This is a genomic window from Aquitalea aquatilis, from assembly GCF_005155025.1.
GTDB classification, from domain to species: domain Bacteria; phylum Pseudomonadota; class Gammaproteobacteria; order Burkholderiales; family Chromobacteriaceae; genus Aquitalea; species Aquitalea aquatilis.
The window spans coordinates 3,486,327-3,599,437 of the sequence record NZ_CP039731.1; the positions used below are offsets into that span (position 1 = coordinate 3,486,327).

The window sequence follows — 113,111 nt, forward strand, 5'->3', positions numbered from 1 at the left end:
CCCCGGCCGCCGGCGGCCATGCCGAATCGCCGGAAACCAAGCGCCGGCTGAAAAACCTGCTGGATGTGGCCGGTATCAGCCGCCAGCTGCTGCAATGTTCCGCCGAACCGGCCAGCCGCGACGACCTGCTGCGGGTACATGGCGCGGCCTATCTGGATCACTTCAAGCTGGTCAGTGACGCCGGTGGCGGCGAACTCGGCCCGCAAGCCCCCATCGGCCCCGGCAGCTACGACATCGCCTGCCGCTCGGCCGGCCTGGCCATTGCTGCGGTCGATGCGGTATGGCGCGGCGAGGTGGCCAACGCCTATGTCATGACACGACCACCGGGACACCACTGCCTGCCGGACGCCGCCATGGGCTTTTGTTTCCTGTCCAATATCGCCGTCGCCATCGAAGCGGCCAAGGCGCGCTATGGCATTGAACGGGTGGCGGTGCTGGACTGGGACGTGCACCACGGCAACGGTACCCAGGCCATCTACTACCAGCGCCCAGACGTACTGACTCTGTCCATCCATCAGGATGGCTGTTTTCCACCTGGCTACAACGGCAGCGAAGATCGAGGCGCAGGAGCCGGACTGGGGGCCAATATCAATATCCCGCTACTGCCCGGCAGCGGCCATGACGCCTATCTGTACGCCATGCAGCGCGTGGTACTGCCGGCGCTGACGCGCTACCAGCCGCAACTGATCATCGTCGCCTGCGGCTATGACGCCAATGCGGTAGACCCGCTGGCGCGCATGCAGGCTCACAGCGACACCTTCCGCGAGATGACCACCCTGCTGCGCGCCTTCGCCGAGCAGCACTGCGACGGCAAGCTGGTACTGGCGCATGAAGGCGGCTACTCCGAAGCGTATGTGCCGTTCTGCGGCCTGGCCACCATCGAGGCGCTGTCCGGCCTGCGCAGCGAAGTGGTCGACCCGCTGCTGGACTTCATCAGCCTGCAACAGCCCTGCGCAGCCATGCTGCAATTGCAGCGCCAGTTGCTGGATGACATGGCACTGCTGCATGAGCTGTAAACCCTGACACCGCAGCTGTCATCTATTGCAACCGCGCTGAAAAGAACAAGGCCCGCCATTGGCGGGCCTTGTTACATGAGCGGCGCAGTGCCGGAAAGTAAGCGGCCTACTGCTGCTGTTCCGCCGGCTGCGGCATGCCGCTGCCCTGCTCCGGCGCGGCATCCGGCTGATTGCCCTGCGCTGCCGAAGCCTGCGGCTGTTCTGACTGTGTCTGCGGCGCGGGCGTGGCGGCAAAGACCAGATTGATCAAACCCAGGCTGGCCGGGGGCAGGGAGAGCATGGCAACAACAAGCAATTTCTTTTGCATCAGCTTCTTTCAATATGGTTGGAAGACAAGCCTGCAGTTGCAAGCACCATGCCAGTTGCACATTCCCTTTACGAAACAACAGCTTGTCTGCATACGTGACAGGCAAAGCCATGCCCTTTGTCGGCAATGGGCGACAAAAATTGCAGCCATCAGCACAAGTCATTGAAATGGCAGCACTATTTCCGTCGTCAATTGGCGACACGTTTCTTTTCTGCCATTCAAGCCATTGATTTTAAATTGATTTAATAGCGCAACCCGCATGAAAAAACCCGCCGTAGCGGGTTGGAATACTGAACAAACTTCGTGTCACGCCGGCTTGTTGCCCAGCTTGAGTTTGCCAGCCAGCCAGGTGTGGTCATAGCTGACGATCTCGAAGGGATTACCAAAGGGATCGACAAAGCTGATGGAACAGAAAAACTGGTGATCCACCACCGAATCGCGCGCCACGGTCTGGCCGGCACGGTCGCTGACGCGCTCGCCTGCCAGCTGATCAATCCATTCCAGAAAATCCTGGCCATTGACCAGAAAGGCCACCGAGCCGGGTTCACATACCGGCTTGTCTTCCTGCGAAATGGCCAGTCGCACCGAGCCATTGCTGTTCATCAGCATCACGACGCCATGCGGGCCGCTCTGCATGTGCTTGTAGCGGGTGTCGGGTGCCAGGTTCAATACGCGCTGGTACCAGTTCTGCGCCTTTGCCAGATCAGTGACACGGACATGGATATGGTCAATCTTGCCAAGCGATAGCATTGCATCCTCATCGGGTGTGGGTAACACGGCCACCATGTGGCGCGTGCTCATTCTACGGTGTTTGCCGCAGCCGGCAACAATGCTGCGGCTTGCCTCTGGCTGCGGAGTATCACTGCGCTGTGTTAATTGCGCGGTGTCAGCAGCGGCTTGAGATAGCGACCGGTATGGCTGGCCGGGTTGTCCGCCACCTGCTCCGGCGTACCGGTGGCAATGATCTGGCCACCACCGGCGCCACCTTCCGGGCCCAGGTCGATCAGCCAGTCGGCGGTCTTGATCACGTCCAGATTGTGCTCGATCACCACCACGGTATTGCCGTTTTCGCGCAGGCGGTGCAGCACCTGCAGCAAGAGGTCGATATCGTGGAAATGCAGGCCGGTAGTCGGCTCATCCAGAATATACAAAGTGCGGCCGGTGTCACGCTTGGACAGTTCCAGCCCCAGCTTGACCCGTTGCGCCTCGCCGCCAGACAGCGTGGTGGCACTCTGCCCCAGCCGGATATAACCCAGGCCCACGTCCATCAGCGTCTTCAGCTTGCGGGCCACCGCCGGCACCACGCTGAAAAATTCCAGCGCTTGCTCCACCGTCATGTCCAGCACTTCGTAGACATTCTTGCCCTTGTACTGCACTTCCAGCGTTTCGCGGTTGTAGCGCTTGCCGTGACACACATCGCAAGGCACGTAGATATCCGGCAGGAAATGCATTTCCACCTTGATCACGCCATCGCCCTGGCAGGCCTCGCAGCGGCCGCCCTTGACGTTGAAGCTGAAACGGCCCGGGCCATAGCCACGCTCGCGCGACAGCGGCACCCCGGCAAACAGTTCACGGATCGGCGTGAACAAGCCGGTATAAGTAGCCGGATTGGAACGCGGCGTGCGGCCGATGGGGCTCTGGTCGACATTGATCACTTTGTCGAGCAGGCCCAGGCCTTCGATATGCTCGTAGTGCGCCGGCTCTTCGCTGGCACCGTTCAGATCGCGGGCGGCAATCTTGTACAGGGTGTCGTTGATCAGCGTGGACTTACCCGAACCGGATACCCCGGTAATACACACCAGCATGCCCAGCGGCAATTCCAGGCTGACGTTTTTCAGGTTATTGCCGCTGGCCCCTTCCAGTTTCAGCACCCGTTCCGGGTTGACGGCACGGCGTTCGCCCGGCCAGTTGATACGGCGGCGGCCTGACAGGAAGGCACCAGTCACCGAGTGTTCACTGGCTTCGACATCCGCCGGCGTACCCGCCACCAGTACCTCGCCACCGTGTTCGCCGGCACCCGGCCCCATGTCCACCAGATAGTCGGCGGCGCGGATGGCGTCTTCGTCGTGTTCCACCACGATGACGCTGTTGCCGATATCGCGCAGGCGCATCAGCGTGGCCAGCAGGCGGTCGTTATCGCGCTGGTGCAGACCGATGGACGGCTCATCCAGCACATACATCACCCCGGTCAGGCCGGAGCCGATCTGGCTGGCTAGCCGGATACGCTGCGCCTCGCCACCGGACAGGGTATCGGCCGAACGTGACAGGTTGAGGTAATCCAGGCCCACATTATTGAGGAAGGACACCCGCTCGCTGATTTCCTTGACGATTTTTTCCGCCACCGCATGCTTGTGGCCGCTGATATTCAGCTGGGAGAAGAAAGCAGCCGCTTCCTTGAGTGGTAGCTGGTTCAGTTCGTGCAGGGTGCGGCCGCCGATGAATACGTGACGGGCTTCCAGGCGCAGCCGTGAACCCTGGCAGTGCGGGCAGGGCTGGTTGTTCTGGTATTTGGCCAGCTCCTCGCGCACCGCGCTGGAGTCGGTTTCGCGGTAGCGCCGCTCCAGATTGGGAATGATTCCTTCGAAGGGATGGGCACGGGTAAAGCGCGTGCCCTTCTCCGACATATAGACAAACTCGATGCTGTCGCGCCCCGAACCATGCAATACCACGTGCCGCACGTTTTCCGGCAGATCTTCGAAGGCCAGTTCGGTAGGCGAGAAACCATAATGCTCGCCCAGCGCCAGCAGCATCTGGAAGTAAAACTGGTTGCGCTTGTCCCAACCCTTGATGGCACCGGCGGCCAATGTCAGCTCCGGGTGGGCCACCACGCGGCGGGGGTCGAAAAAGGTGATTTCGCCCAGGCCGTCACACTTGGGGCAGGCCCCCATCGGGTTATTGAAGGAGAACAGCCGTGGTTCCAGTTCCGGCAGGCTGTAGCTGCATACCGGGCAGGCGAATTTGGCGGAGAACCAGTGTTCCTTGGCGCTATCCATTTCCACGGCGATGGCGCGGCCTTCGGCATGGCGCAAGGCCGTTTCGAAGCTTTCCGCCAGCCGCTGCTTCATGTCTTCGCGTACCTTGAGGCGGTCGATCACCACCTCGATGGTGTGCTTCTTGTTCTTGTCCAGCTTGGGCAGGCTGTCGATGTCATATACCTCGCCGTCCACCCGTACCCGGATGAAACCCTGGGCACGCAGATCATCGAACAGGTCGAGATTCTCGCCCTTGCGGCCGACAATGACCGGGGCCAGGATCATCACCCTGGTTTCCTCCGGCAGCGCCAGCACGTGGTCCACCATCTGGCTGACGGTTTGCGAGGACAGCGGCACGCCATGTTCCGGGCAGTGCGGCTCGCCCACCCGGGCATACAGCAGGCGCAGGTAATCGTGGATTTCCGTGACCGTACCCACGGTGGAGCGCGGGTTGTGGCTGGTGGCCTTCTGTTCGATGGAAATGGCCGGCGACAGCCCTTCGATCAGATCGACATCAGGCTTTTCCATCAACTGCAGAAACTGGCGGGCGTAGGCGGACAAGCTCTCCACATAGCGGCGCTGCCCTTCCGCATACAGGGTGTCAAAGGCGAGCGAAGACTTGCCGGAGCCGGACAAGCCGGTGATAACGATCAGCTGGTTGCGCGGCAGATCCAGGTTGACGTTTTTCAGATTGTGCGTCCGAGCGCCACGAATGCGGATGGTGTCCATGTGAGAGAGCGTTACTCAGTCGGTCGGGGAACCTGATAATATACCCGACTTAGCGACTGCCGCTCCATCTAAGTATGCGCTGCAGCAAAAAACCGGCCCTGCCGGAAGCCGGTGCGGCGGTAAACCGCCAGCCATGGGCAGCGTTAAAAGCCTTACTCCTGAATCGATAACGACAACACACATGAATTCGCTTGAATTGCGCGCCAGCCTAGGGCTGGCCGGTATTTACGCCCTGCGCATGCTGGGCATGTTCCTGATCCTGCCGGTATTTGCCATTTATGCGCAGACCCTGCACGGAGCCGACAATCACGCACTGATCGGCCTGGCACTAGGCAGCTACGGCCTCACCCAGGCCCTGCTGCAATTGCCGCTGGGCATGCTGTCCGACCGCATTGGTCGCAAAAAGGTGATTTACGGCGGGCTGGTGCTGTTTGCCATCGGCAGCTTTGTGGCTGCCGGCGCACACGATATCGTCACCCTCACCATCGGCCGCGTCATTCAGGGTTCCGGTGCCATCTCCGCCGCCATTACCGCCCTGCTGGCCGACCTCACCCGCGAAGAAAACCGCACCCGCGCCATGGCCATGATAGGCATGAGCATCGGCACCACCTTTGCCGTCAGCCTGGTTGCCGGCCCGCTGCTGGCGCAGTACATCGGTGTCAACGGCATCTTCGCTCTCACCGGCATTCTGTCGCTGGCCGCGCTGGTGGGCGTATGGCTGATCATTCCCGACCCGGCCATTTCGCGCTTCCACTCCGACACCGAAGCCAATACCAAGCGGCTGCCGGCTGTGCTGAAGAACCCGCAGCTGCTGCGCCTCAATTACGGCATATTCGCCCTGCATGCGGCGCAGATGGCCATGTTCGTCACCATCCCCTTCGCCCTGATCAAGACCGCAGGCCTCGACAAGGCCCACCACTGGGAGGTCTACCTGCCAGTCACCGTCATCGGCTTTCTGCTGATGGTGCCGGCCATTATCTACGGCGAGAAAAAGTCCAGACTGAAGCAGGTATTCATCGCCGCCATCGCCATCATGACCATCGCCCAGCTGGGCATGGCCCTGGCGCTGGACAGTTTCTGGCAGATCGTGGTGTGGCTGGGCCTGTATTTCATCGCCTTCAACATCCTGGAAGCCACCCTGCCCTCGCTGATTTCGAAAATCGCACCAGCCGATGCCAAGGGCACCGCCATCGGTGTGTATAATACGGCGCAGTCCTTTGGCCTGTTCATGGGTGCCGCAGCTGGCGGCTGGCTCTACGGCCACTACGGCGCAGCCGGCGTATTCGGCTTTACCAGCGTGCTGATGGCCAGCTGGCTGCTGGCCTCGTTCAGCATGCAGGCCCCGCAGGCCGTGCGTTCGGTGATGTTTCACATCGGCGAAGACTGGCGTGGCAGCTCGCAGCAGCTATCCCAGCAGCTGTCGGCCCTGGCCGGTGTCAGCGAAGCGGTGGTGGTGCTGGAAGACCGTGTCGCCTACCTGAAGGTATCGCAGCAAACCTGGGACGAAGCCGCAGTAAAACAGCTGATCCAAGCTACTTATTAATGCCAGCGCGGCTATTGCCACAGCGTGTCTGGCCCTACAATCACGCGTCGGCCGTGTCCGGCGCAGCATCATTGAATCGAATCGGAGACCCCACATGAACAGCATCACTTTTGACGGACGCCTGGCGGCAGACGCCGAACTGCGCTACACCCCCAGTGGCGAACCGGTGCTGAGCTTCCGCGTGGCCAGCGACATCGGCTTTGGCGAGCGCAAGACCACCAACTGGTTTAGCTGCCAGGTATGGGGCAAGCGCGGCGAATCGCTGAAGAACTTCCTCAGCAAGGGCCAGCAAGTCACCGTGTACGGTCAGCTCACCTTGCGCGAATGGCAGAACAAGGAAGGCCAGAAACAGCTGTCGCCCGACGTGCGCGTGAATGAACTGAGCCTGCAAGGCGGCAAGCGCGAAGGTGGCTCGTCCATGGACGACAACTACGCTTACGGCGAACCGGCAGCCCAGTCCCGCCCGGCCGCACCACCGGCAGCCCCGCGCCGCATGGAAGCCAAGGCTGCGCCCAAGCTGGATGACATGGACGACGACATCCCGTTCTGAGATACGCCCAAGAGTAATGGGTAAAGCACGCCCCCGAAACCCCCGCCCTGCGGGGGTTTATGCATTCTGGCGCCGCAAAAGGGAGTGCTCACGCCGACACCGATGGAAGCCGGCCTGCTAGCCGAGTTCCGACAGGAGCGGACGATTGCAGGCATTAATGAAGAAAAGCTAACAAAAACCCTGCTGCGGTGTCGTGCCTCCTAGCCATAGCCTTGCACCAGGGACGCGCTGCTATTTTGTCAGCCGCTCTCACTACATCAGCTTTTGCTCTCACAGAGTCCATGAAGCATCCTGCCAAGCAGGGGCTATACAGGCCGCTGCTCAAGAACTCCCCACAGCTATCCCATCAGGAGTGATCAGCAACGCCCATTGATTAACCGGGCTTGTCATGACCAGGCTTGTGCATCTCCCCTCGCCTGGCTCTGTGTTGGATCCACAAAACCTCGTCTGCCAAGGTTTCCTCCATGGGTCTGAAGCCCAAACCGAAGCTCTCCCGAATTTTTTCCGCTGAAAATTTTCTTCCGTAGTCGTTTGCCATATTGCTTACCATGGCCAAGCTGAGTAATACAGGCCTGCCCGTCAATCGGGCATAGAGCTCTTGCAGGGACGCGATGACATACAACATGAGACGGGGCAGTTTGCGGCGCGGGGCCGGCACACCACTTACGGCTTCCATCGTTTGCAAAAGCCTGGCCATGGTCACCGGGTGGCCTGCAGCCAAATAGCGCTCGCCCCGTTCCCCCGTTTTACTGGATGCCAAAGCGACCTGCGCGACATCTCGGGCATCAACCACCGAAAACGCAGCATCAATGACTCCCGGAATTTTTTGCTGCAGGTAATCCTGTACGAACTGCCCAGCCGAAGTCGGGCCAAGATCGCCCGGGCCATGCATCCAGCCAGGCAGAACAAGGGAGATGTGCATGTCCTGATGGCTGTCGAGAAAAGCGAATATCACCGCGTCGGTTTCGATTTTGCTGCGGTAATAGTCATCCGGTGCCGCTTCACGTGCCAGCACCATGGTTTCGTCGGTCAACCCTGTTGCGTGGCGGCCCAGTACCGCGATGGAGCTAATATGGACCATGCGCCGAATACCAGCTGCATATGCCTGGTTCAGCAGGTTTTGCGTACCCTCGACATTGGTTTTGTGCAGGGCGGCCAGATGGCGGCCACCTTTGTAGCTTTCACGAAAATAAGCTGCGGTATGAAAAATAACTTCGCACCCCTGCAACGCTGCGGCAAAACCCTCCACCTGGGTGAGATCGCCCACCACCACCTCTAAGCGCTTACCGATCAGCTCCCCGAACTGCTCGGTGGCTTTCTGTTCTGACCTAGCCAAAGCCTTGACCCGATAACCTTGCGCGAGCAGCAAACGAACAAGATTGTTACCCAGCAGTCCAGTCGCTCCGGTGACAAATGCGATTTTTTCTTGCGGCATGTTTTTCCCTGAGCGTTAGCTCATAAAAAGGCATTGTGGAAGGCAGCCATGGCTGCTCAACGGGGCACTGTAAACATTGGTGTATAGTCCAAGGTCAAGGCAAAATTTATCGGGAGCGCTTGATCGTGCGGATCGGGGAGTTGGCAGAGCAGACGGGGATGACGCGTGATGCCATCCGTTTCTATGAACGGATCGGCCTTATCAAGTCCGAGCGCGGTCCGGAAGGCCGCCACGGCTACCGCCGGTACGATGTTTCAGCGGTTCGACGGCTGGGCTTGATCAAGAAAGCCAAGGCTTTGGGGTTTTCACTTGGAGAAATTCAAGAACTACTGGAGGCATGGGCCAATCACAGCTTCCGTCCGGAACAGAAGCGCGCAGTCATTGCCGACAAGATTGCGGTAATCGAGCAAAAAATCTTCGAACTACAGGAGCTTTCCAGTGAGCTCAAACTGGCTTTGGCCGGCATCCGTGACGAGTGTCAATAAATAGGCGGACCGCCTGAAGTCGGCAAGCAGCAGTCCGCCCCAACTCATTGTTGAAAGAAGTGAAGGGAAGCCAGCGCCTCCCCTCACTTCGACTTGATGGCGATTTGCGACGATGGGTATCAGCCCAGGCTTTTAGACAATTCGGCAATGTGCTCCGGCGTGATACCGCAGCAGCCACCGACAATGCCAGCGCCCTTGCCTACCCAGCGTTCGGCCCAAGCCAGATAGTTCTGCGGCGTCAGGTCGGCACGGATTTCATCCAGCGTGGCATTGGCCTTGGCGTCTTTCGGGGTGGGAGGGAAGGCATTGGCGTACACGCCCAGTTGCAGCTGACCACCTTGCTGCTGCAGCACGGCATTGGCCGCATCCAGCGCGGCTTCCATCACTTCCGGCTGGCTGCAGTTGAACAGCACGGCCGCCGCGCCCAGGCGGATGGCTTCGACCACAGCTTCGCTAACCGTTTCACCAGAACGCAGGCGTGCCACGCCATCGCTGTCTTCATCCTGCAAGGTAAACGACAGCCACAAGGGCTTGTCCTGCTCGCCCAGCGCCTGGCGCACCGCACGCACCTCGGCCAGCGAGCTTTGCGTCTCGGCCAGCCACACATCCACATACGGCGTCAGGCCGGCTATCAGCACCCGGTGAATGGCCAGCGAATCCGCCTCGTTAAACAGGTCGGGCCGGTAAGAGCCCAGCGCCGGCGGCAGCGAGCCGGCCACGGTCACCGGCTGGGCTGCCTTGTCGGCACTGCGGCGGGCCAGTTCGCCGGCCAGCGCAGCCAGTCGCTCGCCATGCTGCTCGAAACGCGGCTGGCCAATGTGAAAGGGCACCACAGCGTAGCTGTTGGTGGTAATCACCCGGGCACCGGCACTGACAAAGGCATCGTGCGCCTGCTCGACAAAATGCGGGCCTTCCAGCAGCGCCAGCGCCGACCATTCCGGCTGCTGAAACGGTGCACCAATGCGTTTGAGTTCGCGGCCCATGCCGCCATCGAGAATAAGGGTTTGGCTCATGATGTTATCCATGCATTCGACATCCACGCCGGAAAATTCCGGCATGATGAAAAAATGTTATATTCTTATAAAGAAACAAGTTGGTATTTATTATAATAGTTTGATATATAGATTAACACCCAAACAGCATTCAAACCAAAAAAATGTTCAAACGACAAACCAAGATCACCAAAACCCTCGCCGCCCTGGCCCTGCTGGCAGCCAGCCAAAGCCATGCCGGTGCCACGCTGGACCACGTACAGAAAAGCGGCGTGCTGCGCGGCGTGCTGCTGGAAAGCTACCCTCCCTACTCCTTCCTCAACAGCAAGAACCAGCTGGATGGCTTTGATGTGGATGTGGCCAAGGCAGTGGCGAAAAAGCTGGGCGTCAAGCTGAAGCTGGATACGCCGTCCTGGGAAGTGATTGCCGCCGGCAAATGGGGTGCGCGCTGGGATATCTGCATCTGCTCGATGACGCCCAACAAGGAAAGAGCGCAGGTACTGGACTTCCCGGCGTTCTACTACAACTCGCCAGCGGTGCTGATTGCCAACATCGCCGACAAGAAAACCAGCAGCATCAAGGATCTGGAAGGCAAGAAAATTGCCGTGCAGCAAGGCTCATCCTACGAGAGCTATCTGCAAAAGAAACTGGTGATTGAAGCGCCCAATGCGGTGCAGCCCACCTACGGTTTCAACAAGGTCATCATCGCGCCCTACGACAACGAAGAGCTGGCCTACCAGGACCTGGCACTGGGTGCCGGCAAGCGCGTGGATGCGGTGATTTCCAATCTGGTGACCGCGCGTGAACGCATCAGCAAGACCGGCAAATTCCGCATCGTGGGCAGCCCGCTGTATCAGGAACCCAACTGGGTAGCCGTGGACAAGGGCGATGCGCAGTGGAATGCCCGTGTCAAACAGGTCATTACCGAGCTGAAGAAAGACGGTACGCTCAGCGCCATTTCCAAGAAGTGGATTGGCGCCGATATCACCAACTAAGAATCTGCCCCGAGGCGGCATGCACGCGCCCGGGGCTTTCTGTTTTTGTCTGTCCGTATCATGAAACTGGAAAACCGATTCAGGCTGCAGGTCGGCCTGGTCATGTTGTTTCTGTTGGGTGGCTTTGTCTGGTTTGTGCAGGCCTTTGGGCTGGACTACCAGTTTGCCCTGAGCAAGCTGCCCTTGCTGGCCGGGCTGGAGTTAAGCCCGGAAGGCTTTATCCAGGGCATTCCGCTCACCCTGCTGTTATGCCTGCTCTCCACCGTGCTGGCGGTGGCCATCGGCATGCTGTCTGCACTGGGGCGGCTGTCCAGCAACCCGCTGCTGTACGGCCTGGCCACCTTTTACAACTCCTTTTTCAAGGGCACGCCGCTCTTGGTGCAGATTCTGCTGATCTACCTGGGTCTGCCGCAGCTGGGCGTGGTGCCCACCGCCATTCCATCCGGCGTGGCCGCCCTGGCACTCTGCTATGGTGCCTATCTGAGCGAAGTATTCCGCTCAGCCATCCTGTCGATTCACCGTGGCCAGTGGGATGCCGGCAAGGCTCTGGGACTGAAGCCACACGCCATCATGCGCCACATCATTTTGCCGCAGGCGATGAAAGTGGCCGTGCCGCCGACCTTCTCCATGTTCATTTCCATGCTGAAGGACTCCTCGCTGGTATCGGTGATGGGGCTGTGGGAGCTGATGTTCCTGGCGCAAAGCTATGGCCGCTCGGCTTACCGCTACATGGAAATGCTGCTGACCGCCGCCATTCTGTACTGGCTGCTATCCATCGTGCTGGAGCTGTGCCAGCACCGGCTGGAGCAGAAGCTTTCAGTTTCCGCACGACGCTGAGCCATGACCACCGGGATAAGTCGGCATGGTGAGCTGGCGCAGCCTGCTCCTGAAGCAAGGAAGCCGGCGGTGCAACAACATTTTGCGGCAAAGCTGGCGGCCGCGAAGCGGCCGAAGTAGAACCCGCCCTGCACACATAGACCAGCAGCCGGGGCAGGCTTAGGTACGATGCAAATCAGTGCAGCTGTGCATCCCCGCCCAGCGCCTGATACAGCGTCACCTGATTGACCAGCCGGTTGTAACGGTTTTCCAGTAGCGACACTTCGGCCTGGCGGCGGGTTTCCTGCGCATCCAGCCAGTCTTTCAGCGGTGCAGCACCGGCCTGGTAACGCAGCCGGTATAGCTGCTCGGACTGGCCGGCCAGTTGCGCCGACACCGCCAGCCGCTGTCCTTGCTGCTGATACTGGCTGCGTGCAGACAGCGCGTTTTCCACGTCGGCAAGTGCCGCGTACAGGGTCTGGCGGAAATTCACCACGGCCAGCTGGTAATCAGCCGCGCTGATCTGCGCGTTCAGCCGCATTTGCCGCCACTGCAGAAACGGCAGGGTCAGCCCTGCTCCCAGCGTGGCCAGCGGATTGCTGATCACCTGTGCCAGCCGGCTACTGCTGCTCCCCAGACTGCCGGTCAGGGAAAAATCGGGGTAGTAGGCTGCGCGGGTGGCGTCGCCATTGGCCAGCGTTTCACGCAGGCGCAGTTCGGCGGCGCGCAGATCGGGCCGACGGGCCAGCAGCTGCACCGGCAAACCGGCCGGCACATCGGGCAGATCCTGCTGTGGCAGGCTGGCCAGCGAACTCAGCACACCAAGCGGAGGGCCGTCCAGCAAGATGGCCAGCGCATTGCGGGTTTCTGCCAGTTGCTGTTGGTAGTCGTGCAGAGCCGCCTGCTGGCTGGCCAGGCTTTGCCGTACGGTCAACACATCCAGCTGTGCCGCCGCGCCGGCCTGTTGCTTGGCCAGCACCAGCCGCAGGGCTTGCTGCTGGTAAGCGACACTGGCCTCGCCCAGCTGCAGGCGCTGCTGCAACCAGCCCTGCTTCCAGTACAGCTTGATGGTGCTGCCGATCAGGCTGAGCCGGCTGGCTGCGCGATCCTGCTCGGTCGCACGCGCTTCCCAGACCTTGGCATCGCTCAGGTGGGACAGCCGGCCCCACAAGTCGGCCTCGTAGCTGACCGACAGGCTGGCCGCATGCGTCTGGCTGTTGACCGTGGCACCACCCAGCCGCTGGCTGGCAGAGCTGGACAGGCTGAAGGCTGGCGTGGGGGCCAGGTCGGTGGCGGCCAGGTCGGCCTTCAGCATGGCCTGCTGCACCTTGATGGCCGCCGCCGCCAGATCATTGTTGCGCACCAGCACCTGTGCAATCAGCTGGTTCAGTTCGGCATCACCAAACTGCTGCCACCAGTTATCGCCACTGATCTGGCTATTGTCCGCAGCAGCAGCGCCCTGCCACTGGCCGGGCAGCGTGACGGCCGGCACCTGATAGGGCGTTGCGGTCAGACTGGCACAGCCGGCCAGCAGCAAGCCGGCCAGCACGATGGGGTAAAGCACTTTCATTGCATTCTCATTCTCGTGACAAGGCCACGACAGGGTCCAGCCGCGCCGCATTGCGTGCTGGCAGATAACCGAACAACACCCCCACCAGCGTGGAGCAGGCAAAGGCCGCCACAATCGAGCTGCTGGAGTACACCATGGTGAAGCTGGCCAGCTTGGCCACCACCACGCCCAGCACCAGCGACAGGCCCACACCCAGGGCGCCACCCAGCAGGCAGACCAGCACGGCCTCGATCAGAAACTGCTGCATGATGTCGCGCTGGCGTGCGCCCACCGCTATGCAGACGCCGATTTCGCGGGTCCGCTCGCTCACCGACACCAGCATGATGTTCATCACGCCGATACCGCCCACCACCAGCGAAATCACCGCAATCATCGACACCAGCAAGGTCATGGTGGCCGTGGTGGTGGCAATGGTCTGGCGAATGCTGTCGGTATTCATCACAAAAAAGTCCTGCGTACCGTGGCGGCGCTTCATCAGCGCCACCAGGCTTTGCTCGGCGGCGTCAGTGGCGACATTGTCGCTGACCCGTACCGTGACCGCCTTCAGATAGTCCTGGCCCAGCATGCGGTACATCACCGTGCTGTAGGGCAGCCACAGATTGAGGTTGTCATCGGTGCCGAAGGCGCTTTTCTGGGTTTGGGTAACGCCCACCACCCGGCACGGCAGCTTGCCCAGCAGGATGACCTTGCCGATGGGGTCGTCGCCGTCGGCAAACAGCGCCTTGCGGCTGTTTTCGTCTATCACTACCTGCTGCGCCTGCTGGCTGACGGCCGTGGCATCAAAGGCCCGCCCCTGCGCCATGGACACGCCGCGCACGCGGAAATACTGCTCGCCCACGCCCTTGACCTGGGCGCTGACCGCGATATTGCGGTAGCGCAGGGTGACGCTGTCACTAACTTCCGGCGTCACGCTATCGACAAAGCCCTGCTCGGCCAGCACCGTCGCATCGCGCGGGGTAAGGGTGTGGATGGCATCGGCCTTGCGGTCGCCAAAATGCTTGCCGGGATAGATATTGATGGTATTGGTGCCCAGCGAGCTGATGTCGCTGAGAATGCGCTGACTGGAACCGGTGCCCAGTGCCACCACCGACACCACCGAGGCAATGCCGATGATGATGCCCAGCATGGTCAGCGCCGAGCGCAGCCGGTGCGCCATCAGCGCCCGCCATGCCATGCCGAAGGCCTCGGCAAAATGCTCGCGCAGCAGCCGCCAGCCGCCCTGCTCCTCGGTAAGCGCTGCGCTGGCCAGCGTGGCATTGGCCGGGGCCTCGCCGCGACGCTGGTCGGCCACCAGCCGGCCATCGCCGATTTCAATGATGCGGTCAGCGTGTTCCGCCACCTTGCTGTCGTGGGTGACCAGAATGATGGTGTGGCCCTCGGCATGCAGTTCGCGCAGGATGGCCATCACCTGCTGGCCGCTGGCACTGTCCAGTGCGCCGGTGGGTTCATCGGCCAGAATCACCTTGCCGCCGTTCATCAGCGCCCGCGCAATACTCACCCGCTGCTGCTGGCCGCCGGACAGCTGGCCCGGTTTGTGGCCGGCACGGTCGCTCAGGCCCAGTCGCGCCAGCAGGCTTGCTGCGCGGCTGCGGCGTTCCGGCGCGGGGCTGCCGGCATAGACGGCGGGCAGCTCGACGTTTTGCAGGGCATTGAGTTCGCCCAGCAAATGGTAGCGCTGGAAGATGAAGCCGAAGTGCTCGCGCCGCAGCTGCGCCAGCTGGTCGGGGTTCATGTCGGCCACCGGCTGCCCGGCCACTCGATAGCGGCCACGCGAAGGGGCATCCAGACAGCCCAGAATATTCATCAGGGTGGATTTGCCGGAGCCGGACGCGCCGATGATGGCGACCATTTCCCCGGCCATGATTTGCAAATGGATGTCATCCAGCACCGTGACCGTGTCTTCACCCGAGGCAAAGTCACGACACACGCCAGACAGTTCCAGCAAGGGAATGCTCATGCTTTACATCCCCATCGGCGGCGGGCCGTTGCGGCTGCTGCTGGCCGTGGCCGTCGCACTGGCTTCGCCCACCACCACCTGCTCGCCCTCACGCAGGCCGCTCAGTACCTGGGCGTGGACATTGTTGTTCAGACCGATGCCGACCTGCCGAGTCTGCACGCTGCCATCAGCCTGCAGCACGCGCACCGCATAGCGACCATGCTTGTCGGCCGCACCCAGCGCATTGGCGGGGATGGCCAGTGCCGCCTTGACCTGGCTGAGCACCACGGTGACCTGCGCCGTCATGTTGATGCGCAGCTTGTGCTGCGGATTGGGCACATCAAACAGGCCGTAGTAATAGATGGCGGTAGACGATGAAGAACTGCTGGAACTGCTGCTGGTCGAGGTGGAAGTGGTGCTGCTGTCGCTGGCATCGCTATACGACTGCGGTGCCGGATCGACCGAACGCAAACTGGCCTGATAACGCTGGTCCGGCTCACCCAGGATGGTGAAGTACACCGGCATGCCCGGCTTGACCCGTACCACATCACCTTCGGAGATTTCCGACTTCACCGTCACCGTATCCAGCTGCGCCAGCTTGACGATGGTGGGGGTGGACTGGCTGGCATTCACCGTCTGCCCCTCTTCCACCGACAAGGCCACCACCACGCCATCGATGGGCGCAACAATACGGGTGTAGCCCAGATTGAGCTGGGCCGTTTTCAGGCTGATACGCGCCTGTTGCAGCTGTGCCTGCAGCTGCTGGGCATCGGCATCGGCACCATCCATGGCCGCCTTGGCACTGTCGTAACTTTCGCGCGAGGTAGCCTGCTGCCCCAGCATCTGCTGCTGGCGGGCAAAGTCCTGCCTTGCTTTCAGCAGTGCCGCCAGCTTGGATTTGAGCTGCGACTGATAGCTGCTGACCGAAGCCTGGGCGTCTTCCAGCGAATTTTCCTGGGTGCGCGGGTCGATTTCGGCCAGCAGATCGCCCTTGTGCACGCTCTGGCCCAGCTTGACCTTGAGCGATTTGATCTGGCCGGACACCTGGGCACCCACGCTGACTTCACGCAGCGCCTTGATGGTGCCGGTGGCCAGCACGCTGTCTTCAAGATCAAGATGGGTGACGGTGGCGCTCAGGTAGTGATTGACTGGCTGGCGCGGATAAAACAGGTAGACAGCCAGGATGAGCAGCAGCACGGCGGCAGCAATCAGGCTGCGGGTCTGCAATGAACTGAGGCGGGGCATGTAGATTGGCAATGAACAATGGTTGCTTCGATGCGGCAGTATCACGGCACGGCCTGCCGGCTGCGGTTAACCGCAGGTAAAAAAATGTCAGGAAATGTAAGCATGCGCTGAAGAAGTATGAGGTACAGCCCGGGGGCGACTTTGGCAAAACCGGCCCGACAGAGTAAAGTATGCCGCTTCCATGCCGCCCCTGCCCGCAGGCCGGCGGCCAGCCCCGTTCACCCTTTTCATTCACAGGCTTCACCATGCTGCAGGCCGTCCGCCCTCGTCCGCTGTTGTTCGCCCTGCTCGGGCTCTTGGCCAGCTTGTGCTGCAGCCTGTCCGGCGCGGTTGCCTCCAACAGTCACAACTGGCTGGCCGCCCATCGCGACTGGCGGGTGGGCGTGGTATTGCAAGCGCCTTATGCCCAGATCAATCCGCGCAACCATCTGCTGGAAGGTGCTGATGTCGAAGTAATGCTGCTGCTGGCCAACAAAATGGGCGTACAGCTGAGCTGGCGTACCTTTGCCAGCCAGCAGGCACTGGACCGTGCCGTAGAAGACGGTACGGTGGATGTTGCACCCGGCATGCTGCAAACACCGGCCAGCCTGCATCACTGGCTGTTTTCCCAGCCCTATTTGCGGGTACCGCACAAGATTGTCGGTTTCCCTGATGGCAGTGGTAATGCGGTGGATCTGGACCGGCTGTCGCTCAACGAACGACTGGCAGTGAACGGCAATAGCGATGCCCTGCGCTTTGTCCGGCGCAACTACCCGGAACTGCCGCGCGTGGAAGTGGCCAACGACCGCAGCGCACTGCAAACCGTGCAGCAGCAATACGCCGAATACGCCATCGTCGACGAAGCCCAGCTGACCACCCTGCTCAAGGAAGCGGAATTCTCCCGCCTGGCCGTGGTGGGCGATCTGGGCTACACCCATCTGCTGCGTATCGGAGTCCGGCGTGACTGGCCAGAGCTGCCCGCCGTACTGGACCGCCAGCTGCAGGACATCCCCGGCAGCCGCATGGAGCAGCTGTACGCGCGCTGGATGCTGCCCAGCTATCCACGGCTGATCGACTCGCTCACCTTCTGGCACCGGCTAAGCCTGGCGCTGCTGCTAAGCAGCCTGTTGCTGGCCGTGGTGTGGAACCACCAGCGCCGGCAACGGCGCTGGGCAGAAAAACGCCTGCTGGCCGCCCGCATGGAGCTGGAAGCGCGCGATCTGGCCGAGGAATCGCTACGGCTGACCCAGTTCTCCATCGACAACAGCACGGTGGGCATACTGTGGGTCAACTGGGACAGCCGCATCCAGTACGCCAACCGGGCGGCAGAAACCATGCTGGGCTACCCGGCAGCACAGCTGTTGCGCTTGTCGCTGCCGGAACTGCAGCCCTCGCTGGACCACGCCCGCTGGCTTGAAATGTGGAACCAGCTGCGCAGCCGCAAGGCCGTCAGCAGCTTTGAAACCCACTGCCTCAAGGCCGATGGCCAGGCGCTGCCGGTGGGCGTCACCCTCAGTTTTCTCAAATTCGGCCGCACCGAATACCTGGTGGTGTACCTCAACGACATTACCGAACGGCAAAAAGCCCGCGCCGCCCTGGAAGAAAGCGAAGCCCGCTTCAAGGGCATGGCCAGCAATGTGCCGGGCATGGTGTTCCGGCTGGAGCGCCCGGCGGCGCAAATGCCGGTGCGGCTGGCCTTTGTCAGCGATGCCAGCCAGAGCATGCTGGGCTACAGCCCGCTGGACATGATCAGCCTGCCTGCGGGCTGGCTGGATGTGGTGGCGGCAGACGACCGCAGCAGCTACCAGCAAGCCTGGCAACAAGCCGACCAGCACAACCACGATCTGGCCTGGCAGGGCCGCATGCTGCATCAGGACGGGCAATTGCGCTGGGTGGACATCAAGGCCACGGTGCGCTGCTTTGACGATGGCCATGTGGTATGGGACGGCATCGTCTGGGACATCTCCGAGAACAAGCACAATGAATTGCAGCTGGCCGAATCGCGTGGCCTGCTGCGCAGCCTGTCCGCCCATCTGGAATCGGTACGCGAAGAAGAAAAAGCCCGCATCGCCCGCGAAGTCCACGATGAACTGGGGCAAATCCTGACCGTGCTGCGGCTGGAAACCTCGATGTGCGAACTGAGCTTCGGCCACAGCGACAGCAAGCTGGCCGAACGGCTGCAGGCGATGAAAAAGCTGATTGAGCAAACCTTCCAGATCGTGCGCGACGTCGCCACGGCGCTGCGCCCGCCAGTGCTGGATGCCGGTATTGGTTCCGCCATCGAGTGGCAGGCCCGCCGCTTTGAAAAACGCAGCGGCATCCCCTGCCTGATTTCCGTACCGGACAGCCCCATCCCGCTGAGCGATGCCCGCGCCATCGGCGTGTTCCGCATCCTGCAGGAAGCCCTCACCAATGTGCTACGCCATGCCGAAGCCAGCACCGTCAGCGTCGGCCTCACCTGCAACCAGGGCATGATCACCCTGAGCATTGCCGACGACGGCAAGGGCTTCGACCCGCAAGCCCACCGTCAGCTGCGCTCTTTTGGCCTGGTGGGCATCCGCGAACGCGTGCTGCTGCTGGGCGGCGTACTCGACATCGACAGCCAGCCGGACCAGGGCTGCACTCTCACCATCCGGCTGCCGGCCGAAGCAGGAAAGGAAACCGCGTGATCCGCGTCATCATTGCCGAAGACCACAAAATCGTCCGCGAAGGCATCAAGCAGCTGGTCTCGCTGGCCGAAGACATCAGCGTGGTGGGCGAAGCCACCAATGGCACCCACCTGCTGGAACAACTGCGCCAGATCCCCTGCGATGTGCTGCTGCTGGACATTTCCATGCCCGGCACCAACGGGCTGGAATCCATCCCGCGCATCCGCGCGCTGGACAATCCGCCGGCCATCCTGATGCTGTCGATGCACGACGAAGTACAAATCGCCGCCCGCGCCCTCAAGGCCGGTGCCGCCGGTTACAGCACCAAGGACAGCGATCCGGCACTGCTGCTGACCGCCATCCGCAAGGTGGCGGGCGGCGGCCGCTACATCGACCCGCAACTGGCCGACCGCATGGTGTTCGAAGTGGGGCTGACCGACTCCCGCCCCGCCCATGCCCAGCTGTCCGAGCGCGAATACCAGGTATTCGAACGGCTGGTGCACGGCACCAATGTCAACGAAATCGCCCAGCAGCTGAACATCAGCTCCAAGACGGTGAGCACCCACAAGGTGCGGCTGATGCAGAAGCTACAGGCGCACTCGGTGGCCGACATGGTGCGCTACGCCATCGACCATAAGCTGATCTGAGCGCAAGCCGCCGGCAAAATCCACCCGCCGCCGCGCTGCTTGCGCTACCCTATGCGCCGTTTATCGTCGTTACCGCTTCAGACATCACTCATGCGCATTCAGGATTTTCACCAAGCCCTCACCGCCCTCGGCGCCCGCCCCTGCCACATCGGCCGTATCAACCGCGCCTGGCTGCAAGGCCTGGCGCTGGACCATGGCACCCGCCACCAGCAAAGTGCGGACTACTTTCCGCTCAGCGTGCGTCAGGGCCTGCCGGCGCTCAGCCAGCAGCTGGAAGCACTGGCGCGCATCCACACCCAACATGAGGCGGCGGATGCGTCGCAACGCCTGCTGGTGGAACTGGCCGACGGCCAGCTGGTGGAAAGCGTGCTGCTGCCGCGCGACGGGCTGTGCGTTTCCAGCCAGCTGGGCTGTGCCGTGGGCTGCACCTTCTGCATGACTGGCAAATCCGGCCTGCTGCGCCAGCTGGGCAGCGCAGAAATCGTGGCGCAGGTGGTGCTGGCGCGGCGTATCCGCCCGGTGAAAAAAGTGGTGTTCATGGGCATGGGCGAGCCGGCACACAATCTGGACAATGTGCTGGAGGCGATAGACTTTCTCGGCAGCGAAGGCAATATCGCCCACAAAAATCTGGTGTTTTCCACCGTGGGCGACCCGCGCGTGTTCGAGCGCCTGCCGCAGCAGCGGGTGAAGCCGGCACTGGCCCTGTCCTTGCACACCACGAATGCCGACCTGCGCGCACAGCTGCTGCCGCGGGCACCGCGCATCAGCCCGGCCGAGCTGGTGGCACAGGGCGAACGCTATGCCCGTCAGGTGGGTTATCCCATTCAGTACCAGTGGACGCTATTGGCCGGGGTCAACGACAGCCAGCAGGAGATGGATGCCGCCATCGCCCTGCTCAAGGGCAGGTACGGCGTGCTGAACCTGATTCCCTACAACAGCATGGAAGGCGACCACTACCAGCGTCCGGCCACCGCCCACATCGATGCGATGAAACGCTATCTGCACCAGCACGGCGTGCTGACCAAGATCCGCGACTCAGCCGGCCAGGATGTAGACGGTGGCTGCGGCCAGTTGCGCGCCCGCGCCGCCGACATCATCGACAGCAGCCGCCTGCAGCGCCGCCAGCGCCACGGCTGAAACCATGCCGGCACCAACCCGGCAGCAACATTCCGTTGACATGGCATTTGTCCGCTTTGCTATCATGGTTACTTTCGGCTATGCCGGCCAACCAAGACAGCAAGGAATCCCTGCGTGCGGCTTCGCTTTGAACAATGGCGTGACTTCCTCGACATGGATGCGGACAGTATCAGCACCCTGCGCGAGTTTGGCGGACTGATCCGCCCCCACATGGAGCAACTGATGGATGGGGTGTATGCCTACATCCATGCCAATGCGGCGGCCAGCGCCACCTTCAGTGACCCTGCTGCCCTGCAGCGCGCCCGGGCCCACCAGCAGCATCACTGGCAAGAACACGTCTTTACCGGCAATTTCAACCAGGACTACCTGGAAGCCACGCTGGCCATCGGCCGTACCCACCAGCAACTGGGCGTGGACCTGCGTTTTTACTCTGGCGCCTATGTGGTAATACTCAATCAGGTGGTGGTGCTACTAGGCCAACTGGTGCCGGATGAAGCCTGCCGCACCCGCTATCTCACCGCCATCAACCGGGCGATATTCCTCGACATGGGGCTGGCCACCTACGCCTACTACGACACCCTGCTCAACGCACTGGAAGACATGGCACAGGAAGTCACCCTCAGCCTGGCGCGCGCCGGGGAGTACCGTGACAACGAAACCGGCAAGCACATTACCCGCATGAGCAAGATGTGCGAACAGATGGCACTGGCAATGGGCAAGGATGCCACCTGGGCGCATGCGCTGCGCATGGCCAGTCCGCTGCACGACGTGGGCAAGATCGGCGTGCCGGACCGCATCCTGCTCAAGCCCGGCCGCCTGGACGACAGCGAAAGCCAGATCATGCGCGAGCACCCGCGCATCGGCGGCACCATCATTCCCGAGCATCCGGCCCTGGTCATCCGCATGGCGCGGCGCATTGCCCTGACCCACCATGAAAAATGGGATGGCAGCGGCTACCCAGCCGGGCTGTGCGGCGAGGAAATCCCGCTGGAAGGCCGCATTGCCGCCATTTGCGATGTCTACGACGCCCTGGTTTCCACCCGCCCCTACAAGCCGGCCTGGACCCAGCAGGCAGCGCTCGACTATCTGCAACAGCAAAGCGGCCTGCATTTCGATCCGCAACTGGTGACCACCTTCTTGCGCATCGTGCCGGAAGTCGAAGCCATCCAGTCCCGCTACGCCGAAGAAACTTGCTGAACCAGAACCCTGCCAAACCAGGCCCCCGCGCATCACCAGCCTGTCATCAAGTCATGGCACACTGGCCGATTGCAGGTAGACAATGGCAAGCGGAGGCAAGATGCGCAGCAAGGTGATTCTGGTGGTAGTGGATGGACTGGGCTGGCAGGCCGGCCATGACGGCATGGGCTATCTGCAAGGCCTGTGCGAGGCGGGCCTCGCCAGCCTGCATCAGCTGCGCTGCGAACTGCCCTCGCTATCGCGCCCCCTGTACGAATGCATTCTCACCGGCGTCACCCCCATCGCCAGCGGCGTGGTACATAACGATGTGGTGCGGCTATCCACCGAACAGAGCATTTTCAGCCTGGCCCACGCTGCCGGACTGCGCACCGCAGCAGCGGCCTATCACTGGATCAGCGAGCTCTACAACCGCGCACCTTATGATGCCGTGCGCGACCGCCTGACCGATGATGAAAGCCTGCCCATCCAGCATGGCCTGTTCTACCATCTGGACCATTACCCGGACGACCATCTGTATATCGATGGCGAACTGCTGCGCCGCCGCCACGACCCGGACTTCCTGCTGATTCACCCCATGGGCGTGGACGATGCCGGCCACCGCTTTGGTGGCGACAGCACGGAATACCGCAATGCCGCCCGTTACCACGACAAGCTGTTGTCGCAATATCTGCCGCAGTGGCTGGCCGAGGACTACCAGGTACTGGTTACCAGCGACCACGGCATGAATGCCGACCACAGCCACGGCGGCATATTGCCGGAAGAGCGACTGGTGCCGCTGTATCTGCTGGGCAGCCGTTTCAACCATGCCAGCACCGCACGGGTGCGCCAGGTGGAGCTATGCGGACTGATGGCCAGCCTGCTGGGTATCCCGCACAGCAAGCCGGACAACCAGGCCGTGCTGCGCCAGCCCGACTGAGAACAGCTTCTACGGCAGCACACTAGCTACTTGCCCAATTCCGGCAAAATGCTGATACTGCAATGGCAATTTGCCGAAAGTGGAGCTAGCCATGGAAACCAGCCTGTTTACCCCGCGTAGCAAGACACCCCCGCTCCCCCTGCGGCGCAAGGGTGGCTTGCAACTGGACGGCCTAGCCAGACTGCTGGGCCAGCCGCTGCACAGCGAGCTGGAACTGGCCAACTCGGTGGCCGACGGACTATCCACCACGCTGATCACCAATCTGAGCAAGGCCGGCCTCAGCCGCAGCGAGCTGAGCTTTGTCATCCCCGAGCGCACCCTCAGCCACCGCATCCGCAAGGGTGAGCAGCTCAGCCGCGACGAATCCGAGCGCGGCATCCGGCTGGCCAACCTGCTGCTGCTGGCCGAACAGGTGCTGGGCCAGCAGGACATCGCCACCGCCTGGCTGCGCCAGCCGCTGCAGCGCTTCGACGGCGCATCGCCGCTGGACACCGCCCGCACCGAACAGGGCGCACGACTGGTGGAAGCCCTGCTGCTGCAGATCGACGAAGGCTATGTCGCATGATCGCCTGGCGCATCAGCAATTACGCCGACCTGCACGGCCTTGGCGGCTTGCTGGTGGGCGGCCGCTGGCATAGCGCCGGCCAGCCGGTGGTCTACCTGGCCGACCACGCCGCCAGCGCCATGCTGGAAATGCTGGTACACAGCGAACTGCCCAGCCTGCCGCCCGGTTTTCAGCTGCTGAAAGTGGCCATTCCCGACCATTGCGTGATGCAGCTGGACGAAGCCGTGCTGGAAGCAGACTGGCGACAGCAAGCCGAACTGAGCCAGGCCATGGGCGACGACTGGCTGGCCAGCGCCCCTTCTGCGGTATTGAGCGTCCCCAGCGCGCTGGTGGTGGATGGCTACAACTACCTGCTCAACCCGCGCCATCCAGACGCCGCTTTCTGCAAGATCATCGACATCATCACCGCCCCGCTCGACCCCAGATTACGCAGCCGCCACTCGCCATCTCCCACGCCCGCCAGCCATACTTAGTACCGGTTGTTGCAAGCCTACCCGCCGTGCTAGCCAGCAACCGGGCGCGCCGCACGGCACGCTAAGCAGCTGAAATAACAAGCCATTTTCCTATCAAATAATCCCGGTTATTAAATAGATAACACTGATAGCTGCCATAAAAATTTCAAAATTCATCCGCAGCGACCTGCTCCCTAGACTGAAGGCCCTTTCACCTTCAGGACCAGCACCATGGCCAATCACCGCCCTCTTTACGCTCTGGGAGTCATCACACTCAGCCTGGCATTGCTCACGCCGGCCCACGCCGCCACCCTCACCCGCGACAACGGCGCTGCGGTCGGCGACAATCAGAATTCGCAAACCGCCGGCCCCAACGGCCCGGTGCTGCTGCAAGACGTACAACTGATCCAGAAGCTGCAGCGCTTCGACCGTGAACGTATCCCGGAGCGGGTTGTTCACGCGCGTGGTGCAGGCGCGCATGGTGTGTTCGAAGCCAGCGCCGACATTTCGGCATTGTCCCGCGCCAAGGTCTTCGCCAAGGGCAACAAGACCGCGGTATTCGTGCGTTTTTCCACGGTGATTCACGGCCAGCACTCGCCGGAAACCCTGCGCGACCCGCGTGGCTTTGCCACCAAGTTCTATACCAGCGAAGGCAACTGGGACCTGGTCGGCAACAATCTGCCGGTGTTCTTCATCCGCGATGCCATCAAGTTCCCCGATATGGTGCACTCGCTCAAACCGTCGCCGGATACCAATCTGCAAGACCCCAACCGCTTCTTCGACTTCTTTGCCCACCAGCCGGAAGCCACCCATATGCTCACCCGGCTGTACTCCGACTACGGCATCCCCAAGGGCTATCAGTATATGGACGGCAATAGCGTCCATGCCTGGAAGCTGGTCAACGCCCAGGGTCGTTACGTGTACGTGAAATTCCACTGGGCCAGCCGCCAGGGCCAGCACAACCTGACCATGCAGCAGGCCGCCGCCTTGCAGGCCAAGGATTTCAACCACGCCAGTCGCGAGCTGATGCAGGCCATCAAGCACAAGCACTACCCGCAATGGGACCTGTACATCCAGGTGATGCAGCCGGAAGACATGGCCAAGCTCGACTACAACCCGCTGGACGCCACCAAGATCTGGACCGACGTGCCGGAACGCAAGATCGGCACCATGACCCTCAACCGCAACCCGGCCAATATCTTCCAGGAAACCGAGCAAAGCGCCTTTGCCCCTTCCAACCTGGTACCGGGCATCGAGCCTTCGGAAGACCGCCTGCTGCAAGGCCGTATCTTCTCCTATGCCGACACCCAGCTGCACCGCGTGGGGACCAACGGCCTGCAACTGCCGGTCAACCGTCCGCAAGCCGTCGTGGACAACAACAATCAGGATGGTGCGATGAATGGTGGCCAGCGCCAGGGCGCGGTCAATTACGAGCCTAGCCGCCAGGGTGGCCTGCAACAGGACGCCAGCGCCCGTTACAGCCAGCTGCCGCTGTCCGGCAGCACCCAGCAGGCCGGCATCGCCAAAACGCTGAACTTCCGCCAGGCTGGCGAGTTCTACCGCAGCCTGAACAAGCAGGAGCAGGCCAACCTGATTGCCAACCTCGCCGCCGACCTGGGACAGGTCAGCAACGTGGCCACCCGCAACACCATGCTGTCCTACTTCTACAAGGCGGACAGCGGCTATGGCCAGGCCATTAGCAAGGTGCTGAATGCCAATGTGGCTGACATTGCCAAACTGGCCGCCCAGCTGCACGAGTAAGACGCAAGCAGCGCCGTGGCTGTCGCCCTATGGCTGGCGGCCACGGCCTGACATAGCTATAGTCGCAGCATGATTTTCCTGCGCACCCCCCTGCTGGAACTGGCCGGCATCCAGGCCTCGGCTGCCGGCTTTCCCAAGCACACCCACGACGAGTACGTCATCAGCGTCAATCTGGGTGGGCTGGAAGAAGTATGGCTGGATGGCAAGCGCTTCGAGGTGCGGCCAGACATGCTCACGGTCTACCCGCCGGCTGCGGTGCAGGCCAGCCGCAGCCTGAGCGGCGAAGACTGGCAATGCCTGTCGCTCTATGTGGCACCGGCAGCCTTCCCCGCCTATTTCGACTGCCTGCCGCCCGATCTGCCCAGCCAGTTGCAGCGCCCCGAGCTGGCGGCAGCGCTGCGCCAACTGGCCACACAAGACGCCAGCCTGCGTGAAGAAGCCATCATCGCCCTGCTCGCCCGCCTGCCACGGCAACAACCATCCACTCCCGACAACCCCAGCAGCCGTGGCAGCCTGCTGGTGCGGCACGTACAGCAACAACTGCTGGATGATCTGTCACGGCCGCTGACCCTGGAGGCGCTGGCACAGCAAGCCGGCATCACCCCTGCCCATCTGGTGCGCCGCTTCCATCAGGCTTGCGGCCTGCCACCACTGGCCTGGCAGATGCAGCAGCGCATGGCCGAAGCCCGCCGCCAGCTGCGCGCCGGCCAGTCCATCGTCGAGGTGGCGCTGGCCACCGGCTTTGCCGACCAGGCCCACTTCAGCAAGGCATTCAGCCGTTTTTGCGGCATGACACCCGGCCGCTACCGCCAGATCAATTTTTGACAAGACGCGCTCGCAGCCAGGCCGGTATCATCCGCCATCATTGTCATTGCGGATGTGCTGTCATGCTGGCCATTGCCACCAAGGGTTTTCTGTTGTCGGTATCACTGTGTCTGGATATCGGCATCGTCAATGCCGCCCTGATCAATACCGGGCTGCGCCGAGGACTGCGCCCGGCGCTGATGATGGGCCTGGGCTCCTGCTTTGGCGACCTGTTCTATGCCCTGCTGTCCTTGCTGGGCATGTCGCTGCTGTTCGGCTTCACCCCGGTGCGCTGGGTGATGTGGCTGGGCGGCGGCAGCGTGCTGCTGTGGCTGACCTGGAAAATGGCCCGTTCCGCCTGGCACGAGTTTTACCACCCCACCACCAAGGACAGCAGCAACGGTGCGGATGATGAGCAGCGCCGCAGCACGGCGGCGGAGTTCTGGCGCGGCCTGCTGATGGCACTGGCCTCGCCCTCCTCGTTGCTGTGGTTTGCGGCAGTCGGCGGCAGCATCATTGCCCAGTCCACCGATGGCAGCTCGCTGGCAGCCAGCGTGTTTCTGGGCGGCTTTTTCCTCGGCGGCCTCGCCTGGTCGTCCTTTCTGGCCTGGCTGGCCAGCCATGGCCAGAAGCTGGTAGGCCACCGCCTGCTGCTGTATTGCAATGCCGCCTCGGCCGCCCTGTTTGCCTATCTGGCGCTGGGCGTCATCGTGCATGGCTATCAGACCTTGCTATAACAGAGCCATCTGCCACCACCCCGAGCCCCTGCCATGTTGCGACGATTACGCCTGCTACTGTTGCCCCTGCTGGGGCTGATCGCCACCACGGCCCTGGCCAATCCTCTCGGCCCGACGGTGGGCGTGGTGCTGATGCACGGCAAGGGTGGCAGCCCGGAAAAACATGTCGACAAGTTGGCCAAGGCCCTGCAGCAACAAGGCGTGCTGCTGGCCAATCTGGACATGCCGTGGTCCGGCCGGCGTGAATACGATGCCGATGTCGCCAGCGCGGTGAAGCAGGTGCAAGAGGCGCTGGAATCACTGCGCAACCAGGGTGCGCGCAAGCTGGTGGTGGCTGGCCATAGCCAGGGCGGGCTGTTTGCGCTGTATCTGGCAGGCCGGCTACCCCTGGATGGCGTGATGGCCATTGCCCCCGGTGGCAATGTGGCGGCTGGCACACCGCGCGAGCGGCTGACAGATACCGTGGCCAGCGCCCGCAGCCTGCTGGCCGCAGGCCATGGCGGGGAAAAAACCCGGCTGGCGGATTTTGAAGGCAGCAAGGGGCTCTACCCGATCACCACCACACCGCGCATCTATCTGGACTGGTTCGACCCGGACGGGGCCATGAACCAGAGCAAAGCCGTGCAACAGCTGCCAGCCAGCCTGCCGGTACTGTATATCTCGCCGGAGGACGACTACCCGGCCCTGCAGCGCGTGCGCCAAAGCATGTTCGACGCCCTGCCGGCCAATCCGGCCAGCCAGTTGCTGATACCGCCGGGCAGCCATCTGCAAGCGCCCACCGCCGCCATACCCGGCATCCTCACCTGGCTGGGCCGTATGGCCGGCACGGACTGAGCCTCAGCCTCCCGTTACCGACAGCGCCGACAGCCCGATGCCGCCGGCGCGCGCCACCTTGATCTGCACCGCAATGCGCTCCTTCATGCCTTCCACATGGCTGATGACGCCTATCATCTTGCCGCTGGCATTCAGGCTGTCCAGCGCATCCAGCGCAATTTCCAGCGTTTCGGCATCCAGCGTGCCAAAGCCCTCGTCCAGGAACAGCGAGTCGATGGAAGTCTTGTGGCTGACCAGATCAGACAGCGCCAAAGCCAGCGCCAGACTGACCAGAAAACTCTCCCCGCCCGACAAGGTGCGGGTGTCGCGGCAGACATCCGCCTGCCAGCTATCGACGATTTCCAGTTCCAGCTCGCCTTCCGCCTTGCGCCGTAGCTGGTAGCGCCCATGCAGGCGCGCCAGCTGGCGATTGGCCAGATACACCAGATGATCCAGCGTCAGCCCCTGGGCAAAGCGGCGGAACTTGTCGCCCTTGGCCGAGCCGATCAGCCCATCCAGCCGTTGCCATAGCTCGCTGTCCGCCTGCTGGCGGGTAATCTGCGCCAACAATGCCTGTAAGCCATTGCGGCGCTGGGCATCGCTGTCCAGCAAGGCCTGCAGCGCACCGCTCTGGGCACTCAGTTGCTGACGCTCACCATCCAGCGTGGCCTGCTGTGCCTGCAGCTCATCCAGACTCAGTGGGCTGACTGCCGCAGCTTCCAGCTCGATTTGGCGGGCACTGGCAGCCTGCAGCAAGGCCTCGGCCTGCTGCAGCGACTTGTCCAATGCCTGCTGCATGGCTTGCAGGGCGGCGCGCTGGCTCTCCGGCAGGCAGGCGGCGGCAAAGGCGGCCTCATCGGCAAAGGGGCTGTGCTGCAAGGCCTGCTGCCATTGCTGCGCGGCCTCATCCAGCTGCAACTGCTGCTGGCGGATATCCTCCGCGACTTGCTGTTGCTGCCCTTGCAACTGCGCCAGCGCGGCGGCCAGCACTACCCGTTGCTGCTGGCAGGCTTCCAGCTGCGCCACCGTTTCGGCCAGCTCTGCGGCTGGCGCAGTCACTGCCGGCAGCGGCTCAGGCAAGGCCAGTTGCTGCCAGTATTGCTGCCATTCATGGCACTGGGCATCAGCCTGCGCGGCCTGCACCTCCAGCCGTGCCAGCTGTTGCTCCAGCCTCTGCATCGCTTGCTGTTGCTGTTGCCAGTCTTGCCATTGCTGCTCGCAATCGGCCAGCCAGCGCACGGGATCAGCCGGCATGGCATGGCCCGCCTGGGCCAGCGACTGCTGCAGCACCTGCCACTGCGCCTGGGCTTCTGCCGCAAGCCGTGTTACCTGCTCATCGGCCTGCGCCCATCGCTGTTGCATGCTGGTGGCAGCCTGTTGCAGCAAGGCCAGCTCGGCCTGGGCGGCCTGCCACTGCTGTTGCGCTTGCTGGCTGGCCTGCAAAGCCTGCTGCCAGCTACGGGCGGCGGCTTCGGCCAGCAGCAATTGCTGCTGGAGCTGCTCTTGCTGCTGCAAGGCAGCCTGGGCAGCCTGCGCCAGTACGTCCGGCTGCTGCCATGCCTCCGGTGCCACGGCCAGCGCATCGGCCAGCGGCTGCCACTGTTGCCACTGCTGTTGCTGATTAGCCTGCTGTGCTTGCCATTGCTGTTGCAGGCTGTCCAGCTGCTGTTGCAGGACGGCCAGTTCGGCACTGGCTTGCTGGCCTTGTGCCTGCACCGCGTCCAGCGCCTGCTGCTTGTCCAGCACAGCCTGCCGTGCCGCCGTGGCATCCAGCGCCTGATAGTGCTGCACCAGCGGATGCGTGGCAGAGCCGCACAGCGGACAGGGCTGGCCCGGCTGCAACAGCGCGCGCTGGGCTTCCAGATCCTGTATGCGTAGCTCCAGCTCCAGCAGGCGCTGCTTGTCGGCCAGCTGTTCCTGCAGTTCACGATACTGGCTGCGCAGCGTGGCCAGCGCCGCCGTGCGTTGCGGCAGCAGCGACTGTTGCCGTGTCAGCGTCTGCTGCAAGTGCTGTTCGGCCTGCCAGCCTTGCTGCAACTGCCCGGCCAGCAAGATGGCTTGCTGCCACTGCTGGCTGGTTTGCTGGGCGGCCTGCCATTGCTGGCGCAGGCTGGTGACATCCAGCTGCTGGCTGGCGGCAGCGGCCGTCTGCTCGGCCTGTTGCGCCTGCTGCAAAGCGGCTTCGGCTTGCTGGCAGACAAGGGCTTGCGCCTGCAAGCGCTGCTGCCCGTCTGCCAGTGCGGTGGCCAGTTGGCTGCGTTGTTGCTCAGCCTGCGCGCTGTCCTGCTGGCCACGGGCATGCTGGGCAAACTGGCTGCGCCAGAGCGGCAAATATTCTCCCAGCCGCGCCAGTTGTGGTTGGGCCTGCTGCTGAGCTTGCCACTGCTGCCATTGCTGCCCTGCCTGCGCCTGCTGCGTGGCCAGCGCCGTGGCCTGCTGACGGGCCAGACCCAGGCCTTGCCAGTTGAGCTGCTGCCATTGCTGCCAGTTGTGCTGGTAGCGCGCATTCACCGCCTGCAAGGCGGCTTCACCAGCAGCCAGCCGCTGCTGCTGGCTTAGCCAGTGCTGATACAGCGGCACGATGCGCTGCGCCGGCTCGCTGGCGGCCAGTTGCTGCAATTGCGGCGCGGCCTGCGTGATGGCGGCTTGCGCCTGTTCCAGTTGCAGGCTGGCAGCTTGCTGTTGCTGCTGTGCCTGCGCCAGTTGCTGCCGCCATTGCAGGGCCTGGCCAAGCTGTTGCTGTTGCCCGGCCAGCGTGTGCTGTTGCTGCTGCAGGGCAGTCAGTTGCTGCTGCATGGTGCTGCGTTGTAGCTCGTCCAGCAGCTCCACCCCGCCGGCCTGCGCCTGCAAGTGCTGCAAAGCCTGGCGGCTGTCACGCGCCCGTTCGAACACGCGCTGGGAAATCTGGCCGTACAGCTCGGTGCCGGTCAGCTCTTCCAGTAATTCGGCCCGTTCATTGGGGCTGGCATTGAGAAACGCCGCAAAGCCGCCCTGCGCCAGCAGCATGGACTTGGTAAAACGGGCGAAATCCAGCCCGGTGATGGCGGCAATGCGCTTGAGCTTGTCCGTGCTGTGGGTCGTAAGGATTTGGCCGTCGCCGTCCGCCAGCTCCACCCGCGCCGGCTGCAAGGCGCCATCGGCCTTGTCACGTGCCCGCCGCTGGCTCCAGAAGGCACGATAGGCCTTACCCTTGACCTCAAACTCCACCTCGGCCAGGCAGTCGGCGGTGTGGCGGGTCATGATGTCGTTGCTGCTGACCGAAATGGTCTTCAGCCGTGGCGTTTCGTGGTAGAGCGCCAGGCAGATGGCATCCAGCAGTGTGGATTTGCCGGCACCGGTGGGGCCGGTAATGGCAAACAGGCCGTTGTCGCGAAACGGCGGCTGGCTGAAGTCGATCTTCCACTCGCCCTTGAGCGAATTCAGGTTTTTCAGGCGCAGGGTGAGGATTCTCATGCCTGCTCCTCCTGCAAGGCAGTCAACACCTGCTGATAACGCTGGCGCAGCTCGCCGGCCAGCGCCTCATCCAGTGTTTCCTGCTGCAAGCGCCGCTCGAATACCTCGGCCGGCGTCAGTTCGTCCAGCGTACTGCGCTGCGCACTCAAGCCCGCCACGGCCTGGCTGCGGGCGCGGCGCAGGCGCAGCAGCTCGGCCGGCTGCCCTTCCAGCATGTTCTGGATGCGGGCTTGCAGATCGGACAGATAATCATCGCCTTCCACCACCACTTCCAGCCACAGCGTCTGCCCGGCTGGCGTGGCGGCCAGGACGGCTGCAATGGACTGCTGCAAATCGGCCAGTGTGCCGCGCAGGCTGCACAGGGGCTGGAAGCAGGGTACGGTCAGCGGACTAATGCTGGCGATGGCTGCATCCTGCAGCTCCAGCAGCAACATCTGCTTGCCTTGCCCCAGCTCATCAAAACTCAGCGCCAGCGGTGAGCCGCTGTAGCGGATATGTGACTGGCCACCCACCTGCTGTGGCCGGTGGATATGTCCCAGCGCGATGTAGTCGAAAGGTGGAAAGGCATTGGTGGGGAAAGCATCCAGCGCGCCAACATAGATGTCGCGCACCGATTCACTACTGCTGGCCCCCACGGTGGTGAGATGGCCGCTGGCCAGAATGGGTAGCGGCAAACCGAGGCGGCTGCGCTCTTGCAAGGCCAGCTGATACAGGGCCTGATAATGCGCGGCAATGGCCTGTTGCAGGCCCTGCTGTTTTTCCTCGGCACTCTGCCCGGCCTGGCTTTGCATCACGTCGCGGGCGCGGATAAAGGGCACCGCACACAGCAAGGCCGCTGGCTGGCCCTGTCTATTGCGCAACGTCAGCAACTGCAGTGACAGATCCTCCGCCACCGCTGGCACCACGGTGCAGCCCAGATAAGCCAGCAGCGGCCGGCTCTCTTCCAGCGTTGCCACCGAGTCGTGATTGCCCCCCAGCAAAACCAGCTGGCAGCGTGCCTCGTGCAGCCGCACCACCAGCTGGTTGTACAGTTCGCGCGCATAGCTGGGCGGCGCACCGGTGTCGAAAATATCTCCGGCCAGCAGCACCGCATCGATAGCCTGCTGCGTCACCTGCAATAGCAGCCAGTCGATCAGGGCCTGATGTTCCGCCTGGCGGCTGCGGCCCATGAAGTGCTGGCCCAGATGCCAGTCCGAAGTGTGAAGAATGCGCATGCCATCACTCATCAAGAGAAGTAGCGCGCATTCTAGCAAGCCCGGCGCCAGCCTGCCCGCCCGGACCATTCACCAGCAGCACCAGCGATGGCGCAGCACCGTTGCCAGCAAGACTATTGGCGGGCCGGGAAGCTGCACGATAGTGATTAGAATGGGCAAGATGAAACCACTGCGAAATTACTTGCTGGCGAGCTTGCTCGCCGCCCTGCTTGCATGCCCTGCGACACAGGCGGCAACCCGGCCTGTCATCAGCCAGAGCGAAGTTGCCTTTGCGCCGGACCCGGCTGCGCTGCAACTGGTATTGAAAGCGATACAGAGCGCCCGCCGCTCGATTCATGTGGCCGCTTACGTCTTTACCAGCAAACCGGTGGCGCAAGCCTTGCTGGCAGCACAGCACGCCGGCATCGAAGTCGCCGTGGTAGCCGACCGCAAGGAAAACAGCGGTCGCTACAGCGCCACCCGCTTTCTGGCCGACCAGCAGCTTCCAGTACGGCTGAACGCCCGCTACGCCATCTTCCATCATAAATTCATGATCATTGACGCCATGCATGTACAGACCGGCAGCTTCAACTACAGCGCGGCGGCAGCCGGCAAGAATGCGGAAAACGTACTGGTCGTGTGGAATGCGCCGGAACTGGCAGCGCGCTACGAGCAGCAGTGGCAAAGGCTATGGCAGGAAGCAGACACACTGGCGGATGCTACCCGGAGTGATTAGCGCCGCCAGAATCATGCAAAGTGGATTGTGCGCCGTGCACGCTCAGCCGCGGGTGCTTGCAGTGGCAGCAAGAATCGCTGCCGCCGGGCACACCTGGCAGTACTCGCCATGCAAATTGGCCAGGCTCATCGCATGCACCTCACCAGCAGTGCGCCACTCGCCCGACCAGTCGGTGCGGCCAAAAGTGAAGCAGGCATCCTCTACCAGATAAACGGCGTATGCCAGATTGCCAGCCATGCGCACAGTCGCTTCGACCGAATTGCTGGTGGCCACGCCCAGCACCACCAGGGTTGAGCAGCCCATGGCCGCAAGCTGTGCTTGCAGATCGGTACCGATAAAAGCCGAATTGGTCTGCTTGGCCAACACCCACTCACCCGGCAAGGGAGCGACTTCCGGCTTGAAGGCATGGCCGGGCTGGCCGGGACGGTAAGTCGATGCCGGTTCCAGTGAATCGTGCCGGACATGGCATACCGGGCGCTGCTGGCTGCGCCAGCGCGACAGCAACTGTGCAGCCACGGCTTCGGCCTGCGGATTATTGCGCTCGCCCCAACTGGGGTCGTCCACTGCTTGCTGCATGTCTATCAGCAGCAATACGGCGTTGGCGGGAAGTGTCGGCAAGGTGGTGGCAGGCATGGCTATTTGGCAAGCAAAGTGATGCAGCAGCATAGCAGAGCACACGCTACCTGTATTTTCGTCGCGATGAAATGCAAACAACCCACCGGACCTGAGTCGGGTGGGTTGTTGTCTGCCTGACTAGCTGTCAGCCGCTTTTACAAGCTGCTGCGACTAGACATGACAATCAGCAATTACAGCGGCTGAATGTTGGTAGCAGCCGGGCCTTTTTGACCCATTGCCTTGGTGTAGCTAACTTTCTGGCCATCATGCAGCGACTTGAAGCCGTCTACTTTGATTTCGGAGAAGTGAGCGAACAGGTCATCACCGCCGGCGTCCGGAGTGATGAAACCAAAGCCTTTAGCGTCATTGAAGAATTTAACGGTGCCGGTTTCCATAATACATCCCTAACAAAATAAAATTTAAACTGGGCAAAAGCCCGGAGACAAGAAATTCAAGCAATCGACATTTGAACAATTAGGCAACTCTTTTGGAGGGACGCACACTGTAACGAAATAGGCACAAAACTTGAAATCTTGCAGGACCGTTATACGCACCTTGTTCCATGCGGTCAAACATTATCTGCCAAATCGGCAAAATAATTTCCGTTCAAACCATGGCGCATTCATATATATGACGGAAATATTGATGCCACGGATAAAAACAGCATGGGCAAAATATGCCGCGCAGCCATCTGCCATGGCAGCACCGGGCAGCAAGATCAATAGTGAGCGGCCAGGGCTTGCTCCGACTGCAATGCCGCTCGCAGGAATTCCAGCCAGGCACGCAGCTTGGCCTGCTGCGGCTGCGCCGGCGGATACAGTGCATAGATGTCGGCCGGTTCCGACTGCCAGTCTGGCAACACGCGCAGCAACTGCCCACTCCGCAGCAGTTCACCCACATCCCACCACGAGCGCAGCACCAGCCCCAAGCCCTGCATGGCCCACTGCACCGCAGTTTCGCCATCATTACTGGATAGTGGGCCGCGCACCTTGACCGTTTCTTCCCGCTCGCCCTGCTGTAGCACCCAGCTGCCATGCGTGTCGTGGTTTTCGCGAATCACGATGCACTCATGCCGCAGCAAGTCACGCGGCTGCGTGATCGGCGAACGCCCGGCCAGATAGGCCGGTGCCGCACACAATACCCGCCGGTTACGCAGCAACAGGCTGGCATGCAGCCGCGAATCCGGCGGCTGGCCGAAGCGGATGGCCACATCAAACCCCTCTTGCCGGCGCGGCGGACGGTCGCTCAGTTGCAGCTCCACCTCCAGCCGTGGGTATTGGCAGGCAAAGTCCGCCAGCAAAGGCGCGATATGGCGGCGACCAAAACCAAAACTGGCGTTGACACGCAACAGGCCGTGCGGCTGATTCGGGTCACCGCGCACCCTCCCCTCCAGCTCGGCGATTTCACCCAGCAGGCGGCGCGCCTCGGCCAGATACAGCTGCCCGGCCTCGGTCAATTGCAGTGAACGGGTAGTCCGCCGCAACAGCACGATACCAAGCCGCGCCTCCAATTCCTGCAGACGACGGCTGATCACCGGCGGCGTGACACCCAGCTGCCTCGCGGTAGCCACCATGCTGCCGCACTGGTTCAGCTGCAGGAAAAATTCCAGATCGGACACCGCATTCATTATTGCACCCAGCTTAATAATGGTTTCGTTGAAACTGAATTATAGCCATCAATTCACCTAGTAAACTGTGACATAGACAATCAAACATGGAGCTTGCAATGCTTGGGCAGATACTGGAAGCACTCGCCCTGGGTGGCCTGCTGGGTGGCATTGGCGGCCTGCTGGGCATCGGCGGCGGCATCCTCGCCATACCGGTGCTGGTCATGCTGTACGGCATGAACCAGGCGCTGGCGCAGGGCACCGCACTGGTGATGATGACGCCCAATGTGCTGATCGGCTTCTGGCGCTACCGCCAGCGCAATCCCTTTCCCTTGCGCACCGCGATGCTGATCGGCCTCTGCTCGGTGATCAGCACCTACCCGGCCGCCCGGCTTGCCGTCGACATGGATGCCGGCCTGCTCAAGCAATGCTTTGCCGCATTCCTGCTATTGCTGGCGGCGTACTTCCTGCTGGACAGCCGGCTGCGCCAAGTGTCCGGGCGGCCAGCCTGGCCGGACGTGATGCTACCGCTGGTCGGCGTAGTGGGCGGCCTGTTTGCCGGCCTGTTCAGCGTGGGGGCCGGCATCGTTGCCGCGCCGATTCTGGTGAAGGGTTTTGGCAAAAAGCAGGCGGTAGCCCAGGGGCTGGCGCTGGCACTGGTCGTGCCTGGAGCAGTGGTGGCCCTGTGGACCTATGGCCGCGCCGGCCATATCGACTGGCAACTGGGCCTGCCCATGGCCTTGGGTGGAGTCTGCACTGTTTCGCAAGGCGTGGCGTGGGCACACCGGCTGCCGGAAAGCCGGCTGAAACAACTGTTTGCACTGATGCTGATTACCACCGCACTGCTGATGTCACGGCACGTTTGAGTGACTTGCCGTAAAACCGCTTTTGTTTTGCCAGACGGATCTCTATGATCCGTCCATCATTTCTGTTTGGTCGCCATCATGATTACCCTGCACCACCTGAACAATTCCCGCTCGCAACGCGTCATCTGGCTACTGGAAGAATTGCAGCTGCCCTACCAGATCAAGCACTACCAGCGCGATGCCCGCAGCATGCTGGCCCCGGCCGAACTGAAAGCCGTGCACCCGCTGGGCAAGTCGCCCGTCATCACTGACGACGACATCGTGGTGGCCGAGTCTGGCGCCATCATCGAATACCTGGTGGAAAAATATGGCGCAGGCCGACTGAAACCGGCTGCCGACAGCAAGGCGCTGCTGGACTATCGTTACTGGCTGCACTACGCCGAAGGCTCGGCCATGCCGCCACTGCTGATGAGCCTGGTATTTTTCCGCCTCGACCAGCCGCCCATGCCCGCCTTGCTGCGACCACTGGCACGCCTGATTGCCAAGGGCGTGCGCAGCAATTACCTGAATCCGCAGTTGCAACTGCACTTCGACCATATCGAACAGCAGCTGGCCCCAAGCGGCTGGTTTGCCGGCAAGGATTTCACTGCGGCCGACATCCAGATGAGCTTTCCGCTGGAAGCAGCCAGCCATACAGGCATCGTGAGCACCCGCCACCCGCACATCAAGGCTTTCCTGTCCGCCATCCATGCTCGCCCGGCCTACCAGGCCGCGCTGCGCCAGGGCGGTCAATACGATTACGCCTGAGCATGAGAGTGAGCGACCTGCAGCGCGGGGGCTTGACGAAAAAATCCAGCCTCGCTATGATGCCGCTCTCTTTTGGAGGGGTTACCCCAGCGGTCAACGGGTCCGGACTGTAAATCCGGCGGCTCAGCCTTCGAAGGTTCGAATCCTTCTCCCTCCACCAGCTTTCATGCAAAAGGCCCGACACCGTGTTCGGGCCTTTTGTCATGGGTCCGCAGGGGCCGCGCTCACAACACCGGGAAAGCAGCCATGGCCAGCAAAAACAGCAAGCACGACAAACCCCGCGCCAAGGCAGCGGCACGCACGCCTGAACAGAAAAGATGGTTGCGCGCCGAGGAAGCCTGCCGTCATGCCATGGACCAGCTGTTTGCCATGCAGCGCGGTGAGCGCTTTGCCGACAACGAGCTGGCCGGAAAGTATGCCGTGATGGCCGGGATTCACTACCGCAAGATACGCAACGGCAAGGTACTGGGCGCAGCCGACTTCAATGCCGCTGTGGAGGTCAGCACCGCCACCCGCCGCTGCCTGCAGCAACTGGATGCCACCCTGAGCTTCACCACCCTGCAAGATGACCCCGCCCTGCTGGTCGTGCTGCAACAGATCGACAGTGTGCTGGAAGACTACCGTCAGCTGAAAGGCAGCAAGGACTAGCAGCTGCCGGCATGGCCTCAGTGCAGATGCCGCGCCAGCATGGGCGCCAACTGCCCACTGGCTTCCAGCCTGAGCAGCGCCTGATCCAGCTGCCCGCGCAGCCTTTCTGCTCCGGCCATTTGCCGGGAAATCATGAAATACACCCGCACCGGGCCGCTGGCAGGCAGTGGCCGCATATCAAGCGGCGCGCGGCCCGCAGCCGCGGCCACCCCCAGCTTTTGCAAGCCCTGCCACACCTCGCGATACTCGACAAAGCCACGGCAATGCCCGGCCTGCAGCTTGCGCAACAGATCAGGATAATTGGCCGAGCCAGCATCCACCTGCGCCGGACTCAAGCCAAAAGCGTGATAATTGAAACCATTCAGTCCGCACCAGGGCAGCCCGGCCGCAGCAGCCCGTGGCGTATGCAAGGTCAGCTGTACGGGTTGCAATTGCAAATAAGAGCGGGTGAACAGAAAGTGCTGCGCCCGCTCTGCCGAATAGCTGGCAGCCATCACCAGCTGCACCTGCCGCCCCTGCTCGGCAGCGGCAAGACAACGCGCAAAGGGCATCAGCCTGACTTCGACGCCAATCCGGTCAGCCAAGGCCGCACGTAGCACATCCGGCGAATAGCCCTGCACCTCGCTACTGCCCGGCAGGCGATACGATGACGGCGGCCACTGATTGTCCCCACCACAAGCCACCACCGCCGCCCACAGCGGCAAGGGCAGCATCGCCATGATCATCAGCAGCCCACCACAACCCATGCTTGCTCGCCTCATCCGCCTCCCACTAGTCAGCCATCCCGGCCGACGCCATCAAACTGCCACCCAAAACACCAACAATACCATCATGGCAACTGACTTTTCGAGCGGGAGCCCTCATGCTAGGCTGGGACATGCCTCAAACACTGTATGCATTTCTGGCGGCACAGCACATCAGCTACCAGCGCTTCGACCATGCGCCGGTGTTTAACTGCGCCGAAGCCAGCGCCATCATCCCCGACCTGCCGGGCGCAGAAACCAAGAACCTCTTTCTAAAAGCAGGCAAGAGCGGGCGCTATCTGCTGATCTGCTTGCCTGCCGCGCAGCGGCTTGATCTCAAAGCCTGTGCCGAACTGCTGCAGATCAAGGGACTGGGCTTTGCCTCACCCGAGCGCTTGCAACAGGCATTGGGCCTGACGCCGGGCGCAGTCAGCCTGCTGGCCGTCATCAATGATCAAGCCGGCGTGGTGGATGTCATCATCGACCCGATCCTGCTACAACATCCCGCCGTACTGTGCCACCCCTTGCACAACAGCAGTACGCTGGCCGTTGCCACCGGCGATCTGCTGCGCTTCCTGCAATTGACGGCTCACCCGCCACGCCTGCTGGCCTTGCCGCTACTGCCATCCGGCTGAGGCACACGCAAAAAAAAGGCTGCAACCAGAAGCACACAAGCACGCTTCCCGTTACAGCCTTTTTGCGGCACAGGCCGCGCTCAGCATCTCAGACTCAGACGCCGGCCTCGTGCGCCTGCACATCGGCATGGTAGCTGGAACGCACCATGGCACCGACCGCAGCATGGGCAAAGCCCATTTCGTAGGCTTTTTCCTCGAACATCTTGAACACGTCCGGGTGCACATAGCGCAGCACCGGCAAATGGCCATCGGACGGTTGCAGATACTGGCCGATGGTCAGCATGTCCACGTTGTGGGCGCGCAGGTCGCGCATCACTTCGAGGATTTCCTCGTCGGTTTCGCCCAGGCCCACCATCAGGCCGGACTTGGTACGCACCGCCGGATTCTTGGCCTTGTAATCTTTCAGCAGCTGCAGCGAATGCGCATAATCGGCACCCGGACGGGCCTGCTTGTACAGGCGCGGCACGGTTTCCAGATTGTGGTTCATCACATCGGGCGGCGTGGTGGTGAGAATATCCACCGCCAGATCGAGCCGGCCACGGAAGTCCGGCACCAGGGTTTCGATCTGGGTATCCGGCGAGGCAGCCCGTACCGCACTGATGCAGTCGGCAAAGTGCTGGGCACCGCCGTCGCGCAGGTCGTCGCGGTCTACCGAGGTCACCACCACATACTTCAGCCGCATCGCAGCCACGCTCTCGGCCAGATGCTTGGGCTCGTTCTCGTCCAGCGGATTGGGGCGGCCATGGCCCACGTCACAGAAGGGGCAGCGGCGGGTACAGATATCCCCCATGATCATGAAGGTAGCCGTACCCTTGCTGAAGCACTCGCCGATATTCGGGCAGGTGGCTTCTTCGCACACGGTATGCAGCTTCTGATCACGCAGAATCTGTTTGATTTCGTGAAAGCGCTGGCCGGTGGGCAGCTTGGCGCGAATCCACTCCGGTTTTTTCAGCTTTTCATCCAGCGGCACGATCTTGATGGGAATACGTGCGGTTTTGGCGGCGCCTTTATGCTTGACCCCTGCCTCGTTGTCCAACTTCATGCTGTCTCCTTCACCACGGTAAGGTGTTTTTCCAGCTGAGGCAGCAGCAGCTCTGCCACTTGCGCCAGGGATTTATCCACCCCCAAATCCTTCATTTGCGTCACCCGCAGGCCTTCATAGCCACAGGGATTGATCCAGCTGAACGGGGTCAGGTCCATGTCCACATTCAGCGACAGGCCGTGATACACCGCTCCGTTCTTGATGCGCAAGCCCAGCGAGGCAATCTTGGCGCCATCCACATACACACCGGGGGCGTTGACATCGCCATTGGCGGTAATGCCCTGCCCGGCCAGCATGTCGATGACCGCCTGCTCGATACGCCGCACCAGTTCGCGCACGCCGATGTGCATGCGCTTGAAATCGATCAGCAGATACACCACCAGCTGGCCGGGGCCATGATAGGTGACCTGGCCGCCACGGTCGGTCTTCACTACCGGAATATCAGTCAGCCGCAGCAAATGCTCCGGCTTGCCGGCCAGGCCCTGGGTATACACCGGATGATGCTCCACCACCCATAGCTCGTCCGGCGTATCTGCCGTGCGGCTATCGGTAAAGGACTGCATGGTGCGCCAGGTCGGTTCGTAGTCCACCAGACCCAAATGCTTGATCAGACGCTGCACGCGCAAGGCTCCTGTTCGGTTTAAAGCACCATCTTGACCATGGGATGGCCGGTGAGCGACAGATAGATATTGTCCAGCTGTTCGCGCGAGGTGGCGTTCACGGTAATGGTGAGCGCATAAAAACGCCCACCCGAGCTTTCGCGCAGGGTGACATCATGCACAGCCAGATCGGGGGCATTCACCCGCACCACTTCGGTCATGGTGACCACGAATTCATCATGCCGCTCGCCCATTACCTTGAGCGGAAAACGACAGGGAAATTCGATGATTTCCTGCTTCTCAGGGATTTGTTCAGCCATATTCAACTCGATCCGCAATGGCAAACGGCCCGCATCTTCCGATGCAGGCCATTGCCTGGCCCCGTCAAACGGGGCGGTCAATCAAAAGCCGGATTACTTCCAGCCCAGCATCAGCTTGATGCTGTCCCACAGGCGACCAAAAAAGCCGCCCTCTTCCACTGCCTGCAAGGCAACCACCGGACGCTCCAGCAAGGGCTTGCCATCCAGGCTGACCACCAGCTTGCCCACCGTCTGGCCGGCCTTGATCGGCGCGATCAGCGGCTGGATGGTGGACAGGTCGGCTTTCAACTGAGCTGCCTGACCCTTGACCACGGTGGCGTAAACATCCTGGCCGAAACCAACCGGCACCGACTTGGCCGCACCCTTGTACACCGGAACATCGGAAACCGGCTTGGCTGCCGAGTAAAGTTTGGGCGTATCGAAAAACTGCAAGCCGTAGTTAAGCAACTTCGAGCTTTCCACCGCGCGCGCTTCCGGGCTGGCGGTACCCACCACCACCGAAATCACCCGGCGACCATCACGATGGCTGGAGGTGATCATATTGTAGCCTGCGGTATCGGTGTAGCCGGTTTTCATGCCGTCCACATTGGGGTCACGGTACAGCAGCAGGTTGCGGTTGGGCTGGGTGATGTTGTTATAGGTAAACGACTTGATGGAGTAAGTAGGATAAAACTCCGGGAAATCGCGAATCAGCGCGGCGGACAGGATGGCCAGATCATGCACCGTGGTGTAGTGATCGGCATGCGGCAGGCCGGTGGCATTGCGGAACTGGGTGTTCTTCATGCCCAGCTTCTGCGCCTGCTGGGTCATGACCTGAGCGAACACGTCTTCGCTGCCGGCAATGGCTTCGGCCAGCGTGACGCAGGCGTCGTTGCCGGACTGCACGATCATGCCCTTGATCAGGTCATCTACCTTAACCGGCACTTTCGGATCGAGGAACATGCGCGAGCCGTCGGTTTTCCAACCACGGCTGGACACGGTCAGCATCTGGTCCAGCGTCAGACGCTTTTCCTTGACTGCCTTGAAAGTGAGGTAGGCGGTCATCAGCTTGGTCAGCGAGGCCGGTTCGACACGCGCATCCGGGCCTTGAGCGGCCAGCACTTGTCCGCTATTGAAATCAACCAGATAGTAGGCTTTGCCAGCAATTTCCGGCACCGGCGGTACAAAGGCAGCAGTGGCAGAGGCAGCAACAGGCAGGGCAAGCGTGGCCGCAAGCAAAATTCGGGAGATGGTGGTTTTCATTGAGATCGACAACTGGGTGAGGGCTACAAACAATAGCCGTTGATTATACACGCCCACGCTGCTGCGTTGACCGTAAATGGCCGGTTTTTGCAGCAGAATATCGCCTGCTGGCAGGACGATTGCGGCAATGCAGCATGAAAATGGCGACACGGCTTCCCGCCGGCTTGGAGTTCCTGCTACTCTGACAGTTCAATAAGAATGAACGACAAGGACATCGGCATCACCATGCAAGACAAGCAAGACTATCTGGAGCGCATCCTTACCTCGCGCGTCTATGACGTCGCGGTGGAAACGCCGCTGGAAACAGCGAACAATCTCAGCCGCCGCACCGGCAACACCATTTTGCTGAAGCGCGAAGACCTGCAGCCGGTGTTCTCGTTCAAGCTGCGCGGCGCCTACAACAAAATGGCCAAGCTGACACCCGAGCAGCTGGCCAACGGCGTGATTACCGCCAGCGCTGGCAACCACGCCCAGGGCGTGGCGCTGTCGGCCAAGAAAATCGGTTGCGAAGCCATCATCGTGATGCCGGTCACCACCCCGCAGGTGAAGATTGACGGCGTCACCAGTCGTGGCGGCAAGGTGGTATTGCATGGTGAATCGTTCAGCGATGCCTACCAGCACGCCATGACCCTGGTGGCCGAAACCGGCAAAACCTACATCCCGCCGTTTGACGACCCGGACGTGATTGCCGGCCAGGGCACCATCGGCATGGAAATCCTGCGTCAGCACCCCGGCCATATCGATGCCGTGTTCGTGGCCATTGGCGGCGGCGGTCTGGCCGCTGGCGTGGCCAGCTTCATCAAGCGCCTGAAGCCGGAAATCAAGATCATCGGCGTGCAGCCGGTGGACTCGGACGCCATGAAGCAGTCCATTGAAAAAGGTGAGCGCGTCGAACTGAAAGACGTGGGCCTGTTTGCCGATGGCGTAGCGGTGAAGCTGGTGGGTGAAGAAACCTTCCGCATCTGCCGCGAGCTGCTGGATGAAATCATGCTGGTGGATTCGGATGCCATGTGCGCCGCCATCAAGGACATCTTCGAAGACACCCGCTCCATCGTGGAACCGGCCGGTGCGCTGGCTGTGGCCGCTGCCAAGGCCTATATCGAACGCGAAGGCTGTACCGGCCAGACCCTGGTAGCCATCAACTGTGGCGCCAACATGAACTTCGACCGTCTGCGCCATGTATCGGAACGCTCCGAACTGGGCGAACGCCGCGAAGCCATCATTGCCGTCACCATTCCGGAAAAGCCGGGCAGCTTCAAGCAATTCTGCGCAGTCATTGGCAACCGCAACATCACCGAATTCAACTACCGCTTTGCCGACCCCGGCACCGCCCATGTGTTTGTGGGTGTGCAGATCAGCGGCAAGCAGGATTCGGAGCGCATCATCAGCGAGCTCAAGGCCAATGATCTGGATGGGCTGGACCTGACCGACAACGAGTTGGCCAAGCTGCACATCCGCCATCTGGTGGGCGGGCATGCGCCGCAACTGAAGGATGAGCGCGTGCTGCGCTTTGAATTCCCCGAGCGTCCGGGCGCACTGATGCGCTTCCTGGAAGGCATGCGCACCCACTGGAACATCAGCCTGTTCCACTACCGCAATCACGGTGCTGACTATGGCCGCGTGCTGGTCGGCATTCAGGTTCCCGCCAGTGACAATGCCGAGTTCCAGCACTTCCTGGATGGCCTGGCCTACCCCTATGTGGAAGAGACGGACAATCCGGCCTACAAGCTGTTCCTGGGCAAGACCATCCGTTGATGCAGCCCCTACCACCTGAGCTGCTTGCCCTGCTGCAGGAGCAGGAAACCGAACTGCACAGGTGGTGGCAACTCCCACCGGACAGGCTGGCGTTATTGCTGCATGATGATTTTGTCGAAGTCGGCCTGTCGGGAACCATCCACGACAAGGCCGTCTTGCTCCGACCTGCACTGGCACACCCTGCGGTGCATACTTCCAGTTTCAGCGCCGAGATGCTGACAGCAGATAGCGCCTTGATACGCTACCGCAGCTGGCAACTGGCCGCAGACGGCAGCATGCAGCGTCAAGCCCTGCGTAGCTCCATCTGGCTTCAAGGCCCGACAGGCTGGCAACTACGCTTTCATCAGGGCACCGCCATCGTCAATTTGGCGTAAACTGGCAAGCCCTCCATATTGCCGACACTACCCCATGATTCAAGCCGTATTGTTCGACCTCGACGGCACATTGGCCGATACCGCGCGCGACCTGGGCGCCGCGCTCAACCGCCTGCTGGCCGAGGAAGGCCTGCCGCCACAGCCCTATTCCGCCATTCGTCCGCTGGCCAGTCATGGCGCACGCGGGCTGGTTAGCCTGGGCTTCGGCATCGACCGCGAGCACCCGCGTTTCGAAGAATATCGGCTACGCTTTCTTGATCAGTATGAACACAGTTTTGCCGATGAAACCGTGCTGTTCGACGGCGTCAACAGCATGCTCGAAGCACTGGGTGCCAAGGGGCTGGCCTGGGGCATCATCACCAACAAGCCGATGCGTTTCACCGACCGACTGGTACCTGCCCTGCCCTTTGCCAGCCGCCCGGCGGTAACGGTCAGCGGCGACACCGTAGGCGTCCCCAAGCCGGACCCGGCCCCCATGCTGCACGCCGCCGCTCTGATCGGCATTGCGCCGGAACATTGCCTGTATGTGGGCGATGCCGAGCGCGACATCCAGGCCGGCCGTGCCGTCGGCATGAAAACCGTACTGGCCAACTGGGGGTATATCTCGGAACAGGATCAGCCGCAGCGATGGGGTGCCGACATCAGCATCGAGCACCCGCTGGAGCTGCTGCAGCACCTGTAAGAAGCTGTCCATCGCCTGCTGCGTTGCGGAACTGGCACCAAGCCAGCCACCGAAAACCCGCACACAACCCGTATCCCGCCAGTGGCCGATACGGGTTTTCTTTAGCCTGATTAAACACCAAAAAGAAACAATATCTTGAGTGAAAGCATCTATTTCCACATTCGGGTAATCAATACACTGCATCCATACGCTTGCAGTGCCAGCGCAACCCAATCAGGAAACAGATCATGAAAAACCTCACCCTCGCCCTCATCGCCCTTGGCTTCAGCACCGCCGCCCTGGCTGGCCATCACGATACCCGCCCCAGCGCCGCGGACATCAGCGCCTGGCAGGCAGAGCAAGCAGCCATCAAGGCTGCCGATGCGCAGCTGCCAGCGGAACGGCAGGCAGCCATCGCCCGCGACAATGCCGCCTGGCAGGCAGCCCTGCTGCAGAAAAACCAGCACAACGCCGGTATCAATCACTGAAACAACGAACGAGGCAACATCCATGAGCCATCTTCATCTGCATATCGGTGCCGAACACACCAGCCTGGGTCAAGCGCAGGCGCAAGCTGCACAACAGCAAACCAGCATGCCGGTCGGCTGGCAGACGGCACTGGCCTGCGGCAAGCAGCCCACCCTGCCAACGGCTGCCGCTCTGGAGCTGGCCATCATGCAGGTGGAAGACGCCATCAGCGCCAGCTGGCCGCAACGCCTGGCACTGGATACGGTCAGCAGCAGCGACCCGGCCATCTACCAGATGGCAGCGCTGTGCGGCCTGCCACAACATCCCGGCAGCCAGTTGGGACGACACAGCGTGGAGGGCCTGTTTTCACGCCTGGCCAATGCCGTGGAGGGCGGTGCGGCAGCTGGCCTGCCGGATAGCGCCGAATTCATCGCCAGCCTGCTGATCCTGCGCGAACTACTGCACCATCTGGACATCGCCACCATCACGCTGACCCGCCCCGCCAGCTGAAACCGCATCTCACTGCAACAGCATCGGGCAAAGAAAAACCGCCGCCAGATCACCCTGGCGGCGGTTGCATGTCGATCAGGCTGCAGCGGCAGCCCGAACCCGGACTCAGAAGGGGTAGACCACTTCCGCCGGCTTGAACTCGCAAGGCTTGTCGGACGGTGCCGCATCATGCATTTCAGCCTTGCTGTCGGAAATCTTCTTCCAGGAACCACCCAGGCTACAGGCAAAATCCTGCCCCAGTTCCAGCTCACCAAACGTCGATGGCAGTACCGGCTCTTCGCAGTGCGGGCACAGATTGGCCGCAGGGCCTGTCAGCTTTGCCCGGCTGGATACCTTGTCGCACCAGCAACATTTGATTTGATCTTCAGTCATCTTCACTTCCCGTTACCTAAGCTTGCCATGTCGAAATGACGCGAATGCAGCCGGGCATTATACCCTGTCTCGGGCAAACCTCCGAATGAGGGTGAAGCGACGCACGCCGCGCGCCGCGCCGGCGCGGCATCCTGCCTTAAAACCGCAGCGGGTGGTGAGGGGCAAATTGGCACCGGCAGCTTCGGTCGGCTACAGCGGCTGCAAGACGCCATCGCCCTGCGCCGTGGGCAGAAAAGTGGCAAAACCATGACGGGCATAGTTTTCCCGCAGCACGGCCAGCCGCGCTGGCTGGGCCGCATAGGCTGCCGGTAACAGAAAGCCGATGCGTGGTGCCGGCATGGCCAGCCGATCGACAATCTGACGAAACACCCGGCCATGTTCCTGACTGACCGCCTCCAGCAGCAAGGCCGATACCGGCAAGATCAGCCCCTGCTCGCCATAGCCGGCTTGCAGATAATTGAGCAAATGCAGGCTGCGGATAAAGCGGTCCAGCACCACCGGCGTTTCGCTGACACGGGTCAGCCGCGTCAATGCCTCGTCCGCCAGCACCTCGCCTCCCGGCGCAATGGCTTGCAGCCGCGCCAGTACGCCCAGCGACTGGCCGGCAGCATCATGGGCCGGCTCGAACTGGCTGGACAAGCGCACCTTGATGAACTCACCCATTACCTGCCCGTCAGCCGTGCTCCATAGCGGAAACTCCATGAAGTACTCGGCATGGACGGTGCGTAAAAACTGGGTGAGAAATGCATTCATGACAAACCTGACCATCTGCAGGCAATACTTAATGGGAATAAAGGACAATGCCGGCCTGGCGCTTACCAGCGGCGGCAGACAAATGAACAGGCTGATCCACGCCTCACTGTAGCCCGACCAGCCTGGATTGCTAAATGCCCATTCCTCATATCGCTATTCGCCACACAGATAAGCCGCCGGCGACAAGCCGGTATTGATATGGCACAAATCAGTGAAAAGTTGCACTGGACCGCAAGAAATACCCGCTGGATACTGGGGACGTTAATCCTCCTCCATCCTTATGGAACTTGCGCCCACCCCTTGCCGGGTGGGCGATTTTTATTCCGCCGCCCGGCTACCTCCCCCCCCCACCGCTGATTGACAGTCACGCTAGCTGACTTGCCATCTTCAAGCGCCGCTGACAGGCCTGCCTGCCACGCGTCTGCCCTGCCTGAACACAAACCGCCCTAACAACTGCTTTAAACAAATTTAGAGTAATCTGCAGTGACAGAAGCAGCCTGCGCCAGCCTCACCGGCACAGTGGCACTGACAGACTGCTCGGCACAGCGCTAATCTTTGAACAGAAGCTTATTTATGCAATAAGAACAACTCGATATACTGCATGAAACAGCTCAATAGGCGTCATTTTTTATAGTTTTTATTTAAATTGACGTCATCTGCAGAAAGAAACAACGTGATTGACCTTACGCCCTCCTCCTGGTTGACGCAGCGATTCGGCACGGACAGCCCACGCTGGAGACTGCCGCCGGACTCCAACGCGCTCTATCTTTCCGATGCCGACGACCGGATGATCGTCGCCATTGCACTGAGCAATGCCCAAGCCGAAGATGTCCGCAGCCTGGAAGGCGCCACCGCCACCGTCGCCATCGAAACCCAGCTGGAAGGCATGCCACTGGGGCTGATCCTGATTGGCCGCCGCACCGACCATGACGAATGGCGCGGCGTGGCCACCTGGTGCAATGACACTGCCGCCGTGCGGCGCGAGATGGAACGCGGGCTGAATTTCTCCGAGCAGGTCATTTCCGAAGTCAGCTCGCTGATCGTGATCGTGGACGACCAGGGCAATATCAAGCGCTTCAATCGCGAATGCGAACGGCTTTCCGGCAAGACCGAGGCCGACGTCATGGGCAAGAACGCACTGGAGCTGTTCTTCTCGGCCGAAGAGTCGGAAAAGATTCGCGCCAACCTCACCACCTTCTTCCGCAGCATGCACAGCTGGGAAACCGAACGCCACATCCTGACCAAAGACGGCCCGCGCCTGATCTGGTGGCGCAACCGGCTGGTACGCAACGCCACGGTGGACCAGTGGTTTCTGGTGTGCTCCGGCACCGACATCACCGAGCAGCGCCGCGCACAAGCCAGGCTGGAGGAACAGGCCAGCACCGACAGCACCACCGGCCTGCCCAATCGCCACGCCATCCAGAACATCATCAATCTCGCCGTTGCCGCCAAGCCGGCCAAACCCTTTGATCTGCTGTTCCTGGATCTGGACAACTTCAAGAACATCAACGACCACTATGGCCATGCCATGGGTGACCTGCTGATTGCCCGTGTCGGCAAGGCGCTGCGCGAGCAAATCGGCCCCGGCGATGCGCTGGCACGCTTTGGCGGCGACGAATTCCTGCTGCTACTCTACGACGCCACCCCGGAGAAAACCGCCAGCGTGTGCCGCCAGATCCGCACGCTGATGGAAACACCATTTACCCTGCAGCACATCCAGGTTTACTCCGGCTGCTCCATCGGCGTGGCCAGTTTTCCGGCCGATGGCGAGAGCCTGAGCGAGCTGGTACGCAATGCCGACACCGCCATGTATGCCGCCAAGGCAGCAAACAAGGGTGGCGTCATGTATTTTTCGCGCGAGATGAACAACCACCTGCAGGAAAGCATGTGGCTGGATGGCGGCTTGCGCCAGGCCTTGCAGGAGAGCCAGTTCAGCCTGCACTACCAGCCGCAGGTTTGCCTGCGCAGCATGCAGGCGGTTTCGGTGGAGGCACTGATCCGCTGGCAATCGACCGAGCGCGGCATGGTGCCGCCGCTGAGCTTCATCCGTTATGCCGAGGATTCCGGCCTGATCAAGCAGATTGGCCGCTGGGTCATCCGCGAAGCCATGGCGCAGGCAAGACGCTGGAGCACCCTGCCGCAGCCGCTGCGCATTTCGGTCAATCTGTCGGCCCGCCAGTTGGGCGACCCCGAGCTATTGTCCGACTTCATGGCCGCCATGCAGCAGCATGGTTTCACCCAGTCGCCGCTGGATATCGAGCTGACCGAATCCTGCATCGCCTCGGATGAGGCACGCACCATCGAGATCATGAGCGCGCTGCGCGCACTGGGCGTCAACATCCACCTGGACGACTTCGGCACTGGCTATTCTTCGCTGTCACAGCTCACCCGCCTGCCGCTGCAAGTCATCAAGATGGATCAAAGCTTTATCCGCGCCATTCCGGCGGATGCCCGATCGATGGCGCTACTGCGCTCCATGGTGGCGGTGGCACAGCAGCTGGATTTCCAGATCGTGGCCGAGGGCGTGGAAACCGACAGCCAGCTGGACTTCATCCGTGAAATCGGGGTCGACCTGGCTCAGGGCTATCACTTTGCCCGCCCCATGCCCGCCGACCAGCTGGAACAATGGCTGCGCCAGCATGGCAAACCCTGAAGCGGATCTGCCATGCCATTCAATCAGCGGCCCGGGTTCAGGCGCGCGTGCGCTTGTTCTGCAGCTGAACCAGTCTTTCCATATAGGCAATATCCTTGTCTTCCACTGACAGCGCGGTATCCACCCAATCCTGGGTGATATCCATCAGCTCTTCGCGGTGAATGGGGAATACCCGGTGGCGGGCGCGCAGCATGGCACGGATGCCGTTCATTCTGGGCTGCAGGGTGTCGATGAAGGTTCTGGCGGCCATCACCCCCTCACCCGGTTCGAACAACTGGTCGGCCAGCCCCACCTCATGATGCCAGGGGGCACGCGGTGCCTCGCCCGAGGAAATCAGCTGCTCGGCCACCCTTTGCCCCGCCTTGCGCCCGACAAATGAATAAGCCCCCATGCCGGGGAAAAGATTAAACGAAATCTCGGGAAATCCCATTTTTGCATCGCGCTGCGCCAGCAGGTAATGATGGGCCAGCGCCGCCTCAAAGCCCCCGCCCAGGGCACTGCCCTCCACCAGTGCCAGCGTGATGACATTGCGGCCAAAGCCGCCATCCAGATGGCACAGAATATCAATGCATCGGGTGGCATAGCTGGACAGTACAGCGCGCTGGCGCTGGCGTATGGCCTGGGAAAACAGGCTCAGATCGCCACCGGTGTTATACATGTGCGGCACGGTTGAACCCGAGATAAAGAAATCAATCGGCAGCTTGCTGTCGCGCACCGCGCGGAACACCGCTTCCACATCATCCAGCAAGGCCGGGTTGAAGCTGGGGCGCGGATGGGTATGCATCATCAGCCACACGATGCGACGGGCGCTTTCGTAGTAAGCGGTCAGTTGCGATGTGTGACCTGCTTCGGTAAAAATCTGGCAATCCTTGTGGAATGCATCAGTCATGTCGGCTCCTCATGAGCGTGGTGGAAAATCGATGGAACGTTTGATTTTCCAGCTTTGCCGCCAGCATAAACAGTGACCTCGGTTCATTCCATCTGTTTTGAATAATTTTATCCTTTTCATTTTATTTAAAGAAAACAACAGGAAATGGTGACTTTTGCCTATTCCTCCATATTTCCATTCATCATGACATTTACGCTGTTTTTTGCAAAAAACGGCTTGCCCGCCTGCCCGGCCACCGTTTCACCGGGCGCCAACCACTCCCACCCGGCAAGGCCACGCGATGATCAGTGAAGAAATCACCCTGCGCAAACTGCAGATCCTGACCGCCTTCGTCGCCAGCGGCAGCCTGGCACGCACCGCCGAGCGCATGCAGATGAGCACCGTCAGCGTGCACCGCGCCCTGCATTCGCTGGAAGACGCCATGCGCTGCGCGCTGTTCCGCCATGAAGGCCGCCGGCTGATTGCCTTGCCTGCCGCCCTGGCGCTGGCCGAAGCTGCCGAGGACGCCGGACGCACACTGGAAAGCGGCATCCGCAAGGCCCGCGAAAAAGCCGGCTTTGGCGCGGCCCAGCTGAAAATCGGGGCCATGTACTCGCTGACGGTGGAGCTGATTCCGCGGCTGGTGATGGGGGTCAAGCTGCGCCGGCCCGAGCTGGCCATCGAATTGCAGCTGGGTTCCAACACCCAGCTGCTGGACAAGCTGCAAGCCCAGGATGTGGACGCCCTGCTGATGTCGCTACCCGTCGATGGCAGCCCGCCAGGCCTGCTGGCGCTACCCTTGTTCGAGGATGAGTTGTTTCTCGCCTCCTCGCTGGCCAGCCCGGCTCCTGCCGGTGCAGAGGCGGATCTGACCGACTACCGCCACCACAAGTTTGTCGCCCTCAACGACGGTTTTGCCACCAGCCGCGACTTCCAGCGCCTGTTCAGCCACGCCGGCTACCAGCCGGATGTGGTGATGCGGGTAGATGACATTTTCTCGCTGATGAACCTGGTGGCGGCCGGCGTGGGCCTGAGCCTGCTGCCCGGCCGGGTCAGTGCCTTGTTTGCCGGGCGCATCCGCTTCACCCCATTGGCCCCGCAGTGGCGTAGCACCCAGCATATCGGCCTGTTGCTGCAGGAGTGCCGTGAGCGCGATCCCAACCTGCTGGCCTTGCTGGCCGAAGCGCGCATGCTGGGGCGGCACATTTCCAGCAATGGCCTTGCCGCCAAACCATTAGCCTCAGGCTAACAATTCGCCAGCCAGCTTGATTGATGGCCAGCCTGCCAGCGCCTACCTTGCAGACATTCTCATCTGCGATATGGAGCACCCATGCTGGCAGCCTCATCCCCCTCCCCGGTCTGGAATCGCCGCCGAAATGAAAAACGCCGCCGGATTGAGCGGGTCAGCCATCTGGCCAGCGGCCGCATCCTGCCCACCCGCCAGCTGACCACCGCGCTGGAAATCCTGATCGCCCCCGGCGACCGGGTGGTGCTGGAAGGCAACAACCAGAAACAGGCCGACTTCCTGTCGCGCAGCCTGGCCCGGGCAGACCCGGCCCGGCTGCATGACCTGCACATGATCATTCCCAGCGTGGGCCGGCCCGAGCATCTGGACATCTTCGAAAGCGGCATTGCCCGCAAGCTGGATTTTTCCTTCTCCGGCCCACAAAGCCTGCGCATTGGCCAGCTATTGCAGGATGGCTGCCTGGAAATCGGCGCCATCCACACTTATGTCGAGCTGTATGCCCGGCTGTTTGTCGATCTCACCCCGAATGTCGCGCTGGTGGCCGCTTATCAGGCCGACCGCCATGGCAATCTCTACACCGGCCCCAGCACCGAGGACACGCCGGCACTGGTAGAGGCCACCGCTTTTCGCGACGGCATCGTCATTGCCCAGGTCAATGAAATCGTCGACGACCCGGCCGAACTCACCCGGGTGGACATTCCGGCCGACTGGGTGGATTTCGTGGTGCTGGCCGACCGCCCCTTCTTTATCGAGCCGCTGTTCACCCGTGATCCGCGCCTGATCAAGCCGGTACACATCCTGATGGCCATGCTGGCGATACGTGGCATCTACCAACGGCACCAGGTGCAATCGCTCAACCACGGCCTGGGCTTCAATACCGCCGCCATCGAATTGCTATTGCCCACCTATGGCGAACAACTGGGACTGAAAGGCAAAATCTGCCGCCACTGGACGTTGAACCCGCACCCCACCTTGATTCCGGCCATCGAAAGCGGCTGGGTGGACAGCGTGCACTGCTTCGGTGGCGAACTGGGCATGGAAGCCTATGTGGCGGCACGCCCCGATGTGTTCTTTACCGGGCGTGACGGTTCGTTGCGCTCCAACCGCGCCTTCTGCCAGATGGCCGGGCAATATGCGGTGGACATGTTCATCGGCTCCACCCTGCAAATGGATGGCGACGGCCACTCTTCCACGGTCACCCATGGCCGGCTGTCCGGCTTTGGCGGCGCACCCAATATGGGTCACGACCCGCATGGCCGGCGGCATGCCAGCCCGGCCTGGCTGGACCTGATCCAGACCGACAACCTGCTGGCCCGTGGCCGCAAGCTGGTGGTGCAAATGGTAGAAACCTTCCAGGGCGGCGGCCAGCCCACCATCGTGGAAAGCCTGGACGCGGTGGAAGTGGCCCGCAGCAACGGCATGCCACTGGCACCGGTCATGATTTACGGCGACGACGTCAGCCATGTGCTGACCGAAGAGGGCATCGCCTATCTGTACAAGGCGCAATCGCTGGAGCAGCGCCGGCAGATGATTGCCGCCGTGGCCGGCATCACCCCCATCGGCCTGCGCCACGACCCGGCCAGCACGGCCAGCCTGCGCCGGGCCGGACTGGTGGCCCTGCCGGAAGACCTGGGCATCCGCCGCAGCGAGGCCAGCCGCTCCTTGCTGGCGGCCAAGAGCATGGCGGAACTGGTGAGCTGGTCGGACGGGCTGTACCAGCCGCCGGCACGGTTCAGGAGCTGGTAATGCGGCGCGCCCTTCTACCCGATCAGGCCGGGCAACTGGCCAGCCAGTTGGCGGCATTGGCCTGCCAGTCGCTATTGGACGAAGCCCGGCTGTCCCCCAAGCCCGGGCTGGTCGACAGCCGTGGCAGCGGCGCACATCGCGATCTGACCCTCGCCCTGCTGTGCCGCTCGGCCCATGCCTTGCAACCGGCCTTCTTCGCCATGGCCCGCGCCGCCTGGCAGCAAGCACCCTCGCCAGCACTGCGCGCACAGCTGGGCAGCCTGGGCCGTGCCGGCGAGCAGGCCATGCTGCAAGCCAGCGGCGGCGTCAACACCCATCGCGGCGCGATCTGGGCCATCGGCCTGCTGGTGGCCGCCGCCGCCATGGACGCCAGCCAGCCGCAAGCCGTGGCGGTCTGCCAGCGTGCCGCTGCGCTGGCAAAACTACCCGACCACCAGCGGCCGGCACCACCGCGCAACGGTGAACTGGCCTGCCAGCGCTACGGCGTGGGCGGTGCGCGTGGCGAGGCCCAGCAGGGTTTCCCGCACATCACCCGGCTGGCCCTGCCCGCCCTGCATGCCAGCCGCGCGTGCGGCGACGGCGAGGTCAATGCCCGGCTCAATGCCCTGCTGGCCATCATGAGCCGGCTGGACGACACCTGCCTGCTGTCACGCGGCGGCATGCCGGGGCTGACGCTGGTGCAGAGCGGCGCACAGGCGGTACTGAGCGCAGGCGGGGTAGCCACGCTGCCCGGACGCCGCCGACTCTATCAACTGGAAAAAGACATGCTGGCGCAACGCCTGTCACCGGGCGGCGCAGCCGACCTGCTGGCCGCCACCCTGCTGCTGGACCGGCTGCCGGCCATGGCAGCCCACTGACAAGTAGAAGCAAGGAGCAATCATGGAAAAACTGCATCTGGACTACCCGGCCGGCGCACCGGCCACACAGCGTGTACTGGTCGGCGTAGTGGCCTCCGGCGACCTGGAAGTGCTGATCGCACCAGCCGCTGCCGGCAGCTGCCACATCGTGATCCACAGTGCCGCTGATGGCAGCGCCGCCCGCTGGCGCGCCCAGCTCGACCGCCTGTTTGCCGATGGCCAGGCCGCCGCCATGCAGATGGAGATCAATGATTTCGGTGCCACCCCCGGCGTGGTCAGCCTGCGGCTGGCCCAGGCACTGGAGGAGCTGTCCGCATGAGCCATCAACAAGACATCGCCCGCCTGTTGCAGGGCCGCAGCTTTATCGAGCTGAGCGCACGCGAACGCGCCCACTGCCTGCTGGATGCCGGCAGCTGCCGCGAGCTGGCCGGACCGTTCGAACGGCTGTACTCACCCTGGCTCAGTGCGCAGGGCATCGTGGCGCAGGCCGATGACGGCGTGGTCATCTGCAAGGGCTTGCTGGATGGCCAGCCGGCGGTGGTGGCCGCCATCGAAGGCAGTTTTCAGGGTGGCAGCCTGGGTGAAGTGGGCGGAGCCAAGCTGGCCTGCGCACTGGAACTGGCGGCGGCAGACAATCGCCGGGGCATTGCCACCCGTGCCGTCATCCTGTTTGAAACCGGCGGCGTGCGCCTGCAGGAGGCCAATCTGGGTCTGGCTGCCATTGCCGAAATCCATGCCGCCATTGCCGACCTGGTCCGCTATCAGCCGGTGATTGGCATCATCGCCGGCACCGTGGGCTGTTTTGGCGGCATGTCGATTTCCGCCGGCCTGTGCAGTTATCTCATCGTCACCCGCGAGGCACGGCTGGGCCTGAACGGCCCGCAAGTCATCGAGCAGGAAGCCGGCGTGGCCGAATACGACTCACGCAACCGCCCCTTCATCTGGAGCCTGAGCGGTGGCGAACAGCGCCATGCCTGCGGACTGGCCGATGCCTTGCTGGAAGACGACAGCGTGCTGATCCGCCAGCAACTGCTGCACTACTTTGCCAGCGGCCTGCCCGGCACGCCGCGCCACCGCCGCAGCCAGCACACTCTACAGCGGCTGCTGGCCATCGACAGCGCCGCCCAAGCCGATGCCGACTCTGCCCGTCAACTCTTCCAGCAAGGAGCCCGCCCATGAGCCAACCTTCCATCAGCCAGCGCGGCCGCGACTGGTTTCACGCACTGTGCGGCCAGCAACCCTTGCTTGCCGGCTATCCACCATCACTGCTGGTGGCTGACAGCGAACTGGCCGGCCAGCCGGCACGCTATATCGCGGTGGTGGCCGATCCGCACAATCCTTTTATCCGTGCGCGCCACGGCGAGGTAGGCCTGCTGGAAGGCTGGGCGCTGGCCGCCGCCATCGACGCCGCAGTGGAGGCCGACCGCCAGCAGCCTTGCCAACGCGCCATCGTCGCCATCATCGATGTCCCCAGCCAGGCTTATGGCCGGCGCGAAGAGGCCTACGGCATTCACCAGGCGCTGGCCGCCGCCGCTGCTGCCTATGCGGGCGCACGGCTGGCGGGCCATCCGGTAATCGGACTGATTGTCGGCAAGGCCATGTCCGGCGCGTTTCTGGCCCATGGCTACCAGGCCAACCGCCTGCTGGCGCTGGACGATGCCGGGGTGATGGTGCATGCCATGGGCAAGCAGGCTGCCGCCCGCATCACCCTGCGCACGGTGGAAGAACTGGAAACACTGGCCGCCAGCATCGCGCCCATGGCCTATGACATCGCCAGCTATGCCAGCCTGGGCCTGCTGTGGCAATTGCTCAAAGTGCAGCAGCCAGACCAGCCCACACCGGCCGATGTACAGCTGGTGCGTGCCGCGCTGACTGAGGCTTTGCACGATATCCAGGCCGACCCGCAACGCGACCTGCGCCAGCGGCTGCATGGCGAACACCGCCAGGCCACACGCCAGGTACGTGAGTTGCTGCAGCGGCAATGGGCGGAGAACGAAGGCTAAAACCAGCACAAATCCGGCGCAGTAAAGCCTTGTGGCCTGCCGTTTCTTTTCAGGAGTTTCCGATGCTCAAGCCTTACCTGCCGCACGATCTGCTGTGGCTTGCCAGCCCTTCGGCCCTGGCCACCGACAGCGAGCTGCCCGCCTGGCTGCCACAGCATTGGCACCCCGGCCTGCCGGTGGTGGTGCGCCGCGCCAGCGCCAGGCCCGGCTGGATTGCGGTCGGGGTACGCGGCCCGCAGCGCTGGCAACGCTGCGCCTTGTGGGCGCGCAGCAAACAGCTAAGCCGTGTGCTGCGCCCGGAGCAAGTGGCGGCACAGCAAGGCTGGCGCCAGCATCCGCGCCTTGCCGCCCTGCCGGCACTGCAAGCCCTGCAGCGGTCACACGCAGCCTTGCTGGCCTGCGGCCTCGTCTGGGGCATCACCGGTAGCGCCGGCTTTGAGCTGGCAAGCGGCCAGCCCGCCCTTGGCAGCGACAGCGATCTTGACTTGCTGCTGCGCTGCCCGCAGCCACCGGATCGTCCACGGTTACAGACACTGGTCGCTGCACTGGCACAGCTGCCTTGTCGCGTGGATATCCAGCTGCAAACCCCAGCCGGTGGCGTGGTGCTGGCCGAATGGCTGCGCGGTGGCCGGGTGCTGCTGAAAACCGCCACTGGCCCCTTGCTGCTGGATGAGCCGCTGGCCCCATGGCCCGGCAACCGGACCCAGCAGCTGGAGCAATGCCCATGAGCGTACTGTTTACCTTTCCCGGCCAGGGCAGCCAGCGCCCCGGCATGCTGCAGCAGCTGCCGCAACACGCGGCCTGTCAGGCGGCACTGGCCGAGGCCGCATCTGTGCTGGGCAGCTCGCCGCTATTGCTGGATTCTGCCGCAGCGCTGCGCTCCACGGTGGCGGTACAGCTATGCCTGCTGATCGCTGGCGTGGCCTCGGCCCGCCTGCTGCAGCAGGAAGGCATCCGGCCGCAGATGGTCGCCGGCTTGTCGATTGGTGCCTTTGCCGCTGCCGTGGTGGCCGAAGCCCTGCCGCTGGCCGATGCCCTGCGCCTGGTGCGGCGGCGCGGCCAACTGATGGAACAGGCTTATCCGCAGGGCTATGGCATGTGTGCGGTAAGCGGCCTGGCCCAGCCCCAGCTGGCAAACCTGCTGGCCCAGCTACAGGCCGCCAGTCATCCGCTTTATCTGGCCAATATCAATGCCGAACGGCAACTGGTGGTGGCTGGCAGCGATGCCGGCCTGCAGCAGCTGGCCAGCCTGATCCAGACCGGGGGAGCCGGCCGCTGCCAGCGGCTGGACATCAGCGTGCCATCGCACTGCAGCCTGCTGGATGAAGCTGCCAGCGCGCTGCGCCAGGATTTTTCCCGCATCAGCCTGGCCGTTCCACGACTGGACTACCTCAGCGCCAGCTCCGCCCGCGTGCTGCGGCGGCCCGAGCAAATTGCCGATGATCTGGCCGGCAATATGGCGCGACTGGTGCGCTGGCACGACTGCAGCCGGCTGGCATATGAGCGCGGCGCACGGCTGGCGGTGGAGATGCTGCCCGGCAGCACCCTGAGCAAGCTGGTCGGCACGGTATTTGAAGATGGCGCGGCATTGGCCCTGTCCAGCACGCGGCTGGACAGCCTGCAAGCCCAGGCCAGCCGGTGGCAGGCGCAAGGCTAGTGCGGCCAGCAGGCAAGGCCGCAGCAGGTTTTTAGCAAGCAGCGCTAAAGCGCAGCCAGCACCGCATCCAGCGCATCCAGCAACAGGTCGGCATGTTCACGGGCAAACGGCAGTTGCGGCCGCAGCTTGAGGATATTGCCGGCCGAACCGGTGGCGCTGAGCAGCACCCGCCGTTCGCGCAGCGCATTGACCACGCGGGTGGCCGCGGCCGTGGCCGGCTGTTTGCCCTGGCGGTCGTTCACCAGTTCCACCCCAAGGAAAAAGCCCGCGCCACGCACATCGCCGATCAGCTCATGCTTGCCGGCCAGTGCCTCTAGCCCCGCCTTGAGATAAGCCCCGGTGACGTGGGCATTGTGCTGCAAGCCCTCCTGTTCGATCACCTCCAGCACCGCCATGCCGGCGGCACAGGACACCGGATTGCCACCAAAGGTATTGAAGTAACGCACCCGGCTGCCAAAGGCGTCGATGATGTCGGCGCGTGCCGCCAGCCCGGCCAGCGGATGTCCGTTGCCCATGGGCTTGCCCATGGTGACGATGTCCGGCAGCACGCCATGCCGCTGGAAGCCCCAGAAATGGCTGCCGCTGCGGGCAAAACCGGCCTGCACCTCGTCGGCGATGAACAGGCCGCCAGCGGCGTGGATGGCATCGACAGCGCCGGCCAGAAAGCCGGGCGGATCGGCAAACACGCCATCGCTGGTAAACAGCGTGTCCACCAGCAGTGCCGCCGGGCGGATGCCGTGGCGCTGCAAGTCGGCCATCGCCGCCTGCACATCGCGGGTAAAGCGCGCGGCTACCTCATCGGGATTACCGCGATAGCCATCCGGCGCGGCCACGGTACGTACATTCGGCCCCAGCGCCACGCCCTCGCCAAAAGCCGGCGAACAGGCGGCCACGCTACTGGTGACGCCATGGTAGGCATGGCTGCTGACAATCAGCCCGCTGCCGCCAGTAAAGTTGCCGGCCAGCCGCAAGGCCAAGTCATTGGCCTCGCTGCCAGTGCAGGTAAACATGGCCTGATAGCCGGGCATGGCCAGGGTAGCCAGCAGGCGCTCGGCATAATCGACAATGCCTTCGTCCAGGTAACGGGTATGGGTGTTGAGCGTGGCCGCCTGGCGGGCGATGGCCTGCACCACCTGCGGATGGCTGTGCCCCACCGAGGCAACATTGTTGTAGACATCCAGATAGGGCTGACCGGCGGCGTCGTACAGCCACACCCCCTCGCCCCGCACCAGATGCAAGGGCTGCTGATAGAACAGGCGATAAGCCTGGCCCAGTGCCTGTTGCCGCCGCCGGATCAGCGCCTGCTCCTGCTCTGGCAGGCTGGCCAGCGTGGTCGGGTCGAAGGCATTGGCCATGCGTTGGTCTGGCGGATTCATGCTTGTCCTTTCGTCTGGCACAACTGCTGCAGATAAGCGGTGGCGCGTGCCGGGCCAAACGCGGCCAGCCTTTGCAGACCGTCCCAGCTCAGGCCGTTGTTGCGCAGGATATAACTGCGGTTTTCCGGATAACGTGCCGCGCGCCAGCCGGTGATGGTGACCGTCATGCACAGCCGGGTCATGATCAAGGAATACAGCAGATCGATTTCGCCGGGCTGCAAGGGACAGACCGCGTGGTAGCCGGCAATCAGCTCGCCGGCGCTATCCAGCGGGTTGTCATTGGTGGACAGCTGGTAGGAACAGGCCACCGCCAACTCGTTGATCAAGGGGGCTTCCACCATGTCGCCAAAATCGATCAGTCCGGCAGTAGTGACATGGTCTTGCGGATCCACCAGCACATTGTGCGGGTTCAGGTCGTTGTGAATCACCTGCCGGCGCAAACCCGCCAGCTGCGGCTGTACCTGCTGCATGAAATGCGCCAGCCAGTCAGCCAGCACTGCCTTTTGTGGCCCGTCCGGGGTTTCGGCCAGCAGCGGCTGCAGCCGCTGTGCATGCTGGATGTCCCATAGCAGCGGGTGATGGGCGGCCGGGTGCGCATAGTCGCGCAAGGCATTGTCCAGCCGGCCCAGCGTCTGCCCCAGATGACGGCGCTGGGCCGCACTGCGCGGAGTCTGATGCAGCGGCTGCCCGGCCAGATAGCTGAGCAGGCGCAGCACGCGCTGGCTGCCATCGGTCATTTCGACTGCGGCATAGGGCTGGCCGTCGCGGTGCGGCAGCAATTGCGGAATGGGCAGGCCGGAGTCTTGCGCCAGCGCGTGCAGCAAGGCACGACTCTGGAAATCGGTGACGGTACGGTCTTCGGCTGGATGCGTCAGCTTCAGTACATATTCGCGGCCATCGTAGCCACGGATGTGGAAGTTGGCATCGCGTTCGCTATTGAGCGGGCTGGCCACGCCACGCAGGCCGTAATGCTGCCACAGCAACGCGGTGGCCTCGCTGCACTCTACCGGCGCGGCGGCGGTGGAAAACAGCTGGTCGATCACACCATCAGACACGGTCTCAGACATGCTGGCCACCATTGATATGGATTTCCGAGCCGTTGATATAAGAAGAGTGGCCGGAGCAGAGGAAATAAATGGCCTCGGCCACTTCATGCGGTGTGCCCAGGCGGTGCATCGGCACATCACGCTCGATGATGCGGGCGGTATCCGGCGACAGGATGGCGGTGTCGATTTCGCCTGGAGCGATGGCATTGGCGCGGATGCCATGCGGGCCAAACTCGTGTGCCAGCTCGCGGGTGAGCGCCGCCAGCCCGGCCTTGGAGGCGGCATAGGCCACGCCGGCAAACGGGTGGACGCGCGAACCGGCAATCGAGGTGACATTGACGATGGAGCCCTGCCCCTGTTTCAGCTCGGCAAACAGGCCGCGCGCCAGCAAGGCGGTGGACACCAGATTCACATTCAGCACCCGGCTCCAGTCATCGGCGGCGCTGGCCAGAATGCCCAGCCGCTCGCCCTGCGGCCCCTTGGGTGAAATGCCGGCATTGTTGACCAGTGCATGCAGCTCGCCATGGGGCAGCCGGCTTTGGACTTCGGCAATCAATTGATCCAGGCAGGACAGGTCGGACAAATCGGCCTGAATATGGCTCTGCCGTGCCGATGGCCACAGGCAGTCGGCGGAAAACGGTTGGCGTGACACGGTGAAAATCTGCCAGTCATGCTCCTGAAACAGCTTGACCGTGGCATGGCCGATGCCGCGACTGGCACCGGTCAACAACATATAGCGGGTGGATGGAGGCATGGCATTACTCCTGTCAGCGTGATAATCGACGGCAGCACGCAGCCGAATCAAATTATGATGCATCATATTTGCTGCATTTCAAATTGGCAAGCGCAGTGTTACCATGCCGCCATCCCCCTTTCGGCCGCACCGCCATGCACTACCAACTCGACACACTGGAACACGACAATCTGGGCAGCACGGTTTATCAGCTGCTGTGTGATGCGCTGATCAGCGGCCGGCTGCAGCCCGGTGCCCGGCTGAAAATACGCGAGCTGGCCGAGCAGCTGGGCACCAGCGTCACCCCGGTGCGTGACGCCATCTTGCGGCTGGTGCAGGAGCAGGCACTGGCCATGCAGTCGCCGCGCGACATTCGCGTGCCCTACATGACGGTGGAGCGCTATCTGGAAATACGTGCCATCCGCATCCGGCTGGAGGGCCTGGCGGCCGAAACCGCCGCCACCAAGGCACAGCCTGCCGACATCGCCCGGCTGGAGGACATCGTCGCGCGCAATGCCGTGGCCATGACCGCGCAGGACATTGCGCTGGGCTGCGCCCTGAACCAGCACTTCCATTTCGCGCTGGTGGAAATAGCCGGCCTGCCCTTCCTGCACGGCATCCTTTACCGTATCTGGTTGCAGATGGGGCCGCTGATCGCCGCCGTCTACCAGCAAGGCGGCAGCGCCATGCTGGACTACCACTATCCGGTGCTGGAGGCGATGCGCCAGCGCGATGGCGCGGCGGCGGCGCTGGCCATTGGCGACGACATCCTCAGCGGCGGCCAAGCCATCCTGCTGCATCTGCAAACCCGCCAGAGCGCTGACTGACGGATTTCCGCACGACTGACACGACCACATCGGCGGCCAGCCGTACCACACCTTAAAAACACCTTTCATTTCAATGACTTGAACGGACAATTTCAGGCACGATGTTTGCAATACACAGCTGCGTTCGTTCTTGCAGAAAGCTGCTGCCATGACTTTCAAACTGCTGTGCACCCTGCTGCTTGCCTCCCTGCTGGCCGGCACCCTCAAAGCCAGTCCCCTGGCCGAGCCATCCAGCCTGTCACTACTGGCCATCCTGCTGCTGATGACGGCAATGAACGCCGTGGTCTATGTGCTGATCCGCCTGCTATTCCTCAAGCTGGCCCCACGCAGCAAATAAGCGGCGCAGCGCTAGACGTGACAAGGCCCGGCAAAGCCGGGCCTTGTCACGCGCAAGCTGATTCCAGATGCCTTACCCACCCTTGCCCCCCACTTGCAAAAGCCAGCCTCGGCTTGCTGCGGCAAGCACACAAAGGGGCGGGTCAATCTGCTGACCAGCCCCTTCGATTCCTGCCCCTTAAGCGCGGCTAACAAGAGCCGTGCGTCGCTGGGGCCAGCCGCAACGCCGCAGCAAGGTTTTGCTTAGCGGCTCGACTCAGGCCATCAGGTAAATCAGCGCCGCCTCGCCAAACACACCAATCACCGTCCCCACCAGCACCGAGTGCGAGGCATGCAGGGCGTAGGTCTGGTTGCGCACGGCAAACATCGAGGCGGCAATCGCCGTCGGCACCGCCCCCACGATCAACGCCTGGCGGGCAAACTCGGCATCCACGCCAAACAGCAGGATACCCAGCAGCATCAGTGCCGGCTGCAGGAAATTCTTCATCGCCACATTGCCCACCACATGGCTGTTAAACGCCGGTTTTTCACCACAGAACATCAGGCCCAGTGCCAGCAAGGACACCCCACCGGCCGCCTTGGCCAGCATGTCCACACTATCCTGCACCGCCGCCGGCAGGTGCAGATGATTGAAACTGAGCACCACCCCCAGAATGGGCAGCCAGACAATCTGGTTGGACAGGGTCTTGACCATGCTCTGCTTCAGCATGGTCACCACCCCATCATCACTGCCCGACGCGGACATCTCGCCACAGCGGCACAGCACGATGGTCAGCGGCAGGATGATGAAGCTGGTGATCAGGTTGCCGATCAGTACCGCAATAAAGCCCTGCGGCCCGCACACCTGCTGCAGGATGGGCGCGCCAAAGTAGGCCATATCGGGAAAGGTGCAGACCAGCGCCTGGATGGCGCTGCTTTTCAGATCACTACGGTAGTAATAACGCCCGGCCAGCAAGGCCAGGACGTAAGTGCCGACAAAGCCAAAGCTCAGGCACAGGATGAACGGCACATTCTGGATGCGCTCCGGCGGCGTTTTCAGCGCGCCGATAAACAGCGAACAAGGCAAGGCATAGCGCATCACCAGCGTGGCCAGCACACTCACATCGGCCTGACGGAAATAGCCGCGCTGCCCGCCAAACCAACCCAACATCATCAACAGCACCACCGGCAGCAGTGCCGTGCTCATGGTTCCCAGCATGTTATTGCTCCTTATCTCTGCAAAGTGTCTCTCACCGCTTGCATAGCAAGGCGCATGCCATCGCACAGCACTTCCAAACCATTGATTTAAATACACAAATAAACAACAAGCATCGCAACAGTACGGTTTCCCGCGAATCTGCCGCACCTGCCACGCGGAAATCCGCACACGCCAGCCAAGCCCACCGTCCACAAGCCAGACAGGGTTTTCCGTCGATCCGGCCATGACAAAAACACGGAAATCCGACGCCCGCCAGCCCCGCGCTCAGCAAAAAATTATCATTTCTCTTTTTTTTCAATAGCTTGCAAAACACCAATATGGTGGCACGCTCCTTGCAAAGCCCAAGCCAAGGGCCAGGCCATCCGCCCGCCATCAGCACGGGCAGAGGGCCAGCACCACAGCAAAGGAAATCCCCATGAGTGAAACCATCTGCATCAGCATTGACGGCAAGGTGATGGCCGCACAGCCAGGCGACTCCATCCTGCAAACCCGGCTGCACGGCCCCGACGCCGTCACCGCCAATATCGGCTGCATGGGCCAGGGGGTGTGCGGCTCCTGTCGCTGCCTGGTCCGCAAGGCCGGCGAGCGCGAAACCGTCAGCCGGCTGGCCTGCGAAACCGTGGTGGAAGACGGCATGCAGGTCAGCTTCATCGACTACTACCTGCCCGACCACGTCCACCGCTATCGGCCGCATGATCTGCGCGACGGCTGGCAGGCCCTGCCGCAACTGCAGCAGACCTTTCCCGAAACCGCCCACTGCCGGCATTGCGGCGGTTGCGACCGCGCCTGTCCGCGTGGCATTCCGGTACAGCAAGGCATTGCCCTGGCCAGCCGTGGCGAGCTGCAAGCCGCCGCCGCGCTGTTCGATCCCTGCATCATGTGCAATCTGTGCACCCTGGCCTGCCCGGAAAACATCCGCCCCAATCATGTCGGGCTCTACCTGCGCCGCGCCCAGGCCATCCAGAACCTGCGCCCGGGCGATCTGCTGCGCCGGCTGGAACAGCAGGCACGCGGCCAGCTGGCCATCGACACCACGGCCCATCTTGCAAGGAGCGAGTCATGAGCACGGCCATTTCCTACCAGCAGGCCTGCCTTAACCGGGCCAGCCATGCCACACCGCCACTGCGGGCGGACGACCTGTCACGCGCGGCCCTGCTGGCGCAATACCACCCCGACCACGCGGCCGATGCCAGCACGCTGCTGCAAATCGGCAGCAGCCGTGGCCAGCCCTGCCACCCGCTCCTGGCCGGACTGCTGCAAAGCAATGCGCTGATTGACGGCTTTGATCTGGCCGGTGCCGAACAACGCAGCACCGACGTGCTGGTGCTGGGCGGTGGCGGGGCCGGCGCAGCCGCCGCACTGACCGCTGCCCGTGGCGGGGCCGATGTCATGCTGGCCAGCAAGCTGCGGCTGGGCGACAGCAATACCGTGATGGCCGAAGGCGGCATTCAGGCCGCACTAGCCGCCAGCGACAGCCCTCAGCAACACTTTGACGACGCCATGCGCGGCGGCCACAACTGCGCCGATCCACAACTGCTGGCACAGCTGGCGAGCGACGCACCCGGCGTCATCCGCTGGCTGATCGAACTGGGCATGCATTTTGATCTGGTCGATGCCAGCAGCGACGGCGGCAAGCTGCGCTACAAGCAAGCCGGTGGCTGCAGCCAGCCACGCATTCTGTCCTACCGCGATTACACCGGCCTGGAAATGATGTGCGTGCTGCGCGAAACGGTGGAACTGGAGCCAGGCATCCAGCTGCTGAACCGCTGCCCGGTGGTGGAACTGCTGTCGCACGAAGACGGCAGCTGCGCCGGTGCCGTGCTGTACGACCTGGAATACCAGCGCTTCATCGTGGTGTCGGCCCGGCAAACCATCCTGGCCACTGGCGGCTGCGGCCGGCTGCATCTGCAGGGTTTCCCCACCTCCAATCACTACGGGGCCACGGCCGACGGGCTGGTGCTGGCCTACCGCCTGGGCGCACAACTGCGTGACATGGATGCCTTCCAGTACCACCCCACCGGGGTGGCCTGGCCGCAGCGCCTGCGCGGCGGGCTGATCTCCGAAGCAGCCCGCTCGGCCGGTGCCATGCTGCTGAACGGTCTGGGTGAGCGCTTTGTCGACGAACTGGCCCCGCGTGATGTCGTGACCGCCGCCATCCTGCGCGAATGCGCCGCCGGCCGTGGCATCGTGCGCGACGGCCAACAAGGCGTGTTTCTCGACCTGCGCCGCCTGTGCGGCCCAGACCTGCCCGCGCTGGCCAGCCAGCTGCCGGCACTGCAACACCTGGCCGACAAATGCGGTATCGACCCCACACGCGAACCCATGCTGGTCTACCCCACCCTGCACTACCAGAACGGCGGCGTGGTGATCGACAGCCAGGGCCAGAGCAGCGTGCCCGGCCTGCTGTGCGCCGGCGAAATCACCGGTGGCATTCATGGCCGCAACCGGCTGATGGGCAATGCCCTGCTCGACATCCTCGCCTTTGGCCGCCGTGCCGGACGGCAGGCGGCGCGCCAGGCCCAGGCCGCCCGCAACAAATCATCGCTGCCGCCCCTGCGCGGCGGTATCGAACACGTCTATCGCTGGCAGCGCCAGCTGGCACTGGCCGGGCTGGACGCCAGCCAGCAAGCCCCGCTGCTGTATCCGGGCCAGGCCAGGCTGACACTGCACCGCCCCGCCAGCGCGCGCGCATAAGAGAACACAATCATGGAAAAACTCAATCAGGTATTGCTCAACCCGTCCGTGCAGGTCGGCCCCGATCTGGCCGCCTGGCTGCAACAAGGCGGCGGGCTGGGGCTGCAGGCCGCCTTGCAGGCCCCCACCGCCATCATCCGCTGCATTGCCGATGCCGACCTGCGCGGCATGGGCGGGGCCGGCTTTCCGGCCTGGCGCAAATGGGAAGCCACCGCCAATGCCGTGGGCGATTGCAAATACGTGGTGTGCAATGGCAATGAAGACGAACCCGGTACCTTCAAGGACCGCACCCTGCTCAGCGCATCGCCGCACCAGGTGATAGAAGGTGCGCTGATCGCCGCGTTGGCCGTACGCGCCCGCTGCCTCATCTTCTACCTCAACCCGCACCAGGGCCGCAGCCTGCACACCATGCAGCAGGCCGTCAGCCAGTGGCAGGACAGCCCCTGGCCGGAAAAGCTGGCTGCCGCCATGGGTCATGCACTGGAAATCAAGGTCGTCGCCAGCTCTGGCCGCTATATCGGCGGAGAAGAAACCGCCGTGGTGGCCTCGCTGGAAGCCGGCTTTCCTTTCCCGCGCAAAAAGCCGCCCTTCCCGGCCGAGCAAGGCATCAACTGCCAGCCCACCCTGATCAACAATGTGGAAACCCTGGCCAATGTCAGCCACATCCTGCGCCATGGTGCCGGCTGGTACCGCGCACTGGGCGTGGGCAAGGCCTGCGGCACCAAGCTGTACTCGCTGTCCGGCGATGTGCTGCGCCCCGGCCTGTACGAACTGCCCATGGGTACCAGCCTGCAGCAGCTGGTTTTTGATTACGGCGGCGGCATGCTGCAGGGCAAAGCCTTCAAGGCAGTATTTACCGGCGGTCCGTCCAACACCCTGCTCACCGCGCGCGATCTGGACGTGGCACTGGATTTCGACTCGGTCTGGCTGCGCCATTCGCGGCTGGGCACCGGTGCCATGATCGTCATCTCCGAAGGCAGCAGCATCATCCGCAAGGTGGCCGAATACATCGACTTCTTCGCCAAGGGCTCCTGCGGCCAGTGCCCATCGTGCAAATGCGGCACCTTCCAGCTGGCCCGCCTGCTGGACCGGGTGGATGGCGGCCGCCACAGCCCGGCCGACCTGGATGCGCTGCAGCACCTGTGCCAGATCCTGCCTGGCAGCGGCCGCTGCGGCCTGATCGACGGCGCGGTCACCGTGGTGAAAAGCTCGCTGCACACCTTTCCACAGGAATACGGCCTGCCCGCGCAGCCACAGGCCTGATCCAGACCAGCGCCCGGCGGTGTGTTCACCCGCCGGCCTCGACCTCATGCTTTACGGAGTAAACCATGCAACACCAGACCATTGCCGGCAGCACCCCGGCACTACGCTTTTTGCTGGACCACAAGGTGGAATTCAGCTGCCACGCCTACCGCTACGAAGAACACGGCGGCACCGCCACCCCGGCCCGCGAACTGGAGGTCAACGAACACGCCGTCATCAAGACCCTGCTGTTTGAAGACCAGGACGGCCTGCCACTGGTGGTGCTGATGCACGGCGATTGCAAGGTATCGGCCAAGGAACTGGCCCGCCAGCTGCCCTGCAAAAAAGTGCAGCCGTGCAAGCCGGACGTAGCCAACCGCCACTCCGGCTATCTGGTGGGCGGCACCAGCCCCTTCGCCACCCGCACGCCGATGCCGGTGTATATGGAAGCCAGCATCCTGCAACTGCCCAAGGTCTATATCAACGGCGGCCGACGCGGCCTGCAGGTAGCGATGTCGCCGGTAGACATTGGCCATCTGCTACAGGCGCGATGTGTGGAGGTGGCGCTGGCGAAGTAAATCACCAGCAGGGCGAGGCCCGCCAAGCCAAACCCGGTATTCCGTCGTATTAGTCAATTGCCAACTTTGACTACCAATCAGGCTTGGCATCCGCGATTACGGATGATGATTTCCATGCCGCTTCCGCGTGGCAAACGGGAAGGAGGGCTGGCCTAGCCAAGCCCTCCTTCACCACCCAGACCACCCCGGGCAAGCATGACCTACGGCTGCCCGGCTGGAACTCGCGATTGACGATCGTCCAATCGCTCAAACAGCCAGCCACTTAAACCCGCAGCAGCGCACCTGTCGACATGCTTGACGGGGGATGGGGTGGTGTTGGTGTGGTGGATGCTTTCGACCCAAAGCGGAAGTGGCTGGTTTGAAGAAGCATACGTTTAGAGGAACGACCAAGTTCAGGAAATAACTTTGGACGCGCTAGCAAGAAAAACAAGGATCCCTTCAAATCACTGGGATTACCAGCCCGGCCTGATGGATCATTGCATCAAGTAATTTCAATATCTTAGAAACATCGTAACTACTGCTTCGCAACAGGTCGTCAGGTTGATCGTAGAAATGTTTTGAATAGGATTCTTTGAAATCCAACACACCATGCCACGCATCGATGTCTTTTTTGAAATTGCTCCACGTGACCTGAGGGGCTGGATATTGATCCAAACTTAGGTCGAGATAGCATTCAATCGCGGCGGCTCGACCATTGATATCAGAAACGCTAACGCCCTCCGGACCGCGGGTGACGAATTCCCTAAATTCCTCAAGATCGGGTAAGAGCATCGCTCGCATGTTTGCAGGTAGTTTCAGTTTTTCAAGCTTGCGAAAGGCATCAACGCCCTCCGCGTCGTTGTCGAAAACGAATAAGACCTGGTTGAGAAGGTCAATTCGTAAAAGCCCTTCTGCGAATTTAACGAGATTGCCGGTTCCCCAGAAATGATGGCGTTCATCGACATCGACGAAATTGAAAAAGTCTGCCACATCCGGATGGAGGATATCGAGCGACCGACGAATGATGCGTGCGTCAGATGCGCCCTCGGTCGCGATCAGAATTTTTTGCTTTTGCCGCACCCCCGGCTGGAATGCCTCACGTTTAACCCAACCGGCATGGACAATGGGGCCAAACTCCCACGTGACCTCAACTTCAGTATTTGCTGAATTCAGAGCAAAGATACGAAGCATCGACTCAGCACTCAGAATGCAAACTCTTGCGGAAAGGAAGCTAGCTTCGGACCAATAAAAATCAGAATCTTCAGTTCTGGGAATCCGCTCAAATATTTCGATCTCAGCGGCAAACCGCCCCTGTGAAAGCGTGTCTCGATCCGGTGTTTCGAACTCGACATAATTACTTTTCAGATCGCTTAGAGGATAGCGGCAAACTAAATTGCAAAATTCTTCAAACGTCAGATATTTGTCTTTCTTCTCTTCTGGCTCGCCATAGCTATCCATATAGACCGCTTCTGCGACCATCATTTCATATTCGGCGCGTGCGGCTTCAAGAGTGAAGCCGAGTATCTCAAGACGCGGCAAGATGCGAGAAAGCGTTCTTGCAAAAAGTTCCTCAGCTTCGGCCAACTCCCCCTTCTCTTCGGGATGTTCTGCGTAATATTCGTAATCTATTGAGTCCGTCTTGCGGCGGAAGAGATCACCTTCCTGGAACAAGAACCCGTAATCTATCCCCATGAAGTTCTTGGAATACGATAGAGACACATTACCAATGCAGAGTTCTATGGAAGTTCCCATTTAGCACGCCTTTTCGCCAAAATATAGATTTTTAAATTCATTAACTCTCTAATTACTGGATTCTTCTGGAGCACATCCAGTATTAGTTATTCCGCCAAATCCTTCAATCGTTTAAAAGTGCCAATGACATCATACGGCTGCTTTTGGGCGACTTGACCACTGGCCGGTTGTGGCCGAAAGCAGTCAATACATAGCACCAGCAGATGACCCCAAACTGAAATCAAGCAGGAGCTTCTATTTATCTGATGGTGACATATGGTAGCTCTGGGACTGGTAGTGGATTTCCGTTATAACTACTTTTTACAGCAGCGGCCATTCGGTATGCCCAGCTTCCTGCTTGGTCAGCAAAATTCTTATAGGGGCCTTGGATATTTTCTGAATTCCATTTACTGTCGATGGCAGTAAGGGCCGGGTCCCTGGCAACTCCGGCCATCTCGGGATTAAGCCATGTAGAGAAATGAACAAAACCACCATCTCGATAATAATGGCAATCTACGATCACCATTAAAGGGGGAGTTGAAACTCCTGCACTCCGTATACGCCGCATGGCCTCTCGCCAATAACTATCCGCAGCGTCACCAAAGCCGAATACCGGGCGGACATATACGCACTCAGGTAATCGATAATTACCCTCCAGCTTGTCCTGCATGTAAACTGACTTCAGATTGCTGCATGGATCATCCTTCCAGCCATTACGGCCAAATTTAGATAAATCTCCCAATGGGGAGATTACACGTACCATGGCAAATAATTCATTATGTTTGTACTGAGCCAACAGAACATTGCGAATTGGAAACGGATTACCTGCCACATCAGCTCCATTACTTTTACTTCTAGCTATTACATGCCACTGCCCCGGCGGCAAAGAAAATGTTCTATCGCCAGCTGTGATATCTCGACTAATGATATCGTCAGCCTTTACTTCCTCAATATTCGCAGAAATTGCTTGCGCACTCAGCAAGAGTGCTGGCAGAAATATTAATTTAAAACGCATTATAACTTCCACTTAAAGTCTGACAATAAAATTTATTAAAGATAAATGCCAATGCAAAATAAAATAATAATTTAACTATTATTCGTACTCTATCGAGGATGATGGAAGGCGATGCTCATAATCACAAGCTACCGAATAAATGACATCACTAAACACCAGATACAGCCTGATTATTGCGACCACCCCCGCTGTCTACGTCCACTCCTAGCCGTAAACTGCCTTCCACCCTGCAGAGTGCCCCCTGCCCTTGGCTGATTCTAATCACTTATTAATCATTCGTCATCAAATGACCATCAAGAATATCCACAGCACTATGGCGTACCCCCTCGCGGCAGCGCCAAACAAAAAGCCAGCAGCCGGGCGGTGATCTGCCCGGCTGCTGGCTTTGCCTGTGGCGTGCTGCCTGGCTTACTTTTCTTCCAGATCGTATTTGCGGATCTTGTCGAATAGCGTGGTCTTGGCGATTTTCAGCACTTCGGCGGTTTTGGAGACATTGCCGCCCTGCTTGCGCAGTTCTTCGGCAATCATGCCCTTTTCGAAGGATTCCACTGCCGTGTGCAGGGTGAGCTGGGTGTCGGCGGCAGCGGTGCCTGGCACCATTTTCAGGTCCAGCACGAAGCGGTCGGCCTGGTTGCGCAGTTCGCGTACATTGCCCGGCCAGTGGTAGGCCATCAGGTCGCGCACCACCTCTGCGGTGATGGCCGGTGCCGGGCGGTTCATGCGCAGGGCGGACTGGCTGACGAAGTAGTCGAACAGCAGCGGGATATCCTCGCGCCGGGCACGTAGCGGTGGCAGGTCCAGCGTGACCACGTTCAGGCGGAAGTACAGGTCGGCGCGGAATTTGTCCTCATCGGCCAGTTTGGACAGATCGGCCTTGGTGGCGGCAATCACGCGAAAATCCACCGGGATCAGCCGGTTGGAGCCCAGCCGTTCGATCACCCGCTCCTGCAGCACGCGCAACAGCTTGATCTGCATCGGCATGGTCATGCTTTCGATTTCGTCCAGAAACAGCGTGCCGTGCTGGGCGTATTCGATCTTGCCAATGCGCTGCTTGCTGGCCCCGGAAAACGCGCCGGCTTCGTGGCCGAACATTTCGCTGTCAAACAGGGTTTCCGGCAGGCCGCCGCAGTTTAGCGCCACAAAGGGGCCGGTGCGGCCGGAGAGGTCGTGCAGGCAGCGCGCCAGCAGCTCCTTGCCGGCACCGGTTTCGCCATTGATCAGGATGTCGGTGGGGGTAGCCGCCACGCCCTGCACCAGCCGGCGCAGTTCGGCCATGACGCCGGAGTTGCCGATCAGCCGGCTTTCCAGGCCGCCAAATGCCGCCAGTTGGCGGCGCAGCTGGCGGACTTCCAGTGCCAGCCGGCGTTTTTCCATGGCGCGCTGCACCACCGACACCAGCACCTGTGGCAGGAAGGGTTTCTGGATGAAGTCGTAAGCGCCGTCGCGCATGGCCTGTACCGCCATGGCGATGTCGCCGTGGCCGGTGATGAGGATGACCGGCAGGTCGGGGTCGTCGGCCAGCAGTTCCTGCATGAAGGCCAGTCCGTCCATGCCGGGCAGGCGGATGTCGCTGACAATGATGCCGGCAAAATCACGGCCGATGGCGCGGCGCGCCTTTTCCACCGAGTCGAAGCCCTGCGCCGGGATGCCATCCAGCCCCAGTGCCTGCACATAGCCCAGCTGGACATCCTGGTCGTCCTCGATCACCAGTACCTGAAGATTGCTCATGTTTTACTCCTGCCTGTTTTGTCTGAGCGTGATGGTGAATACCGCTCCGCCATCCGGGTGATTGTCGGCGGACAATACGCCGCCATAGGCCTTGATGATGTCCGAGGACAACGCCAGGCCCAGCCCCAGCCCGCTGGTTTTCTTGGTGGTAAAGAAGGGTTCGAAAATATGCTGTCTGACCTGTTCCGACAGGCCGCTGCCGTTGTCACGCACCTGAATGCGCACGATGTCGTCCTGCCGCTGCCAGCTGATGGCGATCAGCGGGTCGGCCACTTCGTGCAGCGCATCAATGGCATTGCTGACCAGATTCACCAGCACCTGCTCCAGCCGCACCGCCTCGCACAGCACCACGATGTCTTCCGGCTGGGCTGGCAGCTCCAGCCGGATCAGGGTTTTCTTCAGGCGGTGATTGAGCAGGAACAGCGCATTGTCCACGGCCTGTGCCACCGCGACGGATTCGCGCTCGCCACTGGGGCGGCGGGCAAAGGATTTGAGCTGTTCGGTGAGCGCGCCCAGCCGTGCCACGATGTCGGTAATACGTTCCAGATTAGCCCGCGCGGTGGCCAGGTCGTTGATTTCCAGAAAGCGCACGGTATTGGCCGATAGCGCCGACAAGGCAGCCAGCGGCTGGTTGATCTCGTGGGCGATGCCGGTGGATAGCTGGCCGATCACCGCTAGGTTTTCGGTGCGGATCAGCTCGTTCTGGAAGTTCTCCACCTGGCGCGCGGCCTGGATGCGTTCTTCGATTTCCATTTTCAGGCTGGCATTGGCCTGTTTCAGCTCGCTGCTGCGCTGCTCCACCTGCTCTTCCAGCTGGTCATGTGCGCGCTGCAGGGCACGGCGGGCCTCGGCCTGGGTCTTGATGCCCATGCGCCACAGCCGTACCGAGTGCAAGAGCAGGCAGGCAAAGCCCACCATCACCGCCACGGCCAGTGCCCGGGTCAGCGCCAGACTGTGCATTTCGTGGGTATCAATCACCATGGTCAGCGTCATGCCGCTGACCGGAATGGTCTGATTGATGGCCAGATATTCGTGCCGAGTGCGGCCCTGCCCCATCTGCACCAGCATGGCCTGGCTATTAAGCACGCTTTTGCGCTGCCAGATGGGCGGCTTGATGATCTGCTTGTTGTACTGCTGGGCTTTTTCCAGGGCCAGCCTGGCGTCAAAGCTGAGCGGCACCGTGGCATGGTATTTCCACTCCGGCACCGATGACAGCACCACCACGCCGTTGGAATCCGACACCAGCAAGGGCTCTACAATATTGCCCCACATGTGCTCCAGCTGTTCCAGCCCGATCTTGATGGCCACCACGCCCAGCCGCTCGCCCCCCTGGTAGATGCCGGTGGCCAGATAAAAGCCGGTGGCGTTGCCGGTGGTACCCACGGCGTAAAAGGTGGTGATGCGGTTGGCCGCTGCCTGCTGGAAATACGGGCGATAGGCGATGTTGCGCCCGACAAAACTGTCTTTTTGCTGCCAGTTGCTGGAGGCAATCACCTTGCCCTGCTTGTCCATCAGATAGGCCTGCAAGGAGCCGGCCCCCTGATTGAGCCGCAGCAGGTAGTCATTGGCACGGGCCAGCTGTTGCGCGTCGGCCGGCTGCAGCAGCGCTTCGCGCAGGGTGTCGTTGTAGGACGCCGCCAGCGGCAGCAGGCCGTATTTGTCGACCTCGTGCTCCAGAAAGCCGGCATTGCGCGCCAGCCGCCGTGCGGACTCCTGCTGCCGTTGCTGTAGCAGCTGCTGCCAGCTGATGCTGTACACCGCATACGCGGCCAGCAGCGACAGCAACATGGAAAACAGCAGGTAAAGATAAAAACGGGTTCGCTTCATACCAACTCCGGGTCACACACCCGTCTGACTGGAAAAACCGGCCTTGCTGCAGCCATGGCGGGCGCATTATCCCACAATCCCCAGCGAATTATTGCATCGCAGCATGACAAGCAAAAAAGCCACGCAGGGTCATCTGCGTGGCAAGGTCATGGCAGAACCACGACGACCGAAAGGATAAAGAACAAGACAGCTAGAACACGTTGACCAGCACGATGGTGAACACAGCCATCACCAGTCGCGACACGGCATACCCTACGGTATAGCCCAGTGCCGGTACCTTGCTCTGGGCGGCGTCCTGCAATGCGCCCAGCGCGGCGGTGGTGGAACGGGCGCCGGCGCAGGCTCCCAGCAGGATGCCAGGGTGGAACTTGAACACGAAGCGACCCAGCAGCAGGCCGACAATCAGCGGCACCATGGTGACCACGGCTCCGGCAAACAGCAGGGTCAGGCCGTATTGTTGCAGGCCGGAAATGAAGCCCGGTGCGGCATTCAGGCCGATGACCGCGATAAAGCCGTTCAGGCCGACATTATTGAACACCCACAGCGCCGGGCCGGGGATCTTGCCGAAAGTACGCATGGAGGCACGCAGGTAGCCGCAGACAATACCGGCCACGATGGAGCCAACCGAAGTGCCGAAACTGAGCGGAATCCCGGCCACATGCACGGTGATGGCACCCAGAATGCTGCCAGCCACGATGCCGAAGCCCATGAAGGCCATGTCGGAGTTTTCCAGCGGACGGTCGGCATAGCCCAGTTGCTTGGCCACGACGGCCACGTCCTGCTTGGCACCCAGAATGGTCAGCACGTCGCCGCGCTGTACCACTACATCCTGCCCCATCGGCATGTCCAGATCGCCACGACTGAAGCGGGTCAGGAACAGGCCACGGCCCGGTTTGCCGAACAGTTCGGTCGTGATGTCGCCCAGCGTCTTGCCGGCGTATTTGCGACTGGTCACTACCAGGTCGAGCAGCTCGGTGGAGAAGTCCAGCAGCGGCACGTCTTTCACTTCCTTGCCGAAATGGTGCTGGTATTTCAGCAGCGCGGTCAGCGTGCCGGAAATGGCCACCACATCATTGCGCTGGATGCGGGTACTGCCTTCGCAATCGACAATCTTGGCACCCACGGCCTGACGTACGCGGCGGACGAAGATTTCGTGATTGAACATGGCTTCCACTTCGGAAACCGTCTTGTCGAACAGATCAACATTATTCAGCTGGAAAGCACGGGCGGAAAATTCGCGGTAAGCCGTGCTGCCCACGGTATGGCCGCTGCCGTTTTCCTTTTCGTAGGTCTTGCACTCTTCCACCAGATTGAAGCCCAGCACTTTCGGTGCGAAAGAAGCCAGAAACCAGGCCGAACCAGCAGTACCGAAGGGATAGGTCACGGCATAGGCCACCGGCATCAGCGCCATGGCCACTTTCACGCCACCCGGCATCTGGCTGGCCTGATTGAGCAGGTCGGTTGCCACGCCCAGTACGGTGGAATTGGTATAGCCACCGGACAGCAGGCCGGCAGTCAGCGCGGCATCATAGTGCAGCATCTTGCCCAGCAAGATGGCGGTGAACAGGCCGGAGGCACACACCAGCACGGTAAAGAACACCTGCGAGATACCGTCGCTCTTGAGTGCGCGGATGAATTGCGGCCCCACGGCATAGCCGACGGCAAACAGGAACATGGCAAAGAAGGTGGATTGCAGCACAGCCGGAATCACCAGATGCACCTGGCCAATCAAGAGGCCGGCCAGCAAGGTACTGGTGACCACCCCCAGATTGAACTTGCCCATATTGAGGTTACCCACCCAGAAACCGACGGCGATGGTCAGATAGATCGCAATCTCCGGGTATTTCTGCAGGGTATGAATGATGTAGTCCATGATAGACACCTTTGTATTGTCGGCCACCACCAGCCGGTTAGCCGACCCGGCGGTGGCATCAGGCGCTTGTGGCACCTGTCATTTGTTCATGCACCGCCCGTCTGAGCGGTGCAATCTTCCATCAAGAACCGCTAACAAAGCCTCCCGGGCCAAGGCGCGCCGCCGCAGACAGTACAAGTAGTACGGCAAGGCGGCGCAACGCAGGAGCGGGGGTTTTGTTATCGGGTCTCAGTACTGCGGCTTGTACAGCTGAGCCTCAAGCCAGGCGCGGATATCACGCGGACGCTCTACCTGGGCCAGACCGGCATCGAACATGTACTCGGCAATACGGGCGGCCGTGGTCACTTCGGTTTCCAGAATCTGCTCCTGACTGGGGAACAGCATGGCCTTGGCGCGCTGGGTCAGCGTGACCTGGTCGGCAGTGGCGTGGGCGGCCACGATGAAGCATTCGTCGTTCAGGCGGGTCGGGCGGCAGGCATAGGTCGCCAGGCCGATGGCCGGGTAGATGTAGAAGTTGTTGGCCTGGCCCGGACGGTAGGTCTTGCCTTCGTATTCGAAGTCGGGGAACTGCACGCCAGCGGCAAACAGTGCCTTGCCCTTGGACCAGGTGTAGGCTTCCTCGGCGCTGCACTCGGCCTTGTGGGTCGGGTTGGACAGGGCAAAGATGATGGGCTGCTCGTTCAGCTTGCTCATCAGCTCGATCACTTCACGAGTGAAGGCACGCGCCTTGGTGCTCACGCCAATCAATACCGTCGGCTTGAACTCTTCGATGGCCTTGAGGAAATCCTTGCACGGCTTGGCCGGGCGGGCATACAGCTTCTGGGTTTCGGACAGGTCGGTACGCGAATGCTCGATCAGGCCGTTGATGTCGAACAGGGCAACCTGCTTGCGTGCTTCGGCTTCGCTCAGGCCCAGGGTTTGCAGCTCGGCGCAGAACAGCTTGGCAATGCCCAGGCCAGCAGAACCGGCACCCAGGAACATCACACGCTGGTCGGTCAGCTTGCCGCCAGTAATGTTCATGCCGGCAGCGATACCTGCCAGTGCCACACTGGCCGTGCCCTGGATGTCATCGTTGTAGCAGAGGATCTTGTCTTTGTAGCGATCCAGCATGCGGATGGCGTCGGTGCCCTTCCAGTCTTCAAAATGCACGCAGCAATTGGGGAAGACTTCCTGCACGGCCTGAATGAATTCTTCGGTCAGTTCGTCCAGCTCGGCTTCGGAAACCGGGGCTTCGCGGGTGCCCATATAGAAGGGGTCGGCGCGCAGGGTTTCATTGGTGGTGCCGATATCAAACAGCACCGGCAGCAGGCCGGCCGGCGGTACGGCGGCGCAAGCGGTGTACAGCTGCAGCTTGCCAATCGGGATGCCCATGCCATTGGCACCGATATCGCCCAGACCCAGAATGCGGCCACCGGTGGACACACAGATGAAGCGCACGTCTTTTTCCGGCCAGTTGCGCAGCACTTCGGCAATGCGGCCCTTCATGTAGCGGGTGATATACATGCCACGGGCGCGGCGGTAGTTGTTGCCGAAGGTTTCGCAGGCATCAGCCACGGTCGGATCGTACAGCACCGGGATGAAGCGTTTCGGGTCGGACATCACCGTCTTGTAGAACACGGTTTCGTTACGGTCTTCCAGGCCGATCAGGTAGGTGTAGCGTTCCAGATCGTCCGCTTTTTCGTCCAGGTGGGCCATGACGCGCTCTACCTGACGGTCCAGGTTTTCCACTGCATGCGGCAGCAGGCCTTCCAGACCCAGCTGACGGCGCTCTTCCACGCTATAGGCCGTGCCCTTGTTCAGCTTGGGTTCGTGCAACAGCGGCATGCCGCCGTGTTGGCCGTTGGCGCTCAGCTTGTCATTCTTGACGGAAGTGTTCTTTACAGTCATGGCATTCTCCAGTTTGTATCGAAAGGGTGAGTTGAAAGCTTCTCAGCTGCCCTTCTTATCGCAACTAGCGTGCCAGCCTTTTTGTCCTGTAAAAAATTCTTAAGTTATTGATTTTTATGGATTTTTATTTTCACAAAAAACCACGCCGACGTCAGGCCGTACTTTGCCCCGCACGGCGGGTGCGGAAGTCCGTACTTTGTGAGTGGGCTTTGTGCGGGTAGGAAAAATGCTGGTTGGCGGGGCGGAGGAAGGGAAAGAGAGCTTGGCTCGCCATACCCGGCATTGGGGTAAGACCCGCGAAGTTAAGCCCGACATCGCAACACCGCTGTCGCTTAGCAACTATCGAACTGTTTAAACATCAGCTGTCCGCCACGCGGATGATGATTTGCCTGCCACTGCCGCACGGCGGACGGGAAAGGGGTAGCGTCAGGGCGGTCAGGTATACGGATCGGGTGAATGGGGGTGAATGCGTAAAGTTGAACGGCACAAGTTTAAATAGATTACTGACAAGGGGGATTCTGCTAACGACCTTGAGCAGCCATTCTCCGATGTGTCCACAGAATTACCGGAGATCGGCCGAAGTGGACGAACGTGTGACCAATGAAAAATCTCCGCTTTCCTAGAGGAAGCTGACATGAATGCATCTCGTGAATGAGGGATGGTTCACATTGCAATGCGACATGGCAAATATGCTAAACCATAGCAGCACGGAGTTTGCCTTGGCATTGCGCAAGCAGACAGGCCATTCCAGCTGCTCCACGTGCGGCCAACAGGATTTCGGTAAAGGTATGATCTCCTTTGGTCTGCTTGAGAACCTGCTGACGCACTACTTCAATAGCAGGTAGAGGAGCGGTGCTGCGGTCCAAGCGTTATAGTGTGGTTTTCCTCAGCGCTCGTCTTTGCCATGTTTCCCATTCTGCTGCGTATTGCTCTGTTGTGTGGTGTGCTTCTACTTTCGGCCTGTGCTCAGCTGCCGGATGGCGCAAGCCGCCTGGCTCAGTCGCAGCGGTTGCTGCAAGCCAAGGGCTGGCAAGGGCAGTATCTGCAGGCAGGGGACTTCAGTCTGTTCAGTGCCGGCCCGGTCGCGCAGGCAGCAGGCAATCAGCCAATTACGGTTTATCTGGAAGGCGATGGCCTGGCCTGGCTCAATAGCGACACCCCGTCGGATGACCCTACCCCACTGCGCCCCGTAGGCTTACAACTGGCCTTGCAGCAGCCGGATGGCGTGGCCGTCTATCTGGCACGCCCCTGCCAGTATGCGCAGCCCATGCCGCCACAGTGCCAGCAGGCGTGGTGGACCGCTGCCCGCTTTTCCGAGCCGGTGGTGGCCGCGCTGGACCAGGCACTGGACCAACTCAAACTGCAATACGGTGCACGGCAAATCAATATGGTGGGATATTCCGGTGGTGCGGCACTCGCCCTGTTGCTGGCCGAACGGCGCAGCGATGTGCAGCTGCTGATAAGCGTGGCAGGCAATGTGGACCCGGCGGGCTGGATCAGACTGCACGCCCTGTCGCCCTTGCAGGGTTCGCTGGACCCGCTGGCACAGCTTTCTCAGTTACACGCCGGGCATGTATGGCTGTTGAGCGGTGCAGAAGATGAAAACATCCCGCCAGCTCTGGCTGCCGGGGTGGCCGCACACCTGACTGCACACCTGCCGGTAACCCTGCGCACAATGCCAGGGTTCACCCATCCATGCTGCTGGGTAGAGACCTGGCCTGCGCTGTGGCGGGAGGCGGCAACTTTTAAGTAAGTTGTCCATATTGTGCCTCCCATTCAAGCAGATCACCGCTGGGGTTTGATGGAGCATCCTGTGCATCCGATAAAGCTCAGTACAAATAGTTAAAAAGTGACAAGCAAAAACCAAATTTAATATCGAAAATCTTTCATGCTGATATTTTCATATTTCATATCCCGGTGTTACATTTCGTAAGCATGATTACAAAAATTAACCGAAATGAACATTTAAAATGCGGGTGAGATTATGAAGATAAATTTGAAAAAGATTTGCTCTAGTTTGGGTATGGCAGCGGTAGGTAGCATGCTGGCTGTTCCTGCATTTGCTACGCCAACCGGACCAATGCTGTGGACCATCAACGCTAATGATGGAAATTATGGTTCCTACTCTTCCAGTTTGTACGGCACCACTTCGGCAGGTACCAGTTCAACCTTGAGTTGGCAAACGGCAGGTTATTTCTGGTCCGGTACCATTGGTCTGACCAATGCCCAAGGCAAGCTGCTTGCGCTAATTACCACCAGTAGTGACAACTACAGCTTGGTAACCAAAGGTGCAAATGGCTTTAGGGTGGGTAGTAGCTGCACCGCAACGCAGTGCGTTGTGGTCAATCCGGGTACCACCCAATCCTTGCTTGCCGCCGTCAACTCGGCAAACGGAGGTAGTGGTATCAACAGTGCTGTGGGTGACGGTCTATATTTTGTTAGCGCCAGCAACATCTATTCCTTGATTGGCTCTACCAGCCAGTATGTCAGTGCTGTTAACGCCGAACAGAACCTGCCGGGTCAGGGCGCGGCACAAGTACTGGATAACCTGATTGCCAATAATCCCAACAATGCGCTGGCCATCAAAATGGCAGCTGCAGGATCGGGAAGCAATCAATCACAGAGCAGCATCGTTTCCCAAACGCTTCCACTGTTTGTCGGTGCCAGCCAGAACGCCAGTCGCTCTGCACTGAGCGGTATTGGCAACGTGGTAAGCAACCACCAGGCTGCCGTACTGGGCCAGTCCTCTGGTGATACTGTTTTCAGTAACAAAACAGTATGGGCCAAACCCTTTGGTTCCTGGGTTGATCAAAGTGAGCGTGATGGTACTGCAGGCTACAAGGCAGATACCGCAGGTATCGTCTTCGGTGTAGATGCCAAACTGTCGACCTCTAATTTGCTGGGTCTGTCGCTAGCCTATGCCAATGCCAATGTAAGCGGTAAAGACTCTGCATCTGGCAACTCCGCCAAAATTGATGTCTGGAACCTGACGGCTTATGGCAGCCACAAGCTGGACAATGGCGCACTGCTTTCCCTGCAAGTGGGCGCCGGCAAGAACACCACGCATGGTAGCCGCAACATCAGCTTCGATAGCTCTACCGCCAACTCCAGCTACGACAGCACCGTATTTTCCGTGGGTACCGGAATACAGCGCAGCTATCAGCTGACAAGCTCCCTGGCTTTCACACCGGAACTGCGTGCTGATTACAATACCATCCGCGATAGCAGCTACAACGAGAGCGGTGCAGGTGCGCTGAATCTGCAAGTCGATAGCCGTACATCGGAGCAGCTGACCTTCGGTCTGAAGGGCAAGTTTGACTACAACTCGGGGGGTAAAACCACCCTGTTTACGACTGTGGGTGCTGGCTATGACGCAATTCGTGCCAATGCCAATGTCACCTCAGCTTATGCTGGTGCCTCCAATCTCAGCTTTACTACCAGTGGGGCAAAAGCACCCCGTTGGTCAGAACAAGTTGGCGTGGGCGTCAGCCAAAAGCTGAACAGCGGCTGGGAGCTGACTGGCCAGTATGATGTTGAGCGCCGTAATGGTTACCTGAACCAATCTGCGGCCATCAAACTTAGCCTACCTATCTAAATGGATCGCACCCGGTAACTACTTGCCATTGCAGCTAGCTACCGGGCGTCTCTTTTCGTCAGTATTGTTAGTTTGTGCTGCAGCGTCCCTGCTCCTCCACTACGCTCATCCTTGGTCGCTAGTATGTCCGATATCTTGTGTAAATCGGTCGTTACTCCCAGCCATTCTCACGGACCGCTTTGGCCGAGATTGAAACCTTGGCTTCGTATCTAGGCAATGGCCGCACCTGGCCGATAACAGTCATGCTAGCGCATTGGCATGGCAAAATTTCCTGCCCTGTTTCAGATACCGATCTACACGACTATTCGCATCCAGCAACATCGCACCGACTAAACCGCTTCCCGTCAGCGTAAGCCGACACGGACGTGCCGTCCAGGGTGTTAAGCAGTGGCGTGGTCGGGCGGAATTTCGCAGTGCGGCCCGTCGCCTTTTCTTTGGGTTCTTGCTGTTGGCGAAGTATCGCAGCAAAAGAAAGTACCTCGCTGGCGGAGCAAGACCGGCGCAGTTAAATGCAGCGCTACTGGATGACCGCCCACTTGCCGACATGGAACGAGAGCAGATTTTGTATCCGCTCACGCAAAGGATGGTTTCGCTGTCGTCTGGCGCTGAACTACGCTGCTTGACCTGCGGTACGGCAGCGGGTGCTAGGCTGCCCGCCAGACAAAATGCGTAAAGGATTGCTGCCAGTAATCCAGCACCGCCCTCCCCGGCCACTGTGCAGCATCAAACAAGGGCTGGCCCTTGCCATCCCGGCCCTGCTGTAAGGCGGCATGCGTCACGCCTTTGGCCTGCAGGGTGTCCGCCAGCTGAAACAGGCTGTCTGCCGTCATCACGCGCGGGTCCAGCGTGGTGCGGCATTCCAGCGCGGCACCGCTGTCCGACACCATCGCCAGTGCGATATCCAGCGCCTGCCACATCCGCGCCTCGCTGCCGGAGACGCCGCTCACCACATCCACCCCGCCGGGTGCGGCCTTGATATCAAAGCCGATCCAGTCCACCAGTCCGGCCACGGCTGCCAGCCGCTGCGGGTAAATGCCGGCAGTGTGCAGGCCGATGGCCATGCCTAGTTGGCGGGCGTCCTGCATCCACTCGGCCAGCTGCGGGGCCAGCGTGGGTTCGCCGCCGGAAAACACCACGCCATCCAGAAAGCCCACCCGTTGCGCCAGCACAGCACGAACCGCCGGCCAGTCCAGCACACCGGCGCTGCGTGCCTGCAGCGCGGCATTGTGACAATAGCCGCAGCGCCAGGGGCAACCCGCCACAAACACCGTGGCCACCAGCCGCCCCGGCCAGTCGCAGCTGGAAAACGGCTCGATCCCGGCCAGCGGCAGCAGCACCGGGCTGGCCGGGCTGCGCGACTCAGCGATGCAGATGCTGTTCATCAAAATGCAGGCGCTCGGCAAACTCGCCCTGCTTACCCACATTAAAGGCAGAGACCGGGCGGAAATAACCCATGACGCGGGTCCAGACTTCGCAGCGGGTACGCAGGGCCGGGTCCAGCTGTTCTGCCTGTTTGATTTCGGTTTGATGGGACATGTTGTTCTCCTGTGAGGGTTGGGAATCAGGCGCGGCTAACAAAATGGCGTAGCGTCCCTGGGGCAAGGCGCGCCGCCGCAGACAGTACATGCCGTACGGCAAGGCGGCGCAACGCAGCAGCAGGCTTTTTGTTAGCCGCGCCAAGCTTTTCAGCAGCAAGGCACGGTGGCTGCCGTGGAGCGGGAGCGGGCCAGCAGCTCGGCATCGCACTTGGGGCAGAATTCGTGATGGCCATGCAGATAGCCGTGCTGCGGGCACACCGAGAAGGTGGGCGTGACCGTGATATAGGGCAGACGGAAGCGCTGCAGCGAACGGCGCACCAGCTGCTTGCAGGCGGCAGTGGAACTGATGGCTTCGGTCATGTACAGGTGCAGCACGGTGCCGCCGGTGTAGCGGCGTTGCAGCGGTTCCTGATGGCTGAGCGCGGCGAAGGGGTCGTCGGTATGCCCGGCCGGCAGTTGGCTGGAATTGGTGTAGTACGGCTTGTCGGCTGGCCCTGCCTGCAGGATGTCCGGGTAGCGCTTGCGGTCTTCACGGGCAAAGCGGTAGGTGGTGCCTTCGGCCGGGGTGGCTTCCAGGTTGTACAGATGGCCGGTGTCTTCCTGCATCTGCACCATACGGGCGCGGATGTGGTCGAGCAGATCCAGCGCCAGTTGCTGGCCGGCAGCACTGGCAATATCCTCGGCATCGCCGGTGTAATTGCGCACCAGTTCGTTGATGCCGTTTACGCCGATGGTGGAGAAGTGATTGCGCAAGGTGCCCAGATAACGCTTGGTGTAGGGATACAGCCCGTCATCCATCCAGCCCTGTACCCGCTGGCGCTTGATTTCCAGGCTGTCGCAAGCCAGGGCCAGCAGGCGGTCGGTTTCGGCCAGCAGGCCGGCCCAGTCGCCGCGGAAGCGATAGCCCAGCCGTGCACAATTAAGCGTGACCACGCCGAGCGAACCGGTTTGCTCGGCGCTGCCGAACAGTCCATTGCCGCGCTTGAGCAGTTCGCGCAAGTCCAGCTGCAGCCGGCAGCACATGGAGCGCACCATCTGCGGCTCCAGATCGGAATTGAGAAAATTCTGGAAATACGGCAGGCCGTAACGGGCGGTCAGCGCAAACAGTAGCTCGGCATTCGGGCTGTCCCAGTCGAAATCCGGGGTGATGTTGTAGGTGGGAATGGGAAAGGTAAAAGCCCGGCCATGGGCGTCGCCACTGGCCATCACCCGCAGGAAGGCGCGGTTGATCTGGTCCATTTCCGGCTGGCAGTCGCCATAGCAGAACGGCATTTCCTCGCCGGCAATCAGCGGAATCTGGCCAGCCAGGTCGGCCGGGCAGCTCCAGTCGAAGGTGAGATTGGTAAACGGCGTCTGCGTACCCCAGCGCGATGGCACGTTGAGGTTGTAGACAAACTCCTGCAGCGCCTGCTCCACCTGCTCATCGCTCAGGCCATCGCGCCGGATGAAGGGGGCCAGGTAGGTATCCACACTGGAAAACGCCTGCGCCCCGGCCCATTCGTTTTGCAGGGTGCCCAGAAAATTCACCATCTGCCCCAGTGCCGAACTCAGATGACGCGGCGGCGCCGCCTCTACCCGGCCTGGCACGCCATTAAAGCCCTCGTGCAGCAACTGGCGCAGCGACCAGCCGGCGCAGTAGCCGGCCAGCACATCCAGATCGTGCAGGTGAAAATCTGCCTCGCGGTGGGCGGTGGCGACGGCTGCCGGGTAGATGCCATCCAGCCAGTAGTTGGCAGTCAGCTTGCCGGCAGCATTCAGGATCATCCCACCCAGGCTGTAGCCCTGGTTGGCATTGGCAGATACGCGCCAGTCGGCGCGGCTGAGGTATTCGTCCAGCGTGGCAACCGGACTGACCAGAACAGGTTTTTTCATAACAATATGTAGTGCCTTAAATTTTTCAAACACTATATATTGATTTCAGGCTTGCAAAAGTCACAGCTGAAAAAGGCTTGATACGGATCAAGTGCCGCCTCAGCCGGCCAGACAGACCAGGCGGCCGCCCGCTTTGCATGCCGCTGTCGTGTAGGGATTGCCCTACAGGACTACAGCATTTTTCCTGACAGAAAAATCCGCAGCCTCCCGATACCCCTGCTGTCATCCACTTTTTACAATTCAGTCATCACCATTTAAACAGGAGTGGTCATGGCTGAAACGAACGCAAGCGACATCCTGGTCCGCTTCAAGAACGTACAAAAGAGCTACGACGGCGAGACCCTGATCGTGAAGGATCTCAATCTGGACATCCGCAAGGGCGAATTCCTTACCCTGCTGGGTCCGTCCGGCTCCGGCAAGACCACCAGCCTGATGATGCTGGCCGGCTTCGAAACCCCGACCGCCGGCGAGATCATGCTGGGCGAGCGTTCGCTCAACCGCGTACCGCCGCACAAGCGCGACATCGGCATGGTGTTCCAGAACTACGCGCTGTTTCCGCACATGACCGTGGCCGAGAACCTGGCCTTCCCGCTGAAAGTGCGCGGCATGGACAAGACCGATGTCACCGAACGGGTGAAACGCGCCCTGTCCATGGTGCAGCTGGACAAGTTTGCCAACCGCTACCCCGGCCAGATGTCCGGCGGACAGCAACAGCGTGTGGCCCTGGCCCGTGCGCTGGTGTTCGAACCGCAACTGGTACTGATGGACGAACCGCTGGGCGCACTGGACAAGCAGCTGCGCGAACACATGCAGATGGAAATCAAGCATCTGCACGAACGCCTGGGCGTGACCGTGGTGTACGTGACCCACGACCAGAGCGAAGCGCTGACCATGTCCGACCGCGTGGCGGTGTTCCATCAGGGTGAAATCCAGCAGATCGACAGCCCGCAAGGCCTGTACGAGCATCCGCGCAATACCTTTGTTGCCAACTTCATCGGTGAAAACAACCGCCTGCACGGCAAGCTGCTCAGCCGCGATGGCGAGCGCTGTACCGTGGGCCTGGAAAACGGCGAGCGCGTGGAGGCCATGGCCGTGCATGACGCGGCCCCCGGCCAGCCGGTATCGCTGTCCATCCGCCCGGAACGTATCAATCTGAATGTGGCACAGGAGCAGAACCGCTTCTCCGGCCGCGTGCGCGAATTCATCTACCTGGGCGACCACGTGCGCATCCGCATGGAAGCCTGTGGCAACTCCAGTTTCATCGTCAAACAGCCAATCGCCACACTCGACCCCAAGCTGGCAGTGGGCGACGTGATTTCGCTGGGCTGGAATGTAGAACACGTAAGAGCGCTCGATCCCGTCGAACTGGCCGAGTGAGTGCGTGCAAGTGAGTAGCGTGTAGTAGCTGTAGTCTCAAAACAATATGGAGATCTATCAAATGAAGAAATGCATGAAAGCTCTTTCGCTGGCCGTGGTTGCCGCTTGCTGTGCTCAGACTACCCTGGCCGGTGACTTGACCGTGATTTCCTTTGGCGGTGCCAACAAGGCGGCCCAGGAAAAGGCTTACTACGCTCCCTTCACCAAGGCTACCGGCGTCAAGGTAGTGGGCGGCGAATACAACGGCGAAATGGCCAAGGTCAAGGCCATGGTCGACACCAAGAGCGTGTCCTGGGACGTGCTGGAAGTGGAATCCCCGGAGCTGGCTCGCGGTTGCGATGAAGGCATGTTCGAAAAGCTGGACTACAGCAAGATCGGCAACAAGGCCGACTTCGTATCGGGCGCAGCCCAGTCCTGCGGCGTGGGCATCTTTGTATGGTCCACCGTGCTGGCCTACAACGCCGACAAGCTGAAAGTTGGCCCGAGCGGCTGGAAGGATTTCTGGGATGTGAAGAAATTCCCGGGCAAGCGCGGCATGCGCAAGGGTGCCAAGTACACCCTGGAAGTAGCACTGATGGCTGACGGCGTAGCGCCGAAAGACGTGTACAAGGTACTGGCCACCCCGGCTGGTGTGGACCGCGCCTTCAAGAAGCTGGACCAGTTGAAGCCGAACATCCAGTGGTGGGAAGCCGGTGCACAGCCGCCGCAGTATCTGGTATCCGGCGACGTGGTGATGAGCTCGGCCTACAACGGCCGTATCGCCAACACCCAGAAGGAAGGCAAGAACCTGAAGATCGTCTGGGCCGGTGGCATGTATGACTTCGACTCCTGGGCTATCCCGAAGGGCTCGCCGAACAAGGACGCTGCACTGAAGTTCATCGCCTTCGCCAGCAAGCCGGAAAACCAGAAGGTGTACTCGCAGAATATCGCCTACGGCCCGACCAACAAGAAAGCCGTACCGCTGCTGGACCCGAAACTGGTGGCTGATCTGCCGACCGCCCCGCAGAACATCAAGAGCGGCGTAGCCGTGGATGTGGCTTTCTGGGCTGACTTCGGCGAATCGCTGGAACAACGCTTCAACGCCTGGGCTGCCAAATAAGCAGCTGTAACACGCATGACTGCTGCCGGTACTGATGCCGGCAGCAGACCCACCCCCTTAAAAATCATTCATAGTCTGCTGCGCTTCGGCGATGCTGCGTTAAAAACGCCTGCGGAATGCTCATTTACTGCATGTAAACTGCGCTTCCTTAGCCGTTTTCGCCTTGCCTCGCTCTAGCTCGCGAGACTCTGAACCGGTTTTTGGGGTTCATCCCCAGGGGGTTTTACCCCTTACCTGATCCGGAGCCGGAAGAATGACCGCTTCCTCTGCACCCACCACCGCTATCGCAGCCACCCTGCCGGAGGCCGGCCGTTCTCTGAAACAGAAACTGGCCCGCGCCGAGCGCATGAACAAATTCAAGTCCCAGCTGCTGATCCTGCCGCTGGTACTGTTTATCCTGCTGGTGTTTGTGCTACCCATTACCAGCCTGCTATTCAAGAGCGTCAACAACCCGGAAGTGGTTGATGCCATGCCGCACACGGTCAAGGCCATCTCCGGCTGGAGCGGCCGCGCCCTGCCACCGGAAACCGTTTATGCCGCTGCCGCACAGGATATCCAGCAAGCACACGACAACCAGAAGCTGGGTGACCTGGGCAAGCGCCTGAACATGGAAGTGGCCGGCTACCGCAGCCTGCTCAACAAGACTGCCCGCGCCCTGCCGATGGACCCGGCCCCCAAATCCTACAAGGAAGCGCTGACCAATCTGGACGAGCGCTGGGGTGACCCCGCCTACTGGCAGGCCATCCGCCGCAACACCAGCAGCCAGACCCCGTTCTACCTGCTGGCATCGATGGACCACCGTATCGACGATCTAGGTGAAATCAGCCGCTCCTCGCCGGATCAGGCCATTTACCTGGACATCTTCACCCGTACTTTCTGGATGAGCCTGGTGGTCACCGCCATCGCGCTGGCCCTGGCTTACCCGCTGGCCTATCTGCTGGTCAACCTGCCCACCCGCACCAGCAACCTGCTGATGATTCTGGTATTGCTGCCGTTCTGGACCTCGGTCCTGGTACGCGTTGCCGCCTGGATCGTGCTGCTGCAATCGGGCGGTCTGATCAACTCCACCCTGGAATGGCTGGGCCTCATCGATCATCCGCTGCAACTGGTGTTCAACCGCACCGGCGTGTACATCTCCATGGTGCACATCCTGCTGCCCTTCATGATCCTGCCCATCTACAGCGTGATGAAAGGCATCTCCCCCAGCTATATGAAAGCCGCCATCTCGCTGGGCTGTCACCCGTTTGCCAGCTTCTGGCGCGTGTACTTCCCGCAGACCGTGGCCGGCATCAGCGCCGGGGCCTTGCTGGTGTTCATCCTGTCCATCGGCTACTACATCACCCCGGCCTTGCTGGGCAGCCCGAACGACCAGATGGTGAGCTACTTCGTGGCCTTCTACACCAACACCTCGATCAACTGGGGCATGGCAACCGCACTGGGCGGCCTGCTGCTGGCAGCCACCATGATCCTGTACATCGTTTACAACTGGCTGGTGGGCGCCAAGAGCCTGCGCCTGGGCTGATCCTCACCCTTTCCCGGAGACATAAAACATGCTGAACCCGACCATGTCGCCCATCGAAAAGGTGTGGCACTACGTACTGCGCATCACCAGCGGCCTGACCTTGCTCTTCCTGATCATGCCGGTGCTGGTCATCATCCCGCTGTCCTTCAACGAAGGCTCTTTCCTGGTGTACCCGCTGACCGGCTTCTCCTTCCGCTGGTATCAGGACCTGTTCAGCGCACCGGAATGGATCCGCTCGCTGCAGAACAGCATGATCGTGGCCCCGGCCGCCACCGTGCTGGCCATGGTACTGGGTACGCTGGCGTCCATCGGCCTCACCCGTGGTGAATTCCGTGGCAAGGGCATCATCATGTTCCTGCTGATCTCGCCCATGGTGGTGCCGGTGGTGATCGTCGGTGTGGCCAGCTACCTGTTCTTTGCCCCGCTGGGCATGGACAACAGCTATACCACGCTGATCCTGGAACATGCAGCGCTGGGTGTGCCCTTTGTCATCATTACCGTGACGGCCACCCTGCAAGGCTACAACCACAACCTGACCCGCGCTGCGGCCAATCTGGGTGCATCGCCCATCACCACCTTCTTCCGCATCACCTTGCCGCTGATCGCACCGGGGGTGATTTCCGGCGCGCTGTTTGCCTTTGCCACCTCGTTTGACGAAGTGGTGGTGACCCTGTTCCTGGCCGGTCCGGAACAAGCCACCCTGCCACGGCAGATGTTCAGCGGCATCCGCGAAAACCTCAGCCCCACCATTGCAGCGGCGGCTACCCTGCTGATCGGCTTCTCCATCCTGCTGCTGCTGACGCTGGAATGGCTGCGCGGCCGCAGCGAGCGCCTGCGTACCAGCTGAGTCTGACCATTTCCTCATCTGCTCCATCCATTGCAGAGCATTGCAGGCCGGCCCTAACAGGTCGGCCTGATTTTTATCAAGCAATCGCTATTTAATGCCCCGGCAAAACCGCTATGGCTTGTAATCCTCGGCCAGCAGCATACTATTCAGATAGTCTGCGTACATTGCGCCCATTCCTCTGCCCGTTTGTTTATGCGACTTATCTCGGCTTTAAGCCTGATTTTTCTAAGCAACACCCTGTTTGCCGGCCCAGGCATCGACTCTGCCACCTGGGAATACCAGGTCAAGCCGGGGGATTCGCTGTGGTCGTTTGCTGACCAGCACCTGTCTTCACCCGCCTATGTTCCGCGCCTGCAAAGCCTCAACCACATCGCCGATCCCTACCGCCTGACACCGGGCAGCCGTATCAAAGTGCCCTATCCCTGGGTACGGCAGCATCCGTCCAGTGCGCAGATCGAAGAGTTTTCCGGCGAGGTGACAGCGCACGATGCCAAGGGCAAACCGCTGCCCATCAACAAGGAAACGCGCTATCCCAAGGGTGTGCAGTTCCAGACCGGCAACGACGCCATGCTCAAGCTGCGCTTCGAAGACGGCTCCACCCTGCTGCTGAACGCCAACTCCAGCGCCCAGCTGCAAAACGAAATCTACTATCCCAGCACCGGTTCGGCCAAAACCGAAATCAAGCTGGACAAGGGTAATGCCGGCAGCTCGGTGATTCCCAACATCCTGATGCCCAACCGCTACCAGATTCGCACGCCATCGGCCGTCACCACCGTGCGCGGCACCGAATTCCGCGTCAATACCGAGTCCGGCAATTCCACGCTGACCGAAGTGCTGCGCGGCAAGGTCAGCGTCAGCAGCAAGAGCAAGGGCCAGGTTGATGTTCCGGCCGGCTTTGGCACGCTGGCCACCGGCTCGGGCAAGCCCAGCGCACCGGAAGCCCTGCCCGCCGCGCCCGACCTGGACCTGCTGCCCGCAGCCAGCAGCTTCAACCCGCCCCTGCTCAAATGGACCGGCGACCAACAGGCCGTGGCCTACCGCATCAAGCTGCGCGGGCCTGGTGAGCATGGCCGCCTGCTGACTGAGCGCACGGTTGCAGCACCGCAGCTGTTCCCGGCACTGCCGGCCAATGGCGAATACCTGCTATCGGCACGGGCGCGCAACCAGCGCGGACTGGAAGGCTACGACAGCAGCAAAACCTTTATCCTGAACGCCTTCCCGCCGCCGCCCCTGCTGTTTGGCACGGACGGCCCGCAGGAAATCCGCAGCCAGTCGCTGCCGCTGAAGCTACTGGCCAGCCCGCAGCAGCCATTGCAACTGCAACTGTCCCGCAGCAGCGACTTTGCCACCATCAGCCAGAATCTCACACTGCAGGACGGCGACATCACCTTGCAACTGCCGGACAAGGGCCAGTGGTTCTGGCGCGTGGCCCGGCTGGATGGCAAGGGTCAGCCCGGCCCGTACAGCGACGCCCAGCAGGTCGTGGTCAAAGGCCTGTTCTCCAGCATCGGCAACAACACGCCCGCCTTGCTGGGGCGGCATTACCCAGTAAGCGGTGCACGCTACACGCTGAAGCTGGCGGATAATCCGGCCATGCGCAATATCAGCTACCGCGATACCCAGCCGCAACCGGCCTGGTTGCTGGACAAACTGCCACGCGGCCAGTACTTTGCCCAACTCGAAGTCAATGGAGATGATGGATATCACGCGGTGGAAGCGATTGAAAAAATCAACATCCAATGAGCAATCGCATAAAATAAGCGCATGCCATCACCGATAAAACACCGGTCATACCAACTGCTTCCCCTGCTGGCGGGCCTGCTCGGCCTGCTGCTGGCCCTGACTGGTGCCGTGCAGCGGCTGGATTACTGGTTTTATGACGCGTCCCTCAGCCGGCACGTGCTGCACAAGAGTGCCGACGATCCCATCCTGATCGAAGTGGACAACCGCAGCCTGGCCGAGATGGGCAGCTGGCCCTGGCCTCGCGAATTGCACGCCCGCCTGATAGACCAGCTGCAATACGCCAAAGCCGTCGGCCTCGACATTGCCCTGGCGGAAAGCACCCTGGCCAGCAACAAACCCGATCAGTCACTGGCTGCCGCGATCCAACGCAATGGCAAGGTCGTCAGCCCGGTGTTTCCGGAAAGCGCCGGCGACAGCCTCACCGAAACCAGGCCGATACCGCTGCTGGCAGCGGCCTCCAACCGGCTGGGACACACCGACTTCGAGCGCGACAACGACGGCGTCATCCGCCGCACCTATTTGATGGCCGGTCTTGGCACGCCGGACTTTCCCGGCTTTGCCAAGGCAGTGCAGGAGGTCGCGCAAGGCCTGCCCGCCCCGGCGCTGAAACGGCCCTTCCATGCCAGCGACGAATCATGGGTGCGCGACGACGAAGTACTGGTGCCCTTTGGCAACGGTGCCGAACCCTTCGAGCGCATATCGTATATCGACGCCCTGTCCAATGCCGGACGCGAAACGTTCCGCGACCGCATCGTGCTGATCGGGGTCACTGCGGCCGGGCTGGGCGATATGCACACCACGCCGATTTCCGCCAATTCCGCCGGCATGCCCGGCGTGGTGATCAATGCCTATCTGCTGCGCGGCCTGCAGGATGGCAGCCTGGTCCGGCCACTCAGCCTGATACGTCAGGCCTTGCTGACCCTGCTGCTGATCGTGGTGCTGGACTACCTGCTGGCACCATGGGGCCGGCAGCGTACGGTGCTGATGGCCTATCCTGCCGCCGCGCTGCTGGTGGCTGCCGGATCCATGCTGCTGCTGAACCAGGGCCATATCTGGTTCGCCCCGGCCAGTACCATGCTGGTGCTGCTGCTATCCGGCCTGACCCGCTTCATCGCGCGCCAGGCCAGCCTGCAGACGCTGGCCACCACCGACGGGCTGACCCAGCTGGCCAACCGCCGTCATTTTGACGAAGTCTTCATCCCGGCCATCGAGCGCCAGCGTAATGCCCAGCAGCCGCTGGCCTTTGTCCTGCTGGATATTGACCACTTCAAGCTTTACAACGACCAGTACGGTCACTATGCCGGCGATGTGGTACTCAAGCGCGTGGCCCATGTGCTGCGGGAGTCATTCCAGCGCAAGGGCGAGTTGCCGGCCCGGCTGGGCGGCGAAGAGTTCGGCGTACTGATGCCGGGTGCCACCATGCAGGATGCAGTTGATGCAGCCGAAACCTTCCGCCAGCGACTGGAAGACCTCGACCTGCCACATGACGGCAGCCCGCTGCACAAGGTGACCTGCAGCATCGGTGTAGCCGCCCGCATTCCCCAGCCCAGCGACACCGCCCAGCAAATCTACGAAGAGGCCGATGGCGCGCTCTATATCGCCAAACGCTCCGGCCGCAATGTGGTGAGCCCGGCCTCCAGCTAAAAGGTGATGCAGACGGAATGACCATGAAAAAGGCAGCCATCCGGCTGCCTCAGATTATTGACAAACCCCTCTCGCTTTCTGAAAAGAAAGCGAGGCCCCCTTGCAGGGCAAGGGCGGGGGGGATGGGGAGTAAATTGGAAGGCTGCGGAATCAATCACTTAGTCGAGAGGCCCGGCTTTGCCGGGTCCAGTGAAATCGCACCAGTTTACTTTGTCAGCAGCCTAAGGCAGCCATCCGGCTGCCTTTTCTTATCAGTATCAGGGCCGGCAAAGGCTCTTTCTGCATCCACACAGGGTGTGAGCAGGCTCTAGTCTGACGGGCAAAGCACCAACCAATCCTCTTCCCCAACGGCCAGATGACAGGCCAGCCGCCAAGCGGCCGATACATCCGGCCAACTTTCAGCCGCCACCTCGGCCTGACTGATCAGACCCGCACGCAACAATACATTGCGCTCCTTGCGACTGGGCATCACCGGCTGCGCCGGACCCGCGTGACTGATGCGCACCTTGCAGGTGCCGCAAGTGCCCTGCCCGCAGCGCCAGTGCAGCGGCACATCAGCCAGTCTCGCCACATCCAGCAACAGATCGCCGGGCTGGGCCTCCAGTTCGGCCAGCAGGCGCTGCTGCTGATCGACAAATCGCAGCTGCGGCATGATTTAGTGCCCGATAGGCAGCAGGCCGAGCAGATCGCCCGGCTGCACCTGCTGGCCGGCCGCCAGCCGCACCAGCCCGTCGGCCCAGGCGCAGGAGGTCAGCACACCGGAGCCCTGATTGGGATAGCGCTGTAATTGCCATTGGCCATCCTGCTGCACCAGTTTCACCCGCAGGAATTCCTCGCGCCGGCTATCCGGCTTGTCCCAGACAAAACCGGCCGGATACAGCGCGGGCGCAACAGCATCATCAGTCAGCAAACCGGCACAGCGCTGCAGATAGGGTTTGACCAGCACCTGATAAGTGACAAAGCCGGACACCGGATTGCCCGGCAGACCGACAAAGCCCGCCTGGCCCACCCGGCCACTGGCCAGCGGCTTGCCCGGCTTGATGGCTATTTTCCACAAGTCCAGCGAACCCTCGGCCTCGACCGCTGCCTTGACGTGGTCTTCCTCGCCCACCGACACCCCACCGCAAGTCATGATGACATCGGCCAGCGCTGCGGCATCCTGTAGGATTTCCCGGGTGCGGCTGAGTGAATCCGGCACGATGCCCAGATCAGTCACCTCGCAGCCCAGCCGCATCAGCTCCGGCACCAGCCAGTAACGGTTGGAGTTATAGATCTGCCCGGCAGCCAGTGCCTGCCCGGGTTCTACCAGCTCGTCACCAGTAAAGAACACCGCCACCCGCAGCGGACGGAGCACCGTCAGCTCGGCCACGCCGATGGAAGCCGCCAAGCCAAGATGCGCGGCAGTCAGTTGCTGCCCGGCGGACAGCACTTCACTGCCACGGCGGATATCTTCGCCAGCGCGGCGGATATTTTGTCCGGGACGAGGGCTCTGACTGAAGACCACCCGGCCATCCGGCTGTAGCTCGGCCATTTCCTGCATCACCACGGCGTCGGCACCGGCGGGGATGGGTGCACCGGTGAAAATGCGGGCAGCGGTTTTGGCTTGCAGCGGCTGCGGCTGACAACCAGCCGGGATGCGTTGCGACAGCGGCAGCGGCTGGCCGGCATCTGCCGTATTCAGGGCATAGCCGTCCATGGCGCTGTTGTCATGCGGCGGCACATCCAGGCTGGCCACCAGTGGCACCGCCAGAATGCGTCCCAGCGCCTGCAGCAACGGAACAGTTTCAGTAGTGGTAAGCGGCCTGGCGCGCTGTAGCAGCCAGTCGCGGGCTTGATCAACGGTGAGCATCTTGATGTTGTTCCAGCAAGGCAAGAATGAAACGGACAAGGCCGGCGGCATCGTTCCGGGTAAAACAGGGTAGCGCGCAGTGGGGTGCTGCATCCGACACCATGGCCAGCACCTGGGCATCGTGCAGGCAAAGTGGCGCATGGCCCAGCGCCGGATCGTACACTTCCAGCTTGGGAATGGCTTCATGCTTGAAGCCTTCGGCCAGCACCAGATCACAGGGGCGCAAGGCCGCGACATGCGTCGCCAGCGGCGCATCGTTGCCCTGCGGCATGGTTTCCACCAGCAAGCGGCGCTGCGCGCCGGCCAGCAAGACCTGCCGCGCACCGGCCTGGCGGTGCCGCCAGCTGTCCTTGCCCGGCTGATCCCAGTCCACATCGTGGTGAGTGTGCTTGATCACGGCCACATCCACTCCGGCAGCCAGCAGCAGCGGGATGAGCTTTTCCAGCAAGGTGGTCTTGCCGCTGCCGGAATAGCCGGCGATTCCCAGAACATACATGGCGGCGCTACTCGATAAAATGGGGCAGGAGCGCATCATAACATGTGCTCCTGCCCCATTATTCAGCCGGATGACCTAGTTATTCGGTACTCAGGCCACCGCCCGGGCAAAATGTGCCGCCTGCTCCTCGGGCTGCTCGAAGCGCTTCCAGTCGACAATCATCACCTGGCTCAGCCCACAATCCAGCGCCAGTTGCGCCTCGATTTCTTCCAGCACCTGATGACAATGAATACTGCCGTTGATGGCCACTTCGGCACGCCGCATGACAGTATCGTCGGGCGTGACAAACCAGATGCAATAGCGACTCATGCTGCCCCTCCTTCCCGTGAATGCATTTACCTTACCAATATCGACGCAAGCGGCAGCAAACCGCAAGTTTTCGACCACGGCAAAGCCATGACAACCGTGACTAGGGATGGAAAACACCACAAACCACCCGAGCTGACCTTGCCCTTGGCTACCCGGCAGACTAAGGCCGGGTAGCCAAGGACCGGGTGCTAGGCCCCCAGCAGATTACCCTTGCCCAGAGGGCTGGTGCCGGCAATCTTGGCCACCGTGCCACCACGGGTGACATAGGGATGGCGGGCAAACACATAAAACACCCCGGCCGTGCCGGCCCTCAGCGTGGTGGTGGAGCCGCTGATGGGGTCGATCACATCGGCAATGGCATCACCCGCCTGCACCACGCTACCCAGCTCGGCCAGGCTGACAATCACCCCGGCATGCGGCGCAATCAGGGTTTCCGAGCCTTCCAGCGGCGTCGCCGGGTGCGGCAGTGCCGGAGCGGGCAGCGCTTCGCCACGGATCACGCCGCAGCCGGTCAGGTAATGCAGAATGGCCTGACTGTCCTGCCCAGCCAGGGCATGACTGACATCGCCCTCCCCGCGCAGCTCCACCGTCACGGCCACGCTATCGAAAGGTACGGGGAATTGCGGCAAGGCGGCGCGGATCTTGGCCCAGGGCAGAAAGATGGCTTCGTCGAAGGGCATCACACCATAGGCATCAGCCAGCAAGGACGCCCCGCATTGCAGGTGGGCGGCCAGCGCCTCCACCAGCGGCCAGTGTTCGCTATGCGCGTAGACATGCACCGGGCCGGCAAAGTCACAGTGCAAATCCAGCACCAGATCGGCATCGATAGCCAGCAGATGCAGGGTCTGGCGCAGGCTTTGCAGCTCGGTATTGACCGGCTCGGCGGCGATGGCTGCGCGCAGCGCCTGGCGGATGATGTCGCGGTTGGCATCCGCATCCTGGGTCAGCTGCTGGCTCAGTTGCGGAATGACCCGCGCTGACGGTTCGCTGTACAGGCGGTTGAAGTTCTCTCCGCTTTCCAGATCGAAACGGCCTTGCGGCTGGTAATGCAGCTGCTGGGCCAGGCCGATGGGATTGGCCACCGGCACCAGCACGATCTCGGCCTGCAACAAGCCCTGCTGTTCCAGCGCGGCAAACTGCTGACGCAGCTTGTGCGCCACCAGCATGCCGGGAATCTCACCCGCATGCAGGCTGGCCTGGATATACACCTTGCGCGGCCAGCTACCCGTTCCGGCCGTTCCGAAATGAAAGCTGGTAATGCTGCGCTGGGTGCCCAGGCTGGGCGACAGCAGCGGGTGGATTTCCGTACGCATGAATGACTCCTGGTAATGTGCGATGCTGGCAGTGTTACTTCAGGCTGCCGGACAAAAATTGCTGCAGCCGTTCGCTTTTGGGCTGGCTGAGCACCTGGGCCGGGTGGCCCTCTTCCTCGATCCGCCCCTGATGCAGGAAGATGACATGGTTGGACACATTGCGGGCAAAGCCCATCTCATGTGTCACCACCACCATGGTACGGCCTTCTTCAGCCAGTGCCTGCATCACCCGCAACACTTCGCCCACCAGCTCCGGGTCCAGCGCCGAGGTAGGTTCGTCAAACAGCATCACCTCCGGCTCCATCGCCAGCGCCCGGGCAATGGCCACCCGCTGCTGCTGGCCACCGGACAGATGCGCCGGGTATTTGTTTTCCTGCTGTTCGGTCAGCCCCACCTTGGCCAGGTATTTGCGTGCACGCTGCAAGGCTTCATCGCGGCTCAGGCCCAGCACGTGCATGGGCGCTTCCATGATGTTTTCCAGCACCGTCATGTGTGACCACAGATTGAAATGCTGGAACACCATGGATAGCTCGGTGCGCATTTTCTGCAATTGTTTCGGATCGCGCGCGCGCTGGCTACCCTTCTTGTCCAGCACCGTCTGCAGCAGTTCACCGTTCAGGCTGATCTCGCCGGCGCAGGGCTGCTCCAGAAAGTTGATGCAGCGCAGGAAGGTGCTCTTGCCCGAACCGGACGAACCGATGATGCTGATCACGTCGCCGGCCTTGGCCTTGAGCGAAACGCCCTTGAGCACTTCGTGCTGGCCATATTTCTTGTGCAGGCCGTTTACAGTCAATTTGTACATGGCAATCTTTCGGAATCCGTATCAATGGCCCATGGGGCGCAAAAAAGCCAGCCAGCGGTTTTCACACAGGCGGAACAGCCCTACCAGGGCAAAGGCGATGCAGGCATACAGCACGGCAGCGATGCCGAAGGCTTCGAAGGAAGCGTAAGTTGCCGCATTGACATCACGCGCCACCTTGAGAATATCCGGCACGGTGGCGGTAAAGGCCACGGTGGTGGCGTGCAGCATCAGGATGACTTCATTGCTGTAGTAAGGCAGCGCCCGGCGCAGCATGGCGGGAATGATGATGCGGGTGTACTTGACCCAGGGCGACATGCCCAGCGCCCGTGCCGCTTCGATTTCGCCATAGGGAATGGCACGGATGGCACCAGCAAAGATCTCGGTGGTATAGGCGCAGGTGTTGAGGGCAAAGGCCAGGATGGTGCAGTTGAGCCCCTCGCGGAAAAAGTGCTCCAGCAGGTCGACCGAGCGCACCACATGCAGGCTGTACACCCCCGAGTAAAAGATCAGCAGCTGGATGTACAAGGGCGTGCCGCGAAACACATAGGTGTAGAACCACACCGGCCCGCTAATCCAGCGCCGCGACGACACCCGTGCCACCGCCAGCGGGATGGACAGGCAGAAGCCACAGGCTACCGAGGCGATCAGCAGCCACAAGGTCATGGCCACGCCGGAGACATGGTAGCCGTCGTTCCACAGCCAGGCCTGCCAGTAATTCTGGATGATTTCGATCATAGAACCGCCTTGCGCACGCCGGCCGAGTAGTGGTTTTCCAGCCAGATCAGCACCAGATTGGAAACGGTGGTGATCAGCAGATACATCAGCGCCCCCACCACGGCAAACAGGAACATCTGCATGGTAGCCTTGCCGGCGTCCTGGGTGGCCTTGACGATGTCGGCCAGCCCGATGATGGAGACCAGCGCAGTAGCCTTGATCAGCACCTGCCAGTTATTGGCAATGCCCGGCAGGGCAAAGCGCATCATCTGCGGAAACAACACCCGGCGAAAGCTCTGCCACGGCGTCATGCCATAGGCGATGGCCGCTTCGATCTGCCCTGCCGGCACCGACAAAAAGGCACCGCGAAAGGTTTCGGTGAAATAAGCACCGTAGATAAAGGCCAGGGTCACCACGCCAGCCAGAAAAGGATCGATGTCGATCTGCTCCATGCCCAGCGCCTCGGTGCACTGGTTCAGCCCCAGTTGCAGGCTGTAGAACAACAGCAACATCAGCACCAGATCAGGCACGCTGCGAATCAAGGTGGTGTAGGCGGTAGCCCAGCCGCGCAGCAAGCTGGCCTTGGCCAGCCTGGAGCTGGCACCGGCCAGACCAATCAGCATGGACAGAATCAGCGATAACAGCGACAGCTTCAGCGTCACCCAGGTACCCGCCAGAATGAGCGGGCAAAATCCGGACAGGAACATGGCTATCTCCTGACGGGACGACAAGTTGAACGGTAGGGATGGCGCGCGGCAGCAGGTGCCGCTGCCGGCCAGAGCGGGCAGACGGAAGGCAGTTTCATGACATTTCTCCTGGTAGAGGGTAGAGCGACATGGCGGTCGTCCTTGGTGGACGATTCTCAGCCTGTCGCGCCCGGCGATGGCAGCCGCTGGCGGCAGCGCATCTGTCACGATCCTAATCAAGCCTTATTGTATATACAATCATTTTTTCATGTGCATGTGCAGCATGCAATTTTCCGCATCACGACAATAATCAAGACCAACAACTGTATGAAACAAGCCAATAAAACCAGGCAGATTATTGTTTTTAATGGGAAATAATCACCATCAATAGCAAGTTGGCGATTAGGCCGTGGCTCCACAATCACGTTCATCAGCCTTTTATTTGTATATGCAATTAGCGGAAAAGTGTTGCGGCAGACACCAAAACCGACTCAAGCCAGCGCGGCACGCAAGGCCAGCCACTGGGTCAGCTTGGCAGGATAAGACAGGGTATAGGCAGGACTGGAAGAAGGCAGATCAAACAAGGTAGGCAGCTTGCTCATGACAGCCAGCTGCTTGCGGCCAATGGCAGCCGCCGTGCTGCCGTTGAAGGCAATGGCACGCAAGGCCGGCAGGCTGGCACACAGCGCCGGCAAATCATTAGGGCTGATGCCACGGATGGCCGCGTCCAGACTACCCTGACGCTGCGCCTGCGCCACCACATCCCACAGCCCGATGCCGTGCTGTTGCAGGGCGGCCAGCCGGGCTGGGTAGTCCAGCGCCAGCAGATCGCACCCCAGCAGCTCGCCCAGCAAACGCCAGAACTGGTTGCGCGGGTGGGCATAGTATTGCACCGCCTGCAGTGAGGCATCGCCGGGCAAGGACCCCAGAATCAGCAAACGGGTTTGCGGGTTCACCACCGGCGGGAAACAGGATTTGGCGGTATCGTTCATGTGCAAGCAGCGCTAGAACAGCTGCCCCTGCTGACGGGCCAGCCAGGCCTTGACCGGACCGAATGATTTACGATGTGCCGCCAGCGCGCCGTGTGCCTCCAGCGCCGCCAGATGCTCGGCGGTGGGATAGCCCTTGTGGCGGGCAAAACCGTATTGCGGGTGCAGGACGTCCAGCGCCACCAGTTCGGCATCGCGCGCCGTCTTGGCCAAAATGGAGGCAGCAGAAATAGCCTGCACCTTGGCATCGCCCTTGACGATGGCCTCGGCCGGCAAAGTCAGCTGCTTGGGGACGCGATTGCCATCGATCAGCACCCTGCCCGGCTGCGTTGTCAGCCCCTCCACCGCCCGACTCATCGCCAGCATGGTGGCGTGCAGGATATTCAGCTGGTCGATTTCCTCAACGCTGGCACTGGCGATACACCAGGCCAGCGCATCGCGTTTGATGAGGATGGCCAAGGCATCACGCTTGGCCTCGCTCAACACCTTGGAATCAGCCAGCCCGGCAATCGGCCGCGCCGGATCGAGAATGACCGCAGCAGCAAACACCGCCCCGGCCAGCGGGCCACGCCCGGCCTCGTCCACACCGGCGATCAACTCGCCCGTAACCAGCAAGCTCAGACTGTCCGGCATCCCGCCTCCTGCAGCACGGCCGTGGCCGCCAGACTGGCCGTGTCGGCCAGCAGCGACTGATGCAGATCGGTAAAGGCTTGCACCATCTCCACCCGCGCATCCTGATCGACATACAGACGCTTGACCTCGGCCGCCAGCTTCTCGGCCGTGGCCTCTTTCTGCAGCAGCTCCGGCACCACGAAACGACCGCACAGGATATTGGGCAGACCAACATAGGGCAGCTTGATCTTGCGCTTGACCAGCTGATAGGTAAGCCAGGACAGCTTGTAGCTGATCACCATCGGCCGCTTGGTCAAGGCCACTTCCAGCGTGGCCGTGCCACTGGTCACCAGCACCACATCACTGGCGATCATCGCCATCTGCGCATGGCCAAACAGCTTGCGTAGTGGCAGATCCCAAGCCTTGTGGCGGGTCAGCAGACGGTCGAACAGATCCATGGTCGCGCGCGTCGCCAACGGCACCAGGAAGGTGGCATCCGGGTAGTCGCGCAGCAGGATGCGGGCGGCCTCGATGTACAGCGGCGCCATGAATTCCAGCTCGCTCTTGCGGCTACCCGGCATCAGGGTAAACACCGGAGCCTGCCGCGGCAGACCCAGCTGCTCGCGCATGGCCAGTTGATCCGGCACCAGGGGAATTTCGCTGGCCAGCGGATGGCCGACAAAATCCGCCTTTACCCCCGCCTTGTCATACAGCGCCGGCTCCATCGGGAACAGGCACAGCACGCGGTTGACGGCACGGCCTATCTTGTAGATGCGCTCCAGCCGCCAGGCCCATACCGAGGGGCTGACATAGTGCACGGTGGCAATACCGCTTTTTTTCAGCGCGGCTTCCAGCGCCAGATTGAAGTCCGGCGCATCCACACCGATGAACACATCCGGCTTCTCGGCCTTGAGCCGCTCGCGCAAGTCACGGCGAATGCGCAACAGCTCCGGCAGGCAGCGCAGCACCTCGGCATAGCCGCGTACCGCCAGCTTTTCCTGCGGCACCATGGAGTAAAAACCGCGCGCTTCCATGCGTGGGCCACCAATGCCGGCAAATTCGACATCGGCATGGCGAGCCTGCAAGGCGTCGATCAGGTGCGCGCCCAGCACATCACCGGAGGCCTCGCCCACCACCATGGCAACCTTGAGCGCGCCCTTGCGTTTGAACAGGCTGTCAGACATGGTCAGCGAATAATGCCTCGCTCAGACTGGGCAAAGAAGCGGGCAAACGGCTCCAGCTCGGCATGGCCTTGCTGCGCCTCGGCCAGAATGGCTTCCTTGGCCGCATCGTATTGCAGGCCCTGGCGATACAGTGCCTTGTAGGCATTGCGGATGCGGCGGATCTGCTCCGGCGTGAAGCCACGACGCTTCAGACCTTCGGCATTGATACCAGCCGGCACGGCGCGGTTGCCATGCGCCATCACATAGGGCGGCACATCCTGCGCCACCGCACTGGCAAAGGCCGTCATGGCGTGATCGCCGACAATGGCAAACTGGTGCACGCTGGTAAAGCCGCCCAGAATCACCCAGTCACCGATATGCACATGGCCGCCCAGCGTGGCGTTATTGGCAAAGATGGTGTGGTTACCGATCTGGCAGTCATGGCCCAGATGCACATAGGCCATGATCCAGTTGTCGTTGCCCAGACGGGTCACACCCACATCCTGCGCGGTACCGATATTGAAGGTACAGAATTCGCGGATGGTGTTGTTGTCGCCGATTTCCAGACGGGTGGGTTCGCCGGCGTATTTCTTGTCCTGCGGAATGGCCCCCAGCGAGCTGAACTGGAAAATGCGGTTGTTCCTGCCAATGCTGGTATGGCCTTCAATCACCACATGCGGCCCCACCCAGGTACCGCTGTCTATGCTGACATCCGGCCCGATGATGGAGTAGGCACCGATTTCCACATCGGCGGCAATGCTGGCTTTGGGATCAACAATGGCAGTCGGGTGAATGGCCATGATCAGACCTCGCGCTTGGCACACATGATTTCGGCTTCACAAGCCACCTGGCCATCCACCAGCGCGCGCGCGGTGTACTTGCCGATGCCGCGCTTGACGGTGATCTGCTCCACTTCGAAGATCATCTGGTCGCCCGGCACCACCTGGCGCTTGAAACGGGCCTTGTCGATGCCGACAAAGAAATACAGCTCGTTTTCAGCGCGCTCGCCCTGGCTCTTGATCGCCAGGATGCCGGCAGCCTGCGCCAGTGCTTCGATGATCAGCACACCCGGCATCACCGGGTATTGCTCGAAATGGCCGCAGAAGAAAGGCTCGTTGATGGTGACGTTCTTCAGTGCCTTGATACGGGTATTCGGCACCAATTCGGTGACACGGTCGACCAGCAGGAAGGGGTAGCGGTGCGGCAGGCACTGCATGATTTCCCGTACATCAATCGTCACGGCGTGTTCAGTCATTGGCGTTGTCCTCAGGTTCTTTCAGTTTGCCGATCTCGCGTTCGAGTTGTTTTATGCGCTTGGCGAGATCGTCCAGATGTCTTACATGAACGGCGTTACCCAGCCATTCCTTCATGGTTTGCAGCGGATAGGACGAGGCATAGGTATCCGGCTGGCGAATGGACTTGGACACCAGGGTACCGCCGCCGATATGCGTCTTGTCCGCCACGTCGATATGGCCAACAAACATGGCCGCGCCACCCACCGTGCAGTGCGCGCCGATCCTGGTGCTGCCGGCAATGCCGACACAACCGGCGATGGCGGTGTGCTCGCCGATCTGCACATTGTGGGCGATCTGCACCAGGTTATCGATCTTGGCACCACGGCGGATGATGGTGTCGGCCAGCGCACCGCGATCGATGGTGGTATTGGCACCTACCTCGACATCATCCTCGATGATGACGCGACCGGTTTGCGGAATCTTGAACCAGTGATCCTTGGCCCAGGCCAGGCCAAAGCCGTCGGCACCGATCACGCTGCCGGAATGCACCGCCACCCGGTGGCCCAGGATGCAGCCGTGATAAACACTGACATTGGGATAGAGCACCACGTCGTCGCCCAGCACGGTGCCGTCGCCGACCACCACACCGGGGTGCAGGATGCAGCGCTCGCCGATGACAGCGGCACGACCGATGCTGACGTGCTCGCGCACTTCGCTACTGGCCGCGATGACACTGCCCTCGCCCACCACGGCCGTGGGGTGTATGCCGGGCTGCGGCTGGGCCGGCGGATGAAACAGTGTGGCGACCTTGGCAAAGTACAGATAAGGGTCGTCCACCACGATCCACGAGCGTGCCGGGTCCAGCTCGGCCGCCAGCTTGGGTGATACGATCACCGCGCCGGCCGCGCAAGTTTCCAGCTGCTTGCGGTACTTGGGATTGGACAGAAAAGTGATATCGGCCGGCCCCGCCACATCCAGCGGTGCCAGACGCTCGACCAAGCGGTCAGCGCCCTCGAGCGCGCCGCCAAGTTGGGCCACGATATGTGAAAGCGTGTACGCCATCAAAAATGAAAGCCGACCACGGGTCGGCTTCTCCCGTAACTGTTAGGCAGGATTACTTCTCAAGTTCCTTCAGCACTTTGCTGGTCAGGTCGAACTTGGGATTGACGTAAACGACATCCTGCAGGATCAGGTCGTACTGCTCGCGGTCGGCAATTTGCCTGAGCACGCGATTGGCACGCTCCTGCACCGAGGCGAACTCTTCATTGCGGCGCTGATTGAAGTCCTCGGACATTTCACGCCCCTTGGCGCGATAGTCACGATCCAGCGCTGCATATTCGCGCTCGTAGCGTTTGCGGTCGTCGATGGAAAGCGTGCTCTTGGCCATCATGCCTTCCAGCTCTTTGGCACGGTTTTCCATTTTTTTCAGCTCGGTCCTGCGATCGGCAAACTCCTTGTCCAGTTTTTTCTGGATGGCGATTGCCGGCGCAGCTTCGCGGTATACCCGCTCAATATTGACAAAACCCAGCTTGAAATCAGCCGCAGTGGCCTGCAGGCTGAGCAGGGCCAGCCCCGCCAGCCACCATTTGAAAGAAGATTTCATGTTCAGGCCTCTTTCCGTTTAGAAGACAGTACCCAGTTGGAACTGGAAGCGCTGTTGCTTGTCGCCTTCCTTCTTGCGCAGCGGGTCGGCGTAGCTGAACTTCATCGGTCCCAGCGGTGACAACCAGGTCACGGCAAAACCGGCAGAGTAGCGCAGTTCGCTGCTCGGGGTACTGCCAGAGAAGGTGGTATCCCACACGCTGCCGGCATCGAAGAACACACTGGCACGTACCGATTTGTTGTCCTTCATGCCCGGAAAGGGGAACAACACTTCGGCATTGGCCACCGCCTTGCGGGTACCACCCATGTAGTCACCATTGGTGTCCTTGGGGCCCAGACTGTTGTTGTCGTAGCCGCGCACCGAACCGATACCGCCCAGGTAGAAGTTCTGGAAGAACGGCAGCGTGGAGGTCTTGCCATAACCGCTGGCATAGCCCACTTCGCCGTTCAGCATCAGGGTGTAAGTCTTGGACAGCGGGAAGAACCACTGCTGGCTATGCGTCAGGCGGTAGTATTCGAGATCGCCGCCCGGCAGGCCGGCATCAGCCTGTACCTTGATCGAGGCACCGCGCGTCGGCCACAGCGAGCTGTCGCGGGTATCGCGGCCCCAGCTGACCGAACCCAGCAGCGTCTTGTTCTTCGCACCATACTGGTTGACGAAGTCGATATAGCGCTGCGGACTGGTGTCGTAAGTGGTGATCTTGGTCTGTTCCACACCGATACTGAAGTTGATGCGGTCAAACTCGGTCACCGGCACGCCAAAGCGTACTGCAGCACCATCGGTGGAGGTCTTGTAGGCCGAGGTCGAGGTGGCATCCGGATTGTACACGCGGTGGTACAGGTCGTAGCCCAGGCTGACGCCATCCGGGGTGAAGTACGGATCGGTAAACGACAGCGAGATGTTCTTGTTCACCTTGCCGTTGGAAATACCGAAAGACATGTACTTGCCGGAACCAAAGATATTGCTTTGCGAAATGCTGGCCGACAGCTGGATGCCCTCACCCTGCACAAAGCCCACGCCGGCGGAGATGCTGCCGGTGGCGCGCTCTTTCAGGTTGATGTTCATGTCCACCTGATCGGGCGCATCCGCCACGGCCGGGGTGTCCACGGTGACATCTTCGAAATAGCCCAGCAGCTCGATACGTTCCTTGCTGCGCTTGACGCTGGCCGCATTGTAGGGTGCGCCTTCCAGCTGGCGCAGTTCGCGCCGCACCACTTCATCGCGGGTCTTGGTGTTGCCGGCGATGTTGACGCGGCGGACATAGGTCTTGCGGCCCGGATCGACGAAGAAGGTGAAACCAACCTGTTTCTTGTCACGGTTGATTTCCGGCAGCGCGTTCACATTGGCAAAGGCATAGCCTTCATTGCCCAGACGATCGCTCAGCGCCTTGACGCTTTCGGTCACCTTCTCGTTATTGAACACTTCGCCGTTCTTGAAGGTGATCAGCTTGCGCAGATCAGCCTCGGGCACCTTCAGATCGCCAGCCAGCTTGATGTCGGAGACGGTGAACTTGCCGCCTTCGCTGACATTGATAGTCAGGAACATGTGTTCCTTGTCGGCGCTCATGGAAACCTGGGTGGATTCAATATTGAATTCCAGATAGCCCTGGTTCTGGTAGAAAGCCTTGAGCTTTTCCAGGTCGCCGGTCAGCTTCTGTTTGGAGTACTGGTTATCCTTGGTCAGCCAGGACATCCAGCCGCCGGAAGTCAGCGTCATTTCGTCCAGCAGCTGGTCCTGGGTGAAGGCCTTGGTGCCGACAATATGGATGTCTTTGATCTGGGCGGTAATGCCTTCGGTGATGTCCAGCGTGACCGCTACGCGGTTGCGTTCCAGCTTGGTGACTTGCGGGGTGATTTCCACGGCGTATTTGCCGCGGCTGTAGTACTGGCGCTTGAGCTCCTGTACCGCGCCGTCCAGCAAAGCCTGGTCGAAAATGCGCGACTCGGCAAAGCCATTGTCCTTCAGGGCCTTTTTCAGCTGATCCTTGCTGAATTCCTTGGCGCCGTTGATGTTGAGCTGGGTAATCACCGGGCGCTCGACCACGGCCACAATCACCACGCCATTGCGCGACTCTACCCGCACATCATCGAAAAAGCCGGTGGCAAACAGGCTCTTGATGGACTCACGCGCTTTTTCATCGCTATAGGTGTCGCCCACCTTGACCGGGAGGTAGTTGAAGACGGTACCGGCTTCGGTACGCTGCAGGCCTTCAACCCGGATATCCTTGATTACAAACGGTTCCGCAGCCCAAACAGCTGTTGCCGTAGTGATGCCCAGCACAGCGGCCGCAAGTAGTTTCAATTTCATAGGTTTGTTTTAACCCCCAAAAAGGCGGCTGATATCGTTCAGCACGGCAAATAGCATCAGCGACGCCAGCAGGATGAATCCGATCTTCTGTCCAAACAGTTGCGCACGCTCGCTCAGCGGGCGGCCTTTGACCAGCTCCGCGACATAATACATTAAGTGCCCACCATCCAGCACAGGTATCGGCAATAGATTCAACACGCCGATACTGACACTGATCAGCGCCAGAAATTCAAGATACGGACTCCAGCCCTCGCGTGCAGTCTGACCGGCGATGCTGGCAATGGTCAGCGGGCCGGACAGATTGTCCAGCGAAGCCTGGCCGATCACCATGCGGCCGAGAAACTTCAGGCTCATCCAGGCAGTGCTGGTGGTCTTGTGCAAAGCCTCGACGGCAGCTTCGGCCGCGCCGGGCTTGTGCATGAAACTCAGCTGCTTCATCCAGGCGCTGTCCAGCAGCGGTGCGGCACCGATACGGCCTATCATCACGTCGCCATCCGCCACGGTGGCCGGGCGCAGCTTGACATCCTGCGGCTTGCCATCGCGCTCGATGCGAATCAGCAATTCCTTGCCAGGGCTTTCGTGAATCAGCTTGACCCAGGCATCCCAGCTGGCCAGCGGTTTGCCATCCGCCGACAGCAGTTTGTCGCCAGTCTTCAGCCCAGCCTTCGAGGCAACACTTCCCTCTTCCACACCACCGATGGCAGGCAGATAGCGCATCGGCATCAGACCGGGATTGCCCTGCTCCAGCGCCTTGAGTGCGTCTTCATCGGCCTGCGCCGGATCGATGCTGCGCAGCAGCGTTGCACCCTGAGACGTTTTTACCTGCACGCGGATCGGCACATCACCACTACCCGCGGCATCCACCAGCGCCAGCCTCAGCTGCTGCCAGTCAGCTACCGGCTGCTTATTGACCGACAACACCCGGTCACCCGCCTGGAAACCAGCCGTCGCCGCCAGACTGGGCGTAAGCACCGTCCCCACTTGCGGCAGCAATTGCGCCATGCCGCCGGCGATCACCACCCAGTAGAACAACACCGCCAGCAGCAGATTGGCCAGCGGCCCCGCTACCACAATCGCCATGCGCTTGAGCACGTGCTGGTTGTTGAAGGCCAGATGACGCTCCTCGGCCGGCACTTCCATTTCGCGCTCATCCAGCATGCGCACATAACCACCCAGCGGAATCGGACTGATGGCCCATTCGGTATCGCCACGCTGAATGGTGTAAAGCGGTTTGCCAAATCCTACGGAAAAGCGCAGCACCTTGACGCCACACCAGCGCGCCACCCAGAAGTGGCCCAACTCGTGAAAGGTAACCAGTACGCCAATGGCCACCAGAAATGCAATGAATGTCAGCATGAGCTCACCTTGTTCGCGGCAAAGCGTCGCGCCTCGCCATCTTTGTCCAGCAGCGCCGCCAGCGTGGTGCTGGCCGACAGGCTGACACCGGCCAACGTGGCTTCCACCACCTTGGCGATATCAACAAAACGCAGGCGACCTTCCAGAAACGCCGCCACCGCCACTTCATTGGCCGCATTCAGCACGGCCGGCGCATCGCCACCACTTTGCAGCGAAGCGAATGCCAGGCCCAGGCAGGGAAAGCGCTGCAAATCCGGCTGCTCGAAGGTGAGCGAGCCCATGCTGAAGAAATCCAGCGATGCCACGCCGGCCTCGATACGCTCCGGCCAGGCCAGTGCGCAGGCAATCGGCGTACGCATATCGGGCGACCCCAGCTGCGCCATCACCGAGCCATCGCGGTATTGCACCATGGAGTGGATGACACTTTGCGGATGAACAACCACATCAATGCGTTCCGGCGGCGCAGCAAACAGCCAGTGCGCCTCGATCACTTCCAGCCCCTTGTTCATCAGGCTGGCTGAGTCCACCGAAATCTTGCGCCCCATCACCCAATTGGGATGACGGCAGGCATCTTCCGGCGTGACCTGCAGCAAGGCCTCGGCGCTGTGCTGGCGAAACGGCCCGCCTGAGGCAGTAAGAATGATCTTGCGGATGCCGGCCGCATCCAGATTGCCGGCATAGTCATGCGGCAAGGACTGGAAAATGGCGTTGTGCTCGCTATCCACCGGCAGCAGCGTGGCACCATGCAAGCGCACGGCTTCCATGAATAGCCGGCCAGCTACCACCAGTGCTTCCTTGTTGGCCAGCAGGATTTTCTTGCCGGCACAGGCAGCCGCCATGGCTGACGGTAGCCCGGCAGCGCCGACAATGGCGGCCATCACCACATCGACTTCCGGCAAGGCAGCCACTCGCTCCAGCGCAGCCGCACCGTACAGCACTTCGGTGGTCAGCCCACGCTCACGCAGCCGGCCTTGCAAGGCATTGGCTGCGGCGGCATCAGCCACCACGACATAAAGGGGAAGAAAACGACAAGCCTGTTCGAACAGGCGATCCACCTGGCGGTGACCACTCAGAGCCACTACCCGGTAACGATCAGGATGACGGGCAACCACATCCAGCGTATTGACGCCGATGCTGCCGGTTGCCCCAAGAACTGCAATGCCTTGAGGTTTCATGAGATGAGCTTACAGCCCGCCCAGCACGCGCAGCGCATTGCTGACTGCCAGAACGGCAATGAGACTATCGATTCGGTCGTAAACGCCGCCATGACCAGGCAGCAACTTGCTGCTGTCTTTCATGCCCGAGACACGCTTGAACCAGGATTCCAGCAGATCACCACAGACACTGACTGCGGTCAGCGGCAAGGACAGCAGCACCAGCCCCCACAGTGGCAGCCCTACGGAGATCCAGCCCAGCTTGCTGACGATGACCACATACACCGCCACGCCAAGCAATGCACCATACACACCCTCCCAGCTCTTGCCGGGACTGATGGAAGGCGCCAGCTTGCGCTTGCCAAAGGCCTTGCCAGAGAAATAAGCCGCCACGTCGGCCACCCACACCAGCCCCATGACTGCCAGCAAAGTCAGTGCATGGGCGCTGTCAGCCTGCGGCCGCCATTCCAGAAAACCATACCAGGCCGGCAGCATCAGCAACCAGCCCAACACCATGGCCAGCGGCAGCGAAACCAGCTTCCAGCGCCGCACCAGCCACAAGGGCATGACCAGCAACCAGAAAGCCAGCGCCAGGCCATGCCCGGCCAGCGGCATATGCCAGCCCTGCTGCCAGGACACAGCAGCAAATGCGCTGCTCAGCGCCAGATACGCCCATTGCGGCGCACCGTACAAACCGGCCATGCGGGAGAATTCCCACAGAGCCAGCAAAATGATCAACCAGGAAAAACCGGCCCAGGCATTGGCCGGAAACAGGAACAGTGCCGCCAGCATCAGCGGCAGCAATACCAGAGCAGTCAGAATGCGAGTCTTGAGCATGAAGGATCAGTTTCTGCGCTGCTGGGCTGGCAGCTGTTCGCTGGTACGGCCAAAGCGGCGCTCGCGTTCGCGATAGGAATTGAGCGCGCCCTCCAGGGCCGTGCGATCAAAGTCCGGCCACAACAGATCGGTAAAATACAGCTCGGAATAAGCCAGTTGCCACAGCAGGAAGTTGCTGATGCGCTGCTCGCCACCAGTACGGATGAACAGGTCCGGCTCCGGTGCCCAGTGTGTGGACAGCCGCTCGGCCAGATTTTCTTCGGTAATCTGGCTGACGCCGTCGGCGATCAGGCCATTGACGGCATTGAGCACATCCCAGCGGCCACCGTAGTCGGCGGCGATACTCAGCACCAGGCCATCGTTGCCAGCCGTCTTGTCTTCTGCCGCCTGGATGCGCTCGGCCAGCGCCGGACTGAAGCGCTCGCGCGTACCCAGCACCCGCAGCCGGATGTTATTGGCATGCAGCTTGCTGACTTCGTTTTCCAGCGCCCGAATGAACAGATCCATCAGGAAGGACACTTCATCCTGCGGCCGCCGCCAGTTTTCAGTGGAAAAGGCGAACAGCGTCAGGTACTCCACCCCCAGCTCCTTGCAGGCGGTCACCACTTCGCGCACGGCATCCAGCCCTTTTTTATGACCGGCTACCCGTGGCAGGAAACGCTTCTTGGCCCAACGGCCATTGCCATCCATGATGATGGCGATATGCCGGGGTACACAGCGCACCTCCGGCACGTCCTTGGTGGAGCTTCCAAACAAGGCTATTTCCTTTATACCGCCATCAGGTCTGCTTCTTTGCCTGCCAGTGCCTTGTCGATCTCGGCAATGAACTTGTCGGTCATTTTCTGGATGTCGTCCTGGCCGCGACGCTCGTCATCCTCGGTAATCGACTTGTCCTTGAGCAGGTTCTTGAAGTCATTGTTGGCATCGCGGCGGATATTGCGCACGGCCACGCGGGCACCTTCGGCCTCGCCCTTCACCACTTTGATCAGGTCGCGACGACGCTCTTCAGTCAGCATCGGCATCGGCACGCGGATGATCTCGCCCATGGAAGCCGGATTCAGACCCAGATCAGAATCACGGATGGCCTTTTCGATCTTGGCCACCATATTCTTTTCCCAGGCTTGCACACCGATGGTGCGGGAATCGATCAGGCTGACATTGGCCACCTGATTCACCGGTACACCGCTGCCATAGTAGTCGACCATGACATGATCAAGAATGCCGGTGTGGGCGCGACCTGTTCGCACTTTGGTCAGGTCGGTCTTGAACGCCTCCAGAGTCTTGCTCATCTTCTGCTCGGCGGATTTCTTGACTTCATTAATCATGCTTGCTCCAAAAATCGGTACTTTGAAAAACAAGGCGGAAAGCGGCTTCCAGCCGTTTCCGCCCCTTGGTATTCGTCAAGCTCAGCAGTGTACCAGCGTGCCTTCATCTTCGCCAAGCACTACGCGCTTGAGCGCGCCCTGCTTGAAGATGCTGAACACCTTGATATTCAGGTGCTGGTCACGGCACAGCGCGAAGGCGGTCGCATCCATCACTTTCAGATTACGGCCAATGGCCTCATCGAAAGTCAGGGTCTGGTAGCGCACGGCATCGGGATTCTTTTTCGGATCATCGGTATACACGCCATCAACCTTGGTGGCCTTGAGCATGATGTCCACATTCATTTCCATGCCGCGCAGTGCGGCTGCGGTATCAGTGGTGAAGAAGGGGTTGCCGGTGCCCGCACCGAAAATCACCACTTTGCCCTCTTCCAGATACTGC

The 113,111-nt window shown here is 61.2% G+C and carries 107 protein-coding genes and 1 tRNA gene (2 of these 108 cut by a window edge); 52 read left to right on the forward strand and 56 right to left on the reverse strand.

The features are described from left to right. On the forward strand, positions 1–1,016 hold the 3' portion of the coding sequence (locus tag FAZ30_RS16290) for a class II histone deacetylase (RefSeq protein ID WP_124645017.1). 97 nt of this gene lie to the left of the window's left edge; only the last 1,016 of its 1,113 coding nucleotides appear in the window; its start codon lies beyond the left edge, outside the window; it ends in the stop codon at positions 1,014–1,016. A gap of 106 nt (positions 1,017–1,122) precedes the next feature. On the opposite strand, the gene FAZ30_RS16295 is transcribed toward FAZ30_RS16290, so the two are convergent. From FAZ30_RS16295 to uvrA, 3 genes are all read right to left on the reverse strand, one after another. Then, positions 1,123–1,323 carry a hypothetical protein gene (locus FAZ30_RS16295; protein WP_137009876.1) on the reverse strand — a complete coding sequence of 67 codons (201 nt, stop codon included), beginning with the start codon at positions 1,321–1,323 and terminating at the stop codon, positions 1,123–1,125. A 306-nt stretch (positions 1,324–1,629) separates the two neighbouring features. Further along, the gene (locus FAZ30_RS16300; protein ID WP_233578616.1) at positions 1,630–2,124 is read right to left on the reverse strand and encodes a VOC family protein; all 495 of its coding nucleotides are present in this window, start codon (positions 2,122–2,124) and stop codon (positions 1,630–1,632) included. Positions 2,125–2,195: 71 nt separating this feature from the next. Further along, positions 2,196–5,024 carry an excinuclease ABC subunit UvrA gene (gene uvrA, locus FAZ30_RS16305; protein WP_137009877.1) on the reverse strand — a complete coding sequence of 943 codons (2,829 nt, stop codon included), beginning with the start codon at positions 5,022–5,024 and terminating at the stop codon, positions 2,196–2,198. A 181-nt stretch (positions 5,025–5,205) separates the two neighbouring features. Between uvrA and FAZ30_RS16310 the strand changes: the two genes are divergently transcribed. Both FAZ30_RS16310 and FAZ30_RS16315 read left to right on the forward strand, forming a co-directional pair. Beyond that, a complete protein-coding gene (locus FAZ30_RS16310; RefSeq protein ID WP_124645013.1) occupies positions 5,206–6,567 on the forward strand; it encodes an MFS transporter in 1,362 nt (453 codons plus the stop codon). Positions 6,568–6,661: 94 nt separating this feature from the next. Further along, positions 6,662–7,117 (forward strand): single-stranded DNA-binding protein, encoded by a 456-nt coding sequence (locus tag FAZ30_RS16315; protein ID WP_103523818.1) that lies wholly within the window; start codon positions 6,662–6,664, stop codon positions 7,115–7,117. Between the two features lie 373 nt (positions 7,118–7,490). On the opposite strand, the gene FAZ30_RS16320 is transcribed toward FAZ30_RS16315, so the two are convergent. Then, on the reverse strand, positions 7,491–8,552 hold the full coding sequence (locus FAZ30_RS16320) for an SDR family oxidoreductase (RefSeq protein WP_124645012.1): 1,062 nt from the start codon (positions 8,550–8,552) through the stop codon (positions 7,491–7,493). Between the two features lie 125 nt (positions 8,553–8,677). Between FAZ30_RS16320 and FAZ30_RS16325 the strand changes: the two genes are divergently transcribed. Then, positions 8,678–9,037, forward strand: coding sequence for a MerR family transcriptional regulator (locus tag FAZ30_RS16325; protein ID WP_255424594.1), 360 nt, complete (start codon positions 8,678–8,680; stop codon positions 9,035–9,037). A 119-nt stretch (positions 9,038–9,156) separates the two neighbouring features. Here FAZ30_RS16325 and FAZ30_RS16330 read toward each other — a convergent pair whose 3' ends face one another. Further along, positions 9,157–10,050, reverse strand: coding sequence for a homocysteine S-methyltransferase family protein (locus FAZ30_RS16330; protein WP_124645010.1), 894 nt, complete (start codon positions 10,048–10,050; stop codon positions 9,157–9,159). Positions 10,051–10,193: 143 nt separating this feature from the next. Between FAZ30_RS16330 and FAZ30_RS16335 the strand changes: the two genes are divergently transcribed. Both FAZ30_RS16335 and FAZ30_RS16340 read left to right on the forward strand, forming a co-directional pair. After that, positions 10,194–11,024, forward strand: a complete 831-nt coding sequence (locus tag FAZ30_RS16335; protein WP_124645009.1) for a transporter substrate-binding domain-containing protein — start codon at positions 10,194–10,196, stop codon at positions 11,022–11,024. 102 nt (positions 11,025–11,126) lie between these two features. After that, on the forward strand, positions 11,127–11,861 hold the full coding sequence (locus tag FAZ30_RS16340; protein ID WP_199731077.1) for an amino acid ABC transporter permease: 735 nt from the start codon (positions 11,127–11,129) through the stop codon (positions 11,859–11,861). Between the two features lie 175 nt (positions 11,862–12,036). Here the strand turns inward: FAZ30_RS16340 and FAZ30_RS16345 are convergent, their stop codons facing one another. From FAZ30_RS16345 to FAZ30_RS16355, 3 genes are read right to left on the reverse strand one after another with little or no spacing between them, the layout of a single operon-like run. Beyond that, on the reverse strand, positions 12,037–13,410 hold the full coding sequence (locus FAZ30_RS16345; RefSeq protein WP_124645007.1) for an efflux transporter outer membrane subunit: 1,374 nt from the start codon (positions 13,408–13,410) through the stop codon (positions 12,037–12,039). A 7-nt stretch (positions 13,411–13,417) separates the two neighbouring features. Continuing rightward, positions 13,418–15,361, reverse strand: a complete 1,944-nt coding sequence (locus FAZ30_RS16350) for a MacB family efflux pump subunit (RefSeq protein ID WP_205676676.1) — start codon at positions 15,359–15,361, stop codon at positions 13,418–13,420. A gap of 9 nt (positions 15,362–15,370) precedes the next feature. Then, a complete protein-coding gene (locus FAZ30_RS16355) occupies positions 15,371–16,591 on the reverse strand; it encodes an efflux RND transporter periplasmic adaptor subunit (RefSeq protein WP_137009879.1) in 1,221 nt (406 codons plus the stop codon). Between the two features lie 245 nt (positions 16,592–16,836). Between FAZ30_RS16355 and FAZ30_RS16360 the strand changes: the two genes are divergently transcribed. The 11 genes from FAZ30_RS16360 (at position 16,837) to FAZ30_RS16410 (ending at position 28,268) form a co-directional block, all read left to right on the forward strand. Further along, entirely contained in the window at positions 16,837–19,239 is a 2,403-nt protein-coding gene (locus tag FAZ30_RS16360; protein ID WP_137009880.1) for a PAS domain-containing sensor histidine kinase, read from the forward strand. After that, a complete protein-coding gene (locus FAZ30_RS16365) occupies positions 19,236–19,865 on the forward strand; it encodes a response regulator (RefSeq protein ID WP_103523826.1) in 630 nt (209 codons plus the stop codon). Before FAZ30_RS16360 ends, FAZ30_RS16365 begins: the two co-directional genes overlap by 4 nt. 90 nt (positions 19,866–19,955) lie before the next feature. Continuing rightward, entirely contained in the window at positions 19,956–21,002 is a 1,047-nt protein-coding gene (locus FAZ30_RS16370) for an RNA methyltransferase (RefSeq protein ID WP_124645003.1), read from the forward strand. Between the two features lie 114 nt (positions 21,003–21,116). Further along, entirely contained in the window at positions 21,117–22,199 is a 1,083-nt protein-coding gene (locus FAZ30_RS16375) for an HD domain-containing phosphohydrolase (protein ID WP_199731076.1), read from the forward strand. Between the two features lie 82 nt (positions 22,200–22,281). Beyond that, entirely contained in the window at positions 22,282–23,115 is an 834-nt protein-coding gene (locus tag FAZ30_RS16380; protein ID WP_205676607.1) for an alkaline phosphatase family protein, read from the forward strand. A 91-nt stretch (positions 23,116–23,206) separates the two neighbouring features. Next, positions 23,207–23,680 carry an antitoxin Xre/MbcA/ParS toxin-binding domain-containing protein gene (locus FAZ30_RS16385; protein WP_137009882.1) on the forward strand — a complete coding sequence of 158 codons (474 nt, stop codon included), beginning with the start codon at positions 23,207–23,209 and terminating at the stop codon, positions 23,678–23,680. Further along, the gene (locus FAZ30_RS16390; RefSeq protein WP_137009883.1) at positions 23,677–24,153 is read left to right on the forward strand and encodes an RES family NAD+ phosphorylase; all 477 of its coding nucleotides are present in this window, start codon (positions 23,677–23,679) and stop codon (positions 24,151–24,153) included. Before FAZ30_RS16385 ends, FAZ30_RS16390 begins: the two co-directional genes overlap by 4 nt. 210 nt (positions 24,154–24,363) lie before the next feature. Beyond that, positions 24,364–25,893: a catalase gene (locus FAZ30_RS16395; protein WP_137009884.1), complete on the forward strand. Its 1,530-nt coding sequence runs from the start codon at positions 24,364–24,366 to the stop codon at positions 25,891–25,893. A gap of 69 nt (positions 25,894–25,962) precedes the next feature. Next, positions 25,963–26,718: an AraC family transcriptional regulator gene (locus tag FAZ30_RS16400; protein WP_137009885.1), complete on the forward strand. Its 756-nt coding sequence runs from the start codon at positions 25,963–25,965 to the stop codon at positions 26,716–26,718. A 62-nt stretch (positions 26,719–26,780) separates the two neighbouring features. Further along, on the forward strand, positions 26,781–27,434 hold the full coding sequence (locus tag FAZ30_RS16405) for a LysE family translocator (protein WP_124644997.1): 654 nt from the start codon (positions 26,781–26,783) through the stop codon (positions 27,432–27,434). Positions 27,435–27,467: 33 nt separating this feature from the next. Beyond that, positions 27,468–28,268 carry an alpha/beta hydrolase gene (locus FAZ30_RS16410; RefSeq protein WP_137009886.1) on the forward strand — a complete coding sequence of 267 codons (801 nt, stop codon included), beginning with the start codon at positions 27,468–27,470 and terminating at the stop codon, positions 28,266–28,268. A gap of 3 nt (positions 28,269–28,271) precedes the next feature. Here FAZ30_RS16410 and FAZ30_RS16415 read toward each other — a convergent pair whose 3' ends face one another. Both FAZ30_RS16415 and sbcD read right to left on the reverse strand, forming a co-directional pair. After that, complete coding sequence (locus FAZ30_RS16415) at positions 28,272–31,700, reverse strand: AAA family ATPase (RefSeq protein ID WP_137009887.1); 3,429 nt, start codon at positions 31,698–31,700, stop codon at positions 28,272–28,274. Then, positions 31,697–32,914, reverse strand: coding sequence for an exonuclease subunit SbcD (gene sbcD, locus FAZ30_RS16420; RefSeq protein ID WP_137009888.1), 1,218 nt, complete (start codon positions 32,912–32,914; stop codon positions 31,697–31,699). Before sbcD ends, FAZ30_RS16415 begins: the two co-directional genes overlap by 4 nt. A 160-nt stretch (positions 32,915–33,074) precedes the next feature. Between sbcD and FAZ30_RS16425 the strand changes: the two genes are divergently transcribed. After that, a complete protein-coding gene (locus tag FAZ30_RS16425; protein ID WP_124644993.1) occupies positions 33,075–33,629 on the forward strand; it encodes a phospholipase D family nuclease in 555 nt (184 codons plus the stop codon). A gap of 42 nt (positions 33,630–33,671) precedes the next feature. Here FAZ30_RS16425 and FAZ30_RS16430 read toward each other — a convergent pair whose 3' ends face one another. The 3 genes from FAZ30_RS16430 to FAZ30_RS16440 form a co-directional block, all read right to left on the reverse strand. Then, positions 33,672–34,262, reverse strand: coding sequence for a cysteine hydrolase family protein (locus FAZ30_RS16430; protein WP_124644992.1), 591 nt, complete (start codon positions 34,260–34,262; stop codon positions 33,672–33,674). A 173-nt stretch (positions 34,263–34,435) separates the two neighbouring features. After that, complete coding sequence (locus tag FAZ30_RS16435; RefSeq protein ID WP_059287215.1) at positions 34,436–34,639, reverse strand: cold-shock protein; 204 nt, start codon at positions 34,637–34,639, stop codon at positions 34,436–34,438. 323 nt (positions 34,640–34,962) lie between these two features. Further along, the gene (locus tag FAZ30_RS16440; protein WP_124644991.1) at positions 34,963–35,871 is read right to left on the reverse strand and encodes a LysR family transcriptional regulator; all 909 of its coding nucleotides are present in this window, start codon (positions 35,869–35,871) and stop codon (positions 34,963–34,965) included. A 98-nt stretch (positions 35,872–35,969) separates the two neighbouring features. On the opposite strand from FAZ30_RS16440, the gene FAZ30_RS16445 reads away from it, so the two are divergent. The 4 genes from FAZ30_RS16445 (at position 35,970) to FAZ30_RS16460 (ending at position 38,111) form a co-directional block, all read left to right on the forward strand. Continuing rightward, entirely contained in the window at positions 35,970–36,716 is a 747-nt protein-coding gene (locus FAZ30_RS16445) for a sulfite exporter TauE/SafE family protein (RefSeq protein WP_246043373.1), read from the forward strand. Positions 36,717–36,794: 78 nt separating this feature from the next. Further along, entirely contained in the window at positions 36,795–37,463 is a 669-nt protein-coding gene (locus FAZ30_RS16450) for a glutathione S-transferase family protein (protein WP_124644989.1), read from the forward strand. Positions 37,464–37,537: 74 nt separating this feature from the next. Next, positions 37,538–37,623: transfer RNA gene (locus FAZ30_RS16455), tRNA-Tyr, on the forward strand. An 86-nt stretch (positions 37,624–37,709) separates the two neighbouring features. Further along, entirely contained in the window at positions 37,710–38,111 is a 402-nt protein-coding gene (locus FAZ30_RS16460) for a hypothetical protein (protein WP_137009890.1), read from the forward strand. Positions 38,112–38,128: 17 nt separating this feature from the next. On the opposite strand, the gene FAZ30_RS16465 is transcribed toward FAZ30_RS16460, so the two are convergent. Further along, positions 38,129–38,857: a substrate-binding periplasmic protein gene (locus FAZ30_RS16465; protein ID WP_168190870.1), complete on the reverse strand. Its 729-nt coding sequence runs from the start codon at positions 38,855–38,857 to the stop codon at positions 38,129–38,131. Positions 38,858–38,988: 131 nt separating this feature from the next. On the opposite strand from FAZ30_RS16465, the gene FAZ30_RS16470 reads away from it, so the two are divergent. Then, positions 38,989–39,489, forward strand: a complete 501-nt coding sequence (locus tag FAZ30_RS16470; RefSeq protein WP_124644986.1) for a prolyl-tRNA synthetase associated domain-containing protein — start codon at positions 38,989–38,991, stop codon at positions 39,487–39,489. Positions 39,490–39,583: 94 nt separating this feature from the next. Here the strand turns inward: FAZ30_RS16470 and lipA are convergent, their stop codons facing one another. From lipA to FAZ30_RS16490, 4 genes are all read right to left on the reverse strand, one after another. After that, a complete protein-coding gene (gene lipA / locus FAZ30_RS16475; RefSeq protein WP_103526143.1) occupies positions 39,584–40,531 on the reverse strand; it encodes a lipoyl synthase in 948 nt (315 codons plus the stop codon). Further along, positions 40,528–41,151 carry a lipoyl(octanoyl) transferase LipB gene (lipB, locus tag FAZ30_RS16480; RefSeq protein ID WP_124644985.1) on the reverse strand — a complete coding sequence of 208 codons (624 nt, stop codon included), beginning with the start codon at positions 41,149–41,151 and terminating at the stop codon, positions 40,528–40,530. The genes lipA and lipB overlap by 4 nt, the downstream gene beginning before the upstream one ends. A gap of 20 nt (positions 41,152–41,171) precedes the next feature. Continuing rightward, complete coding sequence (locus tag FAZ30_RS16485) at positions 41,172–41,450, reverse strand: YbeD family protein (RefSeq protein ID WP_103526145.1); 279 nt, start codon at positions 41,448–41,450, stop codon at positions 41,172–41,174. Between the two features lie 93 nt (positions 41,451–41,543). Further along, positions 41,544–42,692, reverse strand: coding sequence for a D-alanyl-D-alanine carboxypeptidase family protein (locus FAZ30_RS16490; RefSeq protein WP_124645107.1), 1,149 nt, complete (start codon positions 42,690–42,692; stop codon positions 41,544–41,546). 225 nt (positions 42,693–42,917) lie between these two features. Between FAZ30_RS16490 and ilvA the strand changes: the two genes are divergently transcribed. From ilvA to FAZ30_RS16515, 5 genes are all read left to right on the forward strand, one after another. Then, entirely contained in the window at positions 42,918–44,447 is a 1,530-nt protein-coding gene (gene ilvA, locus FAZ30_RS16495) for a threonine ammonia-lyase, biosynthetic (protein WP_124645106.1), read from the forward strand. Then, on the forward strand, positions 44,447–44,821 hold the full coding sequence (locus FAZ30_RS16500) for a nuclear transport factor 2 family protein (protein ID WP_137009891.1): 375 nt from the start codon (positions 44,447–44,449) through the stop codon (positions 44,819–44,821). Before ilvA ends, FAZ30_RS16500 begins: the two co-directional genes overlap by 1 nt. A 34-nt stretch (positions 44,822–44,855) precedes the next feature. After that, positions 44,856–45,503 carry an HAD family hydrolase gene (locus FAZ30_RS16505; RefSeq protein ID WP_124644983.1) on the forward strand — a complete coding sequence of 216 codons (648 nt, stop codon included), beginning with the start codon at positions 44,856–44,858 and terminating at the stop codon, positions 45,501–45,503. Positions 45,504–45,730: 227 nt separating this feature from the next. Further along, the gene (locus tag FAZ30_RS16510) at positions 45,731–45,970 is read left to right on the forward strand and encodes a hypothetical protein (RefSeq protein ID WP_124644982.1); all 240 of its coding nucleotides are present in this window, start codon (positions 45,731–45,733) and stop codon (positions 45,968–45,970) included. Between the two features lie 22 nt (positions 45,971–45,992). Next, positions 45,993–46,460, forward strand: coding sequence for a hypothetical protein (locus tag FAZ30_RS16515; protein WP_124644981.1), 468 nt, complete (start codon positions 45,993–45,995; stop codon positions 46,458–46,460). Positions 46,461–46,565: 105 nt separating this feature from the next. Here FAZ30_RS16515 and FAZ30_RS16520 read toward each other — a convergent pair whose 3' ends face one another. Further along, complete coding sequence (locus tag FAZ30_RS16520) at positions 46,566–46,832, reverse strand: hypothetical protein (protein WP_124644980.1); 267 nt, start codon at positions 46,830–46,832, stop codon at positions 46,566–46,568. A gap of 189 nt (positions 46,833–47,021) precedes the next feature. Then, on the reverse strand, positions 47,022–47,585 hold the full coding sequence (locus FAZ30_RS16525) for a hypothetical protein (protein WP_124644979.1): 564 nt from the start codon (positions 47,583–47,585) through the stop codon (positions 47,022–47,024). Positions 47,586–48,258: 673 nt separating this feature from the next. Between FAZ30_RS16525 and pdeR the strand changes: the two genes are divergently transcribed. Beyond that, entirely contained in the window at positions 48,259–50,238 is a 1,980-nt protein-coding gene (gene pdeR, locus FAZ30_RS16530; RefSeq protein ID WP_205676608.1) for a cyclic di-GMP phosphodiesterase, read from the forward strand. Positions 50,239–50,275: 37 nt separating this feature from the next. Here the strand turns inward: pdeR and FAZ30_RS16535 are convergent, their stop codons facing one another. Continuing rightward, positions 50,276–51,127, reverse strand: a complete 852-nt coding sequence (locus tag FAZ30_RS16535; RefSeq protein WP_124644977.1) for a crotonase/enoyl-CoA hydratase family protein — start codon at positions 51,125–51,127, stop codon at positions 50,276–50,278. 280 nt (positions 51,128–51,407) lie between these two features. Between FAZ30_RS16535 and FAZ30_RS16540 the strand changes: the two genes are divergently transcribed. From FAZ30_RS16540 to mdcH, 8 genes are all read left to right on the forward strand, one after another. Further along, positions 51,408–52,355, forward strand: coding sequence for a LysR family transcriptional regulator (locus FAZ30_RS16540; RefSeq protein WP_124644976.1), 948 nt, complete (start codon positions 51,408–51,410; stop codon positions 52,353–52,355). 81 nt (positions 52,356–52,436) lie between these two features. Then, on the forward strand, positions 52,437–54,098 hold the full coding sequence (gene mdcA / locus FAZ30_RS16545) for a malonate decarboxylase subunit alpha (protein ID WP_124644975.1): 1,662 nt from the start codon (positions 52,437–52,439) through the stop codon (positions 54,096–54,098). Beyond that, positions 54,098–54,955: a triphosphoribosyl-dephospho-CoA synthase gene (locus tag FAZ30_RS16550; RefSeq protein WP_124644974.1), complete on the forward strand. Its 858-nt coding sequence runs from the start codon at positions 54,098–54,100 to the stop codon at positions 54,953–54,955. Before mdcA ends, FAZ30_RS16550 begins: the two co-directional genes overlap by 1 nt. 22 nt (positions 54,956–54,977) lie before the next feature. Continuing rightward, positions 54,978–55,274: a malonate decarboxylase subunit delta gene (locus FAZ30_RS16555; protein WP_124644973.1), complete on the forward strand. Its 297-nt coding sequence runs from the start codon at positions 54,978–54,980 to the stop codon at positions 55,272–55,274. After that, on the forward strand, positions 55,271–56,134 hold the full coding sequence (locus FAZ30_RS16560) for a biotin-independent malonate decarboxylase subunit beta (protein WP_124644972.1): 864 nt from the start codon (positions 55,271–55,273) through the stop codon (positions 56,132–56,134). Before FAZ30_RS16555 ends, FAZ30_RS16560 begins: the two co-directional genes overlap by 4 nt. Further along, a complete protein-coding gene (gene mdcE / locus FAZ30_RS16565; RefSeq protein ID WP_124644971.1) occupies positions 56,131–56,958 on the forward strand; it encodes a biotin-independent malonate decarboxylase subunit gamma in 828 nt (275 codons plus the stop codon). The genes FAZ30_RS16560 and mdcE overlap by 4 nt, the downstream gene beginning before the upstream one ends. 62 nt (positions 56,959–57,020) lie before the next feature. Beyond that, on the forward strand, positions 57,021–57,686 hold the full coding sequence (locus tag FAZ30_RS16570; protein ID WP_124644970.1) for a malonate decarboxylase holo-ACP synthase: 666 nt from the start codon (positions 57,021–57,023) through the stop codon (positions 57,684–57,686). Continuing rightward, positions 57,683–58,615 carry a malonate decarboxylase subunit epsilon gene (gene mdcH, locus FAZ30_RS16575; protein ID WP_124644969.1) on the forward strand — a complete coding sequence of 311 codons (933 nt, stop codon included), beginning with the start codon at positions 57,683–57,685 and terminating at the stop codon, positions 58,613–58,615. Before FAZ30_RS16570 ends, mdcH begins: the two co-directional genes overlap by 4 nt. Positions 58,616–58,659: 44 nt before the next feature. Here the strand turns inward: mdcH and FAZ30_RS16580 are convergent, their stop codons facing one another. From FAZ30_RS16580 to FAZ30_RS16590, 3 genes are read right to left on the reverse strand one after another with little or no spacing between them, the layout of a single operon-like run. Beyond that, a complete protein-coding gene (locus tag FAZ30_RS16580; protein WP_205676609.1) occupies positions 58,660–59,991 on the reverse strand; it encodes an aspartate aminotransferase family protein in 1,332 nt (443 codons plus the stop codon). Continuing rightward, positions 59,988–61,058: a phosphotransferase gene (locus FAZ30_RS16585; protein ID WP_124644968.1), complete on the reverse strand. Its 1,071-nt coding sequence runs from the start codon at positions 61,056–61,058 to the stop codon at positions 59,988–59,990. Before FAZ30_RS16585 ends, FAZ30_RS16580 begins: the two co-directional genes overlap by 4 nt. Then, complete coding sequence (locus tag FAZ30_RS16590; protein ID WP_199731074.1) at positions 61,051–61,791, reverse strand: SDR family NAD(P)-dependent oxidoreductase; 741 nt, start codon at positions 61,789–61,791, stop codon at positions 61,051–61,053. The genes FAZ30_RS16585 and FAZ30_RS16590 overlap by 8 nt, the downstream gene beginning before the upstream one ends. 134 nt (positions 61,792–61,925) lie before the next feature. On the opposite strand from FAZ30_RS16590, the gene FAZ30_RS16595 reads away from it, so the two are divergent. Continuing rightward, entirely contained in the window at positions 61,926–62,597 is a 672-nt protein-coding gene (locus tag FAZ30_RS16595) for a GntR family transcriptional regulator (RefSeq protein WP_124644967.1), read from the forward strand. A gap of 148 nt (positions 62,598–62,745) precedes the next feature. Next, positions 62,746–62,934, forward strand: a complete 189-nt coding sequence (locus FAZ30_RS16600) for a hypothetical protein (protein ID WP_124644966.1) — start codon at positions 62,746–62,748, stop codon at positions 62,932–62,934. Positions 62,935–63,189: 255 nt separating this feature from the next. On the opposite strand, the gene FAZ30_RS16605 is transcribed toward FAZ30_RS16600, so the two are convergent. Beyond that, the gene (locus FAZ30_RS16605) at positions 63,190–64,131 is read right to left on the reverse strand and encodes an AEC family transporter (protein ID WP_137009892.1); all 942 of its coding nucleotides are present in this window, start codon (positions 64,129–64,131) and stop codon (positions 63,190–63,192) included. Positions 64,132–64,546: 415 nt separating this feature from the next. Between FAZ30_RS16605 and FAZ30_RS16610 the strand changes: the two genes are divergently transcribed. The 4 genes from FAZ30_RS16610 (at position 64,547) to FAZ30_RS16625 (ending at position 68,645) form a co-directional block, all read left to right on the forward strand. Further along, positions 64,547–65,194: a 4Fe-4S dicluster domain-containing protein gene (locus FAZ30_RS16610; protein ID WP_124644964.1), complete on the forward strand. Its 648-nt coding sequence runs from the start codon at positions 64,547–64,549 to the stop codon at positions 65,192–65,194. Then, entirely contained in the window at positions 65,191–66,825 is a 1,635-nt protein-coding gene (locus FAZ30_RS16615; RefSeq protein ID WP_137009893.1) for an FAD-binding protein, read from the forward strand. Before FAZ30_RS16610 ends, FAZ30_RS16615 begins: the two co-directional genes overlap by 4 nt. Positions 66,826–66,837: 12 nt before the next feature. Beyond that, entirely contained in the window at positions 66,838–68,088 is a 1,251-nt protein-coding gene (locus FAZ30_RS16620) for a complex I 51 kDa subunit family protein (RefSeq protein WP_124644962.1), read from the forward strand. Positions 68,089–68,153: 65 nt separating this feature from the next. Next, entirely contained in the window at positions 68,154–68,645 is a 492-nt protein-coding gene (locus tag FAZ30_RS16625) for an aminoacyl-tRNA deacylase (RefSeq protein ID WP_124644961.1), read from the forward strand. A gap of 438 nt (positions 68,646–69,083) precedes the next feature. Here FAZ30_RS16625 and FAZ30_RS16630 read toward each other — a convergent pair whose 3' ends face one another. The 6 genes from FAZ30_RS16630 to FAZ30_RS16655 all read right to left on the reverse strand — a co-directional run bounded on the left by FAZ30_RS16630 (position 69,084) and on the right by FAZ30_RS16655 (position 78,685). Next, the gene (locus tag FAZ30_RS16630) at positions 69,084–70,376 is read right to left on the reverse strand and encodes a HEPN/Toprim-associated domain-containing protein (RefSeq protein ID WP_124644960.1); all 1,293 of its coding nucleotides are present in this window, start codon (positions 70,374–70,376) and stop codon (positions 69,084–69,086) included. Between the two features lie 238 nt (positions 70,377–70,614). After that, entirely contained in the window at positions 70,615–71,370 is a 756-nt protein-coding gene (locus tag FAZ30_RS16635) for a hypothetical protein (RefSeq protein WP_124644959.1), read from the reverse strand. A gap of 408 nt (positions 71,371–71,778) precedes the next feature. Beyond that, positions 71,779–73,098, reverse strand: a complete 1,320-nt coding sequence (locus FAZ30_RS16640) for a sigma-54-dependent transcriptional regulator (protein WP_137009894.1) — start codon at positions 73,096–73,098, stop codon at positions 71,779–71,781. A gap of 3 nt (positions 73,099–73,101) precedes the next feature. After that, positions 73,102–74,925: a sensor histidine kinase gene (locus tag FAZ30_RS16645; RefSeq protein WP_124644957.1), complete on the reverse strand. Its 1,824-nt coding sequence runs from the start codon at positions 74,923–74,925 to the stop codon at positions 73,102–73,104. A 190-nt stretch (positions 74,926–75,115) separates the two neighbouring features. Then, positions 75,116–76,798: an aspartate-alanine antiporter gene (gene aspT / locus FAZ30_RS16650; RefSeq protein WP_124644956.1), complete on the reverse strand. Its 1,683-nt coding sequence runs from the start codon at positions 76,796–76,798 to the stop codon at positions 75,116–75,118. 228 nt (positions 76,799–77,026) lie between these two features. Then, a complete protein-coding gene (locus FAZ30_RS16655) occupies positions 77,027–78,685 on the reverse strand; it encodes an NAD-dependent malic enzyme (protein WP_124644955.1) in 1,659 nt (552 codons plus the stop codon). A gap of 904 nt (positions 78,686–79,589) precedes the next feature. On the opposite strand from FAZ30_RS16655, the gene FAZ30_RS16660 reads away from it, so the two are divergent. Next, positions 79,590–80,438, forward strand: coding sequence for an alpha/beta hydrolase (locus FAZ30_RS16660; RefSeq protein ID WP_124644954.1), 849 nt, complete (start codon positions 79,590–79,592; stop codon positions 80,436–80,438). A gap of 243 nt (positions 80,439–80,681) precedes the next feature. Beyond that, the gene (locus tag FAZ30_RS16665) at positions 80,682–82,280 is read left to right on the forward strand and encodes an autotransporter family protein (RefSeq protein ID WP_168190871.1); all 1,599 of its coding nucleotides are present in this window, start codon (positions 80,682–80,684) and stop codon (positions 82,278–82,280) included. 644 nt (positions 82,281–82,924) lie between these two features. On the opposite strand, the gene FAZ30_RS16670 is transcribed toward FAZ30_RS16665, so the two are convergent. The 3 genes from FAZ30_RS16670 to FAZ30_RS16680 form a co-directional block, all read right to left on the reverse strand. After that, positions 82,925–83,662, reverse strand: coding sequence for an anaerobic ribonucleoside-triphosphate reductase activating protein (locus FAZ30_RS16670; RefSeq protein ID WP_158613633.1), 738 nt, complete (start codon positions 83,660–83,662; stop codon positions 82,925–82,927). Then, on the reverse strand, positions 83,640–83,816 hold the full coding sequence (gene nrdD / locus FAZ30_RS16675; protein ID WP_124644951.1) for an anaerobic ribonucleoside-triphosphate reductase: 177 nt from the start codon (positions 83,814–83,816) through the stop codon (positions 83,640–83,642). The genes FAZ30_RS16670 and nrdD overlap by 23 nt, the downstream gene beginning before the upstream one ends. Positions 83,817–83,965: 149 nt before the next feature. Continuing rightward, positions 83,966–85,723, reverse strand: a complete 1,758-nt coding sequence (locus FAZ30_RS16680; RefSeq protein ID WP_281279210.1) for a ribonucleoside triphosphate reductase — start codon at positions 85,721–85,723, stop codon at positions 83,966–83,968. Between the two features lie 237 nt (positions 85,724–85,960). Here FAZ30_RS16680 and FAZ30_RS16685 point away from each other — a divergent pair, with 237 nt between their 5' ends. The 6 genes from FAZ30_RS16685 to FAZ30_RS16710 all read left to right on the forward strand — a co-directional run bounded on the left by FAZ30_RS16685 (position 85,961) and on the right by FAZ30_RS16710 (position 93,922). Then, complete coding sequence (locus tag FAZ30_RS16685) at positions 85,961–87,067, forward strand: ABC transporter ATP-binding protein (RefSeq protein WP_124644949.1); 1,107 nt, start codon at positions 85,961–85,963, stop codon at positions 87,065–87,067. 73 nt (positions 87,068–87,140) lie between these two features. After that, a complete protein-coding gene (locus FAZ30_RS16690) occupies positions 87,141–88,166 on the forward strand; it encodes a polyamine ABC transporter substrate-binding protein (RefSeq protein WP_233578612.1) in 1,026 nt (341 codons plus the stop codon). A gap of 253 nt (positions 88,167–88,419) precedes the next feature. Continuing rightward, positions 88,420–89,688, forward strand: a complete 1,269-nt coding sequence (locus tag FAZ30_RS16695; protein WP_124644947.1) for an ABC transporter permease — start codon at positions 88,420–88,422, stop codon at positions 89,686–89,688. A 28-nt stretch (positions 89,689–89,716) separates the two neighbouring features. Next, on the forward strand, positions 89,717–90,535 hold the full coding sequence (locus FAZ30_RS16700; RefSeq protein WP_103524522.1) for an ABC transporter permease: 819 nt from the start codon (positions 89,717–89,719) through the stop codon (positions 90,533–90,535). A 192-nt stretch (positions 90,536–90,727) separates the two neighbouring features. Further along, positions 90,728–92,278 carry a FecR family protein gene (locus tag FAZ30_RS16705; protein WP_124644946.1) on the forward strand — a complete coding sequence of 517 codons (1,551 nt, stop codon included), beginning with the start codon at positions 90,728–90,730 and terminating at the stop codon, positions 92,276–92,278. Between the two features lie 21 nt (positions 92,279–92,299). Then, positions 92,300–93,922 carry a CHASE2 domain-containing protein gene (locus tag FAZ30_RS16710; RefSeq protein WP_124644945.1) on the forward strand — a complete coding sequence of 541 codons (1,623 nt, stop codon included), beginning with the start codon at positions 92,300–92,302 and terminating at the stop codon, positions 93,920–93,922. A gap of 307 nt (positions 93,923–94,229) precedes the next feature. On the opposite strand, the gene FAZ30_RS16715 is transcribed toward FAZ30_RS16710, so the two are convergent. From FAZ30_RS16715 to FAZ30_RS16750, 8 genes are all read right to left on the reverse strand, one after another. Beyond that, positions 94,230–94,574, reverse strand: coding sequence for a 2Fe-2S iron-sulfur cluster-binding protein (locus FAZ30_RS16715; protein ID WP_124644017.1), 345 nt, complete (start codon positions 94,572–94,574; stop codon positions 94,230–94,232). Positions 94,575–94,577: 3 nt separating this feature from the next. Next, complete coding sequence (locus FAZ30_RS16720; protein WP_124644016.1) at positions 94,578–95,771, reverse strand: molybdopterin molybdotransferase MoeA; 1,194 nt, start codon at positions 95,769–95,771, stop codon at positions 94,578–94,580. Then, positions 95,758–96,267 (reverse strand): molybdopterin-guanine dinucleotide biosynthesis protein B, encoded by a 510-nt coding sequence (gene mobB / locus FAZ30_RS16725; protein WP_124644015.1) that lies wholly within the window; start codon positions 96,265–96,267, stop codon positions 95,758–95,760. The genes FAZ30_RS16720 and mobB overlap by 14 nt, the downstream gene beginning before the upstream one ends. A gap of 90 nt (positions 96,268–96,357) precedes the next feature. Further along, a complete protein-coding gene (locus tag FAZ30_RS16730; RefSeq protein ID WP_124644014.1) occupies positions 96,358–96,576 on the reverse strand; it encodes a hypothetical protein in 219 nt (72 codons plus the stop codon). Positions 96,577–96,764: 188 nt separating this feature from the next. Next, positions 96,765–97,889: a succinylglutamate desuccinylase/aspartoacylase family protein gene (locus FAZ30_RS16735; protein ID WP_124644013.1), complete on the reverse strand. Its 1,125-nt coding sequence runs from the start codon at positions 97,887–97,889 to the stop codon at positions 96,765–96,767. A gap of 34 nt (positions 97,890–97,923) precedes the next feature. Continuing rightward, complete coding sequence (locus FAZ30_RS16740; protein ID WP_124644012.1) at positions 97,924–98,691, reverse strand: ABC transporter ATP-binding protein; 768 nt, start codon at positions 98,689–98,691, stop codon at positions 97,924–97,926. A gap of 21 nt (positions 98,692–98,712) precedes the next feature. Further along, the gene (locus tag FAZ30_RS16745; protein WP_124644011.1) at positions 98,713–99,426 is read right to left on the reverse strand and encodes an ABC transporter permease; all 714 of its coding nucleotides are present in this window, start codon (positions 99,424–99,426) and stop codon (positions 98,713–98,715) included. Further along, a complete protein-coding gene (locus FAZ30_RS16750; protein ID WP_137009896.1) occupies positions 99,423–100,112 on the reverse strand; it encodes an ABC transporter permease in 690 nt (229 codons plus the stop codon). The genes FAZ30_RS16745 and FAZ30_RS16750 overlap by 4 nt, the downstream gene beginning before the upstream one ends. A 96-nt stretch (positions 100,113–100,208) precedes the next feature. Here FAZ30_RS16750 and FAZ30_RS16755 point away from each other — a divergent pair, with 96 nt between their 5' ends. Further along, positions 100,209–100,469 (forward strand): hypothetical protein, encoded by a 261-nt coding sequence (locus tag FAZ30_RS16755; RefSeq protein WP_137009897.1) that lies wholly within the window; start codon positions 100,209–100,211, stop codon positions 100,467–100,469. Positions 100,470–100,582: 113 nt separating this feature from the next. Here FAZ30_RS16755 and FAZ30_RS16760 read toward each other — a convergent pair whose 3' ends face one another. The 14 genes from FAZ30_RS16760 to pyrH form a co-directional block, all read right to left on the reverse strand. Continuing rightward, positions 100,583–101,083 (reverse strand): DNA-deoxyinosine glycosylase, encoded by a 501-nt coding sequence (locus FAZ30_RS16760; RefSeq protein ID WP_137009898.1) that lies wholly within the window; start codon positions 101,081–101,083, stop codon positions 100,583–100,585. Positions 101,084–101,095: 12 nt separating this feature from the next. Continuing rightward, entirely contained in the window at positions 101,096–101,713 is a 618-nt protein-coding gene (gene rnhB, locus FAZ30_RS16765) for a ribonuclease HII (protein ID WP_205676610.1), read from the reverse strand. Next, complete coding sequence (gene lpxB, locus FAZ30_RS16770) at positions 101,698–102,876, reverse strand: lipid-A-disaccharide synthase (RefSeq protein WP_124644007.1); 1,179 nt, start codon at positions 102,874–102,876, stop codon at positions 101,698–101,700. The genes rnhB and lpxB overlap by 16 nt, the downstream gene beginning before the upstream one ends. 2 nt (positions 102,877–102,878) lie before the next feature. Next, positions 102,879–103,655, reverse strand: a complete 777-nt coding sequence (lpxA, locus tag FAZ30_RS16775; RefSeq protein WP_124644006.1) for an acyl-ACP--UDP-N-acetylglucosamine O-acyltransferase — start codon at positions 103,653–103,655, stop codon at positions 102,879–102,881. A 2-nt stretch (positions 103,656–103,657) separates the two neighbouring features. Continuing rightward, entirely contained in the window at positions 103,658–104,110 is a 453-nt protein-coding gene (gene fabZ / locus FAZ30_RS16780; RefSeq protein ID WP_124644005.1) for a 3-hydroxyacyl-ACP dehydratase FabZ, read from the reverse strand. Next, on the reverse strand, positions 104,103–105,152 hold the full coding sequence (lpxD, locus tag FAZ30_RS16785; protein WP_124644004.1) for a UDP-3-O-(3-hydroxymyristoyl)glucosamine N-acyltransferase: 1,050 nt from the start codon (positions 105,150–105,152) through the stop codon (positions 104,103–104,105). Before lpxD ends, fabZ begins: the two co-directional genes overlap by 8 nt. Positions 105,153–105,204: 52 nt before the next feature. After that, positions 105,205–105,693: an OmpH/Skp family outer membrane protein gene (locus tag FAZ30_RS16790; protein ID WP_124644003.1), complete on the reverse strand. Its 489-nt coding sequence runs from the start codon at positions 105,691–105,693 to the stop codon at positions 105,205–105,207. 18 nt (positions 105,694–105,711) lie between these two features. Continuing rightward, complete coding sequence (bamA, locus tag FAZ30_RS16795; protein ID WP_124644002.1) at positions 105,712–108,000, reverse strand: outer membrane protein assembly factor BamA; 2,289 nt, start codon at positions 107,998–108,000, stop codon at positions 105,712–105,714. A 9-nt stretch (positions 108,001–108,009) separates the two neighbouring features. Then, entirely contained in the window at positions 108,010–109,356 is a 1,347-nt protein-coding gene (gene rseP / locus FAZ30_RS16800) for an RIP metalloprotease RseP (protein ID WP_124644001.1), read from the reverse strand. Beyond that, the gene (ispC, locus tag FAZ30_RS16805; RefSeq protein ID WP_124644000.1) at positions 109,350–110,531 is read right to left on the reverse strand and encodes a 1-deoxy-D-xylulose-5-phosphate reductoisomerase; all 1,182 of its coding nucleotides are present in this window, start codon (positions 110,529–110,531) and stop codon (positions 109,350–109,352) included. Before ispC ends, rseP begins: the two co-directional genes overlap by 7 nt. Positions 110,532–110,540: 9 nt before the next feature. After that, on the reverse strand, positions 110,541–111,347 hold the full coding sequence (locus tag FAZ30_RS16810) for a phosphatidate cytidylyltransferase (RefSeq protein WP_124643999.1): 807 nt from the start codon (positions 111,345–111,347) through the stop codon (positions 110,541–110,543). Between the two features lie 6 nt (positions 111,348–111,353). Beyond that, on the reverse strand, positions 111,354–112,103 hold the full coding sequence (locus FAZ30_RS16815) for an undecaprenyl pyrophosphate synthase (protein WP_199731012.1): 750 nt from the start codon (positions 112,101–112,103) through the stop codon (positions 111,354–111,356). Positions 112,104–112,114: 11 nt separating this feature from the next. Next, the gene (gene frr / locus FAZ30_RS16820) at positions 112,115–112,672 is read right to left on the reverse strand and encodes a ribosome recycling factor (protein ID WP_124643998.1); all 558 of its coding nucleotides are present in this window, start codon (positions 112,670–112,672) and stop codon (positions 112,115–112,117) included. Between the two features lie 81 nt (positions 112,673–112,753). Further along, on the reverse strand, positions 112,754–113,111 hold the end of the coding sequence (pyrH, locus tag FAZ30_RS16825; RefSeq protein ID WP_103524543.1) for a UMP kinase. Its footprint extends 362 nt past the window's final position; only the last 358 of its 720 coding nucleotides appear in the window; its start codon lies off the right edge, out of view — the gene reads right to left on this strand; it ends in the stop codon at positions 112,754–112,756.

What these genes read in the sequence shown, in the direction of transcription:
- FAZ30_RS16295 (WP_137009876.1), bottom strand. Translation starts at nt 1,323, where the DNA reads ATGCAAAAGAAATTGCTTGTTGTTGCCATGCTCTCCCTGCCCCCGGCC.
- FAZ30_RS16300 (WP_233578616.1), bottom strand. Translation starts at nt 2,124, where the DNA reads ATGAGCACGCGCCACATGGTGGCCGTGTTACCCACACCCGATGAGGAT.
- uvrA (WP_137009877.1), bottom strand. Translation starts at nt 5,024, where the DNA reads ATGGACACCATCCGCATTCGTGGCGCTCGGACGCACAATCTGAAAAAC.
- FAZ30_RS16310 (WP_124645013.1), top strand. Translation starts at nt 5,206, where the DNA reads ATGAATTCGCTTGAATTGCGCGCCAGCCTAGGGCTGGCCGGTATTTAC.
- FAZ30_RS16315 (WP_103523818.1), top strand. Translation starts at nt 6,662, where the DNA reads ATGAACAGCATCACTTTTGACGGACGCCTGGCGGCAGACGCCGAACTG.
- FAZ30_RS16320 (WP_124645012.1), bottom strand. Translation starts at nt 8,552, where the DNA reads ATGCCGCAAGAAAAAATCGCATTTGTCACCGGAGCGACTGGACTGCTG.
- FAZ30_RS16330 (WP_124645010.1), bottom strand. Translation starts at nt 10,050, where the DNA reads ATGAGCCAAACCCTTATTCTCGATGGCGGCATGGGCCGCGAACTCAAA.
- FAZ30_RS16335 (WP_124645009.1), top strand. Translation starts at nt 10,194, where the DNA reads ATGTTCAAACGACAAACCAAGATCACCAAAACCCTCGCCGCCCTGGCC.
- FAZ30_RS16340 (WP_199731077.1), top strand. Translation starts at nt 11,127, where the DNA reads ATGTTGTTTCTGTTGGGTGGCTTTGTCTGGTTTGTGCAGGCCTTTGGG.
- FAZ30_RS16345 (WP_124645007.1), bottom strand. Translation starts at nt 13,410, where the DNA reads ATGAAAGTGCTTTACCCCATCGTGCTGGCCGGCTTGCTGCTGGCCGGC.
- FAZ30_RS16355 (WP_137009879.1), bottom strand. Translation starts at nt 16,591, where the DNA reads ATGCCCCGCCTCAGTTCATTGCAGACCCGCAGCCTGATTGCTGCCGCC.
- FAZ30_RS16360 (WP_137009880.1), top strand. Translation starts at nt 16,837, where the DNA reads ATGCTGCAGGCCGTCCGCCCTCGTCCGCTGTTGTTCGCCCTGCTCGGG.
- FAZ30_RS16370 (WP_124645003.1), top strand. Translation starts at nt 19,956, where the DNA reads ATGCGCATTCAGGATTTTCACCAAGCCCTCACCGCCCTCGGCGCCCGC.
- FAZ30_RS16380 (WP_205676607.1), top strand. Translation starts at nt 22,282, where the DNA reads ATGGCAAGCGGAGGCAAGATGCGCAGCAAGGTGATTCTGGTGGTAGTG.
- FAZ30_RS16385 (WP_137009882.1), top strand. Translation starts at nt 23,207, where the DNA reads ATGGAAACCAGCCTGTTTACCCCGCGTAGCAAGACACCCCCGCTCCCC.
- FAZ30_RS16390 (WP_137009883.1), top strand. Translation starts at nt 23,677, where the DNA reads ATGATCGCCTGGCGCATCAGCAATTACGCCGACCTGCACGGCCTTGGC.
- FAZ30_RS16395 (WP_137009884.1), top strand. Translation starts at nt 24,364, where the DNA reads ATGGCCAATCACCGCCCTCTTTACGCTCTGGGAGTCATCACACTCAGC.
- FAZ30_RS16400 (WP_137009885.1), top strand. Translation starts at nt 25,963, where the DNA reads ATGATTTTCCTGCGCACCCCCCTGCTGGAACTGGCCGGCATCCAGGCC.
- FAZ30_RS16405 (WP_124644997.1), top strand. Translation starts at nt 26,781, where the DNA reads ATGCTGGCCATTGCCACCAAGGGTTTTCTGTTGTCGGTATCACTGTGT.
- FAZ30_RS16410 (WP_137009886.1), top strand. Translation starts at nt 27,468, where the DNA reads ATGTTGCGACGATTACGCCTGCTACTGTTGCCCCTGCTGGGGCTGATC.
- FAZ30_RS16415 (WP_137009887.1), bottom strand. Translation starts at nt 31,700, where the DNA reads ATGAGAATCCTCACCCTGCGCCTGAAAAACCTGAATTCGCTCAAGGGC.
- sbcD (WP_137009888.1), bottom strand. Translation starts at nt 32,914, where the DNA reads ATGCGCATTCTTCACACTTCGGACTGGCATCTGGGCCAGCACTTCATG.
- FAZ30_RS16425 (WP_124644993.1), top strand. Translation starts at nt 33,075, where the DNA reads ATGAAACCACTGCGAAATTACTTGCTGGCGAGCTTGCTCGCCGCCCTG.
- FAZ30_RS16430 (WP_124644992.1), bottom strand. Translation starts at nt 34,262, where the DNA reads ATGCCTGCCACCACCTTGCCGACACTTCCCGCCAACGCCGTATTGCTG.
- FAZ30_RS16435 (WP_059287215.1), bottom strand. Translation starts at nt 34,639, where the DNA reads ATGGAAACCGGCACCGTTAAATTCTTCAATGACGCTAAAGGCTTTGGT.
- FAZ30_RS16440 (WP_124644991.1), bottom strand. Translation starts at nt 35,871, where the DNA reads ATGAATGCGGTGTCCGATCTGGAATTTTTCCTGCAGCTGAACCAGTGC.
- FAZ30_RS16445 (WP_246043373.1), top strand. Translation starts at nt 35,970, where the DNA reads ATGCTTGGGCAGATACTGGAAGCACTCGCCCTGGGTGGCCTGCTGGGT.
- FAZ30_RS16450 (WP_124644989.1), top strand. Translation starts at nt 36,795, where the DNA reads ATGATTACCCTGCACCACCTGAACAATTCCCGCTCGCAACGCGTCATC.
- FAZ30_RS16460 (WP_137009890.1), top strand. Translation starts at nt 37,710, where the DNA reads ATGGCCAGCAAAAACAGCAAGCACGACAAACCCCGCGCCAAGGCAGCG.
- FAZ30_RS16465 (WP_168190870.1), bottom strand. Translation starts at nt 38,857, where the DNA reads ATGGGTTGTGGTGGGCTGCTGATGATCATGGCGATGCTGCCCTTGCCG.
- FAZ30_RS16470 (WP_124644986.1), top strand. Translation starts at nt 38,989, where the DNA reads ATGCCTCAAACACTGTATGCATTTCTGGCGGCACAGCACATCAGCTAC.
- lipA (WP_103526143.1), bottom strand. Translation starts at nt 40,531, where the DNA reads ATGAAGTTGGACAACGAGGCAGGGGTCAAGCATAAAGGCGCCGCCAAA.
- FAZ30_RS16485 (WP_103526145.1), bottom strand. Translation starts at nt 41,450, where the DNA reads ATGGCTGAACAAATCCCTGAGAAGCAGGAAATCATCGAATTTCCCTGT.
- FAZ30_RS16490 (WP_124645107.1), bottom strand. Translation starts at nt 42,692, where the DNA reads ATGAAAACCACCATCTCCCGAATTTTGCTTGCGGCCACGCTTGCCCTG.
- ilvA (WP_124645106.1), top strand. Translation starts at nt 42,918, where the DNA reads ATGCAAGACAAGCAAGACTATCTGGAGCGCATCCTTACCTCGCGCGTC.
- FAZ30_RS16500 (WP_137009891.1), top strand. Translation starts at nt 44,447, where the DNA reads ATGCAGCCCCTACCACCTGAGCTGCTTGCCCTGCTGCAGGAGCAGGAA.
- FAZ30_RS16505 (WP_124644983.1), top strand. Translation starts at nt 44,856, where the DNA reads ATGATTCAAGCCGTATTGTTCGACCTCGACGGCACATTGGCCGATACC.
- FAZ30_RS16510 (WP_124644982.1), top strand. Translation starts at nt 45,731, where the DNA reads ATGAAAAACCTCACCCTCGCCCTCATCGCCCTTGGCTTCAGCACCGCC.
- FAZ30_RS16515 (WP_124644981.1), top strand. Translation starts at nt 45,993, where the DNA reads ATGAGCCATCTTCATCTGCATATCGGTGCCGAACACACCAGCCTGGGT.
- FAZ30_RS16520 (WP_124644980.1), bottom strand. Translation starts at nt 46,832, where the DNA reads ATGACTGAAGATCAAATCAAATGTTGCTGGTGCGACAAGGTATCCAGC.
- FAZ30_RS16525 (WP_124644979.1), bottom strand. Translation starts at nt 47,585, where the DNA reads ATGAATGCATTTCTCACCCAGTTTTTACGCACCGTCCATGCCGAGTAC.
- FAZ30_RS16535 (WP_124644977.1), bottom strand. Translation starts at nt 51,127, where the DNA reads ATGACTGATGCATTCCACAAGGATTGCCAGATTTTTACCGAAGCAGGT.
- FAZ30_RS16540 (WP_124644976.1), top strand. Translation starts at nt 51,408, where the DNA reads ATGATCAGTGAAGAAATCACCCTGCGCAAACTGCAGATCCTGACCGCC.
- mdcA (WP_124644975.1), top strand. Translation starts at nt 52,437, where the DNA reads ATGCTGGCAGCCTCATCCCCCTCCCCGGTCTGGAATCGCCGCCGAAAT.
- FAZ30_RS16550 (WP_124644974.1), top strand. Translation starts at nt 54,098, where the DNA reads ATGCGGCGCGCCCTTCTACCCGATCAGGCCGGGCAACTGGCCAGCCAG.
- FAZ30_RS16555 (WP_124644973.1), top strand. Translation starts at nt 54,978, where the DNA reads ATGGAAAAACTGCATCTGGACTACCCGGCCGGCGCACCGGCCACACAG.
- FAZ30_RS16560 (WP_124644972.1), top strand. Translation starts at nt 55,271, where the DNA reads ATGAGCCATCAACAAGACATCGCCCGCCTGTTGCAGGGCCGCAGCTTT.
- mdcE (WP_124644971.1), top strand. Translation starts at nt 56,131, where the DNA reads ATGAGCCAACCTTCCATCAGCCAGCGCGGCCGCGACTGGTTTCACGCA.
- FAZ30_RS16570 (WP_124644970.1), top strand. Translation starts at nt 57,021, where the DNA reads ATGCTCAAGCCTTACCTGCCGCACGATCTGCTGTGGCTTGCCAGCCCT.
- mdcH (WP_124644969.1), top strand. Translation starts at nt 57,683, where the DNA reads ATGAGCGTACTGTTTACCTTTCCCGGCCAGGGCAGCCAGCGCCCCGGC.
- FAZ30_RS16580 (WP_205676609.1), bottom strand. Translation starts at nt 59,991, where the DNA reads ATGAATCCGCCAGACCAACGCATGGCCAATGCCTTCGACCCGACCACG.
- FAZ30_RS16585 (WP_124644968.1), bottom strand. Translation starts at nt 61,058, where the DNA reads ATGTCTGAGACCGTGTCTGATGGTGTGATCGACCAGCTGTTTTCCACC.
- FAZ30_RS16590 (WP_199731074.1), bottom strand. Translation starts at nt 61,791, where the DNA reads ATGCCTCCATCCACCCGCTATATGTTGTTGACCGGTGCCAGTCGCGGC.
- FAZ30_RS16595 (WP_124644967.1), top strand. Translation starts at nt 61,926, where the DNA reads ATGCACTACCAACTCGACACACTGGAACACGACAATCTGGGCAGCACG.
- FAZ30_RS16600 (WP_124644966.1), top strand. Translation starts at nt 62,746, where the DNA reads ATGACTTTCAAACTGCTGTGCACCCTGCTGCTTGCCTCCCTGCTGGCC.
- FAZ30_RS16605 (WP_137009892.1), bottom strand. Translation starts at nt 64,131, where the DNA reads ATGCTGGGAACCATGAGCACGGCACTGCTGCCGGTGGTGCTGTTGATG.
- FAZ30_RS16610 (WP_124644964.1), top strand. Translation starts at nt 64,547, where the DNA reads ATGAGTGAAACCATCTGCATCAGCATTGACGGCAAGGTGATGGCCGCA.
- FAZ30_RS16615 (WP_137009893.1), top strand. Translation starts at nt 65,191, where the DNA reads ATGAGCACGGCCATTTCCTACCAGCAGGCCTGCCTTAACCGGGCCAGC.
- FAZ30_RS16620 (WP_124644962.1), top strand. Translation starts at nt 66,838, where the DNA reads ATGGAAAAACTCAATCAGGTATTGCTCAACCCGTCCGTGCAGGTCGGC.
- FAZ30_RS16625 (WP_124644961.1), top strand. Translation starts at nt 68,154, where the DNA reads ATGCAACACCAGACCATTGCCGGCAGCACCCCGGCACTACGCTTTTTG.
- FAZ30_RS16630 (WP_124644960.1), bottom strand. Translation starts at nt 70,376, where the DNA reads ATGGGAACTTCCATAGAACTCTGCATTGGTAATGTGTCTCTATCGTAT.
- FAZ30_RS16635 (WP_124644959.1), bottom strand. Translation starts at nt 71,370, where the DNA reads ATGCGTTTTAAATTAATATTTCTGCCAGCACTCTTGCTGAGTGCGCAA.
- FAZ30_RS16640 (WP_137009894.1), bottom strand. Translation starts at nt 73,098, where the DNA reads ATGAGCAATCTTCAGGTACTGGTGATCGAGGACGACCAGGATGTCCAG.
- FAZ30_RS16645 (WP_124644957.1), bottom strand. Translation starts at nt 74,925, where the DNA reads ATGAAGCGAACCCGTTTTTATCTTTACCTGCTGTTTTCCATGTTGCTG.
- aspT (WP_124644956.1), bottom strand. Translation starts at nt 76,798, where the DNA reads ATGGACTACATCATTCATACCCTGCAGAAATACCCGGAGATTGCGATC.
- FAZ30_RS16655 (WP_124644955.1), bottom strand. Translation starts at nt 78,685, where the DNA reads ATGACTGTAAAGAACACTTCCGTCAAGAATGACAAGCTGAGCGCCAAC.
- FAZ30_RS16660 (WP_124644954.1), top strand. Translation starts at nt 79,590, where the DNA reads ATGTTTCCCATTCTGCTGCGTATTGCTCTGTTGTGTGGTGTGCTTCTA.
- FAZ30_RS16670 (WP_158613633.1), bottom strand. Translation starts at nt 83,662, where the DNA reads ATGAACAGCATCTGCATCGCTGAGTCGCGCAGCCCGGCCAGCCCGGTG.
- nrdD (WP_124644951.1), bottom strand. Translation starts at nt 83,816, where the DNA reads ATGTCCCATCAAACCGAAATCAAACAGGCAGAACAGCTGGACCCGGCC.
- FAZ30_RS16685 (WP_124644949.1), top strand. Translation starts at nt 85,961, where the DNA reads ATGGCTGAAACGAACGCAAGCGACATCCTGGTCCGCTTCAAGAACGTA.
- FAZ30_RS16690 (WP_233578612.1), top strand. Translation starts at nt 87,141, where the DNA reads ATGAAAGCTCTTTCGCTGGCCGTGGTTGCCGCTTGCTGTGCTCAGACT.
- FAZ30_RS16695 (WP_124644947.1), top strand. Translation starts at nt 88,420, where the DNA reads ATGACCGCTTCCTCTGCACCCACCACCGCTATCGCAGCCACCCTGCCG.
- FAZ30_RS16700 (WP_103524522.1), top strand. Translation starts at nt 89,717, where the DNA reads ATGCTGAACCCGACCATGTCGCCCATCGAAAAGGTGTGGCACTACGTA.
- FAZ30_RS16705 (WP_124644946.1), top strand. Translation starts at nt 90,728, where the DNA reads ATGCGACTTATCTCGGCTTTAAGCCTGATTTTTCTAAGCAACACCCTG.
- FAZ30_RS16710 (WP_124644945.1), top strand. Translation starts at nt 92,300, where the DNA reads ATGCCATCACCGATAAAACACCGGTCATACCAACTGCTTCCCCTGCTG.
- FAZ30_RS16715 (WP_124644017.1), bottom strand. Translation starts at nt 94,574, where the DNA reads ATGCCGCAGCTGCGATTTGTCGATCAGCAGCAGCGCCTGCTGGCCGAA.
- FAZ30_RS16720 (WP_124644016.1), bottom strand. Translation starts at nt 95,771, where the DNA reads ATGCTCACCGTTGATCAAGCCCGCGACTGGCTGCTACAGCGCGCCAGG.
- mobB (WP_124644015.1), bottom strand. Translation starts at nt 96,267, where the DNA reads ATGTATGTTCTGGGAATCGCCGGCTATTCCGGCAGCGGCAAGACCACC.
- FAZ30_RS16730 (WP_124644014.1), bottom strand. Translation starts at nt 96,576, where the DNA reads ATGAGTCGCTATTGCATCTGGTTTGTCACGCCCGACGATACTGTCATG.
- FAZ30_RS16735 (WP_124644013.1), bottom strand. Translation starts at nt 97,889, where the DNA reads ATGCGTACGGAAATCCACCCGCTGCTGTCGCCCAGCCTGGGCACCCAG.
- FAZ30_RS16740 (WP_124644012.1), bottom strand. Translation starts at nt 98,691, where the DNA reads ATGTACAAATTGACTGTAAACGGCCTGCACAAGAAATATGGCCAGCAC.
- FAZ30_RS16745 (WP_124644011.1), bottom strand. Translation starts at nt 99,426, where the DNA reads ATGATCGAAATCATCCAGAATTACTGGCAGGCCTGGCTGTGGAACGAC.
- FAZ30_RS16750 (WP_137009896.1), bottom strand. Translation starts at nt 100,112, where the DNA reads ATGTTCCTGTCCGGATTTTGCCCGCTCATTCTGGCGGGTACCTGGGTG.
- FAZ30_RS16755 (WP_137009897.1), top strand. Translation starts at nt 100,209, where the DNA reads ATGACATTTCTCCTGGTAGAGGGTAGAGCGACATGGCGGTCGTCCTTG.
- FAZ30_RS16760 (WP_137009898.1), bottom strand. Translation starts at nt 101,083, where the DNA reads ATGAACGATACCGCCAAATCCTGTTTCCCGCCGGTGGTGAACCCGCAA.
- rnhB (WP_205676610.1), bottom strand. Translation starts at nt 101,713, where the DNA reads ATGCCGGACAGTCTGAGCTTGCTGGTTACGGGCGAGTTGATCGCCGGT.
- lpxB (WP_124644007.1), bottom strand. Translation starts at nt 102,876, where the DNA reads ATGTCTGACAGCCTGTTCAAACGCAAGGGCGCGCTCAAGGTTGCCATG.
- lpxA (WP_124644006.1), bottom strand. Translation starts at nt 103,655, where the DNA reads ATGGCCATTCACCCGACTGCCATTGTTGATCCCAAAGCCAGCATTGCC.
- fabZ (WP_124644005.1), bottom strand. Translation starts at nt 104,110, where the DNA reads ATGACTGAACACGCCGTGACGATTGATGTACGGGAAATCATGCAGTGC.
- lpxD (WP_124644004.1), bottom strand. Translation starts at nt 105,152, where the DNA reads ATGGCGTACACGCTTTCACATATCGTGGCCCAACTTGGCGGCGCGCTC.
- FAZ30_RS16790 (WP_124644003.1), bottom strand. Translation starts at nt 105,693, where the DNA reads ATGAAATCTTCTTTCAAATGGTGGCTGGCGGGGCTGGCCCTGCTCAGC.
- bamA (WP_124644002.1), bottom strand. Translation starts at nt 108,000, where the DNA reads ATGAAATTGAAACTACTTGCGGCCGCTGTGCTGGGCATCACTACGGCA.
- rseP (WP_124644001.1), bottom strand. Translation starts at nt 109,356, where the DNA reads ATGCTGACATTCATTGCATTTCTGGTGGCCATTGGCGTACTGGTTACC.
- ispC (WP_124644000.1), bottom strand. Translation starts at nt 110,531, where the DNA reads ATGAAACCTCAAGGCATTGCAGTTCTTGGGGCAACCGGCAGCATCGGC.
- FAZ30_RS16810 (WP_124643999.1), bottom strand. Translation starts at nt 111,347, where the DNA reads ATGCTCAAGACTCGCATTCTGACTGCTCTGGTATTGCTGCCGCTGATG.
- frr (WP_124643998.1), bottom strand. Translation starts at nt 112,672, where the DNA reads ATGATTAATGAAGTCAAGAAATCCGCCGAGCAGAAGATGAGCAAGACT.